This window comes from Nocardia iowensis (genome assembly GCF_019222765.1).
GTDB lineage: Bacteria > Actinomycetota > Actinomycetes > Mycobacteriales > Mycobacteriaceae > Nocardia > Nocardia iowensis.
The window spans coordinates 6,306,440-6,419,919 of record NZ_CP078145.1 but is presented as its reverse complement, the minus strand read 5'-3'; the positions used below and the strand labels follow the sequence as shown (position 1 = coordinate 6,419,919).

117 protein-coding genes and 4 tRNA genes (2 of these 121 running past the window's edge) are annotated in these 113,480 nt (G+C 67.6%); 73 read left to right on the top strand and 48 right to left on the bottom strand.

Annotation, left to right across the window (positions count from 1 at the left end):
* Positions 1–954 carry the 3' portion of a DoxX family protein gene (locus KV110_RS29610; protein ID WP_246634065.1) on the top strand. It extends 438 nt beyond the left edge of the window, so the window shows 954 of its 1,392 coding nt (coding positions 439–1,392); the start codon falls outside the window, past its left edge; it ends in the stop codon at positions 952–954.
* 66 nt (positions 955–1,020) lie between these two features.
* Here KV110_RS29610 and KV110_RS29605 read toward each other — a convergent pair whose 3' ends face one another.
* Complete coding sequence (locus KV110_RS29605) at positions 1,021–1,980, bottom strand: isopenicillin N synthase family dioxygenase (RefSeq protein ID WP_218470488.1); 960 nt, start codon at positions 1,978–1,980, stop codon at positions 1,021–1,023.
* The gene (locus KV110_RS29600; protein WP_218479056.1) at positions 1,977–2,423 is read right to left on the bottom strand and encodes a nucleoside deaminase; all 447 of its coding nucleotides are present in this window, start codon (positions 2,421–2,423) and stop codon (positions 1,977–1,979) included. The genes KV110_RS29605 and KV110_RS29600 overlap by 4 nt, the downstream gene beginning before the upstream one ends.
* A gap of 332 nt (positions 2,424–2,755) precedes the next feature.
* Here KV110_RS29600 and KV110_RS29595 point away from each other — a divergent pair, with 332 nt between their 5' ends.
* The 3 genes from KV110_RS29595 (at position 2,756) to KV110_RS29585 (ending at position 6,967) form a co-directional block, all read left to right on the top strand.
* Positions 2,756–4,126 (top strand): DoxX family protein, encoded by a 1,371-nt coding sequence (locus tag KV110_RS29595; protein WP_218470487.1) that lies wholly within the window; start codon positions 2,756–2,758, stop codon positions 4,124–4,126.
* 126 nt (positions 4,127–4,252) lie between these two features.
* Entirely contained in the window at positions 4,253–5,458 is a 1,206-nt protein-coding gene (cobA, locus tag KV110_RS29590; RefSeq protein ID WP_218479054.1) for a uroporphyrinogen-III C-methyltransferase, read from the top strand.
* Between the two features lie 48 nt (positions 5,459–5,506).
* The gene (locus KV110_RS29585; protein ID WP_218479053.1) at positions 5,507–6,967 is read left to right on the top strand and encodes an MFS transporter; all 1,461 of its coding nucleotides are present in this window, start codon (positions 5,507–5,509) and stop codon (positions 6,965–6,967) included.
* A 27-nt stretch (positions 6,968–6,994) separates the two neighbouring features.
* Here the strand turns inward: KV110_RS29585 and KV110_RS29580 are convergent, their stop codons facing one another.
* The 3 genes from KV110_RS29580 to KV110_RS29570 all read right to left on the bottom strand — a co-directional run bounded on the left by KV110_RS29580 (position 6,995) and on the right by KV110_RS29570 (position 10,381).
* Positions 6,995–7,408 carry a PPOX class F420-dependent oxidoreductase gene (locus KV110_RS29580; protein WP_218470486.1) on the bottom strand — a complete coding sequence of 138 codons (414 nt, stop codon included), beginning with the start codon at positions 7,406–7,408 and terminating at the stop codon, positions 6,995–6,997.
* Between the two features lie 67 nt (positions 7,409–7,475).
* The gene (locus KV110_RS29575; RefSeq protein ID WP_218470485.1) at positions 7,476–8,843 is read right to left on the bottom strand and encodes an aspartate aminotransferase family protein; all 1,368 of its coding nucleotides are present in this window, start codon (positions 8,841–8,843) and stop codon (positions 7,476–7,478) included.
* Positions 8,844–8,890: 47 nt separating this feature from the next.
* The gene (locus KV110_RS29570; RefSeq protein WP_218470484.1) at positions 8,891–10,381 is read right to left on the bottom strand and encodes a CoA-acylating methylmalonate-semialdehyde dehydrogenase; all 1,491 of its coding nucleotides are present in this window, start codon (positions 10,379–10,381) and stop codon (positions 8,891–8,893) included.
* A 137-nt stretch (positions 10,382–10,518) separates the two neighbouring features.
* On the opposite strand from KV110_RS29570, the gene KV110_RS29565 reads away from it, so the two are divergent.
* From KV110_RS29565 to KV110_RS29545, 5 genes are all read left to right on the top strand, one after another.
* Positions 10,519–12,117: a PucR family transcriptional regulator gene (locus KV110_RS29565; protein WP_218470483.1), complete on the top strand. Its 1,599-nt coding sequence runs from the start codon at positions 10,519–10,521 to the stop codon at positions 12,115–12,117.
* A gap of 77 nt (positions 12,118–12,194) precedes the next feature.
* On the top strand, positions 12,195–12,872 hold the full coding sequence (locus tag KV110_RS29560) for an NADPH-dependent F420 reductase (protein ID WP_218470482.1): 678 nt from the start codon (positions 12,195–12,197) through the stop codon (positions 12,870–12,872).
* Positions 12,873–13,529: 657 nt separating this feature from the next.
* A complete protein-coding gene (locus tag KV110_RS29555) occupies positions 13,530–14,507 on the top strand; it encodes a hypothetical protein (RefSeq protein WP_218470481.1) in 978 nt (325 codons plus the stop codon).
* Positions 14,494–15,543, top strand: coding sequence for an iron-containing redox enzyme family protein (locus tag KV110_RS29550; protein ID WP_218470480.1), 1,050 nt, complete (start codon positions 14,494–14,496; stop codon positions 15,541–15,543). The genes KV110_RS29555 and KV110_RS29550 overlap by 14 nt, the downstream gene beginning before the upstream one ends.
* Positions 15,516–16,490, top strand: coding sequence for a DMT family transporter (locus KV110_RS29545; RefSeq protein ID WP_218470479.1), 975 nt, complete (start codon positions 15,516–15,518; stop codon positions 16,488–16,490). The genes KV110_RS29550 and KV110_RS29545 overlap by 28 nt, the downstream gene beginning before the upstream one ends.
* An 18-nt stretch (positions 16,491–16,508) precedes the next feature.
* Here KV110_RS29545 and yaaA read toward each other — a convergent pair whose 3' ends face one another.
* Positions 16,509–17,252, bottom strand: a complete 744-nt coding sequence (gene yaaA, locus KV110_RS29540; protein ID WP_218479051.1) for a peroxide stress protein YaaA — start codon at positions 17,250–17,252, stop codon at positions 16,509–16,511.
* Between the two features lie 58 nt (positions 17,253–17,310).
* Between yaaA and KV110_RS29535 the strand changes: the two genes are divergently transcribed.
* Together KV110_RS29535 and KV110_RS29530 are read left to right on the top strand one after the other, a co-directional pair.
* The gene (locus KV110_RS29535) at positions 17,311–19,068 is read left to right on the top strand and encodes a proline--tRNA ligase (protein ID WP_218470478.1); all 1,758 of its coding nucleotides are present in this window, start codon (positions 17,311–17,313) and stop codon (positions 19,066–19,068) included.
* A 148-nt stretch (positions 19,069–19,216) separates the two neighbouring features.
* A complete protein-coding gene (locus KV110_RS29530; protein WP_218470477.1) occupies positions 19,217–20,968 on the top strand; it encodes an acyl-CoA dehydrogenase family protein in 1,752 nt (583 codons plus the stop codon).
* A 142-nt stretch (positions 20,969–21,110) separates the two neighbouring features.
* On the opposite strand, the gene KV110_RS29525 is transcribed toward KV110_RS29530, so the two are convergent.
* Complete coding sequence (locus tag KV110_RS29525) at positions 21,111–21,545, bottom strand: ferritin-like domain-containing protein (RefSeq protein WP_218470476.1); 435 nt, start codon at positions 21,543–21,545, stop codon at positions 21,111–21,113.
* Positions 21,542–22,147 (bottom strand): hypothetical protein, encoded by a 606-nt coding sequence (locus KV110_RS29520; protein ID WP_246634064.1) that lies wholly within the window; start codon positions 22,145–22,147, stop codon positions 21,542–21,544. Before KV110_RS29520 ends, KV110_RS29525 begins: the two co-directional genes overlap by 4 nt.
* 164 nt (positions 22,148–22,311) lie before the next feature.
* Here KV110_RS29520 and rimP point away from each other — a divergent pair, with 164 nt between their 5' ends.
* From rimP to truB, 11 genes are all read left to right on the top strand, one after another.
* Positions 22,312–23,022: a ribosome maturation factor RimP gene (rimP, locus tag KV110_RS29515; protein ID WP_218470475.1), complete on the top strand. Its 711-nt coding sequence runs from the start codon at positions 22,312–22,314 to the stop codon at positions 23,020–23,022.
* Positions 23,019–24,050, top strand: a complete 1,032-nt coding sequence (gene nusA / locus KV110_RS29510; protein WP_069167613.1) for a transcription termination factor NusA — start codon at positions 23,019–23,021, stop codon at positions 24,048–24,050. The genes rimP and nusA overlap by 4 nt, the downstream gene beginning before the upstream one ends.
* A 68-nt stretch (positions 24,051–24,118) precedes the next feature.
* Positions 24,119–24,478 (top strand): YlxR family protein, encoded by a 360-nt coding sequence (locus KV110_RS29505; protein ID WP_246634798.1) that lies wholly within the window; start codon positions 24,119–24,121, stop codon positions 24,476–24,478.
* Between the two features lie 110 nt (positions 24,479–24,588).
* Positions 24,589–27,621: a translation initiation factor IF-2 gene (gene infB / locus KV110_RS29500; RefSeq protein WP_218470473.1), complete on the top strand. Its 3,033-nt coding sequence runs from the start codon at positions 24,589–24,591 to the stop codon at positions 27,619–27,621.
* Positions 27,622–27,717: 96 nt separating this feature from the next.
* Positions 27,718–28,008 carry a DUF503 domain-containing protein gene (locus tag KV110_RS29495; RefSeq protein WP_218470472.1) on the top strand — a complete coding sequence of 97 codons (291 nt, stop codon included), beginning with the start codon at positions 27,718–27,720 and terminating at the stop codon, positions 28,006–28,008.
* Between the two features lie 28 nt (positions 28,009–28,036).
* Positions 28,037–28,480: a 30S ribosome-binding factor RbfA gene (gene rbfA, locus KV110_RS29490; protein WP_218470471.1), complete on the top strand. Its 444-nt coding sequence runs from the start codon at positions 28,037–28,039 to the stop codon at positions 28,478–28,480.
* 13 nt (positions 28,481–28,493) lie between these two features.
* Positions 28,494–29,492, top strand: a complete 999-nt coding sequence (locus KV110_RS29485) for a DHH family phosphoesterase (RefSeq protein ID WP_218470470.1) — start codon at positions 28,494–28,496, stop codon at positions 29,490–29,492.
* Between the two features lie 255 nt (positions 29,493–29,747).
* Positions 29,748–31,091, top strand: a complete 1,344-nt coding sequence (locus KV110_RS29480; RefSeq protein ID WP_246634797.1) for an MATE family efflux transporter — start codon at positions 29,748–29,750, stop codon at positions 31,089–31,091.
* 60 nt (positions 31,092–31,151) lie between these two features.
* On the top strand, positions 31,152–32,108 hold the full coding sequence (locus KV110_RS29475) for a metallophosphoesterase family protein (protein ID WP_218479046.1): 957 nt from the start codon (positions 31,152–31,154) through the stop codon (positions 32,106–32,108).
* Positions 32,109–32,412: 304 nt separating this feature from the next.
* Positions 32,413–33,081: a 4'-phosphopantetheinyl transferase Npt gene (gene npt, locus KV110_RS29470; protein ID WP_218470469.1), complete on the top strand. Its 669-nt coding sequence runs from the start codon at positions 32,413–32,415 to the stop codon at positions 33,079–33,081.
* Complete coding sequence (gene truB / locus KV110_RS29465) at positions 33,081–33,986, top strand: tRNA pseudouridine(55) synthase TruB (RefSeq protein ID WP_218470468.1); 906 nt, start codon at positions 33,081–33,083, stop codon at positions 33,984–33,986. Before npt ends, truB begins: the two co-directional genes overlap by 1 nt.
* Before the next feature lie 231 nt (positions 33,987–34,217).
* Here the strand turns inward: truB and KV110_RS29460 are convergent, their stop codons facing one another.
* On the bottom strand, positions 34,218–34,820 hold the full coding sequence (locus KV110_RS29460; RefSeq protein WP_218470467.1) for a TetR/AcrR family transcriptional regulator: 603 nt from the start codon (positions 34,818–34,820) through the stop codon (positions 34,218–34,220).
* A 143-nt stretch (positions 34,821–34,963) separates the two neighbouring features.
* Here KV110_RS29460 and KV110_RS29455 point away from each other — a divergent pair, with 143 nt between their 5' ends.
* The 3 genes from KV110_RS29455 (at position 34,964) to KV110_RS29445 (ending at position 36,911) form a co-directional block, all read left to right on the top strand.
* Positions 34,964–35,359, top strand: a complete 396-nt coding sequence (locus tag KV110_RS29455; RefSeq protein ID WP_218470466.1) for a DUF4345 domain-containing protein — start codon at positions 34,964–34,966, stop codon at positions 35,357–35,359.
* A gap of 151 nt (positions 35,360–35,510) precedes the next feature.
* Positions 35,511–35,933 (top strand): EF-hand domain-containing protein, encoded by a 423-nt coding sequence (locus KV110_RS29450; RefSeq protein ID WP_218470465.1) that lies wholly within the window; start codon positions 35,511–35,513, stop codon positions 35,931–35,933.
* 168 nt (positions 35,934–36,101) lie between these two features.
* The gene (locus tag KV110_RS29445) at positions 36,102–36,911 is read left to right on the top strand and encodes a hypothetical protein (protein ID WP_246634063.1); all 810 of its coding nucleotides are present in this window, start codon (positions 36,102–36,104) and stop codon (positions 36,909–36,911) included.
* Positions 36,912–36,997: 86 nt separating this feature from the next.
* On the opposite strand, the gene KV110_RS29440 is transcribed toward KV110_RS29445, so the two are convergent.
* Positions 36,998–37,666 carry a metal-dependent transcriptional regulator gene (locus KV110_RS29440; protein WP_218479043.1) on the bottom strand — a complete coding sequence of 223 codons (669 nt, stop codon included), beginning with the start codon at positions 37,664–37,666 and terminating at the stop codon, positions 36,998–37,000.
* A 264-nt stretch (positions 37,667–37,930) separates the two neighbouring features.
* Between KV110_RS29440 and KV110_RS29435 the strand changes: the two genes are divergently transcribed.
* The 4 genes from KV110_RS29435 to KV110_RS29420 all read left to right on the top strand — a co-directional run bounded on the left by KV110_RS29435 (position 37,931) and on the right by KV110_RS29420 (position 43,590).
* Positions 37,931–38,902: a bifunctional riboflavin kinase/FAD synthetase gene (locus tag KV110_RS29435; RefSeq protein WP_218470464.1), complete on the top strand. Its 972-nt coding sequence runs from the start codon at positions 37,931–37,933 to the stop codon at positions 38,900–38,902.
* A 157-nt stretch (positions 38,903–39,059) separates the two neighbouring features.
* Positions 39,060–39,329, top strand: a complete 270-nt coding sequence (gene rpsO, locus KV110_RS29430) for a 30S ribosomal protein S15 (protein WP_014986888.1) — start codon at positions 39,060–39,062, stop codon at positions 39,327–39,329.
* Between the two features lie 587 nt (positions 39,330–39,916).
* Positions 39,917–42,208, top strand: a complete 2,292-nt coding sequence (locus KV110_RS29425) for a polyribonucleotide nucleotidyltransferase (RefSeq protein ID WP_218470463.1) — start codon at positions 39,917–39,919, stop codon at positions 42,206–42,208.
* Positions 42,209–42,294: 86 nt separating this feature from the next.
* A complete protein-coding gene (locus KV110_RS29420; protein WP_218470462.1) occupies positions 42,295–43,590 on the top strand; it encodes a M16 family metallopeptidase in 1,296 nt (431 codons plus the stop codon).
* Positions 43,591–43,596: 6 nt separating this feature from the next.
* On the opposite strand, the gene KV110_RS29415 is transcribed toward KV110_RS29420, so the two are convergent.
* The 3 genes from KV110_RS29415 to KV110_RS29405 form a co-directional block, all read right to left on the bottom strand.
* Positions 43,597–44,208, bottom strand: coding sequence for an adenylate/guanylate cyclase domain-containing protein (locus KV110_RS29415; protein ID WP_218470461.1), 612 nt, complete (start codon positions 44,206–44,208; stop codon positions 43,597–43,599).
* Positions 44,159–44,332 (bottom strand): HAMP domain-containing protein, encoded by a 174-nt coding sequence (locus tag KV110_RS42120; RefSeq protein ID WP_393538282.1) that lies wholly within the window; start codon positions 44,330–44,332, stop codon positions 44,159–44,161. The genes KV110_RS29415 and KV110_RS42120 overlap by 50 nt, the downstream gene beginning before the upstream one ends.
* Before the next feature lie 126 nt (positions 44,333–44,458).
* Positions 44,459–44,788 carry an ArsR/SmtB family transcription factor gene (locus KV110_RS29405; RefSeq protein ID WP_218470459.1) on the bottom strand — a complete coding sequence of 110 codons (330 nt, stop codon included), beginning with the start codon at positions 44,786–44,788 and terminating at the stop codon, positions 44,459–44,461.
* Between the two features lie 93 nt (positions 44,789–44,881).
* On the opposite strand from KV110_RS29405, the gene KV110_RS29400 reads away from it, so the two are divergent.
* Both KV110_RS29400 and KV110_RS29395 read left to right on the top strand, forming a co-directional pair.
* A complete protein-coding gene (locus KV110_RS29400; protein ID WP_218470458.1) occupies positions 44,882–46,102 on the top strand; it encodes an MFS transporter in 1,221 nt (406 codons plus the stop codon).
* Between the two features lie 73 nt (positions 46,103–46,175).
* Positions 46,176–46,247 (top strand) — tRNA-Gly (locus tag KV110_RS29395).
* A gap of 40 nt (positions 46,248–46,287) precedes the next feature.
* Here KV110_RS29395 and KV110_RS29390 read toward each other — a convergent pair.
* From KV110_RS29390 to KV110_RS29380, 3 genes are all read right to left on the bottom strand, one after another.
* Positions 46,288–47,190 carry a transglutaminase-like domain-containing protein gene (locus KV110_RS29390; protein WP_218470457.1) on the bottom strand — a complete coding sequence of 301 codons (903 nt, stop codon included), beginning with the start codon at positions 47,188–47,190 and terminating at the stop codon, positions 46,288–46,290.
* A 70-nt stretch (positions 47,191–47,260) separates the two neighbouring features.
* Entirely contained in the window at positions 47,261–48,196 is a 936-nt protein-coding gene (locus tag KV110_RS29385; protein WP_218470456.1) for an FAD-dependent oxidoreductase, read from the bottom strand.
* A 62-nt stretch (positions 48,197–48,258) separates the two neighbouring features.
* A complete protein-coding gene (locus KV110_RS29380; RefSeq protein WP_218470455.1) occupies positions 48,259–49,449 on the bottom strand; it encodes a saccharopine dehydrogenase family protein in 1,191 nt (396 codons plus the stop codon).
* A gap of 55 nt (positions 49,450–49,504) precedes the next feature.
* On the opposite strand from KV110_RS29380, the gene KV110_RS29375 reads away from it, so the two are divergent.
* The gene (locus KV110_RS29375) at positions 49,505–49,954 is read left to right on the top strand and encodes a hypothetical protein (RefSeq protein ID WP_218470454.1); all 450 of its coding nucleotides are present in this window, start codon (positions 49,505–49,507) and stop codon (positions 49,952–49,954) included.
* On the opposite strand, the gene KV110_RS29370 is transcribed toward KV110_RS29375, so the two are convergent.
* Positions 49,927–50,814, bottom strand: coding sequence for a PaaX family transcriptional regulator C-terminal domain-containing protein (locus tag KV110_RS29370; protein ID WP_218470453.1), 888 nt, complete (start codon positions 50,812–50,814; stop codon positions 49,927–49,929). The two genes, KV110_RS29375 and KV110_RS29370, sit on opposite strands and share 28 nt — an antisense overlap.
* A gap of 128 nt (positions 50,815–50,942) precedes the next feature.
* Here KV110_RS29370 and KV110_RS29365 point away from each other — a divergent pair, with 128 nt between their 5' ends.
* Positions 50,943–51,941, top strand: coding sequence for an alpha/beta hydrolase family protein (locus KV110_RS29365; RefSeq protein WP_393538285.1), 999 nt, complete (start codon positions 50,943–50,945; stop codon positions 51,939–51,941).
* On the opposite strand, the gene KV110_RS29360 is transcribed toward KV110_RS29365, so the two are convergent.
* A complete protein-coding gene (locus tag KV110_RS29360) occupies positions 51,942–53,405 on the bottom strand; it encodes an SDR family oxidoreductase (protein ID WP_218470451.1) in 1,464 nt (487 codons plus the stop codon).
* A 108-nt stretch (positions 53,406–53,513) separates the two neighbouring features.
* Positions 53,514–53,921 carry a DUF4440 domain-containing protein gene (locus KV110_RS29355; protein ID WP_218470450.1) on the bottom strand — a complete coding sequence of 136 codons (408 nt, stop codon included), beginning with the start codon at positions 53,919–53,921 and terminating at the stop codon, positions 53,514–53,516.
* Between the two features lie 200 nt (positions 53,922–54,121).
* Between KV110_RS29355 and KV110_RS29350 the strand changes: the two genes are divergently transcribed.
* Complete coding sequence (locus tag KV110_RS29350; RefSeq protein ID WP_246634062.1) at positions 54,122–55,522, top strand: pentapeptide repeat-containing protein; 1,401 nt, start codon at positions 54,122–54,124, stop codon at positions 55,520–55,522.
* A 98-nt stretch (positions 55,523–55,620) separates the two neighbouring features.
* On the opposite strand, the gene KV110_RS29345 is transcribed toward KV110_RS29350, so the two are convergent.
* The 4 genes from KV110_RS29345 to KV110_RS41670 form a co-directional block, all read right to left on the bottom strand.
* Entirely contained in the window at positions 55,621–56,016 is a 396-nt protein-coding gene (locus KV110_RS29345) for a VOC family protein (protein WP_218479039.1), read from the bottom strand.
* A 155-nt stretch (positions 56,017–56,171) separates the two neighbouring features.
* On the bottom strand, positions 56,172–57,257 hold the full coding sequence (locus tag KV110_RS29340; protein ID WP_218470449.1) for a sensor histidine kinase: 1,086 nt from the start codon (positions 57,255–57,257) through the stop codon (positions 56,172–56,174).
* Positions 57,254–57,901, bottom strand: a complete 648-nt coding sequence (locus KV110_RS29335; protein ID WP_218470448.1) for a response regulator — start codon at positions 57,899–57,901, stop codon at positions 57,254–57,256. Before KV110_RS29335 ends, KV110_RS29340 begins: the two co-directional genes overlap by 4 nt.
* Before the next feature lie 342 nt (positions 57,902–58,243).
* A complete protein-coding gene (locus KV110_RS41670; protein WP_246634060.1) occupies positions 58,244–58,471 on the bottom strand; it encodes a hypothetical protein in 228 nt (75 codons plus the stop codon).
* Between KV110_RS41670 and KV110_RS29330 the strand changes: the two genes are divergently transcribed.
* The 3 genes from KV110_RS29330 (at position 58,457) to KV110_RS29320 (ending at position 61,707) form a co-directional block, all read left to right on the top strand.
* Positions 58,457–59,488: a DUF418 domain-containing protein gene (locus KV110_RS29330; RefSeq protein ID WP_246634059.1), complete on the top strand. Its 1,032-nt coding sequence runs from the start codon at positions 58,457–58,459 to the stop codon at positions 59,486–59,488. The genes KV110_RS41670 and KV110_RS29330 overlap by 15 nt on opposite strands.
* Before the next feature lie 54 nt (positions 59,489–59,542).
* The gene (locus KV110_RS29325; protein ID WP_218470446.1) at positions 59,543–60,655 is read left to right on the top strand and encodes an alcohol dehydrogenase catalytic domain-containing protein; all 1,113 of its coding nucleotides are present in this window, start codon (positions 59,543–59,545) and stop codon (positions 60,653–60,655) included.
* Positions 60,656–60,822: 167 nt separating this feature from the next.
* Complete coding sequence (locus tag KV110_RS29320; RefSeq protein ID WP_218470445.1) at positions 60,823–61,707, top strand: NAD(P)-dependent oxidoreductase; 885 nt, start codon at positions 60,823–60,825, stop codon at positions 61,705–61,707.
* Positions 61,708–61,730: 23 nt separating this feature from the next.
* Here KV110_RS29320 and KV110_RS29315 read toward each other — a convergent pair whose 3' ends face one another.
* Entirely contained in the window at positions 61,731–62,159 is a 429-nt protein-coding gene (locus KV110_RS29315) for a MarR family winged helix-turn-helix transcriptional regulator (RefSeq protein ID WP_218470444.1), read from the bottom strand.
* Positions 62,160–62,250: 91 nt separating this feature from the next.
* Between KV110_RS29315 and KV110_RS29310 the strand changes: the two genes are divergently transcribed.
* From KV110_RS29310 to KV110_RS29300, 3 genes are read left to right on the top strand one after another with little or no spacing between them, the layout of a single operon-like run.
* The gene (locus KV110_RS29310; RefSeq protein ID WP_218470443.1) at positions 62,251–62,673 is read left to right on the top strand and encodes a MarR family winged helix-turn-helix transcriptional regulator; all 423 of its coding nucleotides are present in this window, start codon (positions 62,251–62,253) and stop codon (positions 62,671–62,673) included.
* A 29-nt stretch (positions 62,674–62,702) separates the two neighbouring features.
* The gene (locus KV110_RS29305; RefSeq protein WP_246634058.1) at positions 62,703–62,999 is read left to right on the top strand and encodes a type II toxin-antitoxin system Phd/YefM family antitoxin; all 297 of its coding nucleotides are present in this window, start codon (positions 62,703–62,705) and stop codon (positions 62,997–62,999) included.
* Positions 62,996–63,421: a type II toxin-antitoxin system VapC family toxin gene (locus KV110_RS29300; protein WP_218470442.1), complete on the top strand. Its 426-nt coding sequence runs from the start codon at positions 62,996–62,998 to the stop codon at positions 63,419–63,421. Before KV110_RS29305 ends, KV110_RS29300 begins: the two co-directional genes overlap by 4 nt.
* Here the strand turns inward: KV110_RS29300 and KV110_RS29295 are convergent, their stop codons facing one another.
* Entirely contained in the window at positions 63,422–64,243 is an 822-nt protein-coding gene (locus tag KV110_RS29295; protein WP_218470441.1) for an alpha/beta fold hydrolase, read from the bottom strand.
* Between the two features lie 134 nt (positions 64,244–64,377).
* Here KV110_RS29295 and dapB point away from each other — a divergent pair, with 134 nt between their 5' ends.
* Positions 64,378–65,124, top strand: coding sequence for a 4-hydroxy-tetrahydrodipicolinate reductase (gene dapB / locus KV110_RS29290; RefSeq protein WP_218470440.1), 747 nt, complete (start codon positions 64,378–64,380; stop codon positions 65,122–65,124).
* Positions 65,125–65,608: 484 nt separating this feature from the next.
* Positions 65,609–66,118, top strand: coding sequence for a hypothetical protein (locus tag KV110_RS29285; protein ID WP_218470439.1), 510 nt, complete (start codon positions 65,609–65,611; stop codon positions 66,116–66,118).
* Positions 66,119–66,990: 872 nt separating this feature from the next.
* On the opposite strand, the gene KV110_RS29280 is transcribed toward KV110_RS29285, so the two are convergent.
* Positions 66,991–68,406 carry a flavin monoamine oxidase family protein gene (locus tag KV110_RS29280; RefSeq protein ID WP_218470438.1) on the bottom strand — a complete coding sequence of 472 codons (1,416 nt, stop codon included), beginning with the start codon at positions 68,404–68,406 and terminating at the stop codon, positions 66,991–66,993.
* Between the two features lie 118 nt (positions 68,407–68,524).
* Here KV110_RS29280 and KV110_RS29275 point away from each other — a divergent pair, with 118 nt between their 5' ends.
* From KV110_RS29275 to KV110_RS29250, 6 genes are all read left to right on the top strand, one after another.
* Entirely contained in the window at positions 68,525–69,202 is a 678-nt protein-coding gene (locus KV110_RS29275) for a TetR/AcrR family transcriptional regulator (protein WP_218470437.1), read from the top strand.
* A gap of 43 nt (positions 69,203–69,245) precedes the next feature.
* Positions 69,246–69,701: a flavodoxin family protein gene (locus tag KV110_RS29270; RefSeq protein ID WP_218470436.1), complete on the top strand. Its 456-nt coding sequence runs from the start codon at positions 69,246–69,248 to the stop codon at positions 69,699–69,701.
* Positions 69,702–69,866: 165 nt separating this feature from the next.
* Complete coding sequence (locus KV110_RS29265; protein ID WP_218470435.1) at positions 69,867–70,553, top strand: response regulator transcription factor; 687 nt, start codon at positions 69,867–69,869, stop codon at positions 70,551–70,553.
* An 89-nt stretch (positions 70,554–70,642) separates the two neighbouring features.
* Positions 70,643–71,836 (top strand): sensor histidine kinase, encoded by a 1,194-nt coding sequence (locus tag KV110_RS29260; RefSeq protein WP_246634057.1) that lies wholly within the window; start codon positions 70,643–70,645, stop codon positions 71,834–71,836.
* Positions 71,829–72,848: a hypothetical protein gene (locus KV110_RS29255; RefSeq protein ID WP_218470433.1), complete on the top strand. Its 1,020-nt coding sequence runs from the start codon at positions 71,829–71,831 to the stop codon at positions 72,846–72,848. The genes KV110_RS29260 and KV110_RS29255 overlap by 8 nt, the downstream gene beginning before the upstream one ends.
* An 89-nt stretch (positions 72,849–72,937) precedes the next feature.
* Positions 72,938–74,137, top strand: a complete 1,200-nt coding sequence (locus KV110_RS29250) for a winged helix-turn-helix domain-containing protein (protein ID WP_218470432.1) — start codon at positions 72,938–72,940, stop codon at positions 74,135–74,137.
* Between the two features lie 107 nt (positions 74,138–74,244).
* Here the strand turns inward: KV110_RS29250 and KV110_RS29245 are convergent, their stop codons facing one another.
* Positions 74,245–74,688: a hypothetical protein gene (locus KV110_RS29245; protein WP_218470431.1), complete on the bottom strand. Its 444-nt coding sequence runs from the start codon at positions 74,686–74,688 to the stop codon at positions 74,245–74,247.
* Positions 74,689–74,970: 282 nt separating this feature from the next.
* Between KV110_RS29245 and dapA the strand changes: the two genes are divergently transcribed.
* Positions 74,971–75,819, top strand: a complete 849-nt coding sequence (gene dapA / locus KV110_RS29240) for a 4-hydroxy-tetrahydrodipicolinate synthase (RefSeq protein WP_218479035.1) — start codon at positions 74,971–74,973, stop codon at positions 75,817–75,819.
* Complete coding sequence (locus tag KV110_RS29235; RefSeq protein ID WP_281427690.1) at positions 75,816–77,924, top strand: ribonuclease J; 2,109 nt, start codon at positions 75,816–75,818, stop codon at positions 77,922–77,924. The genes dapA and KV110_RS29235 overlap by 4 nt, the downstream gene beginning before the upstream one ends.
* Positions 77,925–77,985: 61 nt before the next feature.
* Here the strand turns inward: KV110_RS29235 and KV110_RS29230 are convergent, their stop codons facing one another.
* A complete protein-coding gene (locus KV110_RS29230) occupies positions 77,986–78,546 on the bottom strand; it encodes a WKL family lipoprotein (RefSeq protein ID WP_218470430.1) in 561 nt (186 codons plus the stop codon).
* 29 nt (positions 78,547–78,575) lie between these two features.
* Positions 78,576–78,956: a DUF4189 domain-containing protein gene (locus tag KV110_RS29225; RefSeq protein WP_246634056.1), complete on the bottom strand. Its 381-nt coding sequence runs from the start codon at positions 78,954–78,956 to the stop codon at positions 78,576–78,578.
* Positions 78,957–79,148: 192 nt separating this feature from the next.
* Between KV110_RS29225 and KV110_RS29220 the strand changes: the two genes are divergently transcribed.
* Positions 79,149–79,772, top strand: coding sequence for a TIGR03085 family metal-binding protein (locus KV110_RS29220; RefSeq protein WP_218470428.1), 624 nt, complete (start codon positions 79,149–79,151; stop codon positions 79,770–79,772).
* A 189-nt stretch (positions 79,773–79,961) separates the two neighbouring features.
* Complete coding sequence (locus tag KV110_RS29215; RefSeq protein WP_218470427.1) at positions 79,962–82,532, top strand: DNA translocase FtsK; 2,571 nt, start codon at positions 79,962–79,964, stop codon at positions 82,530–82,532.
* A 31-nt stretch (positions 82,533–82,563) separates the two neighbouring features.
* Here the strand turns inward: KV110_RS29215 and KV110_RS29210 are convergent.
* The 5 genes from KV110_RS29210 to KV110_RS29190 form a co-directional block, all read right to left on the bottom strand.
* Positions 82,564–82,639 (bottom strand) — tRNA-Arg (locus KV110_RS29210).
* Positions 82,640–82,659: 20 nt separating this feature from the next.
* Positions 82,660–82,737 (bottom strand) — tRNA-Leu (locus KV110_RS29205).
* A 10-nt stretch (positions 82,738–82,747) separates the two neighbouring features.
* Positions 82,748–82,819: transfer RNA gene (locus KV110_RS29200), tRNA-Arg, on the bottom strand.
* A 269-nt stretch (positions 82,820–83,088) separates the two neighbouring features.
* On the bottom strand, positions 83,089–83,709 hold the full coding sequence (locus KV110_RS29195; RefSeq protein ID WP_218470426.1) for a hypothetical protein: 621 nt from the start codon (positions 83,707–83,709) through the stop codon (positions 83,089–83,091).
* A 75-nt stretch (positions 83,710–83,784) separates the two neighbouring features.
* Positions 83,785–84,612 carry a class I SAM-dependent methyltransferase gene (locus tag KV110_RS29190; RefSeq protein WP_218470425.1) on the bottom strand — a complete coding sequence of 276 codons (828 nt, stop codon included), beginning with the start codon at positions 84,610–84,612 and terminating at the stop codon, positions 83,785–83,787.
* A 130-nt stretch (positions 84,613–84,742) separates the two neighbouring features.
* Between KV110_RS29190 and KV110_RS29185 the strand changes: the two genes are divergently transcribed.
* Positions 84,743–85,726: a TerC family protein gene (locus KV110_RS29185; protein WP_218470424.1), complete on the top strand. Its 984-nt coding sequence runs from the start codon at positions 84,743–84,745 to the stop codon at positions 85,724–85,726.
* A gap of 15 nt (positions 85,727–85,741) precedes the next feature.
* Here KV110_RS29185 and KV110_RS29180 read toward each other — a convergent pair whose 3' ends face one another.
* From KV110_RS29180 to KV110_RS29170, 3 genes are all read right to left on the bottom strand, one after another.
* Entirely contained in the window at positions 85,742–86,287 is a 546-nt protein-coding gene (locus KV110_RS29180) for a hypothetical protein (protein WP_218470423.1), read from the bottom strand.
* A 160-nt stretch (positions 86,288–86,447) separates the two neighbouring features.
* Positions 86,448–86,732, bottom strand: a complete 285-nt coding sequence (locus KV110_RS29175; RefSeq protein ID WP_218470422.1) for a YciI family protein — start codon at positions 86,730–86,732, stop codon at positions 86,448–86,450.
* Between the two features lie 29 nt (positions 86,733–86,761).
* Positions 86,762–87,328, bottom strand: a complete 567-nt coding sequence (locus KV110_RS29170) for an amino-acid N-acetyltransferase (protein WP_218470421.1) — start codon at positions 87,326–87,328, stop codon at positions 86,762–86,764.
* A 181-nt stretch (positions 87,329–87,509) separates the two neighbouring features.
* On the opposite strand from KV110_RS29170, the gene pgsA reads away from it, so the two are divergent.
* From pgsA to pspM, 5 genes are all read left to right on the top strand, one after another.
* Complete coding sequence (pgsA, locus tag KV110_RS29165; protein ID WP_218470420.1) at positions 87,510–88,169, top strand: CDP-diacylglycerol--glycerol-3-phosphate 3-phosphatidyltransferase; 660 nt, start codon at positions 87,510–87,512, stop codon at positions 88,167–88,169.
* Between the two features lie 17 nt (positions 88,170–88,186).
* Positions 88,187–88,702 carry a CinA family protein gene (locus tag KV110_RS29160; protein WP_393538288.1) on the top strand — a complete coding sequence of 172 codons (516 nt, stop codon included), beginning with the start codon at positions 88,187–88,189 and terminating at the stop codon, positions 88,700–88,702.
* Between the two features lie 115 nt (positions 88,703–88,817).
* Positions 88,818–89,306 carry a helix-turn-helix domain-containing protein gene (locus KV110_RS29155; RefSeq protein ID WP_218470418.1) on the top strand — a complete coding sequence of 163 codons (489 nt, stop codon included), beginning with the start codon at positions 88,818–88,820 and terminating at the stop codon, positions 89,304–89,306.
* Positions 89,307–89,506: 200 nt separating this feature from the next.
* On the top strand, positions 89,507–90,337 hold the full coding sequence (pspA, locus tag KV110_RS29150; RefSeq protein ID WP_218470417.1) for a phage shock protein PspA: 831 nt from the start codon (positions 89,507–89,509) through the stop codon (positions 90,335–90,337).
* A gap of 133 nt (positions 90,338–90,470) precedes the next feature.
* Entirely contained in the window at positions 90,471–91,352 is an 882-nt protein-coding gene (gene pspM, locus KV110_RS29145) for a phage shock envelope stress response protein PspM (RefSeq protein ID WP_246634055.1), read from the top strand.
* Positions 91,353–91,357: 5 nt separating this feature from the next.
* Here pspM and KV110_RS29140 read toward each other — a convergent pair whose 3' ends face one another.
* The 4 genes from KV110_RS29140 to KV110_RS29125 form a co-directional block, all read right to left on the bottom strand.
* Complete coding sequence (locus KV110_RS29140; RefSeq protein WP_218470416.1) at positions 91,358–91,552, bottom strand: hypothetical protein; 195 nt, start codon at positions 91,550–91,552, stop codon at positions 91,358–91,360.
* A gap of 112 nt (positions 91,553–91,664) precedes the next feature.
* Positions 91,665–92,351, bottom strand: coding sequence for an HAD-IA family hydrolase (locus KV110_RS29135; RefSeq protein ID WP_218470415.1), 687 nt, complete (start codon positions 92,349–92,351; stop codon positions 91,665–91,667).
* Positions 92,341–93,009, bottom strand: a complete 669-nt coding sequence (locus KV110_RS29130; RefSeq protein WP_218470414.1) for a DedA family protein — start codon at positions 93,007–93,009, stop codon at positions 92,341–92,343. Before KV110_RS29130 ends, KV110_RS29135 begins: the two co-directional genes overlap by 11 nt.
* Entirely contained in the window at positions 93,006–93,764 is a 759-nt protein-coding gene (locus tag KV110_RS29125) for a class I SAM-dependent methyltransferase (RefSeq protein WP_218470413.1), read from the bottom strand. The genes KV110_RS29130 and KV110_RS29125 overlap by 4 nt, the downstream gene beginning before the upstream one ends.
* Positions 93,765–93,897: 133 nt before the next feature.
* On the opposite strand from KV110_RS29125, the gene KV110_RS29120 reads away from it, so the two are divergent.
* The 6 genes from KV110_RS29120 to KV110_RS29095 all read left to right on the top strand — a co-directional run bounded on the left by KV110_RS29120 (position 93,898) and on the right by KV110_RS29095 (position 98,128).
* A complete protein-coding gene (locus tag KV110_RS29120; RefSeq protein WP_218470412.1) occupies positions 93,898–95,019 on the top strand; it encodes a sensor histidine kinase in 1,122 nt (373 codons plus the stop codon).
* Positions 95,016–95,657, top strand: coding sequence for a response regulator (locus KV110_RS29115; RefSeq protein WP_478357646.1), 642 nt, complete (start codon positions 95,016–95,018; stop codon positions 95,655–95,657). The genes KV110_RS29120 and KV110_RS29115 overlap by 4 nt, the downstream gene beginning before the upstream one ends.
* Positions 95,658–95,788: 131 nt before the next feature.
* Positions 95,789–95,956 (top strand): hypothetical protein, encoded by a 168-nt coding sequence (locus KV110_RS29110; RefSeq protein WP_218470411.1) that lies wholly within the window; start codon positions 95,789–95,791, stop codon positions 95,954–95,956.
* Between the two features lie 41 nt (positions 95,957–95,997).
* A complete protein-coding gene (locus KV110_RS29105; protein WP_218470410.1) occupies positions 95,998–96,756 on the top strand; it encodes a PRC and DUF2382 domain-containing protein in 759 nt (252 codons plus the stop codon).
* 164 nt (positions 96,757–96,920) lie between these two features.
* On the top strand, positions 96,921–97,097 hold the full coding sequence (locus tag KV110_RS29100; protein ID WP_218470409.1) for a hypothetical protein: 177 nt from the start codon (positions 96,921–96,923) through the stop codon (positions 97,095–97,097).
* Between the two features lie 323 nt (positions 97,098–97,420).
* A complete protein-coding gene (locus KV110_RS29095; RefSeq protein ID WP_218470408.1) occupies positions 97,421–98,128 on the top strand; it encodes a PIG-L deacetylase family protein in 708 nt (235 codons plus the stop codon).
* Here KV110_RS29095 and KV110_RS29090 read toward each other — a convergent pair.
* Positions 98,113–98,691 (bottom strand): HD domain-containing protein, encoded by a 579-nt coding sequence (locus tag KV110_RS29090; protein WP_246634054.1) that lies wholly within the window; start codon positions 98,689–98,691, stop codon positions 98,113–98,115. The two genes, KV110_RS29095 and KV110_RS29090, sit on opposite strands and share 16 nt — an antisense overlap.
* A gap of 210 nt (positions 98,692–98,901) precedes the next feature.
* On the opposite strand from KV110_RS29090, the gene KV110_RS29085 reads away from it, so the two are divergent.
* From KV110_RS29085 to KV110_RS29075, 3 genes are all read left to right on the top strand, one after another.
* The gene (locus KV110_RS29085) at positions 98,902–100,065 is read left to right on the top strand and encodes a glycosyltransferase (protein WP_218470407.1); all 1,164 of its coding nucleotides are present in this window, start codon (positions 98,902–98,904) and stop codon (positions 100,063–100,065) included.
* Between the two features lie 87 nt (positions 100,066–100,152).
* Positions 100,153–100,344, top strand: a complete 192-nt coding sequence (locus KV110_RS29080; RefSeq protein ID WP_218470406.1) for a DUF3046 domain-containing protein — start codon at positions 100,153–100,155, stop codon at positions 100,342–100,344.
* Positions 100,341–101,585 carry an APH(3') family aminoglycoside O-phosphotransferase gene (locus KV110_RS29075; RefSeq protein ID WP_246634053.1) on the top strand — a complete coding sequence of 415 codons (1,245 nt, stop codon included), beginning with the start codon at positions 100,341–100,343 and terminating at the stop codon, positions 101,583–101,585. The genes KV110_RS29080 and KV110_RS29075 overlap by 4 nt, the downstream gene beginning before the upstream one ends.
* Positions 101,586–101,588: 3 nt before the next feature.
* Here KV110_RS29075 and KV110_RS29070 read toward each other — a convergent pair whose 3' ends face one another.
* Positions 101,589–102,107: a CGNR zinc finger domain-containing protein gene (locus tag KV110_RS29070; protein WP_218470405.1), complete on the bottom strand. Its 519-nt coding sequence runs from the start codon at positions 102,105–102,107 to the stop codon at positions 101,589–101,591.
* Positions 102,108–102,260: 153 nt separating this feature from the next.
* On the opposite strand from KV110_RS29070, the gene KV110_RS29065 reads away from it, so the two are divergent.
* The 3 genes from KV110_RS29065 to KV110_RS29055 all read left to right on the top strand — a co-directional run bounded on the left by KV110_RS29065 (position 102,261) and on the right by KV110_RS29055 (position 104,142).
* Positions 102,261–102,722, top strand: a complete 462-nt coding sequence (locus KV110_RS29065; protein ID WP_218470404.1) for a VOC family protein — start codon at positions 102,261–102,263, stop codon at positions 102,720–102,722.
* Positions 102,723–102,790: 68 nt separating this feature from the next.
* Positions 102,791–103,678, top strand: coding sequence for a pyridoxamine 5'-phosphate oxidase family protein (locus KV110_RS29060; RefSeq protein WP_218470403.1), 888 nt, complete (start codon positions 102,791–102,793; stop codon positions 103,676–103,678).
* 14 nt (positions 103,679–103,692) lie between these two features.
* Positions 103,693–104,142: a nuclear transport factor 2 family protein gene (locus tag KV110_RS29055; RefSeq protein WP_218470402.1), complete on the top strand. Its 450-nt coding sequence runs from the start codon at positions 103,693–103,695 to the stop codon at positions 104,140–104,142.
* Positions 104,143–104,188: 46 nt separating this feature from the next.
* Here the strand turns inward: KV110_RS29055 and KV110_RS29050 are convergent, their stop codons facing one another.
* Positions 104,189–105,598 (bottom strand): MFS transporter, encoded by a 1,410-nt coding sequence (locus KV110_RS29050; RefSeq protein WP_246634052.1) that lies wholly within the window; start codon positions 105,596–105,598, stop codon positions 104,189–104,191.
* 98 nt (positions 105,599–105,696) lie between these two features.
* Between KV110_RS29050 and KV110_RS29045 the strand changes: the two genes are divergently transcribed.
* The 3 genes from KV110_RS29045 to recX all read left to right on the top strand — a co-directional run bounded on the left by KV110_RS29045 (position 105,697) and on the right by recX (position 108,945).
* On the top strand, positions 105,697–106,743 hold the full coding sequence (locus tag KV110_RS29045; protein ID WP_218470400.1) for an Lrp/AsnC family transcriptional regulator: 1,047 nt from the start codon (positions 105,697–105,699) through the stop codon (positions 106,741–106,743).
* A 167-nt stretch (positions 106,744–106,910) separates the two neighbouring features.
* A complete protein-coding gene (gene recA, locus KV110_RS29040) occupies positions 106,911–107,957 on the top strand; it encodes a recombinase RecA (protein ID WP_218470399.1) in 1,047 nt (348 codons plus the stop codon).
* 433 nt (positions 107,958–108,390) lie between these two features.
* On the top strand, positions 108,391–108,945 hold the full coding sequence (gene recX, locus KV110_RS29035; protein WP_218470398.1) for a recombination regulator RecX: 555 nt from the start codon (positions 108,391–108,393) through the stop codon (positions 108,943–108,945).
* 95 nt (positions 108,946–109,040) lie between these two features.
* Here recX and KV110_RS29030 read toward each other — a convergent pair whose 3' ends face one another.
* From KV110_RS29030 to KV110_RS29015, 4 genes are all read right to left on the bottom strand, one after another.
* Complete coding sequence (locus KV110_RS29030; RefSeq protein WP_218470397.1) at positions 109,041–111,296, bottom strand: M20/M25/M40 family metallo-hydrolase; 2,256 nt, start codon at positions 111,294–111,296, stop codon at positions 109,041–109,043.
* A 193-nt stretch (positions 111,297–111,489) separates the two neighbouring features.
* Positions 111,490–112,389: an amino acid ABC transporter permease gene (locus KV110_RS29025; RefSeq protein ID WP_218470396.1), complete on the bottom strand. Its 900-nt coding sequence runs from the start codon at positions 112,387–112,389 to the stop codon at positions 111,490–111,492.
* Between the two features lie 76 nt (positions 112,390–112,465).
* Positions 112,466–113,146 (bottom strand): amino acid ABC transporter permease, encoded by a 681-nt coding sequence (locus KV110_RS29020; RefSeq protein ID WP_218470395.1) that lies wholly within the window; start codon positions 113,144–113,146, stop codon positions 112,466–112,468.
* A gap of 95 nt (positions 113,147–113,241) precedes the next feature.
* Positions 113,242–113,480 carry the end of a glutamate ABC transporter substrate-binding protein gene (locus tag KV110_RS29015; protein WP_218470394.1) on the bottom strand. Its footprint extends 598 nt past the window's final position, so 239 of the gene's 837 nt are visible here — the last part of the coding sequence; its start codon lies beyond the right edge, outside the window — the gene reads right to left on this strand; the stop codon is at positions 113,242–113,244.

The window sequence follows — 113,480 nt, the reverse complement described above, 5'->3', positions numbered from 1 at the left end:
GTCATCCGGCTCTGCCTAGCGGGGACGATGCTCGTGTACGGGCTGGCGAAGGCTATTCCGCTGCAGATGCCCGAGCCGCCGCTGACGGCCTTGCTCACGCCGTACGGGAACTTCACGCCGATGAGGGTCCTGTGGCTACAGGTCGGCAGCTCTCCGGTCTACGAGATGCTGCTCGGTTTCGCGGAAGTGCTTGCCGGAGTGTTGCTGTTCCTCCCGCGGACCGCCACGCTCGGTGCGCTGCTGAGTCTGGTGAGCATGGCGCAGGTGTTCATCCTGAACATGACCTTCGGTGTGCCGGTGAAGATTCTGGCATTTCACCTGGTGCTGCTGTCGCTGGTGTTGCTGGCACCGCAGGCGCGCAAGCTGGCGAATGTCCTTGTGCTGCAACGACCGACCGGTCCTGCCGCGCAACCGGATCCGTTCCGAACGCGTCGTGTCCGATTGATCGCGGTGGGCCTGCAGGTCGCGCTCGGCGCGTGGGCAATACTCGGCCTCGTCCCGCAGAATCTGAAGAACTGGAATGAATCCGGGGGCGGTGCGCCGAAACCGCCGTTGTACGGAATCTGGTCGGTGTCGGAATTCAGCCAGGACGGTCAGCCGCTTCCGCCGCTGATCACCGATCAGAATCGTTGGCAGCGGGTGATTTTCGATGTCGGCGCGATGACGTACCAGAAAATGGACGGCAGTTTGGTGCATGCGATCGGTGCGGTCGACAGCGAGGCGCACACGATCACCGTGTCGGAGGCGACCACCGGTGCGGGGCCGGTCCAAATGGTGCGGCCCGAGCCGAAACAGATCGCCACTTTCACCTTCACCCAGCCTGCGCCGGACCGGTTACGACTCGACGGTCAACTCAACGGCCACGCCGTCACGTTGTCGCTGGAGCAAGTGGACCTCGACAGCTTCCGGTTGCGCAGCACCGAGTTCCGCTGGGTCCAGGACTACCCCCGCTAGTCCGAAGCTCGCCGCATCCCTGACTTCCCGCCCGCGGAACCGCCTTCGTGCGGAAGTCGGGGAGTGTCAGCCGACGGTGATGGCATCCAAGCGGGTGCGCAGGAATTCGGCGGAGACAACCGGTGGTCGGCCGGTCACGCGGCCGATCGGGGGTTCGAGTGGCGTGACGACGGCATCGTGGTCGAGTTCGTAGAAATAGATCAGCGACACCAGGTCCTCTTCGGGCGCTTCCGCCTGCGGTGGCAGCACCCGATGCCGTCCGGACGGCCAGCGCTCCCCGCTCCAATAGGCAAGCAGGTCACCGATGTTCACCGTCATGGCGGCGGGATCGTATGGCGCGTCGGCCCAACCCGTCTCCTCGGTGAAGACCTGTAAACCGCCCGCACCCGGTTCGCGGTCCAGCACGGTGACGGTGCCGAAATCGGTGTGCGGCCCGATCCGGAACTGGCCGGGCTCCGGGGTGCCGACCTCGGTCATGGGTGGGTAGTGGTTGATGTTGCAGGTCCAGGTGGGGCGGCTGGCCATGTCCTGGAAAGGGTTGGCGGGCAGGCGAAGTGCGGCCGCGAACAGAGCGAGCAGTTCATCGGACAGGGTGTGCACGGCGGCGGTGTAGGCGGTCACCGACTCGCGCAGCTCGAGCACCTCGTCCGGCCACACATTGGGCAGGAACCAGACATCGTCGACGCGCGGGTCGCCGATCGCGGTGTCCGCGCCGACCGCGAAGGTCTCTTTCAGATCGGGCGGCGTCTCGGTGCCCTCCGCATAACCGTTGGCCTCCTTGCCCGGCCCGATCCACCCGCGCCCGCCGACCGTGACGGCGTACTTTTCCTTCACTGAATCCGGCAGCGCGAAGAAGCGCCGAGCCGCGGCACGCACCTGCCCGGCCAGCTTCTCCGGCACGCCGTGCCCGTACACCAGCAGGAACCCGGCGCGCCGCAAGCCCTCGTCCACCTCGTGCTCGACCTCGGCCGCCGCCGTGCCGCCGGCCCGCCAGCGGGCCAGGTCGATCGATGCGATCGCGCTCATTCGGCCTCGATTTCGTCCGCGACGCCGATGTCTTCGTGCCACAGCGCGGGATGGTCGGCGATGAACGTGCTCATCATCTCGATACAGCTCTGGTCGTCGAGGACGGTCACCGCGACGCCGTTCTCGGCCAGCCAGTCGTGCCCACCGTGGAAGGTCTGCGATTCGCCGACGATGACCGAGCCGATGCCGAACTGGCGGACCAGACCGCTGCAGTACCAGCACGGCGACAGCGTGGTCACCATGATTGTCGAACCGTAATCGCGGCGGCGGCCTGCGGCGCGAAAGGCATCGGTTTCGGCGTGGATGCTGGGATCGCCGGACTGCACGCGGCGGTTGTGGCCGCGACCGAGCAGCGTGCCGTCGGCGGCGAACAGGGCCGCGCCGATCGGAATGCCGCCCTCGGCGAGCCCGCGCATGGCTTCGTCGTATGCCACCTCGAGCAGTTGTCGTGCCGATATTGCCTGCGTCATGGGTCAAGCCTGCAAGGGAACCATCCCGTCCGCAACGTACGGATCGTCCGCACCCACGACAAACCCGCACGGCGGGGACGGCCTGCCGCGCCGGACAGGTGATGATCGCCACGCCGAACTTTCGTCATCGCCAGGCCGATACGGCTGAAACCCCATGTGGCGAAGCGGGTCCGGCCGGTCGGGACCCCCAATTCTGGTGCCTCCGAAGGCAGGGGCACCGGTTTTTCCGTGTTCGCCCAGCAGGCCGTTCGGTCTAGATTTGCTGGCCGCACGGGAGTTTCGGGTTGGTGGAGAGGTTGGGCGTAGTGGCAACGATGGTGACGGACGTGGTCCGGCCCGACTCCGCGACGGAGGTACCGGCTGAGTGGCGGCCGGTAACGCGGGTGCTGTTCCGGTTCGCGTTCGTCTACTTCGGCATCGCGGTGGCCGGGCAGTGGTTGTTTCTCAAGCTGTTCGGCTCGCTGGGGGTGCCACATGAGTGGGTGCAGGAGGTCGGCAACGCGTGGTCGCTTCGCCTGCCGAGCGACTGGGTGGCCGAGCATGTCCTGCGGCTGGACAAGCCGCTGAGCTGGGCCGAGACCGGCAGCAGCGACACGGCCGCGAACTGGGTTTCGGCGTTCACCTGGCTGCTCGTCGCGGCGGTGGCCACGGCGGTGTGGTCGGCCGTCGATCGACGGCGGCCGAACCATGCGGTGCTGAACGAATGGTTCCGGCTGCTGCTCCGATTCTCGCTGGCGACCTCGCTGCTGCTGTACGGGATGGTCAAGGTGTTGCCGTCGCAGATGTCGTTCGAATTGCAGCGGCTCGTCGAGCCCTTCGGCGACATGAGCCCGATGGGGCTGCTGTGGGCGCAGACGGCGGCGTCGGAGCCCTACGAGATCGCGCTCGGCCTCGCCGAGGTCACCGCCGCCCTGCTGCTGCTCGTGCCGCTCACCGCGACGGCGGGTGCGCTGCTCGCGCTGGTGGTCGGTCTGCAAGTGCTGTTGCTCAACCTCACCTATGACGTGCCGGTCAAGCTGTACGCGCTGCATCTGCTGCTATTGGCGATTGTCCTGGTCATGCCCGAAGTACGCAGGCTTGCCCTGTTTCTCGCGGGCCGACGCGTCGATGCCGTGGTGCGGCGCCCGCTGTTCGCGAAGGCGCGATGGAATCGGGTGGCGCGCGTCATTCAGGTGATGCTCGCGCTCTGGTTCGTCTTCACCATCTTCACCGACGCACTGGAAGCGTGGCAGCGCTACGGCAACGCCCGGCCCAAGTCGCCGCTCTACGGCATCTGGAACGTCACCGAATACTCCCTCGCCGGACAGGATCTGCCCGCCCTGGTCACCAGCAACGAGCAGCCCCGTCCCGCGAGCGCCATCGCGACCGAGCGCCTCCGCCGCGTCATCTTCGACAACCCCGTCTCGGTGACCGTCCAGCGGATGGACGATTCGCTGGTCACCTTCCCTGGAACCGTCGACACCGACCAGCACACGGTGACCATCGCCCAGGACATGGCGGGCAAGTTCAAGTTCGGCACGTTCTCCTTCCAACGGCCGGAACCGAACAGGCTGATCCTGGACGGCCAGCTCGGCGGCCGCCCGGTGCGCATGCGTCTCGAGCTGCTCGACCTCGACCGTTTTCCGCTGGTCGAGCGCGGCTTCCACTGGGTCCAGGAGGCGCCGTACCGGCGGTAGCCGAGTCGATTGCCGTCACACCGGACACAGGCCGTAGGCTCGAAAATTGTGCCGAACACGTCAGACCCCACCGCCGACCAGGCGGTATCCCACCCCGCCGCACCGAACGAGGGCGACCCGAACTACCTGGTCGGGCTCGATCTCGACGGCCGCCGCGTCGTCGTGGTCGGCGGCGGCACCGTGGCGCAGCGCAGGCTCGGACTGCTGATCGCCTCCGGCGCGGACGTGCACGTGGTGAGCCGCGAAGTCACCCCGGCGGTCGAGGGGATGGCGACGTCCGGGCAGATCACCGTCACGCTGCGGGCCTACGCGGACGGCGACCTGGACGGCGCGTGGTACGCGATCGCCTGCACCGACGAACCGGAGACCAACGCGGCGGTGGTCGAGGAGGCCACCCGGCGGCGGATCTTCTGCGTGCGCGCCGACATCGCACGGCTCGGTACTGCGGTCACCCCGGCGACCGCACGCTACGACGGCATCACCCTCGGTGTCCTGGCCGGCGGCCAGCACCGGCGCTCGGCCGCGGTGCGCAACGCGCTGTTGGAGGCCATGCAATCCGGTGTGGTGACCGATGATTCGACACCGATCACCCCGGGCGTCGCGCTGGTCGGCGGCGGCCCCGGCGATCCGGACCTGATCACGGTGCGCGGGCGACGGCTGCTCGGCCGCGCGAACCTGGTGGTCGCCGACCGGCTCGCCCCGCCGGAACTCCTGGCCGAACTCGGCCCCGACGTCGAGGTGATCGACGCGGCGAAAATTCCCTACGGCCGGGCGATGGCCCAGGACGCGATCAATGCCGCACTGATCGAAGGGGCCAAGGCAGGCAAGTTCGTGGTCCGCCTCAAGGGTGGCGACCCGTACGTATTCGGCCGCGGCTTCGAAGAACTCGAGGCCTGCGTCGACGCGGGCATACCGGTGACCGTGGTGCCCGGCATCACCAGCCCGATCTCAGTACCGGCCGCGGCCGGAATCCCGGTCACCCACCGCGGCGTCACCCACGAATTCGTGGTGGTGAGCGGCCACGTCGCCCCCGACCACCCGGATTCCCTGGTCGACTGGGCGGCCTTGGCCCGCCTGCGTGGCACGATCGTGTTGATGATGGCCGTCGAGCGCATCGAGCAGTTCGCCACGGTGCTCATCGAAGGCGGCCGCCCCGCGAACACCCCGGCCACCGTCATCCAGGAAGGCACCATGCGCACCCAACGGGTCCTGCGCGCCGACCTCGGCACCGTCGCCGCCCGGGTCCGCGACGAAGGGATTCGCCCACCCGCCATCGTGGTCATCGGCCCCACAGCGGGCTTCTCGGCGGACAGCGCGGCAGAAACGACCTAGGCCAATCGTTTACAGTGGCTCACTGTGCTCCAGAATCCCGCTGCGACGATGCAGTATCCGATGAAGCAGCGGGCCTTCGGGCTCGCCATCCTGGTGCTGAGCGGGCTGCAACTCATGGTGGTGCTCGACGGCACCGTGGTGATCTTCGCCTTGCCTCGGCTGCAGGAAGAAATGGGGCTGACCAGCGCGGGTAGCGCCTGGACAGTGACCTCCTACGGCCTCACCTTCGCCGGGCTGATGCTGCTCGGCGGACGGCTGGGCGACGCGTTCGGGCGCAAGCGGATGCTGATCATCGGCGTCGGGTTGTTCACCTTCGCCTCGCTGCTGTGCGGACTGGCGCAGAACGAAGCCATGCTGCTCGCCGCGCGCGCCATCCAGGGCGCGGGCGCGGCCATCGCGGCGCCGACCGCATTCGCCCTCGTGGCAACGACTTTCGCGCCAGGCAAGGCGCGTAACCAGGCCATCGCGATCGTCGGTTCGATGGTCGGTATCGGATCGGTCGGCGGCTTGGTCGTCGGCGGCGCGCTGACCCAGGTGTCCTGGCGCTGGATCTTTCTCATCAATGTGCCGATCGGTGCGCTGATCATCCTCGGCGCGATCTACAAACTCGCCGACACCGCCCACCACCGGTCACCGCTGGACGTGCGCGGCGCCGTGCTGGGCACGCTCGCCTGCGCCGCCATCGTGTTCGGCGCTACCGAGGGACCGGAGATGGGCTGGGACAACCCGGCGATCATCGGTTCGCTGGTGGGTGGCGCGGTGCTGCTCGTCGTCTTCGTGTTCATGGAACGGCGGGTGCCCGATCCGCTGCTGCCGTGGTCGCTGTTCGACAGCCGCGATCGCGTCGCGACCTTCCTGCTGATCTTCCTGGCCGGTGGCGTGCTGGGCGCGATGACGTTCTTCGTCGCGCAGTTCCTGCAGAACGTGATCGGGTATAGCCCGCTGCAGGCGGGTGTCGCGGCCATTCCGTTCACCATCGGCATCGGCATCGGTGGCGCGGTGGCTTCCAAGGCCGCCATGTTCGTCGCGCCGCGCTGGCTGCTGGCCGGTGCGGCGACCGTGCTCGGTATCGGTCTGCTGTTCGGGGCGACGCTCGACGGTGGCGTGCAGTACCTGACGACGCTGCTGCCGCTGCTCGTGGTGATCGGTTTCGGCGTCGGCATGGCGATGGTGCTCGCGCCGCTATGTGTGCTCGTCGGGGTGTCCGCGGAGAACATCGGGCCGCTGTCCGCGGTGGGGCAGATGTTCATGAACCTGGCGACGCCGGTGGCCATCGGCCTGCTCAGTCCGATCGCGGCGTCGCGCACGCTGTCGCTCGGCGGGCGGACCGGCAAGGTGACCGATATGACCGCGACCGAGGTCGCCGCGCTGGGCAGCGGCTACACGCTGGTGCTCTTCGTGTGCGCGATCGTCGCGTTCGTGGCCGGTCTGATCGCGCTGACGGTGCGGTTCACGCCGCAGGAGCTCGCACAGGCGCAGCACGCGCAGGAAGAGGCCCAGCAGGCGTGAGCCTGCCGGGCCGTCGGATCAACGAGCTCAGAGGCGGCCTGCGACCTTGCGTGGCGTGACCCGCACGATGACCCGCGGGCCGTCGTGCACGGATGCCGGGTTGAAGTCCAGGTATTTCTGACCGGTGTATTTCATCGACAGCTCGTCCGGCAGCGTCTTGTCCGGGTCCGGCGTGAGCGTCGCGGTCCCGCGGATCTCCGCGTAGGTGTACGGGTTGTCCGGCGGGTTGATCATTACGGTGATCCGTGGGTCGCGCGCCAGGTTTTTGCCCTGCTGGCGATCGGTGGTGGTGGAGAACAGCAGATCGTCGCCGTCGCGCTTCAGCCAGATGACGGTCAGGTGTGGTTGCCCGTTGGGGCCGACCGTGGCCACGGTCGCGAACACCTTCGACTCGTCCAGATACTTCTTCAGATCCGCGGAAAGCTCAGCAGTATCGGTCACGCACAACTGGAACGCTCAGTCGGTCAAGGACATTCCGGTCGCCCGTCATTCCGGCGAGAGCCGGTGGTCAGGACGTGTGCTGGTCGGCGACGGTCAGTGCCCGGTCGAGAATCGCCAGGCCCTCTTTCGCTTCGGCCTCGCTGACGATGCACGGCGGCACCACATGCAGCCGGTTGAAATTGACGAACATCAGCAGTCCCGCGGCCCGGCATGCGGCGACGACCTCCGTCATCGCCGCACTCGTCCCACCGTATGGGGCGAGCGGTTCGCGGGTCGCGCGATCGCGGACGAGCTCCAGCGCCCAGAACACGCCGGTGCCGCGTACCTCGCCGATGCTCGGGTGGTGCTCGGCGAGTTCCCGTAAGCCGGGGCCGAGTACCCGCGCACCGATCTCGGCGGCGTTCTCGACGATGCCTTCGTCGGCCATCGCGGTGATCGTCGCGACTGCGGCGGCCGTGGCCAGCGGATGACCGGAGTACGTGAGACCGCCGGGGTATGCCCGATTGTCGAAGGTCGCGGCGATGGCCGGGCTGATCGCCACCCCGCCGAGCGGCACGTACCCCGAGTTCACGCCTTTGGCGAAGGTGAGCAGATCGGGCGTGACGCCCTCGAAATGCTCTATCGCGAACCACTTTCCGGTGCGCCCGAACCCCGACATCACCTCATCGGCGATGAAGATGATGCCGTACTTGTCGCACAGCGCCCGCACACCTGCCAGGTACCCCGGCGGCGGAATCATGATTCCCGCTGTGCCCGGGATGGATTCGAGCACGATCGCCGCGATGGTGCTCGGTCCTTCGAACGCGATGGTTTGCTCGAGATGCGCCAGAGCGCGCTCGGTCTCCTCGCTTTCATCGCCCGCGTGGAACTGCGTGCGATAGAGGAACGGCCCGAAGAAGTGCACCACTGCGCTGTTGCCGTGATCGTTGGGCCAGCGCCGTGGATCACCGGTCAGGTTGATCGCGGTCTCGGTGCCACCGTGATACGAGCGGTAGCGCGCCAAGACCTTGTGGCGACCGGTGTGCAGCCGCGCCAGCCGCACCGCATGCTCGACGGCCTCGGCGCCGCCGTTGGTGAAGAAGATCTTGTTCAGCTCACCGGGTGTCCGCTCGGCGATCAGCCGGGCCGCCTCCGAGCGAGCGTCGTTGACGTGCTGCGGTGCGACGGTGCACAGCTTCGCCGCCTGCTGCTGCACCGCCGCAACGACTTTCGGATGCTGATGGCCGATATTGGTGTTCACCAGCTGGGAGGAGAAGTCGAGCAGCCGGTTGCCTTCGCCGTCCCACACGTAGCAGCCCTGGGAGGCGCTGATCGTCATCGGGTCGATCTGCGCCTGGGCGGACCAGGAATGGAAGACGTGGCGCCGGTCGAGCTCGTACGCGCGCGCCGCCGCCTGCCTGGCAGCCGTCAGGGTCAATCCGTTCGGGAGGGTCATCGGCGAGTTCTCCTGCGTCGCTGGTGCTATCGGCTACTGGACGGTGACTACTTGTTCTCCGGGAACCCGAGATTGAGCCCACCGTGGCTCGGATCCAGCCAGCGCGTGGTGACCGCCTTGCCGCGGGTGAAGAAGTGCACCCCGTCGGCGCCGTGCGCGTGCGAGTCGCCGAACAGCGAGTTCTTCCAGCCGCCGAAGCTGTAGTAGGACATGGGAACCGGGATCGGCACATTGATGCCGACCATGCCGACCTCCACCTCGTTGTGGAAGCGCCGGGCCGCGCCGCCGTCGTTGGTGAAGATGGCGGTGCCGTTGCCGTAGGGGTTGGCGTTGATCAGCGCGAGCGCGTCGTCGTAGCTGTCCACCCGGACCACCGAGAGGACGGGGCCGAAGATCTCGTCGGTGTAGACGCTCATGTCCGTGCCGACGTGGTCGAGAATCGTCGGGCCGAGCCAGAATCCGTCGTCCGCGCCATCGGCGGCTATGCCGCGTCCATCGAGAACGACACGGGCACCGGCGGATTCACCCGCCGCGATGTACTCGGCCACCCGATCGCGGTGCGCACGGGTGACCAGCGGGCCCATGTCGGCATCCCGGGTGCCGTCACCGGTCTTGATGGTGGCGGCCCGCTCGGCGATCTTGCCGACCAGCTCCTCGGCCGCGCCGCCGACCGCGACCACCACGCTGATCGCCATGCAACGCTCACCGGCGGAACCGAATCCGGCGTTCACCGCGGCGTCGGCGGCCAGATCCAGGTCGGCGTCCGGCAGCACCACCATGTGGTTCTTCGCACCGCCGAGTGCCTGCACCCGCTTACCGGCGGCCGTGCCGCGCTGATAGACGTACTGCGCGATCGGCGTCGAGCCGACGAACGAGACGGCCTTGATGGCCGGGTTGTCCAGCAGCTCGTCCACCGCGACCTTGTCGCCCTGCACCACGTTGAAAACGCCTGCGGGCAAACCGGCTTCGTCCCACAGCGCGGCCAGCCACAGCGACGCCGACGGATCCTTCTCGCTCGGCTTGAGCACCACCGTGTTTCCGGCGGCGATCGCCAGCGGGAAGAACCACATCGGCACCATCGCCGGGAAATTGAACGGCGAGATGACCGCCACCGGGCCCAGCGGCTGGCGGATGGAGAAGATGTCCACCTTCGTCGACGCGTTCTCGGTGTAGCCGCCCTTCAGCAGATGCGGAACGCCGCAAGCGAATTCGACCACCTCCAAGCCGCGACTCACCTCACCCATCGCATCGGCGAGCACCTTGCCGTGCTCGGCGGTGATCAGCCCGGCGAGCTCTTCCTTGCGCTCGTTCAGCAGTTCCCGGAATCGGAACAGGATCTGGGTGCGCCGTGCCAGTGAGGTGTCCCGCCAGGCCGGGAAGGCATCGGCGGCCGAGTCGATGGCGGCGCGGGTGTCCGCGACATTCGCCAGCGCGACCTGCCCGGTCACCACGCCCGTTGCCGGATTGGTCACCGCCGCCGTCGCCTCGCTGGTGCCAGCGAAAGCCTTGCCGTCGAGCCAGTGCGCGATTGTCTGCATTTCTCCTCGATTCGATCCGTGAGCGTCGCGGTGCGTCGGCGGATGGACGCGTCCCTGGTTACCACTCTCCGGCATCAACCTTCGCCGATGACCCGACGATATGTACGTGATTTCCGATTTCGTATTACGATTCGTCGGTGCTTCCCTCCGTGGCCGATGTACTGGCAATGCCGGTGGTGCGCGCCGGCGAGCCGCAGGTCGTCGGCGGGGCATCGCTGGACCGCCCGGTGCGCTGGGTGCATGTGAGCGACGTGGCGGATGTGGCGCAGCTGCTGGTCGGTGGGGAACTGATTCTCACCACCGGGCAGGCGATGAGCCACGGCGACATCGCGACGGTCGGCTACCTGACCGCGCTGGCCGCCGCCGGGGTCTCGGGTCTGGTGATCGAGCTGGGCGGGTACGTGCCGGAGCTCGCGCCGGTCGTCGCGGCGACCGCCGACGCGCTGGGGCTGCCGTTGATCGCGCTGCACAAGGTGACCCGGTTCGTCGAGATCACCGAGGCGGTGCACCGGGTGATCGTGGCTGAGCAGTACGCCGAACTCGAATTCGCGCGCACCGTGCACGAGACCTTCACCGACCTCAGCGTGCGCCGCGCCTCGCTCGCCGAGATCGTGAAAACCGCTGCGGGCATGCTCGATTCGTCGGTCGTGCTGGAGGACCTGGCGCATCGGGTGCTCACGCTGACCGCCCGGCACGCGTCCACCTCGGCGCTGCTGGACAACTGGGAGACCACCTCGCGGCTGCTGCCCGACGGCTGGGACGCGGTGGCCGTCGGCCCGCACACCCAGCGGTGGGGGCGGCTGATCCTGCCGTCCGGCCGGGTGCCCACCGCCCGGGCTCGGATGGTGCTGGAGCGGGCCGCACAGACGCTCACGCTGCACCGGATGATCGAGAAGGACCGCTTCGGCCTGCACCGGCAGGCGCAGACCGGTCTCATCGACGACATGGTCAACGGGCGGGTGCTGGACGAGCGGGACGCGGTGGCCAGGGCCGCCGCGCTCGGCCTGGCCCGCCGCGCCGCCTACGTCCCGCTGGCCATCGATATCGCCGCGGTCGCCGAAACCGATCCGGTCGCCAGGCAACGCCGTGCCGCGGGCATCCTGGACGCGATCACCCACGGCCTCGGGCTGGCGAAGCTGACCGCGCTCGCCGCCGCCGACCAGGGCGACCGAGTCGGCATGATTCTGGCGTTGCCGCGCAGCGGCGATCTCGACGACAGTCTGACGGCCGCCTGTACGGCGATCACCGGTGAAGTGCGCCGCGTCGACGGCGTCGAGCGAGTGGTGATCGGGGTTGGCGCGGAATCGGATTCGTTGCTCGACACCGCCCACGAACTGCCGCACGCGGCGCACGTCGCGGAAGTGGCGTTGTCACTGGAGACTTCGGCGCCGCGGCCGTTCTACCGCAGTGGCGACGTGCGGCTGCGCGGTCTGCTCTCGTTGATCCGCAACGAGCCGGGCGTCCAGCGTTTCGCCGAAACCGAGTTGAGTGCGTTGCTGCGCTACGACATTCGGCACACCGCCGAGCTGACCCGCACCCTGCGCCAGTTTCTCGACCTGGCGGGCAACAAGACCGAACTTGCGCGCAGGCTCAACATCAGCAGGCCGACCCTCTACGACCGGCTGGCTCGCATCGAACGCATTCTCGCCGTCGATCTCGAAGACGGGGAATCCCGCACCTCGCTGCACGCCGCACTACTCATCCGCGACCTCACAGCTACCGCCGAATTGCGATAAGTGGCGTGGCTCACGCCCAGACGCAGCCGTCGGCGCATGCGGGAACATCGCTGGGTGCGGCGTCGTTATCAGCGCTTATGACAACCCTTGGATTGATCGGAAGCGGGAATATCGGCGGCACGGTGGCGCGGCTCGCCATTGCCGCGGGTCTGGACGTGGTGCTCAGCAACTCGCGCGGCCCGGAGACCCTCGCCGATCTCGTCGCCGAACTCGGCCCGCGGGCGCGGGCGGCGACCGCCGACGAGGCGGCCGCGGCGGGGGACATCGTGGTGGTGACCGTGCCGCTGCGGAACTACCGGCAGGTGCCGGTGGCGCCGCTGGCGGGCAAGGTCGTCATCGACACCAATAACTACTACCCGGATCGGGACGGGTCGTTCCCCGAACTCGAGGAAGGGACGACGACCAGCAGCGAACTGTTGCAGAAACATCTGCCGACGTCGAAGGTGGTCAAGGCGTTCAACAACATCTACTTCGTGCACCTTGCCGCGCTGGCCCGTCCCGCCGGGTCGCCGGACCGCACGGCGCTGCCGATCGCGGGCGATGACGCGGACGCGAAAGCCGCCGCGGCACAACTGCTCGACGTGCTCGGCTACGACACCGTCGACGTCGGCCCGTTGAGCGAGAGTTGGCGTTTTCAGGTGAATTCACCGGTCTACGCGGATGCGTACGCGACGGCAGTTCCGTTCTGGGAGAACGCCGCCGCGCCCGCCGGTGCCGAGAAGATCCGCGCCCTGCTGGCCGCCGCTCAGCAGTAGCGCCGACACCGCTTACCTCGAACCCGGGAGCGCCCGCCTGCTCCCGGGTTCGACCATGTCGCCCTGGCCGCGCCGCTCACAGGGCAACGAGCGCCCCCCTTGTGAGCGCTGTGGGGTGTACCGACGCTCTGTGAGCCGCCGGGTCGGTCGGCGGTCGCGGTGAGTGACTACTTACTCACTGCGAGGTGTGGTGCTGTGCTGATTGCACAGTCTGTATTGCGTCGGGTAGGGGTGAACTTCCACCGCTGACGGAACTCGCCGTGTCATGCCCCTAGAAATGGGGCTTATCACGCTAAATGTCAAGTGGGGCAACAGAATTGGCCTCGACATTCGAGACATACTGTTATTCTTGGCTCGTCCGATCATCGGACATTTCGTTAGCCGCTCGGCATCAGCCCACCAAGCGGTTGGCGCCCGAGTGCCTGTTTCCTCGAGGGGAGGTGTCATGAAAATTCGTCGCACTTCGAAAGTTGTTGCCCTGACTGCAGTTCACCTCTGATCCGCAGCAGAGTAAGGATGGGGCGGCCCTGGATCGGGGCGCCCCACCCGCCCCTTGAATTCCTTGTACGAAAGGTCGACGGCGCGGTGACTCGAACAATCCCCGGCAAGCCCCACCTCTTGGCAGAGGTATCGGAAACCTCTGCCAATACTCTCGAATTGCGTAGCGGGGAGGTGACATTCGAGGTCGAGCCGGAAGACGACATCACCGCCGAACAACTAGGCGCGGTGCTGCGCTCGGCCGACGGATCAGCTTCCCTTTCGGAAATCTCGGCGAAGACGGGAGTCGCGCCGGACAAACTCACCTCGATCCTGCTACCCGCGCAGATCACCGGCCTGCTCGCCGATCGCTCGGTGCCCGAGGCCGAGTCGCCGATGGTTGTGCTCAGCAGTGTCGAACACGTGGTGAACCGGCTGCTCGAGGAACTGATATTCAACGGCCCGTTCTGGCGGGCGATACTGGATCATCCGGAGCAGGTCGAGCCGAACGTGTATTACGGGTTCGGCCTGGAGAACTGGTTCTTCCTTTCCCGCGAAAGCGAATTCGACTCCGCGATCCTGTCCTATCCGAGCAGCGACGCGATCCGCGGCATGGCGAACGACTTCTACCATGAGGAGCACCGGCACGACGACATCGTCGTCCGGGCCTTCGAAGGCTTGGGAATCAGTCGCGAGGACCTGGTGACGGCCCGGCCACTGTCCACCACATCGGGACTGATCAAATTGCTGTCTTGGTGGGCGCGCACCGATCCGCTCTTCTTCATCGCCACCATCGGCATTCTCGAAGGACGGCTCGAGCAGGCCGAAGGCGAAGGGGCCTACTACGATTCGTTCCTGCGGGCATGTGCCACCGCGGGTATTCCGACGCATTTCGTCGAACCGCTGCGGCAGCACGCGCGGGTCAACGCCGGCCACGATCACGGCAGCGTGAGCCGCGAGTTCTTCGCGGCGTTGCCGCCACTTCCGGCCGGTACGCAAGCGCGCCTGGTGGGTAAGGCGCATCTGTTCGTCGAGGCGTATGCCGAGTTCTTCAACGGAATTCTCGAGTACTACGGCGATCCCGGTCGACCGCTCGTGCGCACGATCGGTTCGTCACCCGTCACTACCACTGCAGGAGTTGAAGATGGCCGGCCATGAATTGCTGCGGCGTCCGACATTGCGCCGTGAGGTCGAGCGAACCGAGACGGCCGACGGTGTCCGGCTGTCGTATCTGGCGGACAAGCATTGGATCGAACTCGAATACCTCGAGGGACGTGCCGACGAATCACGCAAGTTCTTCGAGGCATTGGCATCGGGCACCCGCACCGCCGACGACCTCGCGACCGAATTCCCCGGCAGCAGGGAAGAATTCGACGCGGTACTCGAAGCGCTCGATGAACAAGGCATGCTGGCCGACTCCGATACTGTCCCGCTGGGCAGCGGAATCACCGGTGTCGGCGCCTACGCACAGCTCAAGCGCGCGGCCGATGCGGCGAGGGCGACAATCAACAGCCCGTTCACCGATGCGCTGGTAGCCGGGAAGGTGAGCAGAGACCAGATCATCGGCTACGCCATCGAATACTGGCACGTCACCCATTTGTGTCCACGCGCGCTCGCCCCGCTGTTGGCGCGTGACGATATCGGCATCGAGGTCTGGCAGCAGTTCATGGCCTTCTATCAGGCCGAACGCAACCACGACCGGATGCTGGAGAAGTCGCTGAAAGCCGTCGGAATCACCCGCGAGCAGCTGCTCCAAATGCAGCCACTGCCCGCGACGATGTCGATCATGGCGACGATGGGCGTGCACGCTTACCAGTTCCCGCTCGGCATTGTCAGCACGCTGTTCCCGATGGAGGAGCCCGAACCCGACTTCCTCGAGCTGTTTCTGGCCCGGTGCCGGGAGAACGATCTGTCCGAGGAATTCTTCAAGCCGATCGCCGCCCATTCCGGCGTGAACGAGGACGAGGAACACGAGGCCGTCACCCTCGATCTGCTCGCCGAGTTCTCCTTCGTCGGTAACGAAGAACTCAACGAATGCGCCAAGGCGGTCGTCGACATCATCGAACTGCGCGCCCGGCTGGATGGCCAGATCATGTCCTGGTACGCCGATGGCGGGCTGCGCATATTCAGCGATGCCTATCCAGTGGCGACGGGAAGGGCGCTGACGTGCTCGCCGCTAGCCGCCTTGCTCTGATCGCACTGGCGGCTATCTGGGGTTCCAACTTCCTGCTGGTCGAACTGGCACTGGATGGCTCCAATCCGTCGCAGATCGTGGCAACGCGACTGTGGTTGGGTGGGGCCATCCTGCTCGGCTGTTGCCTGGCCCTGCGGCGGCAGCTGCCGCGTGGCTGGGGTATCTGGGCGCGGCTGCTGCTGGTGGGGATTCTCGGGCAGGCCTTGCCATGGATGTTGTTCGCCTGGGGGCAGCAGAACGTCTCGGTGAGCATGGCGGGCATCTACAACAGCGTGACTCCGCTGGCGTCACTGCCGGTGGTCTGGTTGCTGTTGCGGGACAAGGGGAGTCGCGGTGAGGTCGTCGCTTCCGTGCTGGGCTTCGGTGGGATCATCGTGCTGATGGCGCCGTGGGGCGAAGAGTCGCGCTCGACGTTGACGGGCCAACTCGCCTGTCTGGCAGGCGCTGTGTGCTACGCCGTCGCCTATACGTACGCGAAGCATCTGATCAGCAACCTCGGCTACTCCAAGGTCGTGCTGGCGGCCAGTCAGGCGATCGTCGCCGGTCTGCTGATGTTGGTGGTCACCGCGCCGCAATTGGTGCAACCGGTGTATCCCAGTGCCGCGGTGGTCGGTTCGTTGGTCGCGCTGGGTGTCGGGACGGCCGTGGCGTTCCTGCTCAACTACTGGTTGATCGGCACAGTGGGACCGTTGCAGGCCGGGCTCGCCTTCTATCTGATGCCGCTGGTGGCGCTGGCGCTCGGCGTGGGCCTGCGCGGTGATGTGCTCTATGGGCATCAGATTGCCGGTGCCGCAGTCGTATTCATCGCGCTGGCGTTGCAGTACGCGATCGACCGACGGGAGTCCCTGGAGAGTTCGGAGCCAGACGCGGTATCGCACGCAGTGGTCGAGCCCGTACTCGAGCCCGGCGAGACCGGGTCGGCCGCCGGTCGAGCGAGCTCGGGTTGACCCGCGCCGGACACACCCTCAGGTGAGAATCAACAGCTCTGTCGGAGAGGCGATTTCGGTCTTCAGGCCCGCCTTGTTCGCGACCCGAGCGAGGCCGCGGACGTCGGTGGGTTCGGCGCGGGTGAGGACGAGGGCGCGGGCGAGCAGGCCCTTATGGTGTTTGTTGAAGTGGCTCACCACGGTGCGGGTGCCGTCGGGGTGTTCGGTGAGGACAGTGGCGGTGACAGCGCCGGGAACGCGGCCGAGCTGCTGGTAGGTACCGGAGCGCAGGTCCACCACGAGGTCACCGGCGGCCTCGGCGAGCAGGGCGTCGGCGAGCGAGTCGCGCCAGACGGCCGAAAGGGTGGGCAGGCCGGGCAGTTTCGAGCCGCCGGACAGACGGTAGGCGGGGATCGGGTCGCCCGCGCGGACCGCGCCGAACAACGCGGAACCGATGCCGAGTCGCGCGTAGGCCTTGGCGCGTTGGACCTTCGTGAAGGAGCGGGCGTCGAGCGCGTCGTAGAGCACGCCGGTGTAGCGCTCCAGCGCGGGGCGGGTGGGGGAGGTGCGCAGGGTCGCGTTGCGGGCGATCTCGCTGTCAGCCCCCTTGCCGAGGCCGAGCACCACGCGCGAGGCGTCCGGGTCGGTGGCGAGTTTGCTCACCTCATCGACCAGCCGCTCGCGCACCGCTGTGAGCTGCGGCATCGACAGCGCGGCCAGGTCGAGCGGCACGTCGGAACCACCGTCGGACTTGGTTTCGGAAGGAGGCAACAGCACCAGCACGAGCGATAACGGTAATGCGCCGGGGACATCGCCGCGCCAGCGACTACCCTGTGCATCCGTGATCACCCGCCTCTCTCGCCTTTTCCTGCGTACCCTGCGCGACGATCCCGCCGACGCCGAGGTGCCCAGCCACAAACTCCTCGTCCGCGCCGGATATGTGCGGCGCGTCGCTCCGGGCGTCTACTCATGGCTGCCGCTCGGGCTTCGGGTGCTGCGCCGGGTGGAGGACGTGGTGCGCGAGGAGATGGACGCGATCGGCGCCCAGGAGATCTCGCTGCCCGCGTTGCTGCCGCGCGACCCGTACGAGACGACGAACCGGTGGACCGAATACGGCGACAGCCTGTTCCGCCTGCAGGACCGCAAGGGCGCGGACTATTTGCTCGGCCCGACCCATGAGGAACTGTTCGCGCTCACCGTGAAGAGCGAATACAACTCCTACAAGGACCTGCCGGTCATCCTGTACCAGATCCAGAACAAGTACCGCGACGAGGAACGGCCCCGCGCGGGCATTCTGCGTGGCCGCGAATTCATCATGAAGGATTCGTACTCGTTCGACCTGGACGAGGACGGGCTCAAGGCCAGCTACGACGCGCACCGCGAGGCATACCAGCGGATCTTCGAGCGCTTGCGGGTCAAGTACGTGATCGTGGCGGCCACCTCCGGTGCGATGGGCGGTAGCGCGTCCGAGGAGTTCCTCGCCGACAGTCCGGTCGGTGAGGACACGTATGTGCGCTGCCTCGAATCCGGTTACGCGGCCAATGTGGAGGCAGTGGTCACACCCGCGCCCGCGCCGCTGCCGATCGAGGGCAAGCCCGAGGCCGTCGTGCACGACACCCCGGACACTCCCACCATCGCGACCCTCGTCGACTGGGCCAACAGCGCGGGCATCGCCGAGCAGTTCGGGCGCCCGGTCACCGCGGCCGACACCCTGAAGAACGTGATGGTGAAGCTGCGCCACCCGGACGGCAAGTCCGAGATCCTCGGCGTCGGCATCCCCGGCGATCGCGAGGTCGACGACAAGCGGCTCGGCGCGTCCGTCGAGCCCGCCGAGGTGGAACTGCTCACCGAGGCCGATTTCGCCGCCAACCCGTTCCTGGTGAAGGGCTACATCGGTCCGAAGGCGCTGCAGGCCAACGGTGTTCGTTACCTGGTTGATCCCCGCGTTGTCACCGGCACCTCGTGGATCACCGGTGCGGACGCGCCGGGCAAGCACGTCGTCGGCCTGGTCGCCGGGCGCGACTTCACGCCCGACGGCACCATCGAGGCCGCCGAGGTCCGCGACGGCGACCCCTCGCCCGACGGCCGCGGCCCGCTGGTGTCGTCCCGCGGCATCGAGATCGGTCACATCTTCCAGCTCGGCCAGAAGTACACCAACGCGTTCGACGTCGACGTGCTCGGCGAGAACGGCAAGCCGGTGCGCCTGACCATGGGCTCCTACGGCGTCGGCGTCTCCCGCATGGTCGCGGTGATCGCCGAGCAGCAGCACGACGAGAAGGGCCTGCGCTGGCCGGCCGAGGTCGCGCCCTACGACGTCCACGTCGTCATCGCGAACAAGGACGACGCGGCCAGGGCCGGCGCCGAGGAGGTCGTCGCCGGTCTCAACGCGCATGGCCTCGATGTGCTCTTCGATGACCGCACCGCCTCACCGGGCGTGAAGTTCAAGGACGCCGAACTGCTCGGCATGCCGCTGATCCTCGTGGTCGGCCGCGGCTGGGCCGAGGGCAAGGTCGAACTCCGTGACCGCTTCACCGGCGAAGCCGAAGACCTGCCCGCCGACTCGGCCGTAGCCGCTGTCGTCGCCAAGGTCCGCGGCTAGTCTCAGCGATCGAACAGAACGGCCCCGATGGGATTCCATCGGGGCCGTTCTGTGTCGCGAGGAACCTACGGGAGCGTAGGCAGGATTTGCGGTGTGAGGTACGGCGGACTGGCTCCGGAGTGCTGTTACCCGCTGGTAAGTTAACGGCATGACGAGCACCGATCCGTTGTTGTTCAACCCGGCCACTTATGACCCGAAGCAGTTCGACGCCGAGACTCGGCGGCTGCTGCGGGCCACCATCGAGTGGTTCGAGTCGCGGGGGAAGCAGCAGCTGCTTGCCGACGACGCGGACGCGGTGTGGACGGCGGACTTCCTGGACTTCGTCGCGCGGGAGAAGTTGTTCGCGACCTTCCTGACGCCGGCCGCGTACGCCGATGGCGACGAGAATCGGCGTTGGGACGCGGCCCGCAACGCGGCGCTGTCGGAGATCTTCGGCTTCTACGGGCTGGCCTACTGGTACGCCGAGCAGGTGACCATCCTCGGGCTCGGCCCGATCTGGCAGAGCGACAACGAGGAAGCGAAGAAGCGGGCAGCCGCGGACCTGGCCGAGGGGCAGGTGATGGCGTTCGGGCTGTCCGAGCGTGAGCACGGCGCCGACATCTACAACACCGACCTCGTGCTGACCCCGAGCGAGCCGGGTAGCGCTGATGCGGAGGCGGGCATCCTGTTCCGCGCCAACGGTGAGAAGTACTACATCGGCAACGGCAATGTGGCGAGCATGGTTTCGGTGTTCTCGCGGCGCGCGGACATCGAGGGTGCGGACGGGTACGTGTGGTTCGCCGCGGACAGCAGGCACGAGAACTACCGGCTGCTCGGCAACGTGGTGCACCAGCAGATGTACGTCAGCACCTTCCGTTTGGAGAACTACCCGGTGCGTGCGCAGGACATCCTGCACACCGGCCCGGAAGCCTTCTCCGCGGCGCTGAACACCGTCAACGTGGGCAAGTTCAATCTGTGCCACGGCGGCATCGGCATGGTCGAGCACTCCTTCTACGAGGCGATCACGCACGCGAACAACCGCATCCTCTACGGCAACCCGGTCACCGAATTCCCGCACGTGCGAACGAATTTCGTCGACGCCTACGCCCGCATCGTGGCGATGAAGCTGTTCAGCGACCGCGCCGTCGACTACTTCCGCAGTGCGAGTCTGGAGGACCGGCGCTACCTGCTGTTCAACCCGATGACGAAGTCGAAGGTGACCTCCGAGGGTGAGACGGTGATGACGTTGCTGCTGGATGTGCTGGCGGCCAAGGGATTCGAGAAGAACACCTACTTCGCCGAGGTGGCGCGGCTGATCAATACGCTGCCCCGGCTCGAGGGCACGGTGCACGTCAATGTCGGGCAGATTCTGAAGTTCATGCCGAACTACCTGTTCAACCCGAAGGACTACCCGGAGATCGGCACCCGCCAGGACGCGGCCGACGACGAGTTCTTCTGGCGCCAGGGCCCCGCTCGCGGCGCGGGCAAGGTGCAGTTCGCCGACTGGACGCCGGTCTACGAAAAGCACGCCGACGTCCCGAACGTGGGCCGCTTCTTCGAGCAGGCCCAGGCCCTGCGCACGCTGCTGACCACCGCGGCACCGGACGCCGATCAGCAGAAGGACCTGGACTTCATGCTGACCATCGGCCACCTGTTCTCCCTGGTGGTCTACGGCCAGCTGATCCTGGAGCAGGCCGCCGTCACCGGCCTGGACCGCGATCTGCTCGACCAGATCTTCGACTTCCAGATCCGCGACTTCAACACCTACGCCACCACCCTCTACGGCAAGCCGTCCGCCACCCCCGACCAGCAGGGTTGGGCCGCTTCGGCATTGCGTCCCCCGGTTGCCGACCGCCCGCGTTTCGACCGCGTGTGGGCCGAGGTGGCTTCCTACGACGGCGCGTACGCAATGCGCCCGTAGTTCATCCCAGCGAAAAGGCCGGTCCCGCACTCAGTTCGGGTCCGGCCTTCTTGCGATGCCCGCTGCCCGGATCGCGCAGCCGCACCCTTTGTGTCAGCTGCTCACCCGGTATAGCGGGTGAGCAGCTGTGAGAAGGCCTCGGTCAGGCTTTGCCGGGGAATGCCACCGTTGGGGGGTTGGTGCCGAGGATGGCTTGCCAAGTGGCCAGGCGGACAGCGGATTCCGTGAGGGCTTCGATGCCCATGCGGCGGAGGGGCTCGGAATCGGCGCGTTCGACGACGGAGCGCCAGGCTACGGCGGTGTCGGTTTCCACTGTGACGGCCAGTTGGGCGGCGGGGATCGGGTCGTTGACCGGAAACGGGACCGTGTAGGCGGCGTCGGGCGGCGGCACGGTGGCGCCACCCGACGTGAGGGCATCGATGGTGGTGTCCCGGCGGGCGCGGTGTGCGGCGGTGTTCTCCGCGACGAGACGGCCACGTTCGGGGGAGGCGTACGCGGCGATCACGCCGTAGGCGTACACCGCGCCGTATTCGGCGTGCAATGCGTCGAGCAGTGCTTCGCGTTCAGCTTCGGTCATGCGAGCAACACCCCTGCCTGGACGGCGCAGGCCGCGCTGATCGAGGCGAGCAGGCCTGCCCGATAGCCGGACTGGGTGCGGGCCAGGTCCGCGGCCGACTGACGTGATGTGGTGAGCTGAGCGCGCAGCGCGTCGACGCTCGGCGGCGGGGAGGGTGATACTGGCGTGCCGGATGCCACGGCGGCCGGGCCGGAAGGTTGCGCGGCGGCGTTGGTGCGGGTGCGGTGGACCGGTGTGGTGCCGTCTCCGTACACGCCGATCACTCGGTCGATCTCGGCCCGCAAAGCGTCTGCGTGCGCGGTCCTTTCGGTCGCGATTGCGGTCAGCGCGCTGTGCCGCTGCGGCGCGAGCGCGATCGCGGCGGTTGCCGCCGCGGCGTCGGTGCGGGCCTGAACTTCTTGGGCGGCAAGCGGATCCGGGTCGTGCACCGGTTCGTCGGCACCGCAGCCCGCTGTCGCGCCGAGCGCAAGGACGCCGATCGTGCCGCCACCGGCGAGCCGTAACATGCTGCGGCGGTCCAGGCTGAACCTGGATTCGTGCCGGTCGGCGGGGATGCCGGAGGTGCGCAGGGCGCTCGGCGGCGCTGGAGGGCGGATGGGCACGGCACCATCGTGCCAGATTCGCGAGGCAGCCCCGGACCAGGCATCGTCGTGGCGCGCGTACTGCCTGCCCACTGGTCCTTTACACTCTCTGGGCGCGTTACGCTAGACCTTCGGTTGAAGAAATTTCCCCACCGCCGTGACAACTGAACCAGGAGCCGCCCCATATGCCGATGCCGACCGAGGAAAGGCTGAGCCAGCTCACCGCTGGACTCGTCGAACGCCGAGGATTCGACCTCGAGGGCGTCGAGATTTCGACGACCGGCAAGCATAGTGAGGCTGTGCAGGGTCAGGAGCGGAGCCTGCGGAGCGACCAATCGCTGCGAGTGAAGGTGACCGTCGACAGCGACGGCCCTTCCGATTTGGACACCATCGCCAAACTCAGCACCGAACTTTCGGAGTTGCTGGACGAGGCAGGCGATTTCGGCGAGACGCCGTACCTGTTAGAAGTCACCACCCCCGGTGTCGACCGTCCGCTCACCGCGGACCGGCACTGGCGTCGCGCGCGCGGGCGCAAGGTGCGCGTGCACCTCCGCGCGGGCGCACCCGTCCCCGATTCGGGTGGATCGGCGAAGTTCGAGGCTCGGGTCGGTGAACTCAGCGGCGATACAGTGGCGCTGGTACTCGGCGGCAAGCACAAGCCGCACCGAGTCCGGGTGCCGCTCGCCGATATCGCCGAGGCGGTGGTGCAGGTCGAGTTCGCCAAACCGGGCGCACGAGAATTGGAACTGGCCGGCGGCGTGGTCCCCGGCCGCCCGGTGCCAGGTCAAGAAGATGATGTGCCGGCGGTCGACGCCGCGGATGTTCGAGGGACAACACCATTACTACCCGAATCAGTAACAGCGTCCGATTCGCCGACCGAAGGGACCGTGGAATGAACATCGAAATCGAAGCCCTGCGCGCGATCGTCGCCGACAAGGGGATCTCGATCGAGACCGTGATCTCCGCGATCGAGTCGGCGCTGCTCACCGCTTACCGGCACACCGAGGGCCACCAGCCCAACGCGCGCATCGACATCAACCAGAAGACCGGCACGGTCCGGGTGATGGCGCGCGAACTGGACGCAGACGGCAATGTGATCTCCGAATGGGACGACACCCCAGAGGGTTTCGGCCGGATCGCGGCGACCACCGCACGGCAGGTGGTGTTGCAGCGACTGCGCGACGCCGAGAACGAGAAGTCCTTCGGCGAGTTCTCCACCCACGAGGGCGACATCGTCGGCGGCGTGGTGCAGCGCGACGCCCGAGCCAACGCCCGCGGCACCATCGTGGTGCGCATCGGCAGCGAACTACACGGCGCCGAGGGGCTGATCCCGCCCGCCGAGCAGGTGCCCGGTGAGACCTACGAGCACGGCGACCGGATCAAGTGTTACGTCGTCGGTGTCTCGCGCGGCCCGCGCGGCCCGCAGATCACCCTGTCGCGCACGCACCCGAATCTGGTGCGCCGGCTGTTCGCGCTCGAGGTGCCCGAAATCGCCGACGGCTCGGTCGAGATCGTCGCGGTGGCCCGCGAGGCCGGGCACCGCTCCAAGATCGCGGTGCGCAGCACCGTGTCCGGGGTCAACGCCAAGGGCGCCTGCATCGGCCCGATGGGACAGCGGGTGCGCAATGTGATGAGCGAACTGGCCGGCGAGAAGATCGACATCATCGATTACGCCGAGGATCCGGCCACGTTCGTCGGCAATGCGCTGTCGCCGTCGAAAGTGGTGTCGGTCACCATTGTCGATCCCGAAGCCCGCGCCGCCCGCGTTGTGGTGCCGGACTTCCAGCTCTCGCTGGCCATCGGCAAGGAGGGGCAGAACGCCCGCCTGGCCGCCCGCCTGACCGGCTGGCGGATCGATATCCGCAGCGACGCCGCCCCTGACATGGGCGGCGGCTCGGTGCGGACGGAGGCACACCGGAGTTGACCGGAACCGGCGCGGCGCACCGTGCGTTGGATATAACGGGTCGCGAACCGGGCCGTCGGGATGACATGTTGGTAACTTCCGCAGGGGAGCGGTTCGTTGATCCGGCCGGGTCGGCGGTAGAGTGGACAGAGGTTCAGCACGCGCAACCGATTCGGACCTGTATCGGATGCCGGAAGCGCGAGTTGGCCGCCGATCTGTTGCGGATCGTGGCGCGGGAAACGGATACCGGAAACGGTGCCCCCTCGGTCGTGATCCTTCCCGATCCGCGGCGCAGACTTCCCGGACGGGGTGCCTGGTTGCACCCCGTCTCGGCTTGTCTGACCGCGGCAGAACGGCGCCGAGCATTCGGCAGAGCATTAAGAGTGTCCGGAAATCTGGATATCTCAGTCCTGGAGAAGTACCTCGAGAACAGGCACGAGCACTCATGAGCACACCGTGAAGCACCAACGATGAACGTCCATCGGAGATAACCCGAGGTCGTGCGGGCCCCGTCCCTGAACAACGGGTGCACCTGCTCGACCTCTCAGTGAGGAGAGCAGTGGCAGGCAAGGCCCGCGTGCACGAGTTGGCCAAAGAACTCGGTGTCACAAGCAAGGAACTACTCGCAACGCTCAAGGAGCAGGGCGAGTTCGTGAAGTCGGCGTCCTCGACGGTGGAAGCTCCCGTCGCGCGTCGGCTGCGTGAGTCGTTCGCATCCAAATCAGCCCCCGCGAACGGCAGCAAGTCGGGCTCACGCCCCGGCCCCAGCTCGTCGGCCCGTCCGGCCGCGAAGCCCGCCGGTGGCGGCCCACGTCCGGGTCCCCGTCCGCCGGCTCCCGCGCCCGCCCCGGCCGCGGCAGCTCAGGAAACCGTCCGCGAGACCAGCGCCCCGCGGACCAGCGAGGGACCGGCCGCGAAGCCGGGCCCCGCGGCACGTCCGACGCCGTCGCCCGCGGCCAAGCCAGCCGCTGCTCAGGAATCGGCACCGGCACCCGCCGCGTCGGCGTCCACCGAGGCGCCCGCGAGCTCGGCGCCCGCACCGGCCGGGCCGCGCCCGACGCCGAATGCGGCGCGTCCGGGTCAGCAGCAACAGCGTCCCGGCGCCCCGGCGCAGGGTTCCCCGCGTCCCGGTGGTTCCGGTCCGCGTCCCGGCCCGAAGACTCCTCGGGTCGGCAACAATCCGTATTCGTCGGCTCCTGAGCGTCCCGCGCCGCGTCCGGCCCCCGGCCAGGGTGGCCCGCGTCCGGGTCCGGCGCAGGGTGGCCCGCGTCCCGGTCCGGCCCAGGGTGCTCCGCGTCCCGGTGCTCCGGCGCAGGGTTCGCGTCCGGCGCCCGGTCAGGGTGGTCCGCGTCCCGGTGGACCGCGGCCTAGCCCCGGCTCGATGCCGCCGCGGCCCAACCCCGGTGCCATGCCGTCTCGTGCGGCCCGTCCCGGCGGTGCCGGTGGACCCGGCGGCGCCGGTCGTCCTGGTCGTCCAGGTGGCGGTCCCGGCGGCGGTGGCGGCGCGGGTCGTCCCGGTGGCGGCGGCGGTGGCTACCGCGGCGGCGGTGCGCCCGGTGGTGGCGCCGGTGCGGGCACGGGTGCGCCCGGTGCCGGTGGCGGTGCCGCGGGTGGTTTCCGTGGTCGTCCCGGTGGCGGCGGTGGCCGTCCTGGTGGTCCCGGTGGTCGTGGCGGTGCGGCCGGTGCGTTCGGTCGTCCCGGTGGCGCGCCGCGTCGTGGCCGTAAGTCGAAGCGGGCGAAGCGCGCCGAGTACGAAAGCATGCAAGCACCCGCCATCGGTGGCGTCCGGCTGCCGCGCGGCAACGGCGAGATCATTCGGCTCGCCCGCGGCGCCTCGCTCTCGGACTTCGCGGAGAAGATCGACGCGAACCCGGCCGCATTGGTACAAGCCTTGTTCAACCTCGGCGAAATGGTCACCGCGACCCAGTCGGTGAACGACGAGACCCTCGAGCTGCTCGGCAGCGAGATGAACTACGTCGTGCACGTGGTCAGCCCGGAGGACGAAGACCGCGAGCTGCTGGAATCGTTCGACCTGACCTACGGCGAGGACGCGGGCGGCGAAGACGATCTCGAGCAGCGTCCGCCGGTGGTGACCGTCATGGGTCACGTCGACCACGGTAAGACCCGACTGCTGGACACGATCCGTAAGGCCAACGTCCGTGAGGGCGAGGCCGGTGGCATCACCCAGCACATCGGCGCCTACCAGGTGATGACTCACCTCGGCGAGACCGACCGGCTCATCACCTTCATCGACACCCCGGGTCACGAGGCGTTCACCGCCATGCGTGCCCGTGGTGCGAAGGCCACCGATATCGCGATCCTGGTGGTCGCCGCCGACGACGGTGTCATGCCGCAGACGGTGGAGGCGATCAACCACGCGCAGGCGGCCGACGTGCCGATCGTGGTGGCGGTCAACAAGATCGACAAGGAAGGCGCGAACCCGGACAAGATCCGGCAGCAGCTGACCGAATACAACCTGGTTGCCGAGGAATACGGTGGCGACACCATGTTCGTCGACATCTCCGCGCGGGAGAACATCAACATCGATGCTCTGCTCGAGGCCGTCCTGCTCACCGCGGACGCGGCGCTGGACCTGCGGGCGAACCCGGACATGGACGCCCAGGGTGTGGCCATCGAAGCGCACCTGGACCGCGGTCGCGGCCCGGTCGCCACGGTGCTCATCCAGCGCGGCACGCTGCGCGTCGGCGACTCGATCGTGGCGGGCGACGCCTACGGTCGCGTCCGTCGCATGGTCGACGAGCACGGCGAGGACGTCACGGCGGCGCTGCCGTCGCGGCCGGTCCAGGTCATCGGCTTCACGTCGGTGCCGGGTGCCGGTGACAACCTGCTGGTTGTCGACGAGGACCGGATCGCTCGCCAGATCGCCGACCGGCGCAATGCGCGCAAGCGCAACGCACTGGCCGCACGCAGCCGCAAGCGGATCAGCCTGGAAGATCTGGATGCCGCGCTGAAGGAGACTTCGGAGCTCAACCTGATCCTCAAGGGCGACAACTCCGGTACCGTCGAGGCCCTCGAAGAGGCGCTGCTCGGTATCCAGATCGACGACGAGGTGCGCCTGCGGGTCATCGACCGCGGTGTCGGTGGTGTCACCGAGACCAACGTCAACCTGGCGTCGGCGTCGAACGCGATCATCATCGGGTTCAACGTCCGGGCCGAGGGCAAGGCGACCGAGCTGGCCAACCGCGAAGGCGTGGACATCCGGTACTACTCGGTGATCTACCAGGCCATCGATGAGATCGAGAAGGCCCTCAAGGGCATGCTCAAGCCGATCTACGAAGAGGTCGAGCTCGGCCGCGCCGAGATCCGCGCGATCTTCCGTTCGTCGAAGGTCGGCAACATCGCCGGCTGCATGGTCACCTCGGGTTCGGTCAAGCGCAACGCCAAGGCGCGCCTGCTCCGCGACAACGTTGTGGTCGCCGAAACGGTCTCGATCTCTTCCTTGAAGCGGGAAAAGGACGACGTCACCGAGGTCCGCGAGGGCTTCGAATGCGGTTTGACGTTGACCTTCAACGACATCAAGGAAGGCGACATCATCGAGGCATACGAGCTGCGCGAGAAGCCGCGCGACTGAGTTCGCACACCGCGCGGCACGCCGGGTCCATGGCCCGGCGGGCCGCGCGGGATGAACTTTCGAAGCTCGAGCCTTTCGACACAAAGAGGTGTGTAGGTGTACCTGGGTGCACTCGAGTTCGACCTCCTGCTCGGCGACGTGCACTCACTGAAGGAGAAGCGCTCCGTGATCCGGCCGATCCTGGCCGAATTGCAGCGCTTCGGCGTGAGTGCCGCCGAGGGCGGAGAACAAGACCGCTATCGCCGTTCATTGCTGGGAGTTGCCCTGGTCAGTTCCGGTATGGATCACCTGACCGAGGTACTCGACCGTTGTGAGCGGCACGTCGCGGCACGTCCGGAGTTACAGTTGCTGGCAGTGCGCCGCAGGATCTTCGGACCCGAAGATTGACTAGTTAGTTTGTGAGGAGGGTTCAGCCATGGTGGATCAAGCCAGGGCACGCCGACTCGCCAAGCGGATTTCCTCGATCGTGGCGAACGCGATCGAATACGAGATCAAAGATCCGCGGCTGGGTTTCGTGACCATCACCGACGCCAAGGTTACCGGCGATCTGCGCGAGGCAACGGTGTACTACACGGTGCTCGGCGAAACCTTGGACGCCGAACCGGACTATCAGGGCGCGGCCGCGGGCCTGGAGAAGGCCAAGGGAGTGCTGCGTTCGAAGGTGGGCGCGGGCACCGGCGTGAAGTTCACGCCGACCTTGGCGTTCGTCCTCGACAAGGTGCCCGAAGTCGCCAAGGACATGGAAGAGCTGCTGGCCAGGGCCAAGGCCGCGGATGAAGCCGTAGCGAAGGTGGCGGCCACCGCCAGGCACGCCGGCGACGCCGACCCGTACAAGGTCGAACGCGACGACGACGAGTGACCTGCGGTAGACGATGACCATCATGCGGGACCTGGTCGACCTCGAACCCGCCGTCGAGGCGTTGAAGGCCGCCCGCTCGGTCACTATCGTCTGCCATGTCCAACCGGACGCCGACACCGTCGGCAGTGGTCTCGCGCTGGCGCTGGTGCTGCACCGGCGCGGGGTCCCGGTGTGGGTGTCGTTCGCCGAACCCGCCGAACTGCCCGAGTCGATGCGGTCGCTGCCCGGTATACAACATCTGGTGGCGCCTGCCGACGTGCCCGCCGAGGTCGATCTGCTGATCGCGGTCGATTGCGGCAGCGCCGGACGGCTGGGCGCGCTGGCCGATCGAATGGGCGGAGCCGCAAGGACTTTGGTGCTCGACCATCATCGGTCCAATACTCGGTTCGGGTCGATCAATGTGGTCGACGCGGCCGCGGAATCGACGACCAGTCTGATCGTGCGGGTACTCGACATGTGGGGCGTGCCGATCGATCCCGAAGTGGCGCACTGTCTTTACGCCGGTTTGGTGACCGATACCGGGTCGTTCCGCTGGGTTCGTCCCGGCACGCACGAATTGGCCGAGCGGCTACTGGCCACCGGAATCGACGGCGCGGAGATCGCCAGGGCCTTGCTGGACACCCACCCGTTCGGTTGGCTGACCATGCTCTCCCGGGTACTCGGTACCGCGCAGCTGGTGCCGGGGGTGCGTGGCATCGGGCTGGTGTACGCGTTCGTGCGGCGCGAAGACATCGCCGGGGTGAGTTCCGAAGAGGCGGAGAGCGTTATCGATATCGTCCGCACCTCCGCGGAAGCGGGGATCGCGGCGGTGTTCAAGCAATCCAGTACCGTCGCCGATCGGTGGACGGTGTCGTTGCGCGCCAGGGACAGCCGAGCGGGCGCGGACGACGGGGTGGATGTTGCCGAGATAGCGACCGCGATGGGTGGGGGCGGGCATCGTTTTGCCGCCGGTTATACCGCGTACGGAAGTCCCGACGAGCTCGTTGCCGGATTGCTGGACGCCCTCGGGTGATCGACCCGAGCCGCGTTTCTCGCGAGCTGCGGGTCGCGTACCTGTTCGGCTCTGCGCTGATGCTGCGCGCGGTCGAGCGGTACGACGATGAGCGGTCCCGTGACCGGGATGTGAATGCTTGTCGGTGCCCCGTGGCAGGGTCTCGAGTGGGCAGGATCGTAGGCGGCGACGGGAGGTTTGGTGAGTTCGACGAGCTCTGGTGGGGCAGAAGTGGGCGCTAGCCCGGTGGAAGGGGCGACGTCGATCGATGGTCCGGTGCTTGGCCCCGGTGAACCGGCTGCCGAGGCCGGGCCCCGACGGATTCTCGGTCTCGCGCTACCCACGCTGGGGGTGCTGGTCGCGGAGCCGATCTATCTGCTGTTCGACCTCGCCGTGGTCGGGCGGCTCGGTGCGTTGGCGCTGGCCGGGCTCGCGGTCGGGGGATTGATTCTGGCGCAGGCGAGTTCGCAGTTGACGTTCCTTTCCTACGGCACCACGGCGCGGGCGGCGCGCAGGCACGGCGCGGGCGACGAACGCGGCGCGGTGGCCGAAGGGGTGCAGGCGACGTGGTTGGCGATCGTGGTCGGCGCGCTGATCCTGGTGCTGGTGCAGGTCTTCGCGGAGCCACTGACCAGTGCGATCGCCGGTGGCGGGGAGATCGCCGCCGAGGCACTGGTGTGGGTGCGGGTCGCGCTGTTCGGTGTGCCGTTGATCCTGATCTCGATGGCTGGCAACGGGTGGCTGCGCGGAGTGCAGGAGACGCGTCGGCCGCTCATGTATGTCGTTGCCGGGCTTGTTGTTTCGGGGGTGTTGTGCCCGGTGCTGGTGCATGGGCTGCTCGGTGCGCCGCGGCTGGAGTTGCCCGGCTCCGCGGTGGCGAACGTGGCCGGTCAATTGGTGATGGCCGCACTGTTTCTGAATGCCCTTGTCCGGGAGCGGGTTTCGCTTACCCCGCACTGGTCGGTGATGCGCGCCCAACTGGTACTCGGCCGTGATCTGATCGTGCGCAGCCTCGCCTTCCAGGCCTGCTTCGTCTCGGCCGCCGCCGTCGCCTCTCGCTTCGGCGCCGCCTCGGTCGCCGCCCACCAACTGGTCCTGCAACTGTGGAATTTCCTGGCCCTGACGCTGGATTCACTCGCCATCGCCGCACAGACCCTGGTCGGTGCCGCCCTCGGCGCGAGCGATGCCGCTGGTGCCCGCGCCTTGGCCCGTCGTGTCACCTATTGGTCGGAGATCTTCTCCCTGGCGCTGGCCGCGTGCTTCGCCGCGGGCGCCGGACTCATCCCGAGACTCTTCACCGATGACCCCGATGTTCTGGACCGCACCCACGTCACCTGGTGGTTCTTCGTCTGCATCATCCCGGTGGCGGGCATCGTCTTCGCCCTCGACGGCGTCCTGCTCGGCGCGGGCGACGCCGCCTACCTGCGCACCACCACCCTCGGCGCCGCCCTCCTCGGCTTCCTCCCGGCCATCTGGCTATCCCTGGTCTTCGACTGGGGCATCGGCGGAATCTGGTCCGGCCTGGTCGCCTTCATGCTGCTGCGCTTGGCCGCCGTCTCCTGGCGAGCTCGGTCCGGCAGCTGGGCTCGAGTCGGCGCCGAAGTCCCGCAAAAGATCTAGATGAGCCGGTGCGGCGGGGTGGCGGGCGAAGGGGGGTACGGGTGTGCCAAGGTAGGTGTGGTGATACCCAAGTTGATGGCGGTGAGCGACATTCATGTCGGACACCAGGGGAATCGGCCGGTGGTCGAGCAGATCCAGGCCGACTCACCGGAGGACTGGCTGATCGTCGCCGGTGACGTGGGGGAGAAGACCGACGACATCCGGTGGGCGCTGGAGTTGCTGCGCAACCGGTTCGCCAAGGTGATCTGGGTGCCCGGCAACCACGAGTTGTGGACCACGGCGAAGGACCCGGTGCAGATGACCGGCGTCGCGCGCTACGACTACCTCGTGTCGATCTGCCGGGATCTGGACGTGCTCACCCCGGAAGACCCGTTCCCGGTATGGGAGGGCGCGGGCGCGGAAGAGTACGGCAAACCGGTGACGCTGGCGCCCCTGTTCCTGTTGTACGACTACTCCTTCCTGCCGGAAGGCGCCACCACCAAGGCCGAGGGCCTCGCCATCGCGCGGGACCGCAATGTGGTGGCCACCGACGAATTCCTGCTCTCCCCGGACCCGTACCTGACCCGTGATGCCTGGTGCCACGCCCGCGTGCAGGTCACCAAGCGCAAACTGGACGCGCTGCCCGAAGGCACGCCGCTGGTGCTGATCAACCACTTCCCGATGGTTCGCCAGCCCACCGACGTGCTGTTCTACCCCGAGTTCGCGCTCTGGTGCGGCACCGAACTGACCGCCGACTGGCACACCCGCTACAACGTGGTCTGCTCGGTCTACGGTCACCTGCACATCCCGCGCACCTCGCACTACGACGGCGTCCGCTTCGAAGAGGTCTCGCTCGGCTACCCCCGCGAATGGCAGCGCCGCGGCCTCCCCGACCGCCTGCTCCGCCAAATCCTCCCCGCGCCCGAGTACCCACCCGGCACCCTGAACAAGTGGGGCGGACATTTCCAGGTCACCCCGGAAATGGAAGCCGCCGCCCAGGAGATGCGCAGCAAAGCCCAGCGCCGCCGCGGCGTCTGACCGCTACGCGACGAACGGGGCACGGGGTGCGGCGACGCCCGCCGGTCGCGGGCCCAGGCTCAGCTGCAGCGTTTCGCGAGAGAATCGTGGACGCGGTCCTGGATGTGGCCGATTCCGTGGGCTCGGCACGTCATGGAAGACCGCTTCGCGAGCAGTCGGATGTCCGTCGAGGTGTTGAGAGTGTCTACCTGGCGAAGCGATTCGCTGCGGGCGAGGTGCGGTCGGCCACTTTCGGCTGGTGCGGTGGCGACGCGTGGGATGGACCCTGCGGGGGCGTATCGCGGCTCGACTAGGCTCGTCGGTGATGATCGAGACAATTTTGCCTGCTGGTGTCGAGTCGGCTGAGCTGCTGGAGTATCCGGAGGACCTGAAGGCGCATCCGGCGGAGGAGCATCTCATCGCGAAGTCGGTGGAGAAGCGGCGCCGGGACTTCATCGGGGCCAGGCATTGTGCCCGGCTGGCGCTGGCTGAGCTCGGCGAGCCGCCGGTGGCGATCGGCAAAGGGGAGCGGGGTGCGCCGATCTGGCCGCGCGGCGTCGTCGGCAGCCTCACCCATTGCGACGGATATCGGGCCGCGGCGGTGGCGCACAAGATGCGCTTCCGTTCGATCGGCATCGATGCCGAGCCGCACGCGACGCTGCCCGAAGGCGTGCTGGATTCGGTCAGCCTGCCGCCGGAGCGGGAGTGGTTGAAGACCACCGATTCCGCACTGCACCTGGACCGTTTACTGTTCTGCGCCAAGGAAGCCACCTACAAGGCGTGGTGGCCGCTGACCGCGCGCTGGCTCGGCTTCGAGGAAGCGCACATCACCTTCGAGATCGAAGACGGCTCCGCCGATTCCGGCAACGGCACCTTTCACAGCGAGCTGCTGGTGCCGGGACAGACGAATGACGGTGGGACGCCGCTGCTTTCGTTCGACGGCCGGTGGCTGATCGCCGACGGGTTCATCCTCACCGCGATCGCGTACGCCTGATGGATGGGCTCGGCGGGCTGCTGATCGTCGACAAGGACGGCGGCTGGACCAGCCACGACGTCGTCGCGAAATGCCGGAAACTGCTGCGCACCAAGAAGGTCGGGCACGCGGGCACCCTCGACCCGATGGCGACCGGGGTGCTCGTGCTCGGCGTGGAGCGGGCCACCAAACTGCTCGGCTTGCTGACGCTGACCACCAAGGCGTACACCGCGACCATCCGGCTCGGCCAGGCCACCACCACCGACGACGCCGAGGGGGAGGTGCTGTCGACCACCCCGGCCCTGCACCTCACCGATGACGAAATCGCCGCGCACACCGCCGAACTCACCGGTGACATCGAACAGGTGCCCGCCACGGTGAGCGCGATCAAGGTGAACGGCGAACGCGCCTACGCTCGGCACCGCGCGGGTGAAGACGTGCAGCTGGCAGCCCGCCCGGTCACCGTGTCCCGCTTCGACATCCTCGCCCGTCGCGATGTTTCGGACGGTGAATTCGTCGACCTCGACGTGGCGGTCGAATGCTCCTCGGGCACCTACGTGCGCGCCCTTGCCCGCGACCTGGGTGCCGCCCTCGCCGTCGGCGGACACCTGACGGCCTTGCGCCGCACCAGAGTCGGCCCGTTCACCCTCGAACATGCCCGCACCCTCGACGAATTGGCGACCGCCGCCGAATCCGACGCCTCGCTGCTCAGTCTGGACATGGACGAGGCGGTCCGAACCGCCTTCCCGCACCGGGACATTGACGAGACGCAAGCCGACGACTTACGCAACGGCCGCTGGCTCGACCCGATCGGCCTCCCCGGCGTCTACGCCGCCATCGACCCGGCGGGACGCGCGATCGCGCTGCTCCAGGAGAGCGGCAAGCGCGCCGCATCCGTGATGGTTGTTCGCCCGTCCAACCTGTAACTCGTCACGGCCACGATCCGTTGCCCCGGCACGCGGCCGGGTCTCCTAATGTGGCCGGTCTCCGCAGGTGGCGGCGTCGGCATGTGGCTGGTTCTCGGTGGATGGCAGTTTGGTATCGAGTCGGCTCCTCCGCATGTGGCCGGGCCGCGGTGTGGCAGCCTGTCGGCCGTTGATCGGGTTCGGTATGTGGCCGAGTCTCCGTATGCCGCAGCGCAGACCAGGGCCCTGCGCTCACTTCCCGCCCGGGCGGAGCTCAGGTCCGAGGAGTGGCTGCAGCGCGCCGACGAGTGAACCCACACTGATGTCGAGCAGCTCGGCGCGGGAGAAGTGGTGGTTCTCCAACCATTCGACTGTGAGCACGCGGACGAAGGTGAGCCAGCTCATCAGCACCGAGGACACCTGGGTGTGGGTGGCGCCCTCGACACCCATGACGTCCAGCAGCCGGTGGCGCAGTTCGCCGAGCTCGCCCGCGATGATCGCCTGGATGGTGGGATCGCCTGCGAGCACGCGATTGGCCGCGAGCACGCTGTGGGCATTGGCTTCGAAGTAGTCGAAGTGGGTGTTCAGCCCGGCGGTGAGTTGTTCGGCGAGTGGCCTTTCGGTGTCGAACGTCGTCGCGACGAGCAGTTGGTCCGCCGCTTCCTCGTAGACGCCCGCGAACAGGTCGCGTTTGCTCGGGAAGTGGCGGTAGAGCAGGGCCCGCGACACCCCCGCTGCCGCCGCGACGTCCTCCATCAGCACCGCGTCGTAGGCGCGTTCGGCGAAGAGTCGCGCACCGGCTTCCAGCAGCACCTTGCGGCGCTCGTCGGGGGAGAGGCGGCGGCGAGTATTCATCCGACAAAGCTTAGTTGACGTGTGTCTACTAAGCGTCGTAGGGTCTGTTAGTAGACACACGTCAACTAGTCGGTGGGCGGGCTCAGGACCTCGAAATCCGCTTCCCACCAGCACCTTGCGTCGGATTCATTCGGGAGGAAATCATGGCCGCAACACTCAAGTGGCTTTCCATGGTGATGGGCGTGGCCTGCGTAGGCATCGGCTTCCTGCACATGGCACTCGGCATCGACTCGGTCCCCGACATGGGCTCCTCCGGCGTGACCGCCGACAGCCAGAGCCGCTTCTTCGGCGCGATCTTCGTCGGCTACGGCGTCGCGTGGATCTGGGCCGCCCGCCAATCCCCGATCCCCGCCCTGGCCATCCGCTGGCTCGCCGGAATCTTCCTCCTAGGCGCCGTCGGCCGCGCGATCTCCCTAGCAGTCCACGGCTGGCCCCACTGGTTCCAAATCGTGCTGACCATCATCGAAATAGTCCTCCCGCCCGTCTGCTTCTGGCTATCCACCGCCGACGAAAACCGCACCACCCCAACCCCAGCCTGACCACCGCGTCGAACGGGACATGACTGCGGCAAAGTGCGAGTGGAGCCTCGGTCGTGTCCCGTTCGCCGGACAGGGCTTGGGGTGCTGGGGGATGGGCGGATCCGTAGAGTGTGGAGCGGCCGTTGATGTTGCGGTAGTGGGAGGTAGGGCTATGAGTGGACAGCCGGTCGATACGTTCGAGTTGTGGGATCGGGACGGGGATGGTCTCGTGTCGGTAGCCGACATCACCACGGGGATCCGCGGACTCGGGCTGGATGTCGATGACGACGCCGTCGAACGGCTTGTCGCCGCGGCCGACACCAATGGCGACTTCCTTGTTTCCCGAGCGGAATTCGATGCCGCGCTGGCCGGTGGCCGCATCGAGGTCACCGATGCCGATGCCGCCTTCAAAATCTTCGACACCAACCAGGACGGTCGCATCTCCGTCGAGGAACTCGAATCCCTCATCCGCCACGTCGGCGAGGGCCGCATCGACGAGCCCGCCGCCACCCTCCTCGTCGCCGCCGATCAAGACAACGACGGCTACCTATCCCTCCCCGAATTCCGCACCCTCCTCGACTTCCTCTCCCGCTGAACGCAATTCGCCCTCGAAGAGGACCTGACCGCCACCGAAACTCCACGGGTTTCCGCGCTCCTGTCCCGTTCGACGGCCCCGGGAAGTAGGGGGTCTACCTGCGGTAACCATGGGATGATGGAGAGCGATAGGTCGAGTATCCGATGACCTGATCGAGAGGTGGGGGCGGTGGGTTTCCGCGGAGTTGTGCAGCAGGTGCTCGTTGTCGTTGCGGTTGTGCTGGCGGCGTCGGCATGTGGCGGTGAGGACGGATCGCCGACACCGGCGGATCGGTCTACACCCGCGACGAGTTCGCTGCCACTGCCGACGACGCCACCCACCGATGTCGTTCCGCCGCCGCGCAATCCGTCACCGGGCACGCCGGCTCCCGACAAGCCCGGAAACCCGCCGCAGGCTTCCGGCACCGTAGTGCTCGAGACCCGAACCCTCTCCGGCGCTCCGGTGCCGAATGTGCCGGTAAACCTCCGTTTGGTACAGCCGTGCGACCCGGCCTCCCATGACATTCCGCTCGAGGGCACCACCGAGGTGCTGCGCCGAGACGCCGTCACCGACGCCAACGGCTCCGCCACCTTCGCGGTGCCGGTCGGCTGCTACCGCTTCGGCATGGGCACCCCGCCGCCCGGTACGACCCCGGTGCCAGAGGGCATGCACAGCCTCTTCCTGCTCCACCAAGGACAGGTCGTTTCCGGCGAACTGCGCTTCCAGGAACCGAACCTGCCCCCGTTCTGCGCCGCCCAAACGATCGTGCACGACCTCGACGACATCGGCGAACTCGGCAGCGACAACGCGACAGTCACCGAATGCGACGGCACCTGGGCGGTCATTGTCTGGGACGTCCCCGGCGACAGCCAGCGCATCGTCCGCCGCGCCCCCGACGGCTGGGCCACCTACGTCTACTTCCCGCACGACGTCTGCTGGACCAAGGCCGCCGCCGACGGTGTCCCCACCCGCCTCCAGGACTACTTCATCATCTGCTGACCACCGGTCGAACAGGATTCACCATCGGGACATGACTGCACCGAAACGCGAGTGACGCCGCACTGATGTCCCGTTCGCGACGCCGGTCAGGTGGTGAGCCAGATGGCTTCGGCGGCGGGACTGCCCAGGTCGGTGGGAGTTTCGGTGGTGCCGATGCGGATGGCTATGGTGCCTGCGAAGTCTCGGCGTTCGAGGACGGTGATGGTGGTGTCCAGGGCGATGCCGACCGAGTCGAAGTAGCGGAGCATGTCGGGGTCGGAGTCGGAGATGCGGGCGACGCGGCCCGACTCGCCCGCGCGGAAGTCGCTGAGCTGGCGGGCCGGTGGGGTGGGGACGGCGCCGTCGACCGAGGGTATGGGGTCGCCGTGCGGATCGCGGTCTGGGTAGCCGAGTTTGGCGTCGATGCGGGCCATGAGCAGTTCGGAGACCGCGTGCTCGAGCACCTCGGCTTCGTCGTGCACCTCGTCCCAGCCGTAGCCGAGCTCGTTGACCAGGAAGGTCTCGATCAGCCGGTGCCTGCGCACCATCGCGACCGCGGCGCGTCGACCATTTTCGGTGAGGGTGATCGAGCCGTACCGGGCGTGCTCGACCAACCCTTGGTCGGCGAGCTTGCGCACGGCCTCGGAGACGGTGGACGCGGACACCCCGATCCGTTCGGCGAGCAGCTTGGTCGACACCTTCTCCTGCGACCACTCCTGTGCGGTCCAGATCACCTTGAGGTAGTCCTGGGCGACCGAGGACAGCTCCGGCGCGATCGTCGCGGTGCCGCCGGTGGCTTGTCTCGACGCATCGGCAGCGGCGTCGGCTAGCTCACGGCGGGTGGCGATATCACGTTTACCGGGCACATACCCGAGCTTAAGCACATGCCACCCGATTGACACAGCTCGCCGCACGGGAGAACCGGGGATTCACCGCCCGTACACGACTCCGCCTAGCGTGGTGTGACATCGGCGGCATCGCCGCGGCCCGCGCAGGCTTCGGTCGGGCTCCGTTCGACTGCGCGATATAAGCTGCGGACTGTGCAGCGATGGAGAGGCCTTGACGATGTGCCCGCGGACTGGGGCCGGTGTGTACTCACGATCGGTGTGTTCGACGGCGTGCACCGCGGCCACGCGCAGCTGATCAGCCGTGCCGTGAAATCGGCCGCCGCGCGCGGAGTCCCGGCGGTACTGATGACCTTCGATCCGCACCCCATGGAGGTGGTCCGACCTGGTTCGCATCCGGCGCAACTGACCACGCTGACCCGGCGGGCGGAACTGGCCGAGGAACTGGGCGTCGACGTGTTCTGCGTCATGCCGTTCAACCGAACTTTCATGAAGCTGACCCCCGCCCGCTACGTGCACGACCTGCTCGTCGAGCGGTTGCATGTGGCCGAAGTGGTGATCGGCGACAACTTCACCTTCGGCAAGAAGGCCGCGGGCACCATCGACACCATGCGCGAGCTCGGTCGGCGCTTCGGCTTCGAGGTCGACGGCGTGACGCTGCTCGGTGAGCACGCGGTCACCTTCTCCTCCACCTACATTCGCGCCTGCGTCGACGCGGGCGACATGGCGGCCGCCGCCGAAGCGCTCGGCCGTCCGCATCGGGTCGAGGGCGTGGTCGTGCACGGCGACGGACGCGGCCGCCAGCTCGGCTTCCCGACCGCGAACGTCGCACCGCCGATGCACGCCGCGATCCCGGCCGACGGTGTGTACGCGGGCTGGTTCACCGTGCTCGGTCCCGGCCCGACCATCGGCACCGTCACACCGGGCGAGCGCGCGATGGCCGCCATCTCGGTCGGCACCAACCCGACCTTCTCCGGCCGTGCCCGCACCGTTGAGGCGTATGTGCTCGACGGTGAGGCCGACCTCTACGGCCAGCACGTCGCGGTCGATTTCGTCGACCACGTGCGTGGCCAGCGCAAGTTCGACTCGGTCGACGAGCTCATCGAAACGATGGGTCGTGACGTGGAGAACGCCCGCAAGGTCCTCGCCGCCGCCGACGACCGGTAGCTCCGGAATCGTCGGCTGACCGGCCCAGCTGACCGCGATTCGGTTCGGCACGCCCGGTCCGGTAAGGTAGATCCTCGGGTTTGCTGCGGTCCGCGGTGGCACCCGACCCGGGTAACCGGAAATTCGAGCGCGGGACTGAAATAGGAGTGGATGCCCCATGGCACTGACCACCGAGCAGAAGTCGGCAATTCTCAAGGAATACGGCCTGCACGAGAAGGACACCGGCTCGCCGGAGGCCCAGATCGCGCTGCTGTCCAAGCGTATCTCCGACCTCACCGAGCACCTGAAGGTGCACAAGCACGATCACCACACCCGGCACGGCCTGCTCGCGCTGATCGGTCGTCGTCGTCGGCTCTCGAAGTACCTGGCCGCCAACGACATCCAGCGCTACCGTTCGCTCATCGAGCGCCTGGGCCTGCGCCGGTAATTTTGGCCGCGTGGCCGCGGCGTGTTCGCGGCCCGGAATGTCAGCATCGCGCCGCGATTCCATGAGGGGCGGTGGGCGGGCGACGGGTGGGCCTCGCGTCCGAGCGGCCGAGACTCGCGCCTGCGGCGCATGCACTTCGGCCACTCGGCCGCGAGACGGGCCGCGAAGGGCGCTCGCAAGCCTCGCGCGTGGTGGTCGGGTTGGACTCGAATCAACCCGACAGCCTGTTTGCCCGAGGCCCTCGGAGTACAGCCAACGGGGAGACGTACAATCTCCCCGTTGGCTCTTTGTGTATAGGGGCGACTGCTCGTGTTCGAGCGGTCCCTGGTGCACGACAACATTGCACAGCCGTATGCACCCGCCTGCGTGGCGTCGGTCTTCGGTAGTGGCCTCCCGGCAGGGGATATACCGCCGGCGGGCTTCGATCGATGACCGCCTCCGCGTCGCCGTGGTCCAAGGGGATCCGGCCGGGTGTACGTGCCGCAACCAGGATGGTTGCCGCGCGTCCGTACCCGGTATGGCTGACGAGAGTCGGATCGCGCCGACCGGCGCTTGATCCGGCGAAGACGAGAGGTTGAGAGAAGAGAATGTCCGAAACAACTGAACGCAAGTCCTCGGCTGTAGAGGTCGAGCCCGGCGTGTTCGAATCCGTCGCGCTGATCGACAACGGCAGCTACGGCACCCGCACCGTCCGCTTCGAGACCGGCCGGCTGGCCCGTCAGGCCGCGGGCTCGGTCGTCGCCTACCTGGACGACGAGACCATGCTGCTGTCCGCCACCACCGCCGGCAAGCACCCGAAAGACCAGTTCGACTTCTTCCCGCTGACGGTCGACGTCGAAGAGCGCATGTACGCCGCGGGCCGCATCCCCGGCTCGTTCTTCCGTCGCGAGGGCCGTCCCTCCACCGACGCGATCCTGACCTGCCGCCTGATCGACCGTCCGCTGCGCCCGTCGTTCGTCGACGGCCTGCGCAACGAGATCCAGGTCGTCGTCACGATCATGAGCCTGGACCCGAACGACCTGTACGACGTCGTGGCGATCAACGCCGCGTCCGCGTCCACCCAGATCGCCGGTCTGCCGTTCTCCGGCCCCGTCGGCGGCGTGCGCGTCGCGCTGATCGACGGCCAGTGGGTCGCGTTCCCGACCGTGGAGCAACTCGAGGGCGCCGTGTTCGACATGGTCGTCGCGGGCCGCGTGGTCGAGTCCGGTGACGTCGCGATCATGATGGTCGAGGCCGAGGCCACCGACAAGGTCATCGCGCTGATCGAGGGTGGCGCGCAGGCGCCGACCGAGGCCATCGTGGCCGAGGGCCTCGAGGCCGCCAAGCCGTTCATCGCCCGCCTCTGCAAGGCGCAGGCGGATCTGGCCGAGCTGGCTGCCAAGCCGACCGGTGAGTTCCCGCTGTTCCCGCCGTACGAGGCCGATGTCTACGAGGCCGTAGAGGGCACCGCCAAGCGTGAGCTGGGCGAGGCGCTGTCGATCGCCGACAAGCAGGAGCGCGAAGCGAAGATCGACGAGATCAAGCTCGACGTGCTGTCCCGGCTCGGCGACGACTTCGCCGGTCGCGAGAAGGAACTGGGCGCCGCCTTCCGCTCGGTCACCAAGAAGCTGGTGCGCCAGCGCATCCTGACCGACGGCTTCCGCATCGACGGCCGTGGCCTCGCCGACATCCGCGCGCTGTCCGCCGAGGTCGCCGTGGTGCCGCGGGCCCATGGTTCCGCGCTGTTCGAGCGTGGCGAGACGCAGATTCTCGGCGTCACCACCCTCGACATGGTGAAGATGGCCCAGCAGGTCGACTCGCTCGGCCCGGAGACCAGCAAGCGCTACATGCACCACTACAACTTCCCGCCGTACTCGACCGGTGAGACCGGCCGCGTCGGTTCGCCGAAGCGTCGCGAGATCGGCCACGGTGCGCTGGCCGAGCGGGCGCTGATGCCGGTGCTGCCGAGCCAGGAAGAGTTCCCGTACGCCATCCGTCAGGTGTCGGAGGCGTTGTCCTCCAACGGTTCCACCTCGATGGGTTCGGTCTGCGCCTCGACCCTGTCGCTGCTGAACGCCGGTGTGCCGCTGAAGGCCCCCGTCGCCGGTATCGCGATGGGCCTGGTGTCCGACACCATCACGAACGACAAGGGTGAGGACGAGGTGCGCTACGTCGCACTGACCGACATCCTCGGCGCCGAAGATGCCTTCGGCGACATGGACTTCAAGGTCGCGGGCACCCGCGAGTTCGTCACCGCGCTGCAGCTCGACACCAAGCTGGACGGCATCCCCTCGCAGGTACTGGCCGGTGCGCTGAGCCAGGCGCACGACGCCCGCACCGCCATCCTGGAGGTCATGGCCGAGGCCATCGACACCCCGGACGAGATGAGCCAGTACGCGCCGCGCGTCACCGCGATCAAGATCCCGGTCGACAAGATCGGCGAGGTGATCGGGCCCAAGGGCAAGGTGATCAACCAGATCACCGAGGAGACCGGCGCCAACATCTCCATCGAGGATGACGGCACGGTCTACGTCGGTGCGACCAACGGCCCGGCGGCGCAGGCGGCGATCGATCAGATCAACGCCATCGCCAACCCGCAGCTGCCGAAGGTCGGCGAGCGCTTCCTCGGCACGGTCGTCAAGACCACTGCCTTCGGCGCGTTCGTCTCGCTGCTGCCCGGCCGCGACGGCCTGGTGCACATCTCCAAGCTGGGCAACGGCAAGCGCGTCGCCAAGGTCGAGGACGTGGTGAACGTCGGCGACAAGCTGCGCGTCGAGATCGCCGATATCGACAACCGCGGCAAGATCTCGCTGGTCCCCGTCGAGGACGACAACGCGGAAGAGGCAAGCAACGCCCCGGAAGCCGACACTGTTGATGCGGGCTCGGCGGCGACCGAGTAGTACTTGTCTTTGTGACGACGAAGAAGACGACAACCCCCCTGCTCCGGCGCGAGCAGGGGGGTTCGTCACTGGAGCTGCGGAACACCATGAACGATCCAGGCGTACAGCGCACCGTGCTACCCGGCGGACTGCGTGTGGTGACCGAGCATGTGCCCGGTGTGCGCTCGGCGTCGATCGGTGTCTGGGTGGGGGTCGGCTCGCGTGACGAAGGGCCAACCGTCGCCGGTGCGGCTCACTTTCTCGAACATCTGCTGTTCAAGGCGACGCCGACCCGAACGGCGCTGGACATCGCGCAGGCGATGGACGCCGTCGGCGGCGAGCTCAACGCGTTCACCGCGAAGGAGCAGACCTGCTACTACGCGCACGTGCTCGACGAGGACCTGCCGCTGGCCGTGGACATGGTCTCCGACGTGGTGCTCAACGGGCTGTGCCGCGCGGAGGATGTCGACGTGGAACGGCAGGTGGTGCTCGAAGAGATCGCCATGCGCGACGATGACCCGGAAGATCTGGTCGGCGACGCGTTCCTGTCCGCCCTGTTCGGTGATCATCCGATCGGGCGGCCGGTGATCGGTTCCATCGAATCCATCGAGTCGATGCACGCCGGGCAGCTGCGCGGTTTCCATCTGCGGCGCTATCGGCCGGACCGGATGGTCGTCGCTGTCGCGGGCAATGTCGAACACGATCACACGGTGGAGCTGGTGCACCGCGCGTTCGAGAATCGGCTCGATCCCGCGGCAACGCCGGCCAAGCGTCGCGAGGGCCGGTTTCGACCGGCCAGTGAGCCCGAACTGCACTGGAGCCACCGCGACAGTGAGCAGGCACATCTGGCTTTCGGCGTGCGCGCGTTCGGACGGCACGAGGGGGAGCGGCGCTGGCCGCTCTCGGTGCTCAACACCGTGGTGGGCGGTGGGCTGAGTTCCCGTCTGTTCCAACGGATTCGGGAAGAACGTGGGCTGGCTTACTCGGTGTACTCCAGCGTGGACACCTTCGCCGATACCGGTGCGTTCTCGGTGTATATCGGCTGCCAGCCCGAAAACCTCGGCAAGGTCGCCGCGTTGGCCCGTGGTGTGCTCGAAGAGGTTGCCGCCAACGGTATTACGGATGCCGAATGCGCCCGGGCCAAGGGTTCGCTGCGCGGCGGTCTCGTGCTCGGCCTGGAAGATTCCGCGTCGAGGATGAACCGGATCGGCCGCAGTGAGCTCAGCTACGGCAACCATCGGAGTGTGTCGGAGACCTTGGCCCGCATCGACGCGGTCACCACCGAGGAGGTGTCCGCGATCGCGAGCACCTTGCTGGGTCGACCGTTCGCGGCATCGATTGCCGGGCCGTACAAGCGGACTCGCGAATTACCGGCCGCGGTGCGTCGGCTGGTCGCGGACTGACAACGGTCAGCGCACGGCGGGTTGATCGGGCGCGTACAGCGTCACCGGTGCGGACTTGCCTTTCAGGGTGATGTCCGGCCGGGCGATCAGGCTGTGGTCCGTGCGCAGTAGCCGTCGAGTCTGCTCGCTGAGCAGGATGGTGTCGCCGGTGTGCCGGGTCGCCGCTTCGACGCGGGCGGCGACGTTGATCGCGTCGCCGATCACGCTGTAGTCGAATCGCCCTGCGCCGCCGATGTTTCCGGCGATGACGGTGCCGGAGTTCAAGCCGATCCCGATGTCGAGTTGCTGCCCCGGTGTCTGCTTCCGGACCGTCTCGATGTCGAGTGCCGCCGCCCGTGCGTGGTCGGCGTGCTGGATATCGGCCTGCGGTGCACCGAAGACGGCGAGCAGCCCGTCGCCGACGAACTTGTCCACGTGCCCGTCGTGCCCGCGCACGACCAGCTCGAACAGGGTGTTGAGCGCGGCGACCACCTCGCGCGCCGGATGTCGTTCGGCATAGCCGGTGAAGCCGCGGACATCCAGGAACAAGGCCGTGACCTCGACTTCCGCACCTGCCAGTGACGGACCTTCACGCAGCACATGTTCGGCGACAGCGGGATCCAGGTAGGTGCCGAACACGGCGCGGATTCGTTCGCGCTCCTGCAGTCCGTCCGTCGGCCATGGTGTTGAACGCGTGCGCGAGCACGCCGACTTCATCGACCGACACGATCGGCACCCGGACGGTCAGTTCGCCGCGGCCGATCCGTTCGGCCGCTACCGACGCAGATTACCCCGTCCGACGTGCGCAAACGCGGCTGTCGAGTGGCGACGGCGGGCGGAAGCCAGGCGAGTTCTTCGGCAGTTGATGCCGACCAGCTCGTCCCCGCGATCAGTCCCGATGCGCTCGGTTGGCGGCTTCGACGACAGCGGACACCACACCGGGGAGCGAGGTTTCGAGGTCCTGGGTGCGCAGGCGCTGCCAGATCTGGCCGTCGACGATCACCCGCTCGATGACGCCGGCCTCGCGCAGGATCTTGAAGTGGTGCGTGGCGGTCGATTTGTTGATCACGTCGTAGAGCAGGTTGCACCGGACCGCCGTGCCCGCGTTGCTCAGGCGGCGCACCATCTCCAGGCGAATGGGGTCCTGTAGTGCGCCGAGCACGGTGGACAAGGGGGCCACCGGCGGGGCGTCGGCCGCCGCCTCCTTAGCTTCGGTCATGATCTACCTCACTCCGGGGTTTGATGATCGTCATACCAGCTGTAGTGTCGGACGCGGTTCGATCATTATCAAACTTACCTGATCGGAGTTTCGATGGCAGCGACGACAGCGGTGCCCGCCGCTGACGAGCAGACCTCACAACGCTGGGCCTACGGGTTGGTGTTGGCAGCGAGCGGAGTGGCCCTCGGGGTGTCCGGGGCGCCCGCCCCGCTGTATGGCATGTATCAGCAGGAATGGCATTTCTCGCCGTTGACGACGACCTTCGTGTTCGCGGTGTACGCGTTCGCGGCGTTGGGTGCGGTGCTGGTGTCGGGCAAGATCTCGGATGTGGTGGGCCGCAAGCCTGTCCTGCTCGGTGCGTTCGTGACGATGATCGCCGGGCTGGTGGTGTTCCTGCTGGCCGATAACGTCGCGATGCTGTTGGTGGCGCGCGCGTTGCACGGTTTCGCGGTCGGTGCGACGGTGGTCGCCGGTGCGGCGGCCCTGTTGGATCTGCGTCCCAAGCACGGCGCGCGGTCCGGGCAGCTCAGCGGGGTTGCGTTCAATGTCGGTATGGCCGTGGCGATTCTGGGCTCGGCGCTGCTCGCGCAATACGCGCCGCATCCGCTGCGCACGCCGTATGTCGTCATCACCGTCGTATGCCTGCTCATCGGCATCGGCGTCATCGCGTTGGAGGAACCGCACACCGGGCGCATCGCGGGCCGGATCAGGATCGCGAAACCGGCTGTGCCGCCGGAGATTCGCGGCGACTTCTGGTTCTCCGCGCTGGGCGTGATGGCGGCCTGGTCGGTGCTCGGCGTGCTGCTTTCGCTGTACCCGTCGCTGGCATCGGCCGAAACCGGCATCCACAACCTGGTTTTCGGCGGCGCGGTGGTCGCGTCGACCGCACTGGCCGGTGCCACCACGCAGCTGTTCGCCACCCGGATTCCGGCCCGCCGCGCGGCCATCGGCGGCGACACCGGCATGGCCGTGGCGCTGCTGCTCACGGTGCCCGCGCTGCACACCGGCAACTGGGTCGTCGTGCTGCTGGCCGGTGTGCTGCTCGGCGCCACCTTCGGGCTCGGCTTCGGCGGATCGCTGCGCCACCTGTCCGAGGTTGTGCCGCAACACAAGCGGGGCGAGACCATGTCGGCCTACTACCTGCTCGCCTACTCGGCCATGGCGCTGCCCACCATCCTCGCCGGTTGGGCCGCCACCACCTGGGGCCTGAGCACCGTGTTCCCCTGGTTCGTCGTAGTCGTCGCCGCGGCCTGCCTGGCCGCCGCCGGCCTCGGCCTGCGCCGCGGCCGCACCCCGGTCGAACAGCCCGCATGATCACGGATTGGCATTTCCCGCCGCCAATCAGCTAAAGTCTCTCTTCGCATCCCGGAACCCCCGAGATGCGAACGCGGATGTAGCGCAGTGGTAGCGCATCACCTTGCCAAGGTGAGGGTCGCGGGTTCAAATCCCGTCATCCGCTCCCCGAAACCCCGGCCCCCAATCGGCCGGGGTTTCCCATTTCACCGCAAAACAACCTGCCTCGGCACTCCGTCAAACGGCGTCACGGTTCGAATCACCGAAGGCACCCGCAACCTTCTGTCCTCAAAAGCCCCACGGATGCAGTCGATTCCGATTCTCGAATCGCGAAGCAGCGCACTCAGCGCATCCATCTCCGCCATCGTCCGCGAGTCGACCCGCGCCGTCGTGTTTAACGGACCCCACAGATCCCAGAGGATCATTTCGTACTTATTCAGTGCGGCGAGGTCCAAGACGAGGTTGTGCATCAGGTACGGCCAGCCGCGCAAGAACGGCGCGGGTTGATCGGGTGAGACGACGAACCGCTCAGGGTCCGCGCCGCCCCGGCAAGCAGCCCAAGCATCGGCAGCCACGAGAAACCGATCGCTGGGGACGTCGAGCACGTCCAGCTCCGCACCGTCGGTCGGATCCAGGTAGCCAGGCGCGAACTGCGGATCCATCAGCCGCCACCGCCGCTGCTCGGCGTCCCACACCTCGGCGATTGTGTGGTCCACCGCCCAGCCCGGCACCAAGTAGGTGGCGAATCCCGTCCGGCTCCGCGCTGGAATGCCATGCCCGCGGGCCATGGCGACGAGCAACAGAGTGAAATCCCGGCAGCACCCGACCACCCGCTCGATCGGTGCGCGTTCGGTGCGGACCGGTGCCGGATTCAATTCATACAATCGCGCGAAGATGTCCTCGGCATAACGCAAGTCGATCTCCGCGCGCCGCTCCGGCGGGAAGCCGTGATCCCCCATACCCCGGAAGTGGAATACCAGCCCGGAGGCAACCGCCCGGAGTACCGCCGCATCAGGATCGACCGCACCGGCCCAGTCCGCCAGCGTCCCGGGATCGCTGAATCTGCTCTGTGTCGCGTAGAAGGTGATGTCGAGTTCGGTTGTGCGCATAGACGTGGCCCCTCCGGTCGAAATGGTGACCACCCACGTCTACGGCCTGACACTGTGTGAGACTCAACGATCAGTCGGCGAGTATTCGGGCGACCTCGCGGGCGCTGCCCCAGGAGAGGCTGACGCCTAGGCCGTCGTGGCCGTAGTTGTGGATGATTCTGGTGGGGCCGAGGGGGTGTTCGTCGAGGCGGGCTTGGGTGCGGCCGGGGCGCAGGCCTACCTCGTGGCCGATTACTTCGGCGTCGGCGAGTTTGGGTTCGACGGCTATGCAGCGGCGCAGGATTTGGGTGGCTACTTCGGGGTCGGGGGTCAGGCTCCATTGGCCTGGTTGGCGGACCCCGGCGAGGATCAGGCGGTCGCCGTGCGGGAAGAAGCCCGCGAATTCGGGTTGGGGGACGGCTTCGACGTAGAAATGGCTGATGCCGGGGTTGCGGACGATGACGTGCTGTCCGCGCACGGGTTGCACGCCGTCGTCGGAGGCGAGTTTGCCTGCCGCCACGCCGGTGCAGTTCACCACGACGGGCGCGGCCGCCGCGGCCTCGTCCAAACTTCGCACCGTCCGCTGTTCGATTTCGATGCCGTTCGCGGCCAGGCGACCGGTCAGATATCGCAGGTAGCGCGGCAGATCGATGAGTGGGGCCGTGCTCCACAGGCCGACCAGCATGCCGTCGGGCAGTTTATCGGGGGCGACCATTTCCACATCGAGCAGGTCGTCGATCCAGGGCGGCGGTTCGGACGAGAAATTCGACACCTGAAGTCCGCGTTCGAAATGTATGCCGGACTCCGGATCGTCGGCCAGCCGGGAGAACTCGCTGAACGTGACGCGACTCCACGCCAAATCGCGCGGCGTGTAACCGGGTCCCCAGAGCCCACTCGCGACAGCCGACGTTGTCCGCTCGGGCGGCAGCTCGGCCCACACCCGGACCCGATGGCCGTCCTCCGCCAGGCAGACCGCGGTGGTCAATCCGATCACGCCCGCCCCGAGCACCAAAACGTCATTCGCCATGATCGCGACCGTACTCACGAATGAACGCCCCGGCTAGGAAAGAAGGAACGGAGGCGAACCCCTCATCGACGGACCGCCGCACCCTGCTCGATGATGACGCCACCGGCATACCTGCCGAGGTCGGCGAAGAAGCGATCAATATCGAGAATCGCGTCGGGCGGATGCACACCCGGCCGCACCGCGACATCATCGATGAGCTGAGAAAGGCCGAGCGCCAACGGAATTCCGGTCGCCACCGCCATATCATCGAGCAAGGACCCGGCTGAGCCGAAGTGCGCGAGGACCGACCGCGGTGCACCGTCCTTGCTGCCGTTCGCGACCGCGAAGAACAGCGGCAGATTTCCCGGCCCGGCGAAGCGCCAGGAACGTGCCATCGAGCGCAGCCCCCGGCGCAGCGTCGGCGCGGCCACTTCCGCGGCGGCGGATTCGTTGGTGAGGGCGCCGCTGTCGATGTCGGTGCGCAGAACGTCCAGGAAGGCGGCGGTGCCGGGCGTCACGACCATCAGATTCGCCGCACGCCCCGACGGTCGCAGCGTCCGATGCAAGGTGACCGGTTCGGGATGACCGACCGTGTAAGCAGTTCCGGCCCGCCCGCCGGGCAGCGACAACGGCACCGGCCGAAGCGGCGGTTCCTGTACCAGCTGCCCGCAGCGGACCACGGCGACGGTGCCGCTGACCTGCTGCATCCAATGCACCACCGCGGCGGTGGGCAAGCCGGACGAGTCCGTGAGTCCGGCATTGTCCGAATTCCCGGCACCGGGCACATCGACGGGCCACGCGGTGTAGACGTCCTCGACCGTGTCGAGCTCACGCGCCGCACGGGCCGCGAGCAGATTGCTGACCCCAGGACTCGCCCCGATCCCGATGATCGCGCAGACACCGGCGGCCCGCGCCTCGGCGTCGTATTCGAGCATCCGCATCGTCGGTTCCCAGTCGTCACAGATGTCGAGATAGTGCGTCCCGGTCTCGATCGCTGCCCGCAGCACCGTCAGCCCGAAACGGTAATACGGGCCAACGGTATTGAGGACGACATCGGCGTCCGCGAGTGCGCCGCAGAGGGCCGCTCGTTCGGTCACGTCGACCCGGTTTGCACGCAGCTCGGCACCGAAACCGGACAGCGCACGAGCAGTGGATTGCGCCGCCGCGAGGTCGCGATCGGCCACCACGATCTCCCGCACGCCGGGCAGTGCCGCCGCGGTCCGGACGGCAACCCTCCCCATCGCGCCCGATCCACCCAGTGCCAGCACCTTCATCCCGATCTCCTCCGGCTGCGCAATATCGTTCGTTTCATATACGATCGACGGTAACATGAACGATACGAAGCCAAGGTTCCTGCACGGAACACCTCTCGGGCCGGTGCGGCGGCTCGTGCTGATCGAAGCGACGGCCGGGATCGCGTTCGCGGCAATCGCGCTGCCCATGAGCGGGTCGGAAGTCGGGCTCCCGGACTGGATTCAGCTGCTCGGCTTGGGATTACTGCTCACGATGCTGGGCATGACGCTGCACACCTGGCGAGTGGTGATCGGTCTCCGGGCATGGCCCGGCCCGAAAGCTCTGCGGCACCAGATTCGCTGCGAGCGACGCCTGCGCAGGGGTGTGGTGATCTACCTGGCGCTCGCAGTCGTACTGACACCGGTCCCGCCGACGTGGACCGGGTTCTGGTTTGCCACAACCGTGCTCACGGCAGCCGCTGCCGCGCTCGCGCTTGCTATCTCGGCAGCCGTCGCCGTCTACGAAACACGCAGGGGCCCGGCATGACCCGTCACCTCACGGACCACCTCGGCGTAGCTGCGAAACAGCCGGGGCGGGCTGGGCGTCTCGGCCGCGAGCAGCAGCGACCAGCATTCGGCGACCACACCGCGAGCCTTGGTCCCGGCCCATGGTTGCGGCAGCAGCTGCGGCGGCAGCAGGGGATCGGGCTCCATCGCGCTGGTGAACTCCGCAGCCAGCTCGATGGTGACGGTCAGCAGCTCGGTGTCGGTGAGCTCGGCGGCGCGCAACCGCCGCAGCGTGCGCCGCGCGAAGTCGAGAAGTCGACGATGGCGTGCGGCGATCTCGTCCAGCGGCCACAGCCGGGCGGCGATCCGGCGCGGCGACTCGATGTGCCCGACCCGCAGGTCGGCGGTGGTGCAGGTGGTGACGTGGTCGGCGACGTCGAGTTCGGCGGCGAGCACCGCCAGTTGGGGTTCCCAGGCGTTCGCGCTGACATAGAGCCCGCCCTGGATCGGCGCTCCGCCGAGCCGAACGATGCCGTCGCGCATGGCATCTCGGGCCGGGCGAGCGGACTCCGGAATCGCGAACGCGACCAGGTGCCAGCGGTCGTCCCACTCGGCCTCGCCGCGATCCTGGGCGAACATGTAGCGCACGAACTCCACATCGGGTGCAAGCGCGCTCGCCGTGTCCGCCGTGGCGTGCAGGATCGCCTTGCGGCCGCGTCCCTGCTGGGTGAATCGACCGTCGCCGACCAGGCGGCGGATGCACAGCCGGACTTGCTGATCGGTCATGCCGAGTGCGTTCGCGACCGTATACAGCTCAGCGGCATCGATGGTGGCGTCCTCGCGGACCATGCTCTCCACGAGGGTCCGGGTCGTCACCTCGACGTTGTGGTTTTCCACCATTCACCCTCTCGGTCCGGTCGGTGCTGATGCGCTCAGCATACAAACGATGGTTTTCAGAACGAACGATCGGAGGCGCCATGTCGTCGGAAGAAACTCGTGCCGAACCCGTTTCGCGGCGGCGGCGTCGAATACTCGGGTCGCTCACGGCGATTCTCGTGCTGATCGCCGCGGCAGGCGGCTGGGTCCTGTACCAGAACAGCTACGACCTGCGCGAACAACGCGTGACCATTCCCGGCGACGCGCAACCCCTGCACGGCGTGCTCGCCCTGCCGAAACAGGGCGCGGCACCGTTCGGTCTGGTGGTTTTCGTGCACGGCGACGGCCCGATCGACGCCACCCACGACACCTTCTACCGGCCGATCTGGGAGTCGCTGGCACGCGCGGGCTATGCCTCGCTGTCCTGGGACAAACCCGGCATCGCAGGCGCCCCTGGCGACTGGCTGAACCAGACCATGGCCGACCGGACAACCGAGACGCTCGACGCAATCGCCTGGGCCAGAACACGACCCGAGATCGATCCGGCACGGATCGGACTGTGGGGCGCCAGCCAGGCGGGCTGGGTGCTGCCCGCCGTCGCCGCACGAGACCCCCTGTTGCAGTTCATGATCGCCGTCTCGCCCGCCGTCAACTGGCTTCAGCAAGGCCGCTACAACATGGTCGCCGAACTGACCGCCGACGGTGCGACTTCGGCGCAGATCGAGACCGCGATCGCCAGGAGCGATCGCACCCGGCAGCTGCTGCGCGACGGCGCGACCTTCGAACAAGCAAGCGCGGCAGGCGCCCTCACCCCGGACATGACCGCGCAACGCTGGCGTTTCATCCAGCAGAACTACACCGCCGACGCCTCCGCCGACCTCGCCGCGGTCCGCATCCCCGTGCTGCTGATCCTGGCCGATCACGACCGCAATGTCGACGTCGTCGACACCGAAACCCGCTACCGCCAACTGATTCCGGCCGACCTGTTGCGCGTCGAGCACTACCCCGACGCCACCCATGCCCTGCTGCGCAAGGACATCGAGGACAGCACGGTCAAGACCGCCGTCGTCGCCATTGCCGCACCCAGATCACTGTTCGCCGAAGGGTTTCTGCGCGACCAGTGCCACTACGTGCGCGACGTCGACCGGTGATCATGAGCGTGCTTGCGCTTCGGCGGCACCGGTGATGTTGCGGGCCATGCCGCCGAAGACGATCTCGTGGAACGGCGAGATCACCTTCCAATAGATGTGCCCGGACAGTCCATGGGGCTCGAAGATCGCACACTGCCGATACCGCGTGCCGCCACCCGGCTCGGGCTCCGCGGACAGTTCCAGCCAGGCGTCGCCGGGCACCCGCATCTCGGCGCGCAGCCGGAGCAGCCGCGGCCGGTCGAGGTATTCGACGCGCCACCAATCCAGTGCCTCGCCCGCGCGCAGCCGGTGCGGATCGCGTCGGCCGCGGCGCAGCCCGGCGCCACCCGCTAGCCGGTCGATCCAGCCGCGGATCGACCAGGCCAGCGGGAACGAGTACCAGCCGTGCTCGCCGCCGATGGATTCGATGACCTGCCACACGGTGTCCGGGTCGGCGTCGGTGTGGCGTTCGCGGACGTCTTGGTAGAGGGTGCCGCCGGACCAGTCCGGGTCGGTGGGCAGCGGATCCGACGGTGCGCCCGGGGTCGCGGCGTCCGACCAACGGGTGGGCACGTCGAAGTCGCGGATCCGAGCCAGCGCGAGTTCCACCGCGCGTTCGAAGCCGGTCAACCCATCCGGCGGGTCCGGGATGTGGTCGGCGATGTCGTGCTCGCCGCAGACGACCTCATGCACCAGCGACTCGATCAACGGCACGGCGATCGCTTTCGGAACCGGGGTGACCAGGTTGACCCACTGCGCCGACAGCCATGGCGTCAGCACCGGCACCGGTACCACCGCGCGGCGCGGCAGCTTGGCGATCGCCGCGTATCTGCGGAGCATGTCGAGGTAGGTCAGCACATCGGGCCCGCCGATGTCGAAGGACCGATTCACCTGCGGGCCGAGCGTGGTGGCGCGGGCCAGGTAGTAGAGCACGTCGCGGATCGCGATCGGCTGGATGCGGTTGCGCACCCAGCGGGGCGTGACCATCGCGGGCAGCCGTTCGGAGAGGTAGCGCAGCATCTCGAAGCTCGCCGAACCAGATCCGATGATCACCGCCGCGCGGAATTCGACGGTGGGTACGCCCGAGGCGAGCAGGATTTCGCCGACCTCCGCCCGCGAGGACAGATGCGGCGACAGCCGCTCGCCCGGCGGGATGATGCCGCCCAGATAGACGATCCTGGACAGCCCCGCCGTAGCCGCGGCGGTCGCCACGATCTGTGCCGCTCGGCGATCGATGCCGACGAAGTCGCGTTGGATCAGCGAATGGACGAGGTAGTAGAGCACTTCCTGGTCGTCCAGTGCGGCGGCGACCGTCTGCGGATCGGTGACATCACCGGCGACGATGTCGACGTCGTCGCGCCACGGCACTTGGTCGAGCTTGCCGGGGGAGCGAACCATCACCCGCACCGAATGGCCCATGTCCAGCAGTTCCGGGACCAGACGTCCGCCGATGTAGCCGGTCGCTCCGAACACCACACATCTCATGCACAGCCTCCGAGTCGCGGGAAACGCGTCGATAATTCAGTGCGCGAGCTGTTTGATTGCTGCACGTCCGTGCCACTCTTCCTGGCGGGGCGGAGTGGCGCAAGGGATTCACTCCTCGGTGACCGGAGTTTCGTGCAATGCCCGCCACCGGTACCGGGGCGGCGCGGACTCGATGGTCAGAAACGCCGTCGTCCGGCGATCGGCATGCTTTCCGGCGAAGTGATGCCGCTCCAGGAACCGGACCACCGTCACGTCGCCTTCGGCGAACAGCACCTCGACGTCGGAGATCTCGATGTCGAGACCGGGCCGGGAATTGCGCGCCCGCCGCAGTCCGGACAGCAGCTCGGAACGACTCAACCGGGCACCGGAGGTGGTCACCATGGAGAACGTGTCATGCTGCGTCCCGGCGAAACTTTCCAGGACCTCCGGCTCGGCATCGGTGCCGAGCCACGTGGCCAACAGTGCGTGCACGGTCTCGACCTCGGCCACCGGATCGAGTGAATCGGAAGCAGACATCCCCGCAGACTACTCGAGCAATCCGCGCCGGACACCCAGGCGCGCGGCCCGCCGAGTGGCACCTGGCTGCGGCGAATGTCGAGTGCGGTTCTCCATCGTGCGCCACTCGTGGATAGAGGACATCTGAATTGGTATGGGGCGCAAGGAGTCGCCGATCTTGTCCGGTGGTCGGAGGGCGGCAATCCGGCTACCATGCGCTAATGCGATGGGGGAGGTTGGGCGACCGACTGCACCGCGCGGCGTTACTGCTTGCGGTGCTGGCGGCGGTCGTCTGCGGCTTCGGCATCGCGGCGCTCACTTGGTGGCTGCTGTGGCTGGCGTTCGGGGCGAAAGCCGAGACCCCCAATCAACTGGATCTCACCAAGATCGCGCTGGCGGTCGCGGCGGGTGTCGGTGGCGCGGCCGCGCTGGTGGTGGCCTACCGGCGGCAGCGCGACCTCGAACGCGGGCGGTTCGCCGAATTGTTCGGGGCGGCCTCGCAGCAGCTCGGCGATGCCGATGTGGCGGTGCGGATCGCCGGGGTCTATGCGATGGCCGGACTCGCCGACGAATTCCGGTTGCCGAGCAGGCGCCAGCAATGCGTCGACGTGCTGTGCGGTTACCTGCGGCTGCCCTACGACCCGGTCGCCGGTGCGAACCACCTTGTCTCACAGGCGGAAACGGTGGACGAGTCCGGCCTGAAGGTGGAACGGGTCTACCAGTTCCGGCAGAACGATCGCGAGGTGCGCCGCACCATTGTCAAGGTGATCGCCGACCATCTGGAGCGGTCGGCCGATGTCTCCTGGTCGGACTGTGAGTTCACCTTCAACAACGCCGTCATCGAGCGAGCGGACTTCCGGCACGCGGTGTTCCTTGGGCAGCGAACCTCGTTCGCCCGCGCGGTATTCATCGGCCGCACCACTTTCGAACACGCGACCTTCGCCGGTCCGCACGTCACCTTCCGCGAGGCGAAGTTCGAAGGCGGCCCCGCGCTGTTCGATCATGCGCGATTCGGCTCGACCCGTCCCGAGAAGGTCGAACGCGCCGGTTCCGGCACCACCTTCGACGGCGCGACCTTCGACTGCTCCGTGTCGTTCGAGAAGGCCACCTTCGTCGGCCCGCGGACCACCTTCAACGGCGCCCGCTGCACCGGTGCCCGAACCTCGTTCCAGGACACGAAGTTCCACGCCGAGCTCACCTCTTTCGAGCACGCCACCCTGGACGGCCAGCACCTCGCCTTCACCGGCGCGGAGATCTCCAGCCCGCGCATCACCTTCGCCGGCGCGCACTTCGAGGCGGGCACCGTCGCCTTCGACGACACCCGCATCGGCGCTCCCGCGCGCCTGCGCCACCGAGGCACTCGCGAAACCGACTTCAGCCGAGCCGAATTCCACGGCAACACCACCTTCGCGGGCACCACCTTCGCCGGCCGCTCCGTCGATTTCACCGAGGGCGACTTCTTCGGCGACATCTCCTTCGTCGACGCCCGCTTCACCGCCAACGAGGTCGACTTCGACCGCCCCAAGGCCTGGGTCGGCACCCATTTCGACTGGGACGACATCCCTACTCGCAAACCGGCCAACATCAAACCCAACCCGTGGCCGCCGGAACCGCCTGAATAGTCAGGGGACAGGGCCGGGTCGTGCGGTTCGGACGGGTTGGAAGAATCCGGCGGGTAGCAGAGCGGGGCGGCATCCGGATGGACGCCGCCCCGCTCTTGCTAGCTCGGCCAGCCGCCGTACGGGACGGTGATCAATTCCATGAAGTGGCCGTTGGGGTCCAGGAAGTAGACACCACGACCGCCGTCGTTGTGATTGATCTCGTTGACGCCCTGTTGGCGCGGGTCGGCCCAGTGCTCCAACTTGTAGCGCTGGATCTTGGCGTAGGCCGCGTCGAACTCTGGCTCGGAGATCAGGAATGCGTAATGCTGGGGCTGGATTTCGGAAACGTGCGGTGGCACCTTCGCGAAGTCGAAAGTGACGCCGTTATCCAACGGAAGTGGGATGAACGGGCCCCATTCGGCCCCGAGTTCCGAACCGAGGATGTCCGCCCAGAATTCGGCGGTCACCCGATTGTCGTGGCAACCGACAATAGTGTGATTGAACTGTACTGACAGTGGAATTTCTCCTTGTGCAGTGACGATCCCGACCCCGGGCTCGGTACAAGGCAACCAACGGGAGCACCGTCACGGTCGACGACGCTAGCAAACGTCCCATGGATTTCGCCAGCATCCAGTGACGCAGACCATCTTTCGCGGCGGCGGGATCAGCGTCAGCGGGGCAGGCGCAGCACCGCGCGATAGCCGTGATCGGCGGTCGGTCCGGATTCGAAGCTGCCGCCGAGCAGTTCGGCGCGTTCGGCGAGGCCGACCAGTCCGTGCCGGGAGCTGGGCAGCGACACCGCGGGACGGGTCGGCTCGGTATTGGTGACGGTGACGCCGTAGTGATCGCTGTCGTGCCACAGATGCACGAGGGCGGTCGCGCCCGGCGCGTGCTTGCGCACGTTGGTGAGTGCCTCCTGCACCGTGCGGTAGATGGTGCGCTGGCCTGGCGCGCCAAGCTCGTCGGGCAGCTCACCGCGCAGCTCGACCTCAATGCCGCTGGAGTCGAGCAGCTTTCGCAGATCGGCGAGCGTCGGCTGTGGTGTCAGCTCGGTGCCCTGACCGCCCGCGGCACGCAGCAGCGTGACCATGTGCCGGAGCTCGTCGAGGGTGTCGACACTGAGCCTGCGGATGATGCGCGCGGCATCGACCGCGTCGGGGTCGGTGGCGGCGACCTGGAGCGCGCCCGCGCGAACGGCGATCAGACTGACCTGATGTGCGACCACATCGTGCATTTCGCGGCCGATCTGCGCGCGTTCGCGGGCCAGTACGGCCTGGGCGTGCAATTGCCGTTCGTGGTCGCGCGCCTCCTCGATCTCGACCAACCGGGCCGACAGATCGCGGCGGGTCTGCATCAGCTGACCGAGCAGCACGGGCGCACCCGCCCAGGCCAGCGAGTAGGCGAAGGCGACGAGTGTGTCCGGCGGGCGGTAGTCCGTCTGATCGGAGGGCCACGGCGCGGACGCGGCGACCGAGGTGGCCAGGATCGCCGCCACCAGCAGCGTCCGGTTCCGGGTGTGCTCGGCCAGCGTGTACAGGGCGATCGCGGGGGCGGCGAGATTGGCAAGCAGCAAGCTTCCCGGCAGCGTCAGGACGAAGGCCGCCAGCGGGTGCCGTCGCCGCAGCAGCAACGCCGCGCACGCGATACCGCCGACCGCGAGCTTGCCCGGGGAGGTGTCCTCGCCATCGACGAGCACGTCGGCCACGGCCACCGCCACGAGCACGAGGTCGATCAGCCATGGCGGGAAGCGGGTCACGGCAGCAGGCCCGCCCGCTGCGCGAGCAATGCCGCTTGCACGCGACTGGGTACTCGCAATTTGGTGAAGATGGCGCTGACATGGTCCTTCACCGTGCCGACGCTCAGGTGGACGCGCTGCCCGATCTCGGCATTGGACAGCCCCTCGGCGAGGAGCACGAGCACCGTGCGTTCCCGTTCGGTGAGCCGCTCGACGCGGGCGACCTCCGCATCCATCTCCGCGGTGGTGGCGGTCCCGGCGTTGCGGAGCAGAGCGGCCGACACCTTCGGCGACAGCACCACGCCACCGGCGGCGAGGGTCCGGGTCAATTGCGCCAGCTGCTCGGGCTCGGTGTCTTTGAGCACGAAACCCGCTGCGCCGGAGCGCAATGCGGACAGAATGTAATCGTCGGTGTCGAAGGTTGTCAGCATGGCGACCACCGGCGGGTCGGGCACGTCGCGGAGTTGGCGCAGCACGGTCAGGCCATCTACGTCGGGCATTCTGATGTCGAGCAGCACCACATCCGGTCGCGTCCGCTCGACCGCCGCCAGCGCCTCCGATCCGGTCGCCGTCGCGACCACCTCGATATCGGCGGCCGCATTCAGGATCAGCTCGAAACCCGAGCGCACCAGCGCCTCGTCATCCACGACCAGCACCCGGATCACCCGCCACACCTCCTGCCCAGACGTCAGCCCTGTCAGCTGTGAGCCTAGATCCGGGTGTATGTCGACCCCGTCGGCGAGGCGGTGGGGTAGCCGACCGTCGGGGGCGGTCCAGCCGATCGGCGGGGTATCGGCGGCTGACGGGCGGAGGTGCTCCGGCCCGATGCCGGATACCGAGCGGATCGATCTCTCTCAACGCTGAAAGTTATGGGCCACAAGACAGTTCCGCCTGCCGCCGAAGCCGAGCACACTGCTTGGGTGGGTGGTGCGGGTCGGATTGGTGACGCGGATCGGGTTGGTGACGCGGGTCAGGTTTGTGGCGCGGATCGGGTTGGTGGCGCGGCTCTAGCTGGCGGTGCGGATTCGGCGGGCGAGGCGGATCGGGATGGCGGTGCGGGTCAGGCTGGCGGGGCGGTTCGGGCCAGCGGTGTCGGCGAGATGGCGCGCGCCGGTGCTCGGTTGGTCGGTGTCGACCTTGCGCGCGGTATTGCGGTGCTCGGGATGTTTGCCGCTCACGTGGGTCCTGATGCGGGGCGGGGTGGGGGCATCGGGTTCGTCATGGAGCTGACGCACGGACGGTCCTCGGCGCTGTTCGCGTTTCTCGCGGGCTTCTCGATTCTGCTGATCACCGGTCGGCGGGCCGCGAAGACGGGGCGTGACGGCAGGCAGGCGGTGGTGAAGGTACTGATCCGGGCGGGCATCCTGCTCGTGCTCGGTACCGCGCTGACTGCGCTCGGCACCGCGGTCGAGGTGATTCTGGCCTACTACGGGCTGTACTTCCTGCTGGCCCTGCCGCTGCGCAGGCTGCGCGCCGTCACGTTGGCCGTCGTCGCGACGGTGAGTGCGCTGGTGTTGCCGCAACTCTGGTTCGCGGTGCTCGCGCAGGACACCGGCTGGATCGACGCCGTCAACCGATTCGATCCGCTCGCCTGGGCGAGCGGTCGCGGCGATCCGATCGGGAGTGCGGGTGGGCTGACCGGGTTGCTGTTGACCGGTAGCTATCCGGCACTGAGTTGGCTGCCGTTCGTGATAGCGGGCATGGCGGTCGCACGACTCGACTTGTCCGCCACCGTGATTCGCGTCCGGCTCGCGCTGACCGGTGTCGGTCTCGCGCTGCTCGGATACGGCGGTTCCGCACTGGCACTGCAGCTCTCACCAGGCGAGACGACGCCATTCGGAATCATGAACGCGCCCTGGTGGTCCGACCTGGCCGAAGACCCGCCCGGCTGGCGATACCGACTGTCGGCGATCCCGCACAGCGAAAGCACCTTCTCGATCCTGGGTAACACCGGTGTCGCGATCACCGTCCTGGTCGCCTGCCTCGCAGCCTGCGACGGATCCCGGCGGTTCCGGCGCCTGGCCACCCCACTGATCGCGGTCGGCACCATGTCGCTGACCGCCTACGTGTTCCACGTAGCCGCCATCGCGGCGCTCGGCTTCGACACCCTGCCCGCCGACTCCCTCCCGGTCCTACTGGGACTGAGCGTCATCATCCTGATGTTCGCCGCCTGCTGGACCCAATTCTTCCGCCGCGGCCCATTGGAATGGCTGCTGAACCGAGCAACCGCCGTAGCCCACCGCGTGCTGTAGCCACCTTGCGGTCGCCCCTGTGCCTGGGACAGTGGGGGCGGTAGCGTCGGCGGAATGAAGATTCGTGGGGCGGTCCTGGAGCGGATCGCGGCGCCGGTGCCGTTCGCCGAGTCGGCGCCGATCAGCGTGGGTGAGCTGGAACTCGGCGAGCCGGGAGCGGGGGAGCTGCTGGTTCGGATCGAAGCGGCGGGGTTGTGCCATTCGGACCTGTCCGTGGTGGACGGTAATCGGGTGCGGCCGGTGCCGATGCTGCTCGGACACGAGGCGGCGGGCCGGGTCGAGGCGATCGGCCCCGGCGGCAGTGATCTCGCCGTCGGACAGCGCGTGGTGATGACCTTCCTGCCGCGCTGCGGCGCCTGCGCGGGCTGCGCGACCGACGGCCGGACACCGTGCGTGCCGGGCAGTCTCGCCAATAACGCGGGTGAACTGCTCGGCGGCGGGCGGCGGCTGAGCCGGGACGGCAGCGAGGTGCACCACCACCTCGGGGTGTCCGCCTTCGCGACGCACGCGGTGGTGGACCGCAGATCGGTGGTGCCGGTAGCCGACGACGTGCCGCCGGAAGTGGCGGCCGTACTCGGCTGTGCGGTGTTGACCGGCGGTGGCGCACTGTTGAATTCGGCCAAGCCTGGGCAGGGTGACCGGATCATGGTGGTCGGTCTCGGCGGGGTCGGCATGGCGGCGGTGCTGGTGGCGGTGTCGTTGGCGGCCGACGGACATGAGGTGATCGCCGTCGATACTGTCCCGGCAAAGCTCACTCTCGCCGAGGAATTGGGTGCCACCGCGGTCTACACTCCCGCGCAGGTGGCCGAGCTCGGCGTGCAGGCGGAGATCGTCGTGGAGGCCGCGGGCAATATCCGTGCCTTCGAAACCGCCGTCGCGGCAACTGCTCCCGGCGGCACCACGGTGACGGTCGGGCTGCCCGCTCCGGACGCCCGCGCCAGCATCTCGCCGCTTGCTCTTGTCGCGCAAGGCCGTTCGATCGTCGGCAGCTACCTCGGTTCGGCCGTGCCCTCGCGCGACATTCCTGCCTACGTCGACATGTGGCGAGCGGGCCGCCTGCCTGTCGAACGGTTGGTGTCCGCGCATATCGGCCTGGACGAAATCAACCACGCCATGGACGAACTCGCCGCAGGTCACGCGCTGCGACAGGTGATCGTCTTCGACTGACGGCGCGCACCGCAGTGACGCTGATCATGCGGCGCGGCAGCGGGCGGGGTGTGAGCTGGTTGCTTACCTCGACGTGCGTATTCGACCGAAAAGTTCGTACTTGTCGGCGATTCGGGCGCTGCCGAGACTTGCCTTCCGTAGGGGCAATGACTTGGAAGGAAGCCACGATGACCGATGGCGCACGGGAACCGGTGACCGTTCTCGGATTGGGAGCGATGGGACGGGCGCTGGCCGAGGCATTCCTCGCGGCGGGGCACCCGACCACGGTGTGGAACCGGAGTCCGGAACGGGCGGCACCGTTGATCGCCGCAGGAGCGACGCACCGTCTTGCGATCGAGGACGCGGTGCGGGAGAGCCCGCTCGTCGTCTCCTGCCTGACCACGTTCGGGGCCACGCTGGAGAGTTTGGCGCAGGCAGGCGAGGCGCTGTCGGGCCGGACGTTGGTCACGTTGAACAGCGGAACGCCGTCGGGCGCAAGGGAGTTGGCCGAGTGGGCGGCCGCCCGCGGTGCTCGGTTCCTCGGCGGTGCGATCAAGAATGTGCCCGCGGCGGTCGGGCAGCCGGACACCCAGCTCTACTACGGCGGTGACCGGGAGATCTTCGACGAGCATGTGGAGACGCTGCGCGTCCTCGGCGGGGACACGATCCACCTCGGCCCGCAGCCGGATCTCGCCGCGCTGTACGAGTCAGCGGTCGGTGCGACGCTGCTGCCCGCACTGCTCGGATTTTTCGAGGGTGCCGCCGTATTGACGGCCCGCGGACTGACCGCGCAGACGATGGTGCCTTATGCGACCAAATGGCTGCAGATGATCGAGTCGTTGCTGCCGATCATGGCCGACGAGATCGACACCGGCGACTACACGAAACTCGGTTCCTCGGTCGACGTGTTCCATGCGTCCATCGGGAACGACGAGGAACTCGGCGCGGAGACAGGGGTCGATATGTCTTGGCACGCACCGATGTACGACCTGCTGCGGCGCGCGGTCGCGGACGGACACGGTGCGCACAGCATCACGTCGGTGATCGAGGTGCTTCGCAAACCGGCAGCATGAACAGTCACGCAAGCGGTTTCGGGTCAGTCCTCCATGGCGTCGACGAATCGTCGGAGTAGGCGGGCGAATTCGGCCCGCTCGCCGGTAGTCCAGTCGGACATGGCCGCGGCCATGGCGGTGCGGCGCCCGGTCTGGGCGGCCGTCACCGCCTGCTGTCCGTTGTCGGTGAGCCGGAGTACGGCGCGTCGCCCGTCGTGCTGGTCGGCTACCCGTTCCAGTAGGCCGAGCGAAACCGCCTGTGCGACAAGGCGGCTGGCGCGCGGCTGATCGACGCCGAGAGCCGGGGCCATGGTGCTGACGGTGGGGGATTCGGTGCAGGCCACGGCATCGAGCACTCGGAACACGGCGACCGGGATGGGGGAGTGGCCAGCTAGTGCCCCTCGGGTCTGTCTGCGCCGGATTCGGACCATCGCCGCTTCGACGGCTTCGGTGATCGCATCGTGCTCGTCCATCGGTGCACTCCTCCTTCCCGTGCATTTTTCCACTTGAAGCAATTACATGTAAAATTACATATAGTTGTCTTGAAGCATATGTGGAGGAGTGATGGCTGTGCAGCGCCGGATCGGCTACTGGCTCGTCGAACTCGATCGACTGATCAACGAGCGATTCGAGGAGGATCTCGCCGCCGGTGGGCTGGGCCGCGGGCGCTGGCAGATTTTGCACTCGCTCTCGGACGGGCCGCAGTCAGCAAGCGATCTGCGCGACGCATTGGATGCTTTCCTGACCGACCCAGCGGAGTGGGCTGCCGAGTTGGCTGCGGTGCTGGCCGGGGGTCTGGTGGTCGAAGAGTCGGGCACTCTCTCGCTGACCGACGCGGGTCGGGCCACCCACGATCAGGCGTGGGCTCGGATCGGGGCGCGCCGCCGGGAGATGACCGAGGGCATCACCGACGCACAGTTCGCCGAAACGATGTGGGTGCTGGAAAAAATGGCCGCCAATATGGCTGGCGCCGAGGCGGTTCGGTAGGTAGTCTCGATCTGACTAGAGTAGTCAAAGTGGTCGAAACGGGTGATCAGATGGCTCGAAAGCGGTCGGAGCGACCTGACGTCGCATGGCCACTTGCCGACGCGAAGGCCAGGTTGTCCGAGTTGATCGACATCGTCGAGCGGGAGGGGCCGCAAGTGATCAGCAAGCATGGACGAGAGGTCGCTGTTGTCGTACCGATCGACGAGTGGCGGCAGAAAACGAGCAGGCAGGGGAGCCTCGCCGAGTTCTTCGCGGCTTCGCCGCTGCGCGATTCCGGAGTAGAGATCGAACGCATCCATATGGATGTCCGTGACGTCGAGCTGTGAGGAACTATCTGCTCGATACGAGTGCGGTGTCGGAATGGGTGAAGCCTCGGCCGGATCCCGGCCTCACCCAATGGCTCCACACGACTGACGAGGACCGGCTTCATCTCAGCGTCATCACCCTCGGCGAAATCCGTAAGGGCATCGAGAAGATGCCGGATTCGCCCAAGAAGCGGCGGCTGGTGGAGTGGCTGACGGAATCGCTGATCGACCGGTTCGAAGGGCGCCTCCTGTCGGTAGACGCGACAGTCGCACAAGCATGGGGACGGATGGTTGCGCGAACTGAAGGGAACGGAAATCCGGTCGAGCCGGCGGACGCGCTGATCGCGGCGACCGCCGTATCGCACGGGCTGGAGGTTGTCACGCGGAATGTCGGACATTTCGGACCGACCGGGGTGGCGATCGTATGTCCCTGGCACGGCTAGTCAGGACGCCGTGAGGAATTCGTGCACTACATCGATGTAATCGGCGGTTCGACTCAATAGCAATGAATGACCGCCCTCGGCGAAGGTGCGGAAATCGCAGTTCGGGTGCAGTTCGCGCAGGCGCTCGGTGTGGGAGGTGGTGATCAGCGGATCGTCGTCCGCGCGGAAAATCAGGGTGGGTCCGTCCCAGGCGGGACCACGCATGAGTTCGTCGACGCCCTCGGCGAGTTCGAGCAGTAGACGATACGAATTGGCGGCACCCGCGCTGCCCGCCGCGTCGGAGGTCGACACCACCTGTTCGATCCAGAACTCGGCGTCATCGGAGTCCTTCCAGGTGCCGCGCAACGCGGTACGAATCGCTTCCTGGGTCTCCGACCATGGCGTCGCCAAGGTGGTCTCGACTCGCATACGCAGGCGCTCCACATCTTCCGGCCCGTACAACCCGGTGCTCGACAAGATCAGCGATCGGACCCGATCCGGCGCACGACGCGAAAGGAGTTCGGCGAACATGCCACCCGCCGACTGACCGACCACATGAACCAGATCGATCCCCTCCGCATCGAGCAGCGCCACCAGGCCATCGACCAACTCCGCACAGGACCCCACGCTCGACGGATAGTCGGGAGCAAGGGTTCGGAACCGCGGTACCAGCGCGTGCGCCAGATCGATCCAGCCGATACCGATCCCCGCACCGCCGCTGAGCAACAACACCGGATCGCCTCCACCGCCGGTGTAGTAGTGCCAATCATGTTGCCCGACAACAAGTCTTTTGCTGTCGTGCTCCTGAAGAAAAACCGCTGCCCGCTCACGAATCGAAGTCACCTCCGCGACGGTAGGGGAGATACCGGCCGTACGCAAACATGCGCATGTAGCAATGTGAATCACAGAGGTCAGCGGACCACCACCCCGGCACGGTCGATAGGCTGACACCGACGAAAACGGAAAGAGGAGGAGCGGTGACCATACGGGTCGGAGTGCTCGGAGCGCGCGGCAAAGTCGGACAAGCAATCTGTGCGGCCGTGGAAGCGGCGGCCGACCTGGAACTCGTCGCGGCCGTCGACAAAGACGATTCGCTCGACGCGTTCACCGAATCGAACACGCAGGTGGTCGTCGACTTCACCCATCCAGACGTGGTGATGGGGAACCTGAAGTTCCTGGTGCAGAACGGCATCCACGCCGTCGTCGGCACCACCGGCTTCGACGCCGCCCGCCTCGACGAAGTGCGCGCCTGGCTGGCCGACCGCCCCGAAACCGGCGTGCTGATCGCACCGAACTTCGCCATCGGCGCGGTGCTGTCCATGCGGTTCGCCGAACAAGCTGCCCGGTTCTTCGAATCGGTAGAAGTCATCGAACTGCACCACCCGAACAAGGCCGACGCACCCTCCGGCACCGCCTACCGCACCGCCGGACTGATTGCCGCCGCCCGCGAGCAGGCAGGCATCGGCCGCAGCCCCGACGCCACCAGCACCGAACTGGACGGCGCCCGCGGCGCCGACGTCGACGGCGTCCGAGTGCACTCGGTCCGCCTCGCCGGCCTGGTCGCCCACCAGGAAGTGCTGTTCGGCACCCAGGGTGAAACCCTCACCATCCGGCACGACTCCATCGACCGCTCCTCCTTCGCCCCCGGCGTGCTGCTCGGCGTCCGCGAGATCGCCAACCGCCCCGGCCTCACCGTCGGCCTCGACCCCTTCCTCGACCTGTGATCAACGGCAGCGAGCGGACCGTCGCCACCGCACCCTCCCGCAATGGTGCAGCTGCGCGCCGCCGAGGCGGAATCATGAGCGACTGGCAGCGAGTGGACCCACCAACACCGCTTGCCGTCGTGCGTGACGGAGCCGAGCACCGGCACGGTGCGCACGGTGGAGTAATGGGCGAGCGTCAGCGGGTGGGCACGTCGACACGGCTTCGTGTTGTGCGTGACGGGCGCCAGTTTCGGCACGGTGGAGTCGCGGGCGAGCGTCAGTGGTTGGGCGCGTCAATGCAGCGCGCCGTCGTGCGTGACGGAGCCGAGCAGCGGCACGGTGGAGTAAGGGGCGAGCATCAGCGGGTGTGCACGTCGACACGGCTTGCCGTCGCGTATGACGGGTCCGGGCGCGGGTGCGGTGGAGTCGTGGGCGAGCGAGCTGTGAACGCCGTGCGCGAGCGAATCATTCGTTCGACGACCGCGGGCGCCGGCGAGGTGTGGGTGTGAACGCCGCGGGATCCGGGGCGGACGAGGACGGGCAGAACCGGGAAGTTGTCAAGGTTGTCGCACTCCTTGCGGCCCTTGTGCTCGTGCTCGGCTTCTACTTCCTGCTCCTCGGCCGAATCGCGTTCAGCCTCATCGACTCCGGCGGTGTCGCCGCGATCCTCATCGGCATCGGCGTGCTGATCCTGCCGTTCGTCGGCGTCTGGGTCGTCGCCGCCACCGTGCGCGCCGCACTGGCCCACCAACATCTGGCCCGCCGCATGCACGCGGAAGGCCGCGAACTCGACACCACCCATCTGCCCCGCCGCCCCTCCGGCCGCATCGAACGCGACGCAGCCGACGACCTGTTCAACCAGGTCAAGGCCGAATGGGAAGCCGACCCCGACAATTGGCGCGTCTCCTACCGTTTGGCCCGCGCCTACGACTACGCCGGCGACCGCACCCGCGCCCGCGCAACCATGCGCCGCGCAGTAGCACTGGAAAAGCTCGAACGCGACCAATCAGCTTAGGCGTACCAGCACCTTCGCTTCGGCTATGCGCGGTCTGGGGACAGGCGCGCCCCGGCTGCGCCTGTTCTGCGTACCTCCCCATCCGCTCCGGCTGCCGCCATTCAAGGGGTGGACCGCGCTGTTCTGCGTACCTCTGCGTCCGCTCCGACCTCGCGCGGTCCTCCGTCTGGCGCGGCTGTTCTGCGTACTCCGCGTCCGCTCCGGCCGTGTGCGGTCTGCTGACGGACTCCGTCCGGCCGCGACTGTTCTGCGCGCCTCCGCGTTCGCCCCGGCTGTGCGTCGTCCAAGGCCGGACCGTGACTTCGTGTGTACCTCCGCGTTCGCTCCGGCCGTCTGTTGCCGGGGACGGACTCCCAATGGCTGCGGCTGTCCTCCGTGTTTGCTGTGGCCGTGCGCCATTCAAGGCGGACGGCGCCTGTCCTGCAGGTCTCCGCGTTGGTACGGCTGTGCGCCGTTCAAGGACAGGCCGCGCCTGTTCTGCGCGCCTCCGTATCCCCTTCGGCCGTGCGCGGTCTGCTGGCGGACTTCTCCAGCTGCGCATAACCTGCGCGCCTCCGCATCCGCTCCGGCCATGCGCGGTCCGTGGCGGACTCCATCCGGCTGCGCCTGTTCTGCGTACCTCCGCGTTTGCCCTGGCCGTGCGCGGTCTGTGCGCGGACTCCGTCCGGCTGCGCTGTCCTGCGTAGCCCGCATTCACTCCGGCCGTGTGCGGCCTGCTGACGGACTCCGTCTAGCTGCGGCTGTTTGCGCGCTTCCGCGTTCGGTTCGGCGTGCGCCGTTCAAGGACGGACCCCGCCTGTTCTGCGTACCTCCGCCTTCGCCCCGGCCGTGCGCAGGTTGAGGACGGACTAGTCCCTCCACGCGCAGCAGTGTCAGCTCGCGGCGAGGACCTCGTCGGCGGCGCGCTCACCCGCCTGGATGGCGCCGCTCATGAAACCCATCCAGGTGTCGGCGGTTTCGACGCCGGCCCAGTGCAGTCGGCCGACCGGTGCCTTCGGTAGGCGACGGGCGGTGGTCAGCGCGCCGGTGGTCAATCCGCCCTCGCAGCCGAACGTGTAAGGCTCGTCTGCCCAGTTCTTTTCTACGTACGCAACGGGTTCGAGCGCGGGCGGGCCGAACAAACGCGCATACGCCGCCAGCACTGCCTCGCGTCGTCTGTCAGCATCGTCCTCGGCTTCGTTCACCGTCACGTAACTGGCCAAGATGCCGATCGAGCCGTCCGGTGGCGATACGTCGGTGACGCCGGGGATCGCGTCGAGGTCGCCGAGTGCCGAACCGGACAGCCCCGCTTCACGCCAAAATGGTTGCGGGTAAACGACATTGATCTTGCGGCCGTGCACCGGCTGCCACGAATCCTGCAACAGGGTGCGGTCGATCGGCAGTTTCGGATCGAAGCGCACATTCCGAACCCCCGAAGGGGTAATCGCCATGATCACCCGCTTCGCGTCGAATTCCGCAGCGGCGCTGCGCACTACGACATCGCGACCCTGCCAGGCGATCTCCTGGACGGGGGAGTCGAGGATCACCCGTTCACCGAGCGACGCGGCGATCGCACGCGCCAATGCTTGTGCGCCGTCGGCGAACCGGAAAATCTTGGTCTGCTGTCCGGAGAGCAGCGAGCCCACGCCGCCCCAGGTGTTCAGGAAGTGCAAGGCGAACAGGAGTGACACCGACGCGGGAAAGTACCCGGCGAAGCTCGACTCGAACAATCGGCGTGCCTGAGCCGACGGCACTTCCGCCGCCAACCAGGAACCCATCGTGCGCCGATCGAGTTCGACGGCGTCGGGTGCAGTCCACGGCGCGTGCGGCGGCACGGTCGCGGCCAGTTCGTCCAGTAGCCTGATCGCCCGGACGAGGTCCAGCAGGTCATCGGGCCGCATCGGCAACTGCTTCCACCGTGCCGCGAGGCCGAGCGCCACCCGCAACAGCGGCCGCAGCGCCGGGTTGCCGAGCAACTTCATACCGCGCGTCGATCCGAACTGAAAGGTGTGCGCGAGACCATCGGCATAGAACAGGAAGCGCCCGTCGAAACTGCCCTCGAACAGCTCGACGCCATGGGCTGCGGCCAGCCGAAAGACGTTCTGGTGCACCGGATATACCAGCGAAGCACCCTCGTCCAGGATGACCGCCCCCGCTCGCCCGTTACGCGTTCGCCCGCCGACCCGCGGCTTGGCTTCCAGCACAGCGACGGACTGCCCACCGTCCACCAATCGCCGCGCGGCCGCCAGCCCTGATAGTCCGGCGCCGATCACGACTACATCGACCCGTCGGTTCTGTGGCTGCGACATCGATACCTCCATTGAACGCGGAATCACCAGCGGCGAACCACTGGGGCGTACGTAGTACGAATCTCTCGTACAACGTACGGATACTCGTTCAATGTACGTCCGGCCGTAGAATCAGGCAATGCCCCAACGGAATTCGGTATGGCTGCGCCCGGCAAAGGCGGCGCGCACCCCTCCGGCACTCGACCGCGACCAGATCGTGGCCACCGCCGTCGCACTACTCGACGAGGAGTCCGTGCAAGGCCTGACCATGCGCAAACTCGCCGCCCGACTCGAAGTGCCCCCGATGACGCTGTACGGATACGTGTCCACCAAGGACGACCTGCTGGAATTCGCGGTGGACGCGGTGTTCGCAGAGACTCTCGACGACACCGCTCCGTCCGGAGAGTGGCGCGCCGACCTCACCGCGATCGGACATCGGACGTTCCAGGCTTTGCTGCGGCACCCATGGGCAGCGGCGCTGGTCGGCGACAACCCGCCGATGGGCCCCGCCGCCGTCGCGCAATTCGGCACGATCCTGCGCGTGCTGACCGACGCGGGCTTCTCTGGCGAGCAACTCGACGCGGCAATGGCCGGTTTCTACTACTACGTGCTCGGCGCGGCACTGGCCGAATCCGCTTGGGCGCGAGCCGGTCGACCGGATTCGTTAGCGCCAGAACACGTTTCACACTTGACGTCCGCCGACGGCCGCGACATCACGCCGGTCGCGGAGTACTTCGGCCGATACCCACGCCCCGACTCGACACGACGATTCGAACAGGGTCTGCACTGCGTCCTGGACGGCCTGCGTCGATCTTGAGCCGCGGCGGTGCGGGGCGAACGGTCGGCACTAAGCTCGTCCTGTGGCGCAGCTGCTGATCATCCATCACACGCCGTCCCCGCACATGCAGGCGATGTTCGAGGCGGTGGTGTCCGGCGCGACCGACCCGGAGATCGAAGGCGTCGAGGTCGTGCGCCGCGCCGCGCTGGCCGTCACCGCTTCCGACGTGCTCGCCGCCGACGGGTACCTGCTCGGCAGTCCGGCGAATCTGGGTTACATGTCGGGCGCGCTCAAGCATGCGTTCGACACGTTCTACTACCCGTGTCTCGACTCGACTCGGGGTCGGCCGTTCGGCTTATATCTGCACGGTAACGAGGGCACCGAGGGCGCCGAAAACGGCATCGCACGGGTGACCACCGGTCTCGGCTGGGAGCAGGCGGCCGCGCCGGTAATCCTGTCGGGACCACCGAGTAAGGACGACATTCAGCGCTGCTGGGAACTCGGCGCAACCCTCGCCGCTCAACTGATGGGCGAATGACAGTTTTTATCCCCGAAATAGCTAGCGGTGACAATCGCTGCCGGACCTGCGAAAGAAACGGCCCCGATTTCTGGTGTCTGACCATTCGGTGCTTCAGCCCGGCATACTGACAGAACGTTGTTGCGGTGGGGATGTGACGAGTTTGCTCGGGAATGGAGATTTCAGGTGACGTTGGCCGAAGGGGGCGAGAACGCACCGCGCCGGATCGGAGTGGTCGAAGACCACGAATCGGTTGCGATCGGACTGGCCGCCATGCTTGCGCCGGAATCCGACCTCGACCTGGTGCTGACCGCCGGTACGGTGCCGGAACTGCTGGCCGCCGCCCAGGACCTGCCGCAACTGGACCTGGTCGTGCTCGATCTGCGATTGGCCGATGGGTCGACGCCCGAAGACAACGTGCGCGCCCTGCGCGACCGTGGCATCGAGGTATTGATCTTCACCGGCGCGGACAACGCGTTCCTGGTGCGTTCCGCCGCGCGGGCCGGTGTGCTCGGCGTGGTGCGCAAATCCGAGGACGTGCAGACCGTGGTCGCGGCGGTGCGCCGCGCGGCTTCCGGTGAACAGGTGGTGACCACCGACTGGGCGGCCGCCATCGACGGCGACCCGCAACTGTCCGACGTCGGGCTCAGCCCGCGTCAGGAAGAGGTGCTCACGCTGTACGCGTCCGGCGAGAAGGCCTCCCGGGTCGCGCGTTTGACCGGTCTGTCCGAACAGACGGTCAACGACTACCTCGGTCGCATCCGGCAGAAGTACGCCGACGCGGGACGGCCGGCGCCGACCAAGACCGACCTGTACAAGCGGGCGGTGGAGGACGGCTGGCTTCCGGTGCCCGAGCGGCATCCGCGCGCATGATTGCGTCCAGCATGCTGGACACCTCGACTTCCCATCCCGTGTCGCTCGACCGCACCACCTCGAGCCGGTGGCGTCGTGGAATCGCACCGGTGTCCCGGCAGAGTGGGTACGAGGGCGCGTCCGATCGCATCCTGCGCCGGTTCGGACTGGCCATCGGGATCGCCGGGGTGATCGTCGCGGTGGTGGAACTGCCGGAGATCGCGGACCAGAGCCGGTTCGTCGCGGGCGGCTGGACGGTCCTCACGGTGGCGCTGGCATTCGGGTTGTTCCCGGTGCTGGCCGCGGTGTCGATCGCGTCGAGCAGGCAGATCATTCAGCTGGTCTCCGGTGCGGCGGCGGTGAGTTTCCTCGCGGCGATGGCGGTGATCCCGTTCGCGTATCCCGATCCCGCGCCCGAGGCATCCTCGGTCTGGCTGTATCGCGTGCTCGCACTGGGCGTGCTTGCGGCCGTGCTGGCGTGGCGGCCGATGTGGGCGGTCATCTACCTCGTGATCGGTGCCGCGCTCTCGGCATTCGCGAACGGGTTCGTGGTGCCGAATACGACGCCACTGGTGTGGGCCGGTGACTTCGTGCGGTCGGCCGGTCTGTGCGCGCTGTTCCTGTGGTGCGCCATCTATGCCAAGGCGGCCGCGGATCGCGTTGACCGTGAGTCGGCGATCGAGAGCAGGCGCGCGGCGGCCGTCGCGGGCGCGGCGGCGCGCGATCGCGAACGTGCGCGCTTCGCCGCGCTGATCCACGACGCGGTGCTGTCAACCCTGCTGGACGCTTCCCGGGCGGGCACCGATTCCCCGGTGCTGCGCCGGCAAGCCGAACGGACACTCGAACAGCTCGACGAATGCCGGGTCGGCGAGGTGGAACCGAACCGGTTGGATGCGCAGTCGGCCACCGGGTTTCTGCGCTCGGCCGTGCACGAGGTCAACCCCGGTATCCGGTTTACCGCCCGGCGCTGGGCCGGATTCGACGATCTCCGACTGCCGGTGGACGCCGCGGGCACTATCGCCGCCGCGCTCACCGAGGCGGTGCGCAACAGTTTGCGGCACGCCACCGTGCCGGGCCGCGAAGTGCAGCGCAGCGTCACGGTGACCATCAGCGCGGGTGGTATCCGGGTGGTCTTCCGGGACGACGGCGCGGGATTCGATCTGAGTCAGGTGCCCGCCGACCGCCTCGGTATCTCGGTGAGCATTCTCGGGCGGATGCGCCAGCTGGCCGGCGGCGCGGGCTTCGTGGAATCGCAGCCGGGCGAGGGCACCACGGTGACGCTGGTGTGGGGTAGCGATGGCTGACACCGATACCGAGTTCGGGCTGCGCGATCTGCTCGGCCTGCGGGATCCGGCGGCCGGGCTGTTCCTGCTCATTCTCCAGGCGACCATCGTGCTGTACATGGTGCGCAATTTCGGCGATTCGCCGGTGATCTCGGCGGTGGCGGCGCTGGTGCTGCTGGCCGCGGCCGGGGTGGTGGTGCTGGTGATTCCGGTCGACCCGCTGCCGATGCCCGCGACCGTGTTCGTGGCCGCATCCGGGCCGCTGGCGACGGCGCTGACCTCGTTCAACGTCGATCACGGCTGGTCGAAGCAGGTGTGGACCGCGTTCGCGTCGTCCTATGTGCTCGCGGTGCTCGTGCTGCGTGGCCGATTGGGTGCGGCGTGGCTCGGCGTCGGTGGCGTTGCGATCGTGATCGCGACCGTCGGCGCGGTGAACGGGCTGCGTGGCGGGGTGATCGCCGGATCGATCGTGCCGATTTCGACGGTGGCAGGCGTCTCGTTGTTCGCGGTGATCATGCGGCCGACCCAGCGTTCACTGCGGCTGTTGCGCGAGGAGTCGACGATGCGCGCCGCCGCCGAGGCCACCATGGCCGCGGAGAACGGCGAACGCGACCGCCAGCTGGCCCGCCTCGACAAGGTGGCCAGACCCATCCTCGAACGCATCGCCGATGGAGCCGAACTCACCGCCACCGAACGAGAACAGTGCCGGCTGCTCGAGGCCGAACTACGCGACGGCCTGCGCGCCCCGCAACTCGTTACCGACGAACTCAGCAGCGCCGCCCGCGGCGCCCGCTCCCGCGGCGTCGAGGTGGTCCTGCTCGACGACGGCGGCTTCGCCGGCGTGCCCCGCTGGGTCCGCCAACAGGTAATCGAAGCCGCGACAAAGGAATTGGACGCCGCCAACGCGGGCTCGGTAACCGTCCGAGTCCTCCCCATGGGTCGCCGCATCCTAGCCACCGTCCTTGCCAACGCCCCCGACCAAGACCGCCGCACCGAAATAGACGCCGCAGGCAGCATCAAGGTCTCCACCTAGCCCCCGAACGCATCAACAACCCCGGCGCCGTCAACCAGCCCTCCGCCAGGTGGGGAATGTTGTCGGACCGGCGTGGCATTGTGCGGGGTATGCGGAAGATTAGTGTGGGGGTGGCGCGGCGGGTTGCGTTGGCGGCGCAGGGGTTTGTGGGGCGGAAGCCGGTGCGGGCGTCGCGGCGGGCGGTGCTCGGGGTGGTGGGGAAAACGCAACTGTTGCAGTTGGATTCGGTGTCGGCGGTGGTGCGGGCGCACTATGCGCCGGTGTTCAGTCGGATCGGGACTTACGATCGGGCGCTGATCGACGAGGCGGCGTGGAGCAATGGGGTGCGGCGGCCGCGGCGGCTGGTGGAGTACTGGGCGCACGAGGCGGCGCTGATTCCGGTCGAGGACTGGCCGCTGATGCGGTGGCGGATGGCTCGGTACGAGCACGGCCGCTGGGCGGGCATGCGCAAGACGATCGAACGCAATCCCACACTGGGCAAAGACATTTTGGATGTGATCACCGAGGTCGGCGCGTGCACCGCCGGTGAGGTGGAGCGCCACCTCGAACTGGATAAGCCGCGCCCCAAGGGTTCCTGGTGGAACCTCAGCGACACCAAGATGATCTGCGAGCAACTGTTCGCCGCGGGCGCGCTCTCGGTGGACAAGCGCGTCGGCTTCGCCAGACACTACGACCTCGTCGAACGCGTCATCCCGCCGGATATCTTGGCGCGCACCGTTTCCGAGCAGGACGCGGTACGCGAACTGGTGCTCCGCGCGGCCACCGCACACGGCATCGGCACCGAACCCGACCTGCGGGATTACTACCGGCTGCAGCGCAGCCAAACCGAACCGGCCATCGCCGACCTGATCGACGCGGGCGAACTGCTCCCGGTCGAGGTCGAGGGCTGGGACAAGCCCGCCTACCTACGCGCAGGCACCCCGATCCCACGCCGCGTCGAGGCCGCCGCCCTGCTGTGCCCGTTCGACCCGCTGATCTTCTTCCGTGCCCGCACCGAACGCCTCTTCGACTTCCACTACCGCATCGAGATCTACACCCCCGAAGCCAAACGGGTACACGGCTATTACGTCTTCCCGTTCCTCCTGAACGGCGAACTGGTCGGCCGAGTCGACCTCCGCGCCGAACGCGCGGCCGGTCGCCTCTCCGTCCCCGCCGCTTTCGCCGAACCCGGCCACGACACACCCGCCACCGCAGCGGCCCTCACCGAAACCCTCCGCGAAATGGCCGACTGGCTAGAACTCGACAAGGTTGTAATCGGCGACCGAGGCAACCTCGCACCCCTGCTGTAGTCGCAAACTCGCGCAGCGGCCCCAAGTGCACAGAGCGCCCATACCTTTCACAGGGGCTAAACACTCTGTGAAAGGTACGGACGCTCTGTGAGATCAGAACGGGCGCGCTAGAAGTCGCGCTTCGGACCGTAGCCGCGCATCTGGTCGCGGAGCGCGCCGGAGACCGCGCTGGACAGCCAGGAGTTCAGCGATTGGCCACTCTGCGCGGCGGCTTCCTCGGCTCTGGCCTTCATTTGTTCGACGAGGCGCAACGTGACGCGGCTGATGTCGCCGGTCATTTCCTCGAAGGTGGGGTGGTCGTCGGGGGAGGTCTTCTTGCGGAGGTCGACCTTGGCTTCGGTGCCGTCGAAGGAGAGGTGCACCGTGCGGTCACCCAGTTCGGTGCTGACCTCGTTGGCGAGGTCGGACAGCGCGGCAAGTAGCACCAGCCGGGCCGAGCTCTCCGTCGCCGCGGCCAACGCCGCCGCGGTGGCCTGGGTTTTTTCGTCGCCGAGAGCGGCGGCCGCGATCAGGTCCTCGCGCAGGCGGGCGGTGTACTTGTTCAGATCCATGACATCAGTGTGACGCCATGTTTGATGTCGCACAAGGACGGGAATGACATCACGGTTGTGCGGTGGGCGACCGATCACCCGACCGGCCGGTCCGTTCGGTGGCGACGGTGTCGAGGGCGTTCTCTCGACCGGGTAGCCTTTCTGACCATGACGAACGGTGAATCGACGCCAGCACGCGGTGCGAGCGTGAGGCCCGGAGGCGGCAGCGTGCGTAACCACGGAGGGGCAGCGAGCACCGCGAATCAGGCACAGCTGCGTGCGTCCGGCACGGTCGGTGTCGCGATGGTGACCCCCTTCGGTGCCGACGGCAAGCTCAATGTCGATGCCGGAGTCGCGCTCGCGGCCCGCTTGGTCGATCGCGGCGTCGATCTACTCGCCATCTCCGGAACTACCGGCGAGTCGCCGACCACCACCGAATCGGAAAAGGCGGACCTGCTCCGCGCCGTCGTCGACGCCGTCGGCACCCGTGCCACCGTGATCGCGGGCGCGGGCACCTACGACACCGCGCACTCCATCGAACTCGCGCGCAACGCCCAGCGGGCCGGCGCGCACGGCCTGCTCGTGGTGACGCCGTACTATTCGCGCCCCTCCCAGGACGGCCTGCTCGCGCACTTCACCGCGGTCGCCGACGCCACCGACCTGCCGGTCACGCTCTACGACATTCCACCGCGTTCGGTGGTACCGATCGCCACCGACACGCTTCGCCGGCTGGCCGAGCACCCGCGCATTGTCGCGGTGAAGGACGCCAAGGGCGACCTGAACGCGGGCGCGGATCTCATCGCGAACACCGACCTCGACTTCTATTCCGGCGACGACACGCTGAACCTGCCCTGGTTGTCGGTCGGCGCGACCGGATTCATCAGCGTCATCGGACATCTCGTGCCCGAGCGACTGCGCGAACTGATCACCGCCTACACCGCCGGTGACGTGGTGCGCGCTCGCGAGATCAACGCCAGCCTGGTGCCGCTGAACTCGGCGATGTTCCGGCTGGGCGGCGTCGCGATGAGCAAGGGCGGACTGCGCTTGCTCGGCATCGATGCCGGAGAACCACGGTTGCCGCAGTTGATGCCAACGCCGGAACAACTCGACCAACTTGCGAACGATCTACGAGCAGCAGGGGTGCAGGCATGACTGAGCAGAGTGAGCCGATCGCACGTCGTCCCCGTCGCGCCGCGACTCGCACCGCCGGACCGCCGCCGCCCGCGCCGATCGAGCAGCCTGCCCGCACCGAAAAGGCGGTGACTTCGGAGCGGCCCACAGCGCAGCCCGACAGCACAGCGCAGCCCGCAGTTACCGCGCAGCCGCCAGTAACGGTGCAATCGGAGGTCGTCGTAGTGCAGTCCGAAGTGGCCGCGCAACCAGATCGGCCCGCCGCGACGAAGTCGCAGCCCAAGCAGTCGAACCAGGCGAAAGCGCCTGCGAAGAAATCGTCCCCGCGCGCCGACGCATCGCAGGGCGGCCAGCAGGCCCGGAAATCCGGTCGCGGCCGCCAGCAGTCCGGCCGGGGTCGCGCCGAACAGTCTGCGCCCCAAGTGGATCCGCGTGCCGCGGCCGCCGCGCACGATCGCCTCGGCACGCCGCCGCGACTGGCCAAGAACGGGCTTCGTGTCTTCGCACTCGGCGGCATCGGCGAAATCGGCCGCAACATGACCGTTTTCGAGTACGGCGGCAAGCTGCTCATCGTCGACTGCGGCGTGCTGTTCCCGGAGGACCAGCAGCCCGGCGTCGACCTGATCCTGCCCGACTTCCGGCCCATCGAGCACCGGATGGACGATGTCGTCGCCGTCGTGCTCACGCACGGCCACGAGGACCACATCGGCGCGGTGCCGTTCCTGTTGCGGCTGCGCTCCGACATCCCGGTCATCGGCTCGAAGTTCACCCTCGCGCTGGTCGCGGCGAAATGCCGGGAGCACCGCCAGCAGCCGAAGCTGGTGGAGGTCGTCGAGGGCCAGCACACCACCCACGGACCGTTCGGCTGCGAATTCTTCGCCGTCAACCACTCCATCCCGGACGCGCTCGCCGTCGCCATCCGCACCCCGGCGGGCGTCGTGCTGCACACCGGCGACATCAAACTCGATCAGCTGCCCCTGGACGGTCGCCTCACCGACCTGGCCGGTTTCTCCCGGCTCGGCGATGAAGGTGTCGACCTGTTCCTGGTGGACTCCACCAACGCCGAGGTTCCCGGCTTCGTCACGCCGGAACGGGAGATCGGCGGCGTGCTCGACACGGTCATCGGCAAGGCGCGCAACCGAGTGATCGTCGCCTCGTTCGCCAGCCATGTGCATCGCATCCAGCAGGTCGTCGATGTCGCCCAGAAGTACGGCAGGCGGATCTGCTTCGTCGGCCGCTCGATGGTGCGCAACATGCAGATCGCGCAGGACCTCGGCTACCTGACGGTGCCCGACAGCGTGGTCGTCGACCTCGATCAGGCCGCGACGCTGCCCGGCGATCGGCTGGTGCTGATCTCCACCGGTTCGCAGGGCGAGCCGCTGTCCGCGTTGTCCAGGATGGCGCGCGGCGACCACCGGCAGATCAATATCCGCGAGGACGATCTGGTGGTGCTGGCCTCCTCGCTCATCCCGGGCAACGAGAACTCGGTGTTCGCGGTGGTGAACGGCCTGGCCCGGCTGGGCGCCACGGTGATCACTCAGCAGAACGCCAAGGTGCACGTCTCCGGGCACGCCTCGGCCGGTGAGCTGCTCTACCTGTACAACGCGGTGCGACCCACCAATGCCATGCCGGTGCACGGCGAATGGCGGCACCTGCGCGCCAACGCCGCGCTCGCCGTCGCGACCGGCGTGCCGGAGGACCGGGTCATGCTCGCCGAGGACGGCGTGGTGGTGGACCTGGTCGACGGGATCGCCTCGATTGTCGGCCGGGTGCCGGTCGGGCACGTGTACGTCGACGGGCTATCGGTCGGCGACGTCGGCGAATCGACGTTGTCGGACCGCTTGGTGCTCGGCGAGGGCGGGTTCATCTCGATCACCGTCGCGATCGACGAGACCACCGGCAAGGCGGTCAGCACGCCGGAGGTCAGCGGGCGCGGCTTCTCCGACGATCCCACGGCGCTCACCGACGCGGCCGAACTCGTCGAGGCCGAACTGCTGCGGCTGGCCACCGAAGGAGTCACCGATATCCACCGGATCGCGCAGAGCGTGCGGCGCGTCGTCGGCCGCTGGGTCGCCGACACCTACCGTCGTCGCCCGATGATCGTGCCGACGGTCATCGGCGTCTGACCCCTGGATCGCGAAAGCGCCGGATGCCTTTGGCACCCGGCGCTTTTCGTTTGTCCCTAGCTCATTCCTGGCAGGCCGCGGACTCGATCTTCGCGCTCTTGACGATATTGCAGGCGAAGGTGTGGTCGACCTTCCATTCACCGCCTTCGGAGACGAAGGAGATGAAGGCGTCGTCGACCGGGCTGCCGTTGATGGTGACCTTGGCGTCGGCCTTCAGCTTGCCGTCGGCGGGCTCCTGCACATTGGTGACCTCGACCTTGACGCCTTGCTTCTTGGCGGCATCGACGAGGTTGGCGACCAGGTACGGATCCTGCTCCGCGGCCTGGATCCAGCTGATCTTCTCCTTGTTGGGCACGTTGGGATCGAACGCCTTGGTCAGGCGGTCGTTCAACTGCTGCGCCGTGGGCTTGGCCAGCACCGGCGAGGACGGGGTAGTCGGCGCCGAGCCGGTTTCCTTGTCGCCCTTGTCACTTCCGCCTTGGAGTTCACCGGCTTCCTTGGCGGCGTCGGCGGTGGTGCTCGGCGCGGACGCGTCCTTGTCGCCGGAGGCGCACGCGGTGAGGGTGGCTGCGGCGGCGGTGAGGACAATGGCCACGGCGGTCCGGAAAGTGCGGTGTTTCACGATATTTCCCCTGAATCGGTTCGCGGACATCAGCCGTGGTTGGACGTGCAGTTCCAGTGCACGATATAGGCGCCGGAGTCGTTGTAGGACAACGCTTTACTCTGCGCGCGGCCACGCGAGGCGGCGTAGGCCCAGCTGTAGGCGCCGGACCGGTTGGAATACGCCACTGCCCCACAACCATTGGCGAACCAGACCACCGACTCGCAGTCGCCCGCGCCGCAGCTGCGAACCGCGCGCGCCTGCGCGGCGGCCGAATCCGGGTAATCGTAGGAGTACCCGATCAGTCCGGTGGAGGTGGACAATGCGATGGCGCCGTAGTTGTAAGCCTTGGCGTGCGCGGCGGGCGCGCTGATAGCCAGCGCGCAACTAGCAGCGGCCACAATGGCCGCACCAGTAACAAACTTCTTCACAGGGGATTTGCCCTTCTTGTTTATAAGGCCCACGACCCGATGGACCGAGAGACAAGGTACATAGCGAACCCTCATTGCGCTACCCGAGAATTCGGGGCCTCGGTCTGCGGTCGGCACCCACTTGTGGGCGGCGCGTGGGGTTTCGGGATGTCGGAGCTGCCACATTGGAGCGGTGGTCGGTATGTTCAGGGGGTGAGCATCGCGCAGCGCGAACGTCAGCGGCTCGTCGAGACGATGACGGCGGCCGGGCCGGAGGCACCGACTCTCTGCGGGACCTGGACGGTGCGAGACCTGGCCGCGCACTTGGTGGTTCGCGAGCGACGGCTGGACGCCTCGCTCGGCATCGTGCTGAAGCCGTTCGCCGGGTATCTCCAAGGCGTGCAAGCGAAAACGGCCCGCAAGTCGTTCCCTGAGCTGCTGGAGCTGGTCCGGACCGGGCCGCCGTGGTGGTCACCACTGCGGCCGATCGACGCGCTCGCGAACCTGGCCGAAATGTTCGTCCACCACGAAGACGTGCGCCGTGGCTCATCCGGCTGGGAGCCGCGCGACCTGCCGGCCGCCGACGAGGCCAAATACTGGTTCTTGGTCAGCAAGATGGCGCGGCGGTCCTATCGCGCCTCGCCGGTCACGGTGGTCCTGGCGACCCCGGACGGCAAACGTGCGGTCATCCAGCCGAAGCGGGGCGGTGCGGTGACGTTGCTAGCCAAACCGTCGGAACTGCTGTTGCACGCGTTCGGCCGCGACGAGGTCCGCCTCGAGACCTCGGGCGACCCCGAGGCGGTACGGGCCGTACTGAGGCTGGACCGGTCCGTCTGACCCGAACGGCGCCGATCAGGCGCTGGGGGCGGCGCGTTCGACACGCGGAGGCCGCCCTGAGCTCGGTCGGTTCGAGCGCGGCCCCGGATCGGCGGCGACCTGGGCATCCGCACAGTTAGCGGCCCCTGATGCCCGCGATACCAGTGTTGCGGATGGTCTCGATGGGGCGTTTGCGGCTAGCCTGGGTCCATGGCAGGTAAGTCCCGCAGCACCACGACTACTCGGGCGCGGGCGGGATCGGCGCGGGGAAGGACCACGGCGGCACGGTCCCGTTCGGCGACACCCCGCGCGGCGTCGACTCCGCGCGGGCGCCGCGCACCCGCTCGCCGACCGGTTCGGCGCAAGTCGAACACCGCGCCGCTCGCGGTGCTGAGCCGCGGCATCAGCAGCGGCTGGAACATGCTCGCGCGCGGCCTCGGCGCCACCACCCGGACCTTGAGCAAGGCGGGCGAGATCGAGCACGGCCACCGGCGCGACGGCATCGCGCTGGCCCTGATCGCGTTGAGCGCGGTGATCGCGGCCGCGGTGTGGCTGTCGGCGGGTGGCCCGGTCGGGCATTGGGTGGGCGAGGCCATTCGCGCGGTGTCCGGATCCGCCTCGGCGGGACTGCCGTTCGTGGCCACCATGATCGCGGTCATCCTGATGCGCACCGAGGCACACCCGGAGATCCGGCCGCGGCTGGTGCTCGGCGGCCTGCTGGTCGGGCTGCCGATGCTCGGACTGTGGCATGTCATCGCGGGGGCGCCGACCGATCCGCACGGGCGTTCGCGCGCAGCGGGTTTCGTCGGCTTCGTGGTGGGCGGGCCGCTCACCGACGGGCTCACCGCCTGGCTTTCGGTGCCGATTCTGTTGCTGGCCATCGTCTTCGGGGTGCTGCTGCTGACCGGCACCACGGTGCGCGAGGTGCCGGACCGGCTGCGCGAGTACTTCGGCACCGGCAGCGGCGGCGACGAATACGGTGAGTACAACGAATACGGCGAGTACGACCCGGCGAAATACGACGCCGACGGGTTCCCGCTGCATTCCGCCAAAGCCAAGCGGCGCGGCCGCACGCCGGTAGAGAACTACCCGCCCGACGAATTCGGCGATCCCGACGCCGCGACCGAGGTGATCGGCGAGCCGCCGCTGCGCGATGCCAAGCCGATTGCCGCCGAAGAGCCCGCGGCGAAACCGAAACCGAAAAAGCAGCGCCCGGTCAAAGTCGAAGACCAGACCCCGCCGCCACCCAAGCAACTCGAGTTCGTCGCCGACCGCGAGGTCGAGGGCGACTACGTGCTGCCGCCGATGTCGCTGCTCACCGACGGCGACCCGCCCAAGAAGCGCAGTGCCGCCAACGAATCGATGATCGAGGCGATCACCGAGGTGCTGGTGCAGTTCAAAATCGACGCCGCCGTCACCGGTTTCGTGCGCGGCCCGACGGTCACCCGCTACGAGGTGGAACTCGGTCCGGGCGTGAAGGTCGAGAAGATCACCGCGCTGGCCCGCAATATCGCCTATGCCGTTGCGACGGAGAATGTTCGGCTGCTCGCCCCGATTCCCGGCAAGTCCGCCGTCGGCATCGAGGTGCCCAATTCCGATCGCGAGCTGGTCCGCCTCGCCGACGTGCTCAAGGCGCCGTCGACCCGAAACGACCACCACCCGTTGGTGATCGGGCTCGGCAAGAACATCGAGGGCGATTACCTCGCGGCGAACCTCGCCAAGATGCCGCACCTGTTGGTCGCCGGTTCCACCGGCTCGGGTAAGTCGAGTTTCGTGAACTCGATGCTGGTCTCGCTGCTGCATCGGGCGACGCCGGAAGAGGTCAGGATGATCCTGATCGACCCGAAAATGGTGGAACTCACCCCGTACGAGGGCATTCCGCACCTGATCACGCCCATCATCACCCAGCCGAAGAAGGCGGCCGCCGCGCTGACCTGGCTGGTCGAGGAGATGGAGCAGCGCTATCAGGACATGCAGGCCAACAAGGTTCGCCACATCGACGACTTCAACAAGAAGGTGAAGTCGGGCGCGATCACCGCCCCGCTGGGCAGCGAGCGGGTGTACCGGCCCTACCCGTACATCCTCGCCATCGTCGACGAGCTCGCCGACCTGATGATGACCGCGCCCCGCGACGTCGAGGACGCGATCGTGCGGATCACCCAAAAGGCCCGCGCCGCAGGCATTCACCTGGTGCTCGCCACCCAGCGACCCTCGGTCGACGTGGTCACCGGCCTGATCAAGACCAACGTGCCGTCCCGGTTGGCCTTCGCCACCTCGTCGTTGACGGACTCGCGGGTCATCCTGGATCAGCCCGGCGCCGAGAAGCTGATCGGCATGGGCGACGGCCTTTTCCTGCCGATGGGCGCGAACAAACCAACCCGCCTGCAGGGCGCGTTCATCAGCGACGAGGAAATCCACGCCGTCGTCGACTTCGCCAAGAACCAGGCCGAGCCCGAATATCAGGAGGGCGTCACCGCCGCCAAGACGGGCGAGAAAAAGGATGTCGACCCCGACATCGGCGACGACCTCGACGTATTCATCCAAGCCGTAGAACTCGTCGTCACCTCACAATTCGGCTCCACCTCGATGCTGCAACGCAAGCTCCGCGTCGGCTTCGCCAAGGCCGGCCGCCTGATGGACCTGATGGAAACCCGCGGCGTAGTCGGCCCAAGCGAGGGCTCAAAGGCCCGCGACGTCCTCATCAAACCCGATGAACTCGAAGGCCTACTGTGGTCGATCCGCGGCGGCGAAGGCGAACCCCCACCGGAGGAGTCCGCCTAGTTTCGATCGTCGGCCGCGGCCGCTTGTTTCCTGGTGCGCTCGGGAGGATTCGAACCTCCAACCGCCTGGCTCGTAACCAGGTGCTCTATCCGTTGAGCTACGAACGCTCGCCCCGCGGATGCGGGGGTGGTTCCCTCGGCGAGATTCGAACTCGCACCTTCCCGGAATCTAGGTCCGGTGCCTCTACCGATTGGGCTACGAGGGATCGGGTTTCGTATCCGTGAGTGGAGTCGAACCACCGACCTGCACCTTCGGAGGGTGCCGCTCTTCCACTGAGCTACACGGATCTGAAACACGAAAAAGGGGTCACTCGTTGGCGTTTGCCGCGGAGTGACCCCTTTCACGGGTCTATGGAAGACACGGATCAGGGGCCGCTCCGGACGTTCAGCCGTCGATAGGTGACGGTCGATAGCACGGCGTTGGCGCGCGACTGCCAGGCACCGTTGCGCGAGCGCTGCTCGGTCCCTGCCATCGTCCTTCGCCTTCCTGGTCGTGTGCGTTCTCTGGTATCGACGCTAACATCCGGATCCCGCGTTGGGAACCGGGATTAGCCGTCTCAGAAGGTTCGGTTGGCCTCCCGAGCGATCTTGAACCCAGCCCCGGTGGTGTTGTTCGTGCAGGTCACGCCGCTCTCGGCGGAGTCGCAAGTGAACGGTCCGACGGTCAGCATCCCGCCATACGGAAGTACCCGTCCACCCCCGCGGCTACCGCCGTCGATCGGCGCGCCGACGAACACGCCCTGATTCAAGCAGAGTGCCCCTGAACGTTTCCCGACAGTCAGCGTGCTCGCCATCGGACTCTTGCTCCAGCAGTCCTGCAGGTCGGCGGGTGCGGGCGTGGTCGGCCCCTGACAGCCGACCTGAGCGTTGTCATCGATCGGCTGATCGAGGATCGCGCAGAGGAACGAACCGGTCGGCGACTGGAAGTAGTACCCCATCTGCTGCCGGTACTGCGCCGGATCGACCGGACCGGACACGGGGCCGCGCGTGGTGGTCGGCGCGGCCGTGGTGGTCATCGGGGTCGTCGGGGTTGCCGAGGAACTCGGCGCGTGCGAGCTCGGCGGCACCGAACTGGAGGTCGGTGTCCCCGAACCCTTGTCGTCGTCCCCACATCCGGCCAGCAGCGCCAGCGCGACGGCGCACGGCACCACGGCGATACGAGCTTCTCGGATTTGCATGACGGCATTCTGTCGTGCGGCACTCGGCTTTCGGCCAGGACGCGCCGTGTCCCGCGGCACTGTGTTGGATGGCTATCACTCCAGCTTGCGCGCCTGCAGGGTGTAACTGAGCGGCAACCGCTCCGGGTGCTCGGTGAGGTGCCATTCGCCGCCGGTCCCGAGCGTCATCTGTCCGGGCAGCGCCTCCCACGGCACACTCCGGTGCTCGGTGAGTCCGGTGATCGACAGACCGGCGTTCAACAGCGCGGTCACCATCTCACCGAACCCGTGATTCCATTCGTGGGTGGTGGTTTGGTCGAACTGGACATCGGATTCCACGTAGGTGCCGCCGTCGGAAAACACCATCGGCTCGGGCGTTTCGAAGTACGGGTAGCCGATGACCAGCCGATCCGTGTGGGTCTCATCGATCGTGGCGAGCGTCGGATGGATCTCCCGAATGAACAGCCGCCCGCCGGGCCGCAGCAGCCCCGCCACGGTCCGCGCCCAGCGGTCGATGCTCGGAAGCCAGCACAGCGCACCGATTCCGGTGTACACCAGGTCGAATTGCGCACCGCCGAGCGCGGATACCGCGTCATAGACATCCGATTCGACGAAATCCACGTGCGCACCGGTTTTTTCGGCCAGCGTTCGCGCCTGCGCCAGCGAGGCCGGTGAGAAGTCGAGTCCGGTCATGGTGGCGCCGAGCCGAGCCAGCGAGAGCGTGTCGGTGCCGATGTGACATTGCAGATGCACCCCGCGCAGCCCGCTGACCTCGCCGAGCAGCGGCAGATCGAACCGCACCACCTCGCTGAGGAAGTCCGGTTCGGCGAGGAACCGCTCTACCGCGTAATCGCGCGACGCGGCGTGTACCGGTGCGCGCTCGTCCCAGTTGGCCCTGTTCAGCAGGAGGTAGTTGTCGGTCACATTCGCCACTCTGGCACGGACGTACGACTGGACGCATGTGAAATTATGGTCAGCAATCACGCCGCTAGCCGACTGGAACGGACAAATCGGGCACTATGGACGCCATGACCCCTGACGATCGACACATCGCATGCAGGTAACCGCACTCGAGTGGGTGATCACCATCGTGGTGGTCCTCGGCCTGTTCGTTTTCGACTTCTACGCCCACGTGCGCACCCCGCACGAACCGAGCTTCCGGGAGTCCGGGTTCTGGTCCGCGATCTATATCGGGCTCGCCCTCGCCTTCGGCGGTTACGTCGCCTGGCAATGGGGTTCCACGTTCGCCGGCGAGTACTACGCGGGCTTCGTCACCGAGAAGGCGCTCTCGGTGGACAACCTGTTCATCTTCCTGATCATCATGTCCACCTTCGCCGTGCCGCGGATCTATCAGCAGAAGGTGCTGCTGATCGGCATCGTGATCGCGCTGGTGATGCGCGGGGCGTTCATCGCCGTCGGCGCGGCCGCGATCAACGCGTTCAGCTGGGTGTTCTACCTCTTCGGCCTCTTCCTCATCTACACCGCCGCCAACCTCATCAGGGAGAGCGGCCACGAAGTCGAGCACGAGGAGAAGCGCGACAGCCGGGTTGTCGCGCTGGCCAAACGGGTGCTGCCGACCACCGACAGCTACGACGGCGACAAGCTGGTCACCCGCATCGACGGACGTCGTGCGGTGACCCCGCTGTTGCTCGCGCTGCTGGCGATCGGCTTCGCCGACCTGCTGTTCGCCCTGGACTCGATCCCGGCGATCTACGGTCTGACGAGCGAGCCGTACCTGGTATTCACCGCAAACGCGTTCGCGCTCATGGGTTTGCGGCAGTTGTACTTCCTGATCGGTGGACTCCTCGATCGGCTGGTCTATCTGTCCTACGGTTTGTCGGCCATCCTCGCGTTCATCGGCGTGAAGCTGGTGCTGCACGCGTTGCACGAGAACACGCTGCCGTTCATCAACGGCGGCGAGCACGTCAGCGTGCCGGAAATCTCCACCTCGCTATCGCTCGGTGTCATCCTCGGCATCCTGATCATCGTGACGGTCGCCAGCCTGCTGCGCACCCGTACCCGTACCCGGGTGGACTGAGCGGGGCGTAACCGTTCAGAACACCCGGTTGCTGTCCGGTGCGATCTCGAAACCGTGCCCGTCTTCGTCATTGCTACAGGTGACGCTGAAAGTCTCGGCCCGACAGGTGTATCCGTGCGCGCTCAGGGTGGCTCCGGCGGGCAGCACCGGCCCGACGCCGGTGCCGTCGCCGGGCTGGACCTGCGGCCCGGTGTAGAACCCCTGGTTCACGCACAGGTATCCGGCGTCCTCGCCGACCGCGAGCGCGGCGGCGGCCGGATCGGTGCTCCAGCACTGCTGCATGTGCGGCGGCGCGGGACCGGTCGCGCCCTGACAACCGGCTGTGCGCCGCGGTTGGCCGATCGGCTGATCGAGGATGCCGCAGGTGATGCGGCGGTCCGCGGTCTGGAAGTAGTAGCCGTCCACCGACCGGTACAGCACCGGGTCGGCGACACCGGGCCGGGTCAGCGGACGAGCCGAGGACGAGGTTGCTGGGTCCGATTTGTCCGGTGAACCCAGATACGCGTACAGCAGGCCGGCGGTGGCGGCCGTCGACGCGAAAACCGCTACGTATGTGCGCATGGCGCGAGTCTGCCGTGTCGAGCAGGCGGTATGTCCGTATCACGCACGGTGTGTCGCCGCAAGTTAACTGACTTTCGGCAAACTAGGCGAAGATGCCGATGCTTCCCCCGCACCCGTGAGGTGGCGTGCGGGGGAAGCGGGACCGGGCTGGAGCGGCCGGTCAGGACGCGAAAGTGCCCATCACCGGCTGCCATTCGACGACACGAACATCGTCGATCAACTGTTCCCGTGCGAACGGATCCTGGGCGAGCAGCGCGTTGAGCGCTTGCGCGTCCTCGGCCTGGAACAGGATCAGCGCACCGGACCCGTCCGGGTACGGCCCACTGCTGAGCAGCGTGCCGTCCGCGAGCAGACCGCTCAGCCAGCCGCGGTGCTCGGGCCGGTGGGTGTCCCGGCCCGGAACCGTGGCGTCGGAATACGTGTAGTGGACGGCGAAGATCGGCACGGGTGGATCGCTTCCTGTACGTCGGGATGTCAGAGAGTGAGCAGCATCCGAGTATTGCCGAGGGTGTTCGGCTTCACGTAGCTCAGGTCGAGGAACTCGGCGACACCGGTGTCGTAGGACCGGCACATCTCCGCGTACACCTCGGCGGTCACCGGCGTGCCCTCGATCTCGACGAACCCGTGCCTTGCGAAGAACTCCACCTCGAAGGTCAGCACGAATACCCGCCGCAACTCCAGCTCGCGGGCCACCGCGATCAGCCGTTCCACCACGATCCGGCCGACCCCGCTGCCCTTGACATCCGGATGCACCGCGACCGTGCGCACCTCGCCGAGATCGGCCCACAGCACATGCAGCGCACCGCAGCCGACCACCCGGCCGTCCAGCTCGGCCACCCAGAACTCCTGCACGGCTTCGTACAGCGTGACCAGGTTCTTCTCCAGCAGAATCCGACCGGCGTAGACATCGACGAGGCGTTTGATCTCGGGCACATCGGAGGTTCGCGCGCGTCGGACAACCAGTGCGGAGTGCTGCGCGCCGAGAGGCACGCCCGGATGTGCGTCGCTGGTCGAACCACCTAGTGGTCCCCGAGAGTTCATGGGGTGCAGAGTAGTCGGGTGGGTTACCGATAGGCTGAACGTGTGCCACACATCCAGTCGTCCCGCTCGCCGCATCGCGCCGGGCCGCGGGTCCGGCATGACGAGCGCCGCACCGGCGCCGGTATTCGTCATGCCGCACACGTGCTGGGGTGTCGATGAGGGCGCGCGGCGAGGTTGCGGCGTGAGCGCGCAACCGGAGGAGATCGACCGCAGCTGGGCGGCGACCACGCCGATCCGGTCCGGCTTCGTCCCGCCGCACGCCGAACCTGCGGTGCCGCTGATGAACATCGCGAACATCCTGACCATGCTGCGGATCGCGCTGGTGCCGTTGTTCGTGGTCGCATTGTTCGTCGGCGACGGACACGAGACCGTCTGGCGGATCGTCGCGGCCGCGCTGTTCGGCATCGCCGCGATCACCGATCGCTTCGATGGGCAACTGGCGCGCAAATACGGTCTGGTCACCGACTTCGGCAAGCTCGCCGACCCCATCGCGGACAAGGCACTGATCGGTTCCGCAGTGATCGGATTGTCCGTGCTCGGCGACCTGGCCTGGTGGATCACCCTGGTCATCTGCGGTCGCGAGATCGGCGTGACCCTGCTCCGCCTGGCCGTAGTGCGCCGCGGCGTGATCCCCGCCGGACGCGGCGGCAAGTTGAAAACGTTGATGCAGTCGATCGCGATCGCGGTCCTGCTGTTGCCGCTGGCGGGGTGGTTCGCCGGCGCGGGCATGGTGCTGATGTATGTGGCCGTCGCACTGACCGTGATCACCGGACTCGACTATGTCGGCCAGGCGGCACGGGTGTGGTTCGCGGGCGGGCCGGGCCGAACGCGCGGCGCATGAAAACGGCGACCTCGGTGCTGACCGATCCGTTGACCGCGGACGTCCCCGCCGCCGATCTGGTCCGGACGCTGAAGGCCGCGGGTCAGACCGTCGCGACCGCCGAATCACTCACCGCCGGACTGTTGTCAGCGACCATCGCGGGTGTACCGGGAGCGAGTGCGGTGCTTCGCGGCGGACTCGTGGTGTACGCCACAGATCTCAAACACAGCCTCGGCGGCGTCAGCGACGAAGTACTTGCGACGGAAGGTCCGGTGGCCGCCAGCACCGCCGAACAGCTGGCGGTCGGCGCTCGCACCCGTTGCGGGGCAGACTGGGGTGTGGCGCTCACCGGCGTCGCCGGACCCGACTCACAGGACGGACATCCGGTCGGCACCGTCTTCCTCGGCCTGGCCGGTCCGCGGCACACCGAGGTGATGCGGTTGAAACTCCTCGGCGACCGGTGGACGATCAGGATCAGTGCGACGCACACCGCCGTGCGGGAACTGCTGCGGTGTGTGCGCCGGCCGGACGAGCACGGCGGGCCAGGTGAGTGATTTGCGCCGGGCGGGAACCAACCGGGCCTCGTCCGACGTTGTGCCAGAAAGAACGGCGTGCGTGGCACTCGTGAGTGTCATGCAGGTCCCCTGACAGGGAGCGAAGGAGAACGAGATGACGCTGCTGCGAGAGGCCATCGGGGACAGTCTGCGGCGTGCTCGTCTCGCCCAGAGCCGGACCCTGCGCGAGGTCTCCACCTCGGCGCGCGTGAGCCTGGGCTATCTCTCCGAGGTCGAGCGGGGCCGCAAAGAAGCCTCCAGCGAATTACTGGCCGCCATCTGCGCGGCCCTCGACGTGCCGCTGTCCCGAGTGCTCTGGGACGTGAGCACGATCATGGCAGGCGCCGACGGCCTGCCGACCCGCACACCGGCGGACGCCGCGGCCGCGCCGCTGCCCGTCGAAGCGGAGCAGACCACGGCGGCCGAAGCCGTGCCTGCCGGGCAGGCCACGGAGGCGCCCGCCGCGGAGCCCGCGCTCGCCCCCGCGAGCGCCAGCCTGTCGGTGGCCGGAGCAGGCGCCCGCCCGCTGCCGCTGGCCATGGACACCCGAATCGTCATTCCGGCACCGAAGGCCGACATGTTGGTCCTGGTGAAGGGCATGTGACAGACAGCAACAGGTGGCAGCCGCGGCAACACTGCGGTCCGGCGCCGAAAGCGGATAGATTCTCATCGGGCGTCGGTTGGGCCGGGTACACCCGGCCCACCTGCCGCATGGTGGAGGATAGGCATATATCGAGTGCGTGACGGTCGCGCACTGGAGTCGCGCTGACGGCGCGGCACGTCAGATGGAGGCGGGATCAATCGATGGCTAATCCGTTCGTCAAGGCCTGGAAATACCTGATGGCCCTCTTCGATTCGAAGATCGAGGAGCACGCGGATCCGAAGGTCCAGATTCAGCAGGCTATCGAGGAAGCTCAACGCCAGCATCAGGCCCTCTCGCAGCAGGCCGCGTCGGTCATCGGCAACCAGCGTCAGCTGGAGATGAAGCTGAACCGGCAGCTCGACGAGGTCGAGAAGCTCAATGCCAACGCGCGCCAAGCGGTCACGCTCGCCGACCAGGCCAGCGCCGCGGGCGACACCGAAAAGGCGATCCAGTACACCAATGCCGCCGAGGCCTTCGCCGCGCAGCTGGTCACCGCCGAGCAGTCCGTCGAAGACCTGAAGGTGCTGCACGACCAGTCGCTGCAAGCGGCCACCCAGGCCAAGAAGGCGGTCGAGCAGAACGCGATGCTGCTGCAGCAGAAGGTCGCCGAGCGCACCAAGCTGCTCAGTCAGCTGGAGCAGGCCAAGATGCAGGAGCAGGTCTCCGCGTCGCTGCAGCAGATGGACTCGACCCTGTCGGCGCCGGGCACCACCCCGAGTCTGGACGCGGTGCGCGAGAAGATCGAGCGCCGCTACGCCAACGCCCTCGGTTCCGCCGAGCTCGCACAGAACACCGTGCAGGGCCGCATGCTGGAGGTCCAGCAGGCCAGCATCCAGATGGCCGGGCACAGCAAGCTGGAGCAGATCCGCGCGTCCATGCGCGGCGATCAGCTGCCCGCCGGCGGCGCGGCCCAGCCTGCCGTCAATCCCGCACCGGCCCAGGCCAATCCGGCGCAGCCGCAGATGAACAAGGGCCAGACCGCACAGCAGTAACGGTCGGACGCTCGGCGAGGACTTTGTCGGTGGTGACTGGTTCACTGGACAACGCACGGGTACCCGGCGGGCCGGCCGTCGGCCACGCCGGGACCGTGCTGTTCCGATCCGCGCTAGCAGTGGGAGAGATGGCATGACTCGGGATCAGTCCGGCAAGGCGGTGCCGGGCCGCAAGCGCGATGCCGCGATCGTGCGGGCGCAGGCCGCGCTCGCGCCGCAACCGGGAAGCCTGCCCGACAATCTGCGTGAGGTCGGGGAGACCGCACTGGTCGCCGTCCGCCGCTGGGCCGACCCGCGTGAGCGGGAACTACGCCGCCGTCGCCGGGCACGCCGCCGCAGCTTCCAGCTCGGTACCGCGTCCGGTCTCACCGTGGGAGCCGTTGGGCTCGCGATCGTTTCGGCGCCCGTCTGGGTCGCCGTCGTGCTCGGCGGCGGGGCGGTCGCACTGGTCACCGGTACCGCGTTGAGCGCCCGCCGCTATCTGAAACTGCGCAACTCGCCGCTGCCGCAGGCCACCTTCATTCCCCGCAAGCAACCACCGCTGTGGTCACGCGCGCGCGGACCCATCGCCCGGCTGGTCCGCGCCGAACGGGCGCTGCACGGGCTCGGCGCGCAGATCGCCCGCGGCAACCGGCTGCCCGAGGACGAGCTCGCCGACATGCTCGAAACGGCGGGCTCCGGCTCGGCCGCCCTGCACGCCCTCGCCGCCGACGTGACCGCCATGGAACAGGCACTCGGCGCCATGGGCCGCTCGAATTCCCCCGCGGCCGTGGGCCTCACCGAGAACTTGCAGTTCGCACTCGGCCGCCTCGACACCGGCGTCGTCGAATACGAGCAGGTCGTCGCGGCCGCCGGACGGATCCTCGCAGTCCCCGAAAGCGCCGTGCTGCGACACAATTTCGACGCCATCGTCGCCGATCTTCGGCACGCGGCCGACCGCTTGGACGGTTGGGCGCAGGCACTCACCGAAGTCGCCGACCGATCGGTGAGTGCGGCACCGCCGCCACCACTCTGAGCGGATCAGCGCGGCTGATCGCGCCGGCGCAACTCTTCCGCCCTGGCCCGCAGGGCGGCGCTCACCAGCTCGCGACCCTCGGCCATCAGGTCGAGCACCTCCCAGGACGCCTTACGGGCCGCGCCGCCGACGATGCCCGCGATCGCCCCGCCGTGCCGACGAGCCGCCGCCGCTAATTCTTGGGCAAGTTCGTTTTCCATCAGGCACCGGCCGTCACGTGGGATTCAGTGAATAAGTGTGTGCTGAACCAGGTGTGTACATAGGCCAACCATCCTTCCCAAATGCCGCTATTCGGAACACTGCGCGCGAAGATCAGAGTACAACTGTACACTGACCCAGGTCCTGGCCGGGAGAGCGCAAAATCGATGCCTCCGCGAAGCGTAATCCGGTGCCGGTTCGGCTGGTACCCGACAGGTCGCGCACAACGATATCGGCCGGTGTATCCAGCGCTTGCGCGCCGACGCCGACGACACAGCGCGGACCGGCCGCTACCCCGGCCGCCACCCCGGTGACGCTGTCCTCGAAGACTACGCAGTGCTCGATAGGCGAACCGAGCTTGTGCGCGGCCAACAGGTATCCATCGGGGGCCGGTTTGCCCACCGACACATCCGCGGCGGTGATCGTGACCGGTGGCAGGGGAATCCCGGCCGCGCTCAGCCTCGCTTGCAACAGGGCGGGCGAGGCCGAGGTGACGATGGCCCAGTCCGCTGTCATCCGCTCGAGCAGTTGATGCACGCCGGGGAGCGCCGCGGTGTCGACCGCCTCGGAGATCTCGATGTCCTCGATCCGGGCCAGCCCGGCCGCCCGCGCGTCGGCGGGCAGGAACAGGCGCACGGTATCCGCCGAGCGGCGACCGTGGATGCCGCGCAACACCTCGGCGGGGTCAAGGCCGTACTCGTGCGCCCAGCGCCGCCAGGAGCGCTCGCCGCTGTCGACGGAATCCACAAGTACACCATCGCAGTCGAAAAGTACTGCGGTGCACGGCACTTCACTGTGCATGGGGTTTCTCCTCCACTTTCGTCGACTTCGGTTCCGGTACTGCGCGCTGCACGGCAGCTGGGGCCGTGCGGCGCAGGCGCGCGAACGCATACGCGATCAGCGCGGCCAGCCCGGCGACCCCGGCGAGCGCGGGCCCGGCCAGCGGGATCAGCCGTTGCGCGGTGGCCGCGGCGGCGTAACCGGCCCCGGCCTCCGCCGAAGCCCACACTACGGCGGCACCGGCGCTGTACGGCGCGATGTGTCGGTAAGGCAGCCCGGTCGCACCCGCTAGATGCGGTGTGAGCGTCCGGATCACCGGAACGAATCGACCGAGCGCGATCGCTTGGCTGCCGCGCCGAACCATGACGTGTTCGGTCCGCCGCCAGGCCGCCTCTGGTATGCGCCGCCCGAGCCGGTGGGTGCGCAACCGGGCGCCGAGCAGTCGGCCGGTCCGATGCCCCAGCGCATCACCGGCGACGACGGAGAGCGCGGCGACGCAGATCACGGCGATCAAATGGAGTTGTCCGGTGTTGGCGAGCGCGCCCGCGGTCAGCAGGAGCGTGAGGGTGGGAATGAAAGCGCCTACCAACAGCACTGATTCGGTAAGGACGGCAATCGCCACGATGCCGTATGCCGCGGTGGCGGGAACCCGGTACAGCAGCTCGGCGAGCGCATTCATCCTGTGCGCCCAGCAGTTTCGCTGCCGCCGCCGCGGGTCGCCGATTCGCTTGCGCGGGTGGATGTCCCGACGCACAGTGCACCGCCGGGTGCCCGCAGCTGCCAGACATCGGCGGGCGGCAGATTGCCCCACACTGTCACCCGGCCGTGGCCGTATCGGCGACGGTAGCGGTCCAGTACTTCGTCGACGCCGCGATGCCGGGCCGCTTCGGCGCGCGAGGTCAGCAGCGATCTGGCCAGGCGAGTGCCACGGTAGGCGAAGTAGGTCAGCGTCCCACCGGGGTGCAGGAGCTCGAAGTACCGGCTCATGATCGTCTCGACCTCGTCGGGCGTGAAGTTGGTGAACGGCAGCCCGGAGACGATCACGTCGTAGCGATGCCCGGTGTCGAGTTGTTCCACGAAGGTCTGGTGGATGTGTACCCGCCGCCCGGTGCCCGCCAGCTCCGCACATCCGTGCACCAGCCTGCGGAGATGGTGGGCGAAGCGGGGATTCGGCTCCACGACGTCCAGCCTGCTGCCCGGCCCGATCAGCGGCAGCAGCGCGCGCGTCGCCGGTCCGGTGCCCGCGCCCGCCTCCAGGACCGACAGCGGCCGGTCGGCCTGCGTCCGCACCGGCTCGGCGAGGGCGGCGGCCAGACGGCGGCTACTCGGTGCGACCGCTCCCGTGGTGCGCAGATCATGGACAGCCTCGCGGAGGAACATCCAGCCCGCTGCGTCGTGGTGCTCCGGCCGGTGCGAAATATTGTGGCTCTGCATGCTTTTCGACGCTATGGAGTTGCGGACGCCCGGAAATCCGCCGTTGTGCGACGCGGAACCCCGACGAAAGTAGGGGGTGACGACGGCTGATCGTCGGAGGTGACGGCCCGGCGGCGGGCTCTACCGTGGGGGAGTGGACACAGAAACGCCGACCCGCTGGCCCTGGTGGGCCGAGGTCATGCTGACCGGACTGGTCACCATGCTGACGGTGCAGGACGCCGCCGTGTCCGTCGACGGCAAGTGGCTCGAGCCGCCGGTGCTCGTCGCGTTGCTGGCGGGATTGTCGGTCGCGGTCCGCTACCGGTGGCCGCTGGCGACCATGGTGGTCGCCGTGTTCGCCGCCGGTGTGTGCGGACTCATCCTGCCGTTGCTTGTCATCGCCTTCCATCTCGCCGCTCAGGGGTGGCTGCGAGCCGCGGTAGGCGCGGTCGTGGGCGCCTTGCTGGTGAATGTGCTCGTGCGACCCACGCTCGACCTGTGGCAGCCGCGTGCCTTCGGTCCGGCTCTCCTGCTCGCGCTCGCCGTGGCGCTCGGGCTGTGGGTGCGTAGCCGTAGGCGGCTCATCGATGCGCTCGCCCGTCAGGTCGAGCACCTGCGCATCGAGCGGGAACTACGCGAGGAGGCCGCCAGGCTGGCCGAGCGTTCGGCGATCGCCGCGGAAATGCACGACGTGCTCGCGCACCGGCTCAGCCTGCTCGCCCTGCACAGCGGCGTGCTGGCCACCCGCACGGACACCCTGCCCGCACCGGTGGTCGAGCGCCTCGGTCTGCTGCGCAGCACCGCCACCGCGGCTCTCGACGAGCTCCGCGACGTCCTCGGTGCACTCCATACATCAAGTGCCGCACCGGAACTCGCGCCAGCGCTGCGGGATCTGGACGACGTCGTCGAGCAGGCGCGCGCGGCCGGTCAGCACGTCGAACTGACCGTCGAAGGCGATCCGGACCAGGCCTCGATCGCCCACCGCCTCGCGGTGTATCGCATCGTGCGTGAAGCGCTGACGAATGCCCGCAAGCACGCGGGCGACGCCGCGGTCGTCATCCGGGTCGCGTATACCGAGCCGGCGACCACCGTCGAGGTCACGAATACCGCAGGGGCACCGGCACATTCGGTCGTCCCCTCCGGCTTCGGACTGATCGGCCTGCGCGAACGCGTCGAATCCCTCGGCGGGCAACTCGACGCGGGCCCGGCCGGCGCGGGCAGCTGGCGCATCGCCGCTCGCCTGCCCCGCCCCGCACAGAACGGAACCGCCCGGTGATCCGAGCCATGATTGTCGACGACGACGCCCTCGTCCGCCTCGGCCTGGCCGATCTCCTCGGCGCCGACCCCGGCATCGAGGTGGTCGCCCAAGCCGCCGAGGGTTTGCAGGCGATCGAACAAGCCACGGCACACCGCGTCGATGTCGCCCTGATGGACGTGCGGATGCCCCGGATGGACGGCATTACCGCCATCACCCGCTTGCGCGCCCTCCCGCACCCGCCGAAGATCATCACGCTCACCACCTTCGACCTCGACGAATACGTCTACAACGCCCTCGCCGCGGGCGCCGACGGTTTCCTGCTCAAGGACACCGACCCCGCCGAGATCCTGCGCGCCGTGCACCTGGTCGCCGCGGGCTCGGCCATGCTGCATCCGTCGGCGGCGCGCAGGCTCATCGACCGCTACCACCACACCGCCCCGCCCCGGACCGGCGCGGCTCGGCAACGCATCGATCGACTGACCCCGCGCGAGCGCGATGTCCTCGCCTTACTGGCCGAAGGCGCCACCAACGCCGACATCGCGGCAGCGCTCGGCATGCGGGAGAGCACAGTGAAGGCACATGTCAGTCGCATCCTGACCGCCCTCGATGTCACCAACCGCGTGCAGGCCGCGCTACTCGCCCGGGATGCAGGCTAGGCCGGTTGACGGCCGATTTCACCGGCGAAGTGTTTGGTGTGGTTTTCGCCGGGTAGTTGCTTTCTTGTAGCTGATCGGCCCGATTCCATACAGGGGTCGGGAACATTCACTACAAGGGCAGGAGCAGTCAGATGCTTGATATTGCCTACCGAAAATCCGCGATCGACCAGGACACGCAACGGCTGGATATCAGTAGATATCTGGCCAGGGGCAACGTCGAAGATCCGGTCCGACGCTCGCGGCAAACGCAGCGCATCGCCGACGATCTCGATCAGCCCGATCAAAAGGCAAGTGCCTGAATCACTTTCATCACCGAATGCAACGCGGAGGAATCACAATCATGACCGGAATGCTGGAAGAACTCATCGGAAGCGCTGTGTACGACCCGGAAGGCGACAAGATCGGCAAGGTCAAGCGGATCTACGTCGACAACACCTCCGGCGCACCGACCTGGGTGGCGGTGTCCACCGGCTTGTTCAGCGGTGACTCGCTGGTCCCGCTGGCGGGCGCGGAGCTGCGCCACGATCCGGAAGCACTGCAGGTCCGCGTCGAAAAGGAGGAGGTGAAGACCGCGCCGCATCTCGAGCACGACGGTCTGATCAGCCCCGAATCCGAGCGCGAACTGTTCGACCACTATCACATCGACCCGAACCGGGCCGGCATGGAGATCGGCGGCAGGCAGCAGATGCGTGGCGGCCGCAGGCCCGATGACGCTGGCATCGTGCGCTCCGAGGAGCGACTCGCGGTCGGCAAGCGGAACGAGGAGGTCGGCACCGCGCGCTTGCACAAGTACGTGGTGACCGAGGAACAGTCCGTCAACGTGCCGACCACGCACGAGGAGGTCCGGATCGAGCGCGAGCCGATCACCGATCCGTCCCAGGTGGGCCGCGCCGACATCGGCGAGCAGGAACGCGAGGTCACCCTGCACGAGGAGCGGGTGACGGTGAACAAGGAAGCGGTGCCCGTCGAGCGGGTCCGCCTCGCCGTCGACGAGGTCGAGGACACGGAGACCGTGTCCGACACCGTCCGCAAGGAGCGGATCGAGGCCGAGGGTGTGGAGAAGAACGACCCCCGCAACCCCCGCAACCCGCGACGGTAGTGACCGTCCGCCTCGCGATGGATAGCGCCGGGTGAAGGTCAGGGTGAACCCTGATCTTCACCCGGATATCGTTGTTGACCTGGTGCTTTATCCGCACCCAGCTGCCAGAGTGGAACATGTCGGATCGTGGGAGAGCGGTTCGCGGAGACCCTCGGAGGCTGGCAATGTTGTGGAAGATCATCGGTATCGTCGCGGTCGTCTGGATCGCGCTGGCCATCATCGGTGCGCTGATCAAGGGGCTGTTCCCGATCCTGGTGATCAGCGCCATCGTGTTCGGCCTGTACCTGCTGTACAAGGCGGTGGCGGGCTCGGACAACAAGGCGCCCCTCAGCAAGTTGTAGTTTCCGCCTGCGGAGCGACTTCTGCGCGCCGGGTAGCGCCGCGAAGTCGTACTGCGAGCGGCGGTCGGGCGGATCCGGGTGTGGCCGGGACGCCACCAGGTAGCGCGAGCGAAGTCGCGAAACCGTCCGACCAGGGGCCGTGCGCTCCCCGAGCAGGGGTAGCGCACGGCCCTTCTTCATGTCAACCGCCACAACTGATTTCGTTTGCCTGCGGGCGTCCCGCCGGGCCTGATCGGTGCCGGACCGCCTGCCGCCGAGGCAACTGTCGCTGCACTTTAGTCTGGCCTGACTACGCGAAGTGGCGGGACAGAGAGGCGAAGTAAATGAAGCAGATGCCGGAAGATTGGCAGCGCGGGATAGTGATCGTCGCGCATCCCGACGACATCGAATACGGGGCGGCCGCGGCGGTGGCCCGCTGGACGGGGCAGGGCAAGGACATTCGCTACGTCCTCGTCACCAGCGGCGAGGCAGGGATCGCCGGACTCCCGCCCGCGGAATCGGGGCCGCTGCGCGAAGCCGAGGAGATCGCCTCAGCCAAAGCCGTTGGTGTGCATCAGGTGGAGTTCCTCGGCTACCCCGACGGCCGGGTCGAGGAGACCCTGCAGTTGCGTCGCGACTTGGCCGCCGCGATCCGCCGTCACCGGCCAGAACTGGTGGTGCTCTTCAACTTCGGCGACACCTGGGCTCCCGGTTATGCCAACAGTGCCGACCACCGTGCCGTCGGACGCGCCGCCTTGGACGCCATCTCCGACGCGGGTAACGAGTGGATCTTCCCCGACCTCGCCGAGGAGCCGTGGTCCGCGCGCTGGGGAGCGATTGCCGGGCCGAAGGCAACCCACGCCGTCGACGTCACGGCGAACATCGACCAGGCCACGGCGTCGCTGTCCGAGCACCGCCGGTATCTGGAGGTGCTCAGTTCGGATCCCGTGGAAGATCAGGTGCGCTTCATCGTGGACCGGGCGACCGGCCCCATCGAGGGCTTCCCGGCCGAACGGGCAGTGGGCTTCGAGCTCTATTACTTCGGCGGCTGAGGCTGGTGAGCGCGGTGGCGGCTGCTCGCGGCGACGCGTCTGAGGACAGGGCGCCAGGAGTCGAGCGGAGCTACGGCGAGGCCGACGACCTTGCCCGCGTCGTCGGCGCGGCGCAGGGCCAGGGCGGCGTCGAAATCCGGGTCGGCCCGGAATTCGACGCTCTCCTCGTCCGTCATCGGACCGCCCTGGGCGATCAGCGTGCGTCGGCTGGCGGCGGACAGCCGCTCGGTGTGCGCTGAATCCGTCGCCGCCAGATAGCGTTTCGCGACGACATGCAGCTCCACCAGGCGGGCGACTCGAGCACCGAGCAGCTCGCGGATCGCGTCGGCGCCGTGTCTGCCGTGCCCCGCGTCGTCGCCGGGGACGAGCTGGTGACCGATGTCGTGCACGAGTCCGGCGACCTGCAACTCCTCGTCATCGGGGTGCCGTTGCCGCAGCAATTCCGCGCACTGCCGATCGTGGTCGAGGATGTCGACCGGATCGCCGCTGCGGTCCGGCATGTCCCAGACGTCCTCGCCGTTCGCCAGCAGCACCATCAATTCGTCCACCGTGGACACCCGCACGATCGCTCCACTCGCCGATAGCTATTGGTCTAGACCATAGTGTCGGTCGCGGCGGAGGTCACGTGAAGTTCTGCTGTCCAGCAGGTGAAGACGCGCGACCTGGATGCCGCCGGGTGATCGTGCGGACCGCTGCTTCGGCTCCGCCTATGCGCGACATGACGACGGACTCCGTTCGGCACCACCTGTTCCGAGGTGTGGCAGGCTGGGCGAATGCGAGTAGCCGTAGTCGCGGGACCCGATCCGGGGCATGCCTTTCCCGCCATCGCGTTGTGCTTGCGTTTCCTGGCCGCCGGCGATGAGCCGGTGCTGTTCACCGGTCCGCGCTGGTTCGACGCCGCACGCGACGCCGGAATCGGCGTGCGCCGACTGAAGGGGCTGGCCCCACGTGCCGCCGACGACGACACCGACGCGGGCCAGCGCATCCACGAGCGCGCCGCGCACATCTCCACCGAGATCCTGCCCGATCTCGGCGCGATGCTGCCCGAACTGGTCGTCTCCGACGTGCTGACCGCGGGCGGCGGCATGGCCGCGGAACGGCTCGGCGTCCCCTGGGTGGAGCTGTCCCCGCATCCGCTGTACCTGCCGTCGAAAGCCTTGCCGCCCATCGGCAGTGGCCTCGCTCCCGGGGAGGGGTTGCGCGGCCGCGTGCGCGACGGCGTGCTGCGCACCATGACCGCCCGGGATATCCGGCACGGGCTGCGTCAGCGGGAACAGGCCCGGGAGAGTGTCGGCCTGCCCGCTACCGATCCCGGCCCGGCCGCCCGGCTGATCGCCACCCTGCCCGCCCTCGAGGTGCCGCGCCCGGACTGGCCCGACAACGCCCACGTCATCGGGCCGCTGTTCTGGGAACCCACCGACGCGATCCTGTCGCCGCCACCAGGTGACGACCCCTTGGTAATGGTCGCCCCCTCCACCGCGCACACCGGCGTGACCGGCATGGTCGACACGGTCCTGGAAGCCCTCACGGATGCCGGTGTCCGCGTGGCGATCTCGATGCTCGATACGCCACCGGCTGAGCTACCGTCGTGGGCCACCGCGGGTTTGGGTCGCCAAGACGAACTCCTCACCCACGCCTCGGTAGTCGTGGGCGGCGGCGGCCACGGCCTGCTCGCGAAGTCCCTGTCCGCCGCCGTCCCCGTCGTCACCATCCCTGGTGGCGGCGACCAATGGGAGCTCGCGAATCGCGCTGTCCGTCAAGGGAGTTCCCTGCTGGTCCGCCCCCTGACTCCCGCTGCCGTCCTGGCTGCCGTCCTGGAGATCCTGTCCACACCCCGCTTCGCCGCAGCCGCCGAACGAGCGGCGGCCAGCGCCAGGGATGTCGCCGACCCGATCCAGCTCTGCCACCACGTGCTGGACACGGTGCGAGCGGGGTAGCGGCGGCGGGCGTTACTCCGCGCGGCCGCGGTCGACCAACGATGGGGCAGGTGGGGCTCGCGGGACCGCGCGGGTATCTTGGGCACGGTGCGATTGACTGAGTTTCAGGAGCTGTTGCATACCGAATTCGGGACGGCCAGGGGTGACGCTTTGCTGACCGATCACGTGATCCCCTCGCTGGGGCGGACGGGCGCTGACGCCATCGAAGCCGGGGTGGACCCGCGCGACGTGTGGCGGGCCCTCTGCTCGGAGTTCGATGTGCCGCGGGGGCGCTGGTGAGCACGCCGGGTGGGACGGTCGACCAGGACGGGCCGCTATATCGGTTCGATGAGCGGCAGCGGATGATTCCGGTCGATCCGGAGCGGCTGACCGCGCGGCTGGCCGCCACCGAGCCGGTCGACTTCGCGGGCTTCCGGCAAACCGGGATCGAATTGATGCTGCTCGGGCGCTACGACGAGGCGCTCGATCGACTGGATCGGGCGCTGGAACTGGTGGACACCGAGCAGCGCCGGATCAGCGTGTGGATCAATCTCGGCGACGTCTACCGCTATCGGGGTGACGCGGGCACCGCCGAGACGCTGTACCGGCGGGCCGTCGAGCACGCCCGGCTGGCCGCGCCGGACGTGCTGTCGTCCGCCGTCCAGCACCTCGGCCGGGCGCTGGCCGAACAGGATCAGCTGACCGAAGCGCACGCACTGCTGCGTGAAGCGCTCGAATTGCGCACGGCCGAGGGCGATCCCGAACTGATCGAATCCACCAGGGTCGCGCTGGAAACGCTGCCCGCGCTGCCGATTCCGTTGCCGCCGAAGGTCGCCGCGTTGCTCGGTGGCACGCCGACCTGGTCGGACGAGCACGAGGGGATGAGCGGTGGTGTCGCGTTCGTCAACGAAACCTATTGGGTCAAGCGGGGATCGAAGGCCGTCGCCGAACACGAGCGGCTGAACTGGTTGCGCGGCCGCGGAATCCAGCTGCCCGAGGTGGTCGAGTTCGACGGTGACGTGCTGGTACTCGCCGACGCGGGCGTTACCAGTCTGGCCGCGCGGGACGACGCGGGTTCGGGTGCCACGTCGGTGGGCACGATCATGGGGGAACTGCTGCGGCGGCTGCATAGCATCCCGGTCGCCGAGTGCCCCTTCGACGGACGCCTGGACGTCGTGCTGGCACAGGCGCGCCGACAGGTGATCGAGGGCTTGGTCGATCGCGACGACTTCGACGACGAGAACCAGGGCTGCACGCCCGAAGACGTCCTGGCCCGGCTCCTGGCCGAGCGCCCGGACCACGAGGAACTCGTGGTGGCGCACGGCGACTTCACCCCGCCCAACGTGCTGGAGGGCGCGATCCTGCTCGACGTCGGCGCGCTCGGGGTTGCGGACCGGTACCGCGACTTGGCCCTTGCCGTGCGCGATCTGCGTGACGACTTCGGCGACACCGAAGTGGCTGCCTTCTTCACCGCGTATGGCCTCGATGAACCGGACCATCGCCGCTTGGCGTACTACCGTCTGCTCGACGAATTGTTCTGAGGCTCAAGCCTTCTTGGCGTAATGCCGGGCGGCTTTGGTGCGGTTGCCGCAGGTCGCCATCGAATGCCAGCGACGGGTGCCGTTCTTCGAGGTGTCGTAGAAGAACAGCACGCAGTCGGGGTGGGCGCACTGGCGGATGCGGTCCGGCGCGTCGGCGAGCAGGTGCAGCAGATTGTCGGCGGCCAGCCAGGCGGGTAGCCAGGCGGGGTCGGGGACGTCGATGACATTCGCGGGGCCGGTGTCGGTGAGGGTGCGCCGGATCCGGCCGCGGTCGAGTACCTCGTTCAGCGCGGTGTACGCGGCGCTCTGCACCACGTCGTAGATGGCGGTGCGGGCCGTCAGGACCGCGTCGAGGGTCGACTGGTCGGCGGTCGCGCGATCGGCCAGCCCCGCCGAAGCCAGCCAGGTGCCCAGACCCGCCACGTCGGCGAGCAGGTCCTGCGGGTGTCCGTTCTCGTTCCACCGCGTGTCCAACAGGTCGAGGGCAAGCGGTTCGCCGAGGTGGGGGCGTGGATCGCGCATAACTGAGGGTATCGACCTCCTGCTGGCCGCCGAGCCGACCGCTGTCTATCTAACCGGTTATTTTGAGTTTACAGGTTGACGGGCGTTTGCGCTTATGACTATCTTCTAACCAGTTAAACCGATATAGACGGTTTACCTGTCGAGGAGGATCCCATGACCACTGTCGCCGCACCCCAGCTCGTCACCGGGCACATCGGCCTGAACGTCTCCGACCTGGACCGCTCGGTGGACTTCTACCGCCGCGCACTGGGTTTCGAGCAGCTTGCCGCGAGCTCCGACGGCGAGCAGAAGTGGGCGTTCCTCGGCGCGGACGGCAAGCTGCTGGTGACGCTGTGGCAGCAGAGCGCAGGCGGATTTTCTGCCGAAACACCAGGGCTGCACCATCTTTCGTTCCAGGTCGACACCATCGACCAGGTGCGGGCAGTGGAGGCGGCGCTGCGCGAACAGTCGGTGCCGTTCGTGTACGACGGCGTCGTCGCGCACGGTGAGGGCGTGGCCTCGGGTGGCATCTTCTTCGTCGACCCCGACGGCATCCGGCTCGAGGTCTACGCGCCGTCCGGTGCCGAGTGCGCGCCTGCGCCGACCGGCAGCGCGCCGACCTGTGGATTCTTCTGAGCCGCAGGTCTGTTGAACGGTCTGGCGGGGCCCTTCGCCCGAGCAGTTTTCGTGACAGGAGTATTGCGATGACGCCTTTCCACGCTGGCGAACTCGCCGTCCAACAGCGCATGGGTCAGGCGCAGATCGCCGACCGGGTCGGCCGGATGATCCGGGCCGACATCCCGGCCGTCGCCGCCGCTTTCCTGGCCGAGCAGCCGATGGTGGTGATCGCCGCCGCCGATGACTCGGGCAGACTGTGGGCGAGCGAACTGGCCGGGCCGCCGGGATTCGTGCACGCCATCGACGCGGACACCATCGCCGTTGACGCACTGCCCGCCACGGGAGATCCGTTGCGGGAAGCGCTGACCCGCCCGGCCCGGGTCGGCATGATCGCCCTGCAACCGCAGCGGCGCAGGCGGATGCGCGTCAACGGCGCCGCGACGGCGGTGGATGGCGGCTTGCTCATCGTCACCGACCAGGTCTATTCCAACTGCCCGAAGTACATCTCGCGCAGGCAGCTCGAGTCCTATCGGCCGGATGTCGAGCCGTCGCCCGCACAGCACGGCAACGAACTCGACGCACGCCAGCAGGCGGCAATCGCGGCGGCCGACGCGTTCTTCGTCGCCACCGGCGACCTCGAAGGGAACGCCGACGCCTCGCATCGAGGCGGGAATCCCGGTTTCCTCCAGGTGCTTTCGCCGACCCGGCTGCGCTGGCCCGACTATCGAGGCAACTCGATGTTCATGACACTCGGGAATATCGACGTGAATCCGCGCTGCGGCATCCTCGTCCCGGACTGGGCCACCGGCGCCACCCTCCAGCTCACCGGCACCGCCGAGTTGAACTGGGCGCCGGAGACTTTCGGCACCGGCGCGCAGTGCTCGATCGACTTCACCGTCACCGAGGTCGTCGAGCGTTCCGGCGCAGGCCCCCTGCGCTGGGGCGCGCCCGAACTTTCCCCCGTCAATCCCTGAGAGAGGAGTCGCTCGTGCGACCTCCAGTGCCACCGTTCGACCTCGAAACCGCCGAGGCGAAGGTGCTCGCCGCTGAAAATGCCTGGAATACCCGCGATCCCGACCGGGTGGCCGCGGCCTACACCGAGGACTCGGTGTGGCGTAACCGGGACGAGTTCTTCACCGGTCGCGCCGCGATCATCGAATTCCTCACCCGCAAATGGGCTTCGGAAAACGGCTACGCGCTCCGCAAGGATCTCTGGGCCTTCGAAGGTAACCGGATCGCGGTGCGCTTCCAGTACGAGTGGCACGACGAATCGGGCCAGTGGTGGCGCAGCTACGGCAACGAACAGTGGGAGTTCGCTCCCGACGGTCTGATGGCCCGCCGCGAGGCGAGCATCAACGACGTCCGCATCCCCGAATCCGCCCGTCGTATCTTCGGCGCGCGCGAGCCGGGGGACGATTCGATCCTGCCGCAGCAGTAGAACACGACGGCGCCGTCCGAAGCGGACGGCGCCGTCGTCGGGTGGGTCAGGCCGCGACGACCTCCCGCTCGGTCTTGCCGGATTCGATGAGGGGACTCCGGTGGTGGAACAGGCCGAAGGCAATCGAGCCGAACACGATGCCCACGACGGCGGCGACCGCGAGCGCCGCGTCCAGCCCGGCGACGAAGTGCGACAACGTCATCGGCTGATCCGCCTTCGCTACCCCGTGGAACACCGTGCCCAGCACCGCGACGCCGAGCGCGAGCCCGAGCTGCCGCGCTGTATTCACCGCGCCCGCCGCCGTGCCGGCCTGCTGCGGCGACACCGCGGCCATTCCCACGGACACGAGCGCGGGCGCGTTAACGCCGACACCCGCGCCAAGCACGACAAACCCGGGAACCAGTGCCACCCAGGACGATCCGGCGTCGATCATCGTGAGCAGCCCGGTGCCGATCCCGATCACCACCAGCCCCGCGCCGATCGTCCACTTCGGGGGAGCGTCGTGCATCAATCGCCCGAACACTCCGGCGACCAGGAATGCGGTGGCGGCCATGGGCAGCATGGCCAGACCGGCGTGCAGCGGCGTCATGTGCAACTGCTGCTGCAACCACAGCGAGACCAGCGGCGTGCTCGCGAAAGCCGCGAAGGTCTGTCCGCTCGCCCCGAGCAGCGTCGCCCCGAAATCGCGGTTGCGCAGCAGTGTCAGCGGAAACATCGGTGCGGCACTGCGGGATTCGACGATGGCGAAGAGGGCTACCGCGACTGCGCCGAGCATCAGCGCGGTCACCGCGCGACCGTCGGACCAGCTGTGCTCACCACCCCGAATGACGCCGTAGGTGAGCGCGGTCGCCGCGGTGGCGAACGCCAGCATGCCCGGCACATCCACGGCGCGGTCCGCACGGCGGGGCGACGCCGGAAACACACTGGCGGTCAACACGATTGCCAGCACCGCGATCGGCAGGTTGACGAAGAAGATCCACCGCCACGACAACAACTCGGTCAGCACGCCACCGAGTACCACGCCGATTCCCGCCGCCGCACCGGTCACCGCACCCCAGACGCCGAACGCGATCCCGCGATCCCGTCCGGTGTACGTCGAGTGCAGCAGCGACAGTGTGGTCGCGAACATGGCCGCCCCGCCGATGCCCTGAAGTACGCGCGCCGCAATGAGATTCGACGTGCTGTCGGCGATGCCGCAGCCGAGTGAGGCGAGGGCGAACAGGACGAGTCCCACCAGATAGGCGCGCTTCGCACCGACCCGGTCGGCGAGCGAACCGAGGACGAGCAGTAGCGCCGCCAAGGCCAACGCGTATCCGTCCACCACCCATTGCAGGCTGGACAGTCCGGCGTGCAGATCGGCGGCGATGTCGGGCAGCGCGACGTTCACGATGGTGACGTCGATGAGCAGCATCAGCGTGCCGAGGCACGCGGCGAACAGGGGGAGCCATTTCTTCAAGGGAGCCTCCATGGCGGATTCGAACGATATCGACGCCAAGCGTGCGGCAATCGAACGTATCTCCCTAGCCGGATGGTCTCCTACGTTAGATTCCTCCTATGCAGTCCGATGAATTCTCGGAATCCTCCGCGCTGGACATTCTCGACCGGCAGATCCTGCACGCGCTGGTGCACGACGCCCGGATCCCGTTCGCGAAACTCGGTGCCATTCTCGAGGTCTCCGAACAGACGGTGGCGCGCCGCTACCGCGCACTGCGCGAACGTGGCATCATGCACGTGTCCGGGCAGGTGAACGCGGTGCCGCTCGGGCACGCGCGCTGGGTGCTGCGGATCGAATCGACACCGGACAAGGCGCTGCGCTTGGCCGAATCATTGGCCCGTTTCCCGGATTTGAGCTGGGTCACGCTGCTGTCCACCGGCTCCGAGGTGACCTGCGTGAGCAGGCCGCGGTCCGTCGAACGCCGGGACGCGCTGCTGCTGCACACGCTGCCGAGGGCGAGTCAGGTGCGCGCGCTGACCGCGCACGAGGTGATGCACCGCTTCCCGGCCGATGAGGAATGGCCGCGCTACCGCCATCTTTTCACCGACCAGCAGCTGTGCGAGTTGGGTGCGCAGCGCGCGGGCTGCGAGTTGGGACACCAGTCGCGGCTGGAGAACACCGGACCGGATACGCCGTTGGACCTGACGGCCGAAGACGAGGTGATGCTCACCATGCTCGGGCGCGACGGCCGTGCGCCGTACGCGCAGATCGCGGCCGAAACCGGTTGGACCGCACCGCGAGTCGCGCGGCGGATGGCCGAGTTGGCACAGTCGGGCGTGCTCTACTTCGACCTCGACTTCGCGGTCGAGCGGATGGGCTACACCGCGCGGTCGGCGCTGTGGTTGCGGGTGCGTCCGTCCGATCTGCACGCGGTGGGGCAGGCGATGGCGACGCATCCGGAGGTGGTGTTCGTGGCCGCGACCACCGGACCGACCAATCTGATGGCGTCGGTCATCTGCCGCGACACGCCCCACCTCTACCGCTACATCACCGAACGGTTGGGCGCGCTGGACGGCATCACCGACCTCGAGGTGACACCCGCCCTCCGCGTGCTCAAACAGGCGCAGACGCTGCTGAACAGCGATCGGGTATCCCTGGTGCGTTGACTCAGGTCGATCACGAGTCTGGCCTAAATTTTCGGGGAGGCGGAACAGCGCGTCGCTTGACTCGAACATCTGTTCGTCTAGTCTTGGCGCCAGAACTTGTCGGTGCCGCCCTCTAATGTTGGCGCCAACCACAGCAGAGACTTACCCGTCGAAAAGGGGATCAGGACATGGCACCACAGGCGTACGACCGCGACAAGGCTCTCGAACTCGCACTGGCTCAGGTCGAGAAGAGCTTCGGCAAGGGCGCGGTCATGCGCCTCGGTGAAGAGGTACGTCAGCCGCTCGCGGTGATCCCCACCGGCTCCATCGCGCTGGACGTCGCGCTCGGCATCGGCGGTCTGCCGCGCGGCCGCATCGTCGAGGTCTACGGCCCGGAATCCTCGGGTAAGACCACCGTCGCGCTGCACGCGGTGGCCAATGCGCAGGCCGCGGGCGGTGTCGCGGCGTTCATCGACGCCGAGCACGCCCTCGACCCGGAATACGCCAAGAAGCTGGGTGTCGACACCGACGCCCTGCTCGTCTCGCAGCCGGACACCGGTGAGCAGGCGCTGGAAATCGCGGACATGCTGGTCCGTTCCGGTGCCATCGACATCATCGTCATCGACTCGGTGGCCGCCTTGGTGCCGCGCGCCGAGATCGAGGGCGAGATGGGTGACAGCCACGTCGGTCTGCAGGCCCGCCTGATGAGCCAGGCGCTGCGCAAGATGACCGGTGCGCTGAGCAATTCCAACACCACCGCCATCTTCATCAACCAGCTGCGCGAGAAGATCGGTGTGATGTTCGGTTCCCCCGAAACCACCACGGGTGGTAAGGCGTTGAAGTTCTACGCCTCGGTCCGCCTCGACGTGCGCCGCATCGAAACGCTCAAGGACGGCACCGACGCGGTCGGCAACCGCACCCGGGTGAAGGTCGTGAAGAACAAGGTCAGCCCGCCGTTCAAGCAGGCCGAGTTCGACATCCTCTACGGCCACGGCATCTCCAAGGAGGGCTCGCTCATCGACATGGGTGTCGAGCACGGCTTCGTCCGCAAGTCCGGCTCCTGGTACACCTACGAGGGCGATCAGCTCGGCCAGGGCAAGGAGAACGCCCGTAAGTTCTTGCTGGACAACGTCGACATCTGCAACGAGATCGAGAAGAAGATCAAGGAGAAGCTCGGCATCGGCGCCGACGTGACCGCGGATGCGGCCGCCGCCGAGGTCCCCGCTGATTTCTGATCCGATGAACGGTCGACGCTCGCCCCAGCCGCGCTGGACCGCGCCCGAAGAGTCGCGGTCCGAGCCGGTGCAGGAGATGCGACGCCGACTCCAAGAACTCCTGTCCGCCTCTGGTGCCTCCACCGATCCCACGGGATCCCGGCCCGGCGAACAGGACCCCGGACGAGTCCGGACGGCCGAAGGTGGTTCGGCCGAATCGGACACCATGGGAACTCGGTCGAGCGCGTCCGATCCGCAGCGGGCGCGTTCGACTGGGTCCTTCTCCGCGGCAGGGTCCCCCTCGACAGCAGGGTCCTTCTCCGCGGCAGAGTCCTTCGCGGCAGCAGAGTCCTTCGCAGCAGCAGAGCCTCGCCGTGGGCGGCGAAAGTCGTCCCGGCGCAAAGACTCCCAGTCGGCTGATTCCGCACCTTCCGACGGCCGATGGGCGGATCCGGTGGCGGCCGGATCCGAGCGGAGTGCGCGCTCCACGGAGCCCACACCGCCAGGTGGGACGGTCGAGCAGGCGAAAGAGGCGTGTCTTCGCCTGCTCGCCGTCCGCGCCCGCAGCCGCGCCGAACTTGCCCAACGCCTAGCGGCCAAGGGCTACACCCCCGACATCAGCGACCGCGCCCTGGACCGCCTCACCGAGGTCGGCCTCATCGATGACGCGGCCTTCGCCGAACAATGGGTCCACTCCCGGCACACCTTCTCCGGCAAAGGCAAACAAGCGCTGGCCCAAGAACTCCGGCGCAAAGGCGTAGCCCAAGCCGACGCCGCCCCCGCCCTGGACGCCATCACCGCCGACGACGAAGAATCCCGCGCCCGCGACCTGGTCCGCCGCAAACTCCGCAGCCTCCCCACCAACCTCGACCGCGACAAAACCATCCGCCGCCTGGTAGGTATGCTCGCCCGCCGAGGCTACAACCAGTCCGTGGCATACACCGTGGTGAAAACCGAACTGGCCCAAGCGGAAATCGACACGTCAAACCTCGACGACTCGATGGACTAGCTCACGGCAGCAGAGCGAAAGCCGCAGTGTGCCCCATTCGTCTTCGCCGACCGCATCAGCAGGAGCTGAGCACAGCGGGACGTCAGAACTGAGGTCTACAGGCCCGGGATGGAGGTGAAGACGGCTCCGGTGCTGTCCTGGCGGAAGTAGATGTCGTCCGGGGGGTTTCGGTAGGACTGGATTTTGGAGTCGGGGAGCCAGGTGTAGTCGACCAGGGTCAGTGACAGGGGGCCGGCGGGGGCGACGAGTTGTACGTCGATGCCTTCGGGCGGGGGTGCGTAGAACTGGAAGCCGGTTTTGGGCAGCGGGTTTATGTCTCGGCCCGCCACCCGCAGGGACTGGAAGGGGGTTTCGTAGCGCAGGGCGATGCTTGTGGCGCCGCGGGGTGAGCGTATTCGCAGATGTACGGTGCGTTGTCCCGAGTCGGTTGTGTCGGAGAGGATTTCGGCGGTCGGTGGGGCGAGTGTTTCGGCCGGGGCCGGGCCGCTGGCGACGACGGTGGGCCACAGTTGGGCAAATCGCTGGTCTGGCGCGGTGTCGCCGACGAGGTTGCGGGTCCAGCGGTCGGGGGCCTCCCGGGAGAGCCAGCGGGCCTCGTTCCGGTCGGCGTCGAGTGCGTAGACGAGTTGGGAAGTCAGGGGATGGCGATCGTCGAAGCGGTCCACGGCAAGGCCGACAGCCGCGAGGACGATGGCGAGGGCGAAGGCGACCGACGGGATCGCCCATCCGTGCCGGTTCGGCCACGAGTGGGGGAGGGTCAGCATGAGCAGACCGCCGAGCAGCACCACCGCGGGAGCGACCAGGAACGGGGCAGTGGTGATGCCGGTCTGCAGCACGGGCCAGGTTGCGCCGCCGAGGAATACCGCCGCCGGTACGAGAAAGACGGTGAGCACCGGCAACCGCCAACGATCGGGCACCGCGAACGTAGCCGCCACACCCACCGTCGCCGCGAAGGTGGGAACAACCAGCACGTGGGCGGCCGCTGGCGCGATGCCCGCGAGCACCGCGCCGAGCACCGCCATGCCGCACAGCAGCCCGGCCGCCGTGGCAGGCGTGCCGAACAACCGCCGCGCGATCGCATACCAGGTGGCGAGCACGGCGACGGACACTACGAGAATCGCTACGTAATAGAATTCCGGTCGGTAAGGATCGACGAAGAGGGGACGATACTCGGGCCGGATGGCCTTCACCGCCTCCCACAGCCCGTACACCGCACCGGTCGCGATCGGCGCCGCGACGACAGCCGTTGCGGCCGAACCGAGTACGCGCCGCAGGCTGGTCTCGCCCGCGCGCCGGAGCTGCCCGACGATCAAGGCCACGGCAACGACAGTGGCCACGGCGAGCGCGATGATCACCCACAGCGGCAGCACCACCAGAATGCCGAAAGGCAACTGGAAATACGCGCGATCGGCATCGTCGGACACCGTGAGGTCGGTGTCGCCGAGTTCTCGCACCATGGCGAGGCTGTTGTCGCCCATCTGCTGCACGGTCGCCAGATCGACGTGCGCGGGGTCGTCCAACCGGTTGTGGTAGTACGCACTTCGACCGGCATAGGCCCAGTCCAGCACCCGCAGCCCGCCCGGCTCGAACGAGGCGAAGTCGGTATTGCTCGACGTCTGCGCACCGGCCAAGGTGGTGGACAACGAGTCGGTGTTCGGATGCGGTGCGGCGTCCGCGACCGCACGGATCAGCGCGCCGTCGGGCCGGGTGGTCCGCCACAGCAACGGTGGGCCGCCCGCACCGCGCGCCTCGTGGTTGATGACCACGCCGGTGTCTCTGCCGTCCTTGCCCGCGGCGACAAAGGCTTCCGCGCCGAGCAGCCCGGTCTCCTCGGCGTCGGTCAGCAGGACGACCACGTCATTGCGCAACGCGGTGCCGCCGGCCCGTAGCGCGCGGACATCCTCCAGCACCGCCGCAACCCCGACCCCATCGTCATTCGCACCGGGCCCGGAGGCGACGGAATCGTAGTGTGCTGTGAGGAAAACCGTCCCGGTCGGATTCGTCCCGGGCAGCCGGGCAATGATGTTGGCGACCCGGCCGATCCCGAGCACATCGCGCTGCATCGCGGCGGGGTACCGGCCGATGCCCTCTTGAATCTCGGCCTGCAGGCCCAGTTTTCGCAATTCCGCGACGAGATGGTCGCGCACGCGGTCGTGTTCGGCGGTGCCGACCGGATGCGGCCGCTGCGCGATCTCCTCGACCACCCCGAACGCGCGTTCGGCACTGAAAACGTCGGCGGGCGCGGACTCCGGCCGATAGCCACGGGGCTGCTGATCCCACGCGGCCCCGAAAGCCACCGCCAGCAGAACAGCAAACGCCAGCAAACCAGAAAGTCGTCGTCCTACCCGCACGGACGCGATCGTAGTCGGCCGATCCGACTGACCGGTCGCGATCGAGGTCAGCGCCCGTTGCCGCGCACAGATTCTCGACCCGCACACGCATTTGCCAGCAGTTTCGTGCGCGTCGGCACAAATGGTGCGCGGGACCGGGGAAAGAAAAGACGCTGCGCTGGAACGGTATCCAGCGCAGCGTCGATTCGAACGGTTACTTCTTGCCGGTGATGTCCATTCCGGGGGCGGCGTCGGTGAGGATGGAGTCGGCCGCTACCACGGCGCCACCCTTGCCCTTCTTGCGGGCGCGCAGTCGTCCCTCCAGCTTGGTCGCCACGAACGTCAGGGCGCTGTTCAGCGCGATCATGACGAGTGCGATGACCATCAGGGCGGGAATGGTGTTCTGCTCGGCCGCACCGAGCTGCTGGCCGGAGCGCACGATCTCGGTGTAGGTGATCTGGTAGCCGAGCGCCGAATCCTTCAGCGCGACGACCATTTGCGAGACCAGCGCGGGCAGCATGGCGGTGATCGCCTGCGGCAACAGGATCAGCCGCATCAGCTGGCTCTTCCGCATGCCCAGCGCGACCGCTGCCTCGGTCTGCCCCTTGGGCAGCGAACGGATACCCGCGCGCACGATCTCGGCGATGACCGAACCGTTGTAGACCGTCAGCGCGATCACGACCGCGGCCAGCGCCAGGTCTTCGGACTGGAAGACCCGGTTCTTGGAGAACACCGCGAACAGGAAGATCATCAGGATCAGCACCGGAATGGCCCGCGCCACCTCGACGACCGCACCCGCGATCCACCGCACCGGCCGATGATCCGACATCCGCAGAATGCCGAAGACCATGCCGATCACGAGGGCGAACACGATCGACAGCAGCGCCGCGACGACGGTGCCCTTCAGACCGGGTAGCAAATAGGTCTGCCAGACCTCGCCGTCGAGGAACGGCTTCCACTTCTCCGCGGTGAATTGTCCCTTGTCGGCGAAGCCGCTGTACAACACCCACAGCAACGCCGCGACGGCGGCGACAACGATGACCGAGTAGAAGTGGTGCCGAAGACGTCCGCGTGGGCCGGGTGCGTCGAACAGCACCGAAGGCGCAGCACTCATGACTCCACCTCGCTGACGCTCGGTTCCGTCATGACTGCTGGGACAGCCGTGTCTAGTGTTCGCTCGCTGCGCTCCCTCATCGGGCGACCTCGAATCGCTTGGCGAGCCAGCCGAAGAACAGGCCGGTCGGCAGGGTCAGGACGACGAATCCGAGGGCGAAGATGGCACCGACGGCGACCACGGCTGCCTCGTTCTCGTTGATGTTCGCCATCAGGAACGCGGCCTCGACCACGCCGATGGCGGAGGCGATCGTGGTGTTCTTGGTCAGCGCGATCAGCACGCTGCCCAGCGGGGCGATGACGGAACGGAAGGCCTGCGGCAGCACGATGAGCCGCAGATTCTGGGCGAAGGTCAAACCGAGCGACCGGCCCGCCTCCGACTGGCCCATGGCCACGGTGTTGATACCGGATCGCAGCGATTCACAGACGAACGCCGCGGTGTAGATGCTGAGGCCGACGATGGCGTAGCGGAAGTTGTTCTCCGCGACCGAGTTCGGTCCCTCACCGGCCAGTCGCCAGCCCATGGTGGTGTAGAGGCCGAGCGACATGAACACGATGATCAGCGTGAGCGGGGTATTGCGGAAGATGGTGACGTAGGCGGTGCCGACCGCACGGGCGATCGGAACCGGGGACACGCGCAACGCGGCGACGAAAGTGCCCAGGATCAGCGCCCCGACCGCCGACAAGACGGTCAGTTTGATGGTCACCCAGAAGGCGTCGAGGATTTGGTCGTCATACCTCGAGATCAGGTCGAACACGGCGTACGCGTCCCTCCCATCGGGTCTCGATTCTCAGGGGAAAATGTGGAGGTGGTCCGGCCCTGTGGGGCCGGACCACCGTGCGAGGCACAAGCTCAGTACCGGTTGACCTTCGGCGGCTCCGGTGCCTGGTAGCCGGACGCGCCGACGGTCGAGTCGAACGCCTTCTTCCAGGACTGGTCGGCGATCATCGCCTCGATCGCGTCGTTGACCTTGTCGCGGAGTTCCTTGTCGCCCTTCTTCAGGCCGATGCCGTAGTTCTCCGTGGTGAACGGCTTGCCGACGACCTTGAACGCGCCGGTGCTCTGGGCGGCGTAACCGGCGAGGATGATGT

Bases quoted from the DNA above. Each gene is read 5' to 3' on its own strand.
- KV110_RS29125 (WP_218470413.1), bottom strand. From the start codon at position 93,764: ATGCAGAGCCACAATATTTCGCACCGGCCGGAGCACCACGACGCAGCG.
- nusA (WP_069167613.1), top strand. From the start codon at position 23,019: ATGAACATCGAAATCGAAGCCCTGCGCGCGATCGTCGCCGACAAGGGG.
- KV110_RS29355 (WP_218470450.1), bottom strand. From the start codon at position 53,921: ATGTCTGCTTCCGATTCACTCGATCCGGTGGCCGAGGTCGAGACCGTG.
- KV110_RS29310 (WP_218470443.1), top strand. From the start codon at position 62,251: ATGGCTGTGCAGCGCCGGATCGGCTACTGGCTCGTCGAACTCGATCGA.
- pspM (WP_246634055.1), top strand. From the start codon at position 90,471: ATGACTCGGGATCAGTCCGGCAAGGCGGTGCCGGGCCGCAAGCGCGAT.
- KV110_RS29485 (WP_218470470.1), top strand. From the start codon at position 28,494: ATGACCATCATGCGGGACCTGGTCGACCTCGAACCCGCCGTCGAGGCG.
- KV110_RS29550 (WP_218470480.1), top strand. From the start codon at position 14,494: ATGGCCGGCCATGAATTGCTGCGGCGTCCGACATTGCGCCGTGAGGTC.
- KV110_RS29195 (WP_218470426.1), bottom strand. From the start codon at position 83,709: ATGCAAATCCGAGAAGCTCGTATCGCCGTGGTGCCGTGCGCCGTCGCG.
- KV110_RS29525 (WP_218470476.1), bottom strand. From the start codon at position 21,545: ATGACCGAAGCTGAACGCGAAGCACTGCTCGACGCATTGCACGCCGAA.
- KV110_RS29105 (WP_218470410.1), top strand. From the start codon at position 95,998: ATGACCGGAATGCTGGAAGAACTCATCGGAAGCGCTGTGTACGACCCG.
- KV110_RS29425 (WP_218470463.1), top strand. From the start codon at position 39,917: ATGTCCGAAACAACTGAACGCAAGTCCTCGGCTGTAGAGGTCGAGCCC.
- KV110_RS29585 (WP_218479053.1), top strand. From the start codon at position 5,507: ATGCAGTATCCGATGAAGCAGCGGGCCTTCGGGCTCGCCATCCTGGTG.
- KV110_RS29325 (WP_218470446.1), top strand. From the start codon at position 59,543: ATGAAGATTCGTGGGGCGGTCCTGGAGCGGATCGCGGCGCCGGTGCCG.
- KV110_RS29135 (WP_218470415.1), bottom strand. From the start codon at position 92,351: ATGCACAGTGAAGTGCCGTGCACCGCAGTACTTTTCGACTGCGATGGT.
- KV110_RS29065 (WP_218470404.1), top strand. From the start codon at position 102,261: ATGACCACTGTCGCCGCACCCCAGCTCGTCACCGGGCACATCGGCCTG.
- KV110_RS29320 (WP_218470445.1), top strand. From the start codon at position 60,823: ATGACCGATGGCGCACGGGAACCGGTGACCGTTCTCGGATTGGGAGCG.
- KV110_RS29405 (WP_218470459.1), bottom strand. From the start codon at position 44,788: ATGACCGAAGCTAAGGAGGCGGCGGCCGACGCCCCGCCGGTGGCCCCC.
- KV110_RS29570 (WP_218470484.1), bottom strand. From the start codon at position 10,381: ATGCAGACAATCGCGCACTGGCTCGACGGCAAGGCTTTCGCTGGCACC.
- rbfA (WP_218470471.1), top strand. From the start codon at position 28,037: ATGGTGGATCAAGCCAGGGCACGCCGACTCGCCAAGCGGATTTCCTCG.
- KV110_RS29385 (WP_218470456.1), bottom strand. From the start codon at position 48,196: ATGGCGAATGACGTTTTGGTGCTCGGGGCGGGCGTGATCGGATTGACC.
- KV110_RS29380 (WP_218470455.1), bottom strand. From the start codon at position 49,449: ATGAAGGTGCTGGCACTGGGTGGATCGGGCGCGATGGGGAGGGTTGCC.
- KV110_RS29400 (WP_218470458.1), top strand. From the start codon at position 44,882: ATGGCAGCGACGACAGCGGTGCCCGCCGCTGACGAGCAGACCTCACAA.
- rimP (WP_218470475.1), top strand. From the start codon at position 22,312: ATGCCGATGCCGACCGAGGAAAGGCTGAGCCAGCTCACCGCTGGACTC.
- KV110_RS29330 (WP_246634059.1), top strand. From the start codon at position 58,457: ATGGAGCTGACGCACGGACGGTCCTCGGCGCTGTTCGCGTTTCTCGCG.
- KV110_RS29575 (WP_218470485.1), bottom strand. From the start codon at position 8,843: ATGACCCTCCCGAACGGATTGACCCTGACGGCTGCCAGGCAGGCGGCG.
- KV110_RS29095 (WP_218470408.1), top strand. From the start codon at position 97,421: ATGAAGCAGATGCCGGAAGATTGGCAGCGCGGGATAGTGATCGTCGCG.
- KV110_RS29155 (WP_218470418.1), top strand. From the start codon at position 88,818: ATGACGCTGCTGCGAGAGGCCATCGGGGACAGTCTGCGGCGTGCTCGT.
- recA (WP_218470399.1), top strand. From the start codon at position 106,911: ATGGCACCACAGGCGTACGACCGCGACAAGGCTCTCGAACTCGCACTG.
- KV110_RS29180 (WP_218470423.1), bottom strand. From the start codon at position 86,287: ATGCGCACATACGTAGCGGTTTTCGCGTCGACGGCCGCCACCGCCGGC.
- KV110_RS29070 (WP_218470405.1), bottom strand. From the start codon at position 102,107: ATGCGCGATCCACGCCCCCACCTCGGCGAACCGCTTGCCCTCGACCTG.
- KV110_RS29370 (WP_218470453.1), bottom strand. From the start codon at position 50,814: ATGGTGGAAAACCACAACGTCGAGGTGACGACCCGGACCCTCGTGGAG.
- KV110_RS29060 (WP_218470403.1), top strand. From the start codon at position 102,791: ATGACGCCTTTCCACGCTGGCGAACTCGCCGTCCAACAGCGCATGGGT.
- KV110_RS29250 (WP_218470432.1), top strand. From the start codon at position 72,938: ATGCGGAAGATTAGTGTGGGGGTGGCGCGGCGGGTTGCGTTGGCGGCG.
- KV110_RS29350 (WP_246634062.1), top strand. From the start codon at position 54,122: ATGCGATGGGGGAGGTTGGGCGACCGACTGCACCGCGCGGCGTTACTG.
- KV110_RS29460 (WP_218470467.1), bottom strand. From the start codon at position 34,820: ATGAATACTCGCCGCCGCCTCTCCCCCGACGAGCGCCGCAAGGTGCTG.
- dapA (WP_218479035.1), top strand. From the start codon at position 74,971: ATGGTGACCCCCTTCGGTGCCGACGGCAAGCTCAATGTCGATGCCGGA.
- truB (WP_218470468.1), top strand. From the start codon at position 33,081: ATGGATGGGCTCGGCGGGCTGCTGATCGTCGACAAGGACGGCGGCTGG.
- KV110_RS29605 (WP_218470488.1), bottom strand. From the start codon at position 1,980: ATGAGCGCGATCGCATCGATCGACCTGGCCCGCTGGCGGGCCGGCGGC.
- KV110_RS29280 (WP_218470438.1), bottom strand. From the start codon at position 68,406: ATGTCGCAGCCACAGAACCGACGGGTCGATGTAGTCGTGATCGGCGCC.
- KV110_RS29045 (WP_218470400.1), top strand. From the start codon at position 105,697: ATGCAGTCCGATGAATTCTCGGAATCCTCCGCGCTGGACATTCTCGAC.
- KV110_RS29110 (WP_218470411.1), top strand. From the start codon at position 95,789: ATGCTTGATATTGCCTACCGAAAATCCGCGATCGACCAGGACACGCAA.
- KV110_RS29130 (WP_218470414.1), bottom strand. From the start codon at position 93,009: ATGAATGCGCTCGCCGAGCTGCTGTACCGGGTTCCCGCCACCGCGGCA.
- KV110_RS29185 (WP_218470424.1), top strand. From the start codon at position 84,743: ATGCAGGTAACCGCACTCGAGTGGGTGATCACCATCGTGGTGGTCCTC.
- KV110_RS29530 (WP_218470477.1), top strand. From the start codon at position 19,217: ATGACGAGCACCGATCCGTTGTTGTTCAACCCGGCCACTTATGACCCG.
- KV110_RS29375 (WP_218470454.1), top strand. From the start codon at position 49,505: ATGAACGATACGAAGCCAAGGTTCCTGCACGGAACACCTCTCGGGCCG.
- KV110_RS29450 (WP_218470465.1), top strand. From the start codon at position 35,511: ATGAGTGGACAGCCGGTCGATACGTTCGAGTTGTGGGATCGGGACGGG.
- rpsO (WP_014986888.1), top strand. From the start codon at position 39,060: ATGGCACTGACCACCGAGCAGAAGTCGGCAATTCTCAAGGAATACGGC.
- KV110_RS29245 (WP_218470431.1), bottom strand. From the start codon at position 74,688: ATGGATCTGAACAAGTACACCGCCCGCCTGCGCGAGGACCTGATCGCG.
- KV110_RS29085 (WP_218470407.1), top strand. From the start codon at position 98,902: ATGCGAGTAGCCGTAGTCGCGGGACCCGATCCGGGGCATGCCTTTCCC.
- KV110_RS29390 (WP_218470457.1), bottom strand. From the start codon at position 47,190: ATGCGCACAACCGAACTCGACATCACCTTCTACGCGACACAGAGCAGA.
- npt (WP_218470469.1), top strand. From the start codon at position 32,413: ATGATCGAGACAATTTTGCCTGCTGGTGTCGAGTCGGCTGAGCTGCTG.
- KV110_RS29215 (WP_218470427.1), top strand. From the start codon at position 79,962: ATGGCAGGTAAGTCCCGCAGCACCACGACTACTCGGGCGCGGGCGGGA.
- KV110_RS29235 (WP_281427690.1), top strand. From the start codon at position 75,816: ATGACTGAGCAGAGTGAGCCGATCGCACGTCGTCCCCGTCGCGCCGCG.
- KV110_RS29275 (WP_218470437.1), top strand. From the start codon at position 68,525: ATGCCCCAACGGAATTCGGTATGGCTGCGCCCGGCAAAGGCGGCGCGC.
- KV110_RS29140 (WP_218470416.1), bottom strand. From the start codon at position 91,552: ATGGAAAACGAACTTGCCCAAGAATTAGCGGCGGCGGCTCGTCGGCAC.
- KV110_RS29455 (WP_218470466.1), top strand. From the start codon at position 34,964: ATGGCCGCAACACTCAAGTGGCTTTCCATGGTGATGGGCGTGGCCTGC.
- pspA (WP_218470417.1), top strand. From the start codon at position 89,507: ATGGCTAATCCGTTCGTCAAGGCCTGGAAATACCTGATGGCCCTCTTC.
- KV110_RS29170 (WP_218470421.1), bottom strand. From the start codon at position 87,328: ATGAACTCTCGGGGACCACTAGGTGGTTCGACCAGCGACGCACATCCG.
- KV110_RS29025 (WP_218470396.1), bottom strand. From the start codon at position 112,389: ATGAGTGCTGCGCCTTCGGTGCTGTTCGACGCACCCGGCCCACGCGGA.
- KV110_RS29420 (WP_218470462.1), top strand. From the start codon at position 42,295: ATGAACGATCCAGGCGTACAGCGCACCGTGCTACCCGGCGGACTGCGT.
- KV110_RS29100 (WP_218470409.1), top strand. From the start codon at position 96,921: ATGTTGTGGAAGATCATCGGTATCGTCGCGGTCGTCTGGATCGCGCTG.
- KV110_RS29560 (WP_218470482.1), top strand. From the start codon at position 12,195: ATGACAACCCTTGGATTGATCGGAAGCGGGAATATCGGCGGCACGGTG.
- KV110_RS29360 (WP_218470451.1), bottom strand. From the start codon at position 53,405: ATGAGATGTGTGGTGTTCGGAGCGACCGGCTACATCGGCGGACGTCTG.
- KV110_RS29255 (WP_218470433.1), top strand. From the start codon at position 71,829: ATGGCTGACACCGATACCGAGTTCGGGCTGCGCGATCTGCTCGGCCTG.
- KV110_RS29315 (WP_218470444.1), bottom strand. From the start codon at position 62,159: ATGGACGAGCACGATGCGATCACCGAAGCCGTCGAAGCGGCGATGGTC.